General features: G+C 70.7%; 111 protein-coding genes, 1 tRNA gene and 1 riboswitch (2 of these 113 running past the window's edge). Of the genes, 50 read left to right on the top strand and 62 right to left on the bottom strand.

The genetic code is table 11. The features are described 5' to 3' along the window. On the bottom strand, window positions 1-1,999 hold the 5' portion of the coding sequence (locus tag ABZ477_RS00795; RefSeq protein WP_360126380.1) for an ATP-dependent DNA helicase. It extends 1,520 nt beyond the left edge of the window; the window shows 1,999 of its 3,519 coding nt (coding positions 1-1,999); the start codon lies at window positions 1,997-1,999; the stop codon falls past the left edge of the window. Beyond that, complete coding sequence (locus ABZ477_RS00790; protein ID WP_360126377.1) at window positions 1,996-5,271, bottom strand: PD-(D/E)XK nuclease family protein; 3,276 nt, start codon at window positions 5,269-5,271, stop codon at window positions 1,996-1,998. Before ABZ477_RS00790 ends, ABZ477_RS00795 begins: the two co-directional genes overlap by 4 nt. 172 nt (window positions 5,272-5,443) lie before the next feature. On the opposite strand from ABZ477_RS00790, the gene ABZ477_RS00785 reads away from it, so the two are divergent. Together ABZ477_RS00785 and ABZ477_RS00780 are read left to right on the top strand one after the other, a co-directional pair. After that, window positions 5,444-5,668: a DUF3107 domain-containing protein gene (locus ABZ477_RS00785; RefSeq protein ID WP_360126374.1), complete on the top strand. Its 225-nt coding sequence runs from the start codon at window positions 5,444-5,446 to the stop codon at window positions 5,666-5,668. A 6-nt stretch (window positions 5,669-5,674) separates the two neighbouring features. Further along, window positions 5,675-5,962: a hypothetical protein gene (locus tag ABZ477_RS00780; RefSeq protein WP_360126371.1), complete on the top strand. Its 288-nt coding sequence runs from the start codon at window positions 5,675-5,677 to the stop codon at window positions 5,960-5,962. 66 nt (window positions 5,963-6,028) lie between these two features. Here the strand turns inward: ABZ477_RS00780 and ABZ477_RS00775 are convergent, their stop codons facing one another. After that, window positions 6,029-6,745: a ferritin-like fold-containing protein gene (locus ABZ477_RS00775; RefSeq protein ID WP_360126368.1), complete on the bottom strand. Its 717-nt coding sequence runs from the start codon at window positions 6,743-6,745 to the stop codon at window positions 6,029-6,031. A 177-nt stretch (window positions 6,746-6,922) separates the two neighbouring features. Here ABZ477_RS00775 and ABZ477_RS00770 point away from each other — a divergent pair, with 177 nt between their 5' ends. Further along, window positions 6,923-8,428: a DEAD/DEAH box helicase gene (locus ABZ477_RS00770; RefSeq protein WP_360126366.1), complete on the top strand. Its 1,506-nt coding sequence runs from the start codon at window positions 6,923-6,925 to the stop codon at window positions 8,426-8,428. 188 nt (window positions 8,429-8,616) lie between these two features. Next, window positions 8,617-9,462: a DUF559 domain-containing protein gene (locus ABZ477_RS00765; protein ID WP_360126363.1), complete on the top strand. Its 846-nt coding sequence runs from the start codon at window positions 8,617-8,619 to the stop codon at window positions 9,460-9,462. Window positions 9,463-9,486: 24 nt separating this feature from the next. Here the strand turns inward: ABZ477_RS00765 and ABZ477_RS00760 are convergent, their stop codons facing one another. Further along, window positions 9,487-10,407, bottom strand: a complete 921-nt coding sequence (locus tag ABZ477_RS00760) for a DUF817 domain-containing protein (protein ID WP_360126360.1) — start codon at window positions 10,405-10,407, stop codon at window positions 9,487-9,489. Window positions 10,408-10,562: 155 nt separating this feature from the next. On the opposite strand from ABZ477_RS00760, the gene ABZ477_RS00755 reads away from it, so the two are divergent. Next, on the top strand, window positions 10,563-10,979 hold the full coding sequence (locus tag ABZ477_RS00755) for a PLDc N-terminal domain-containing protein (protein ID WP_360126357.1): 417 nt from the start codon (window positions 10,563-10,565) through the stop codon (window positions 10,977-10,979). Window positions 10,980-11,051: 72 nt separating this feature from the next. Here ABZ477_RS00755 and ABZ477_RS00750 read toward each other — a convergent pair whose 3' ends face one another. Then, complete coding sequence (locus tag ABZ477_RS00750; RefSeq protein ID WP_360126354.1) at window positions 11,052-11,921, bottom strand: PHP domain-containing protein; 870 nt, start codon at window positions 11,919-11,921, stop codon at window positions 11,052-11,054. Window positions 11,922-11,995: 74 nt separating this feature from the next. Here ABZ477_RS00750 and ABZ477_RS00745 point away from each other — a divergent pair, with 74 nt between their 5' ends. Both ABZ477_RS00745 and ABZ477_RS00740 read left to right on the top strand, forming a co-directional pair. Beyond that, window positions 11,996-13,021, top strand: a complete 1,026-nt coding sequence (locus ABZ477_RS00745; RefSeq protein ID WP_360126351.1) for an endonuclease/exonuclease/phosphatase family protein — start codon at window positions 11,996-11,998, stop codon at window positions 13,019-13,021. 137 nt (window positions 13,022-13,158) lie between these two features. Beyond that, window positions 13,159-14,595 carry an aminopeptidase P family protein gene (locus tag ABZ477_RS00740; RefSeq protein ID WP_360126348.1) on the top strand — a complete coding sequence of 479 codons (1,437 nt, stop codon included), beginning with the start codon at window positions 13,159-13,161 and terminating at the stop codon, window positions 14,593-14,595. A gap of 9 nt (window positions 14,596-14,604) precedes the next feature. Here the strand turns inward: ABZ477_RS00740 and ABZ477_RS00735 are convergent, their stop codons facing one another. Both ABZ477_RS00735 and ABZ477_RS00730 read right to left on the bottom strand, forming a co-directional pair. After that, window positions 14,605-15,285 carry an alpha/beta family hydrolase gene (locus tag ABZ477_RS00735; RefSeq protein ID WP_360126345.1) on the bottom strand — a complete coding sequence of 227 codons (681 nt, stop codon included), beginning with the start codon at window positions 15,283-15,285 and terminating at the stop codon, window positions 14,605-14,607. Beyond that, window positions 15,282-15,932 carry a general stress protein gene (locus ABZ477_RS00730; protein ID WP_360126342.1) on the bottom strand — a complete coding sequence of 217 codons (651 nt, stop codon included), beginning with the start codon at window positions 15,930-15,932 and terminating at the stop codon, window positions 15,282-15,284. Before ABZ477_RS00730 ends, ABZ477_RS00735 begins: the two co-directional genes overlap by 4 nt. Before the next feature lie 39 nt (window positions 15,933-15,971). On the opposite strand from ABZ477_RS00730, the gene ABZ477_RS00725 reads away from it, so the two are divergent. The 3 genes from ABZ477_RS00725 to ABZ477_RS00715 are packed head-to-tail and all read left to right on the top strand — an operon-like array spanning window position 15,972 to window position 18,939. Next, window positions 15,972-17,264: a CBS domain-containing protein gene (locus ABZ477_RS00725; protein ID WP_360126339.1), complete on the top strand. Its 1,293-nt coding sequence runs from the start codon at window positions 15,972-15,974 to the stop codon at window positions 17,262-17,264. Next, window positions 17,264-17,800: a DUF1003 domain-containing protein gene (locus tag ABZ477_RS00720; RefSeq protein WP_360126336.1), complete on the top strand. Its 537-nt coding sequence runs from the start codon at window positions 17,264-17,266 to the stop codon at window positions 17,798-17,800. The genes ABZ477_RS00725 and ABZ477_RS00720 overlap by 1 nt, the downstream gene beginning before the upstream one ends. Continuing rightward, entirely contained in the window at window positions 17,797-18,939 is a 1,143-nt protein-coding gene (locus tag ABZ477_RS00715) for an Mrp/NBP35 family ATP-binding protein (RefSeq protein WP_360126333.1), read from the top strand. The genes ABZ477_RS00720 and ABZ477_RS00715 overlap by 4 nt, the downstream gene beginning before the upstream one ends. 7 nt (window positions 18,940-18,946) lie before the next feature. On the opposite strand, the gene ABZ477_RS00710 is transcribed toward ABZ477_RS00715, so the two are convergent. Next, window positions 18,947-19,330, bottom strand: coding sequence for a Sec-independent protein translocase TatB (locus tag ABZ477_RS00710; protein ID WP_360126330.1), 384 nt, complete (start codon window positions 19,328-19,330; stop codon window positions 18,947-18,949). Between the two features lie 74 nt (window positions 19,331-19,404). Between ABZ477_RS00710 and ABZ477_RS00705 the strand changes: the two genes are divergently transcribed. After that, complete coding sequence (locus tag ABZ477_RS00705) at window positions 19,405-20,040, top strand: class I SAM-dependent methyltransferase (RefSeq protein WP_360126327.1); 636 nt, start codon at window positions 19,405-19,407, stop codon at window positions 20,038-20,040. 71 nt (window positions 20,041-20,111) lie between these two features. Here the strand turns inward: ABZ477_RS00705 and ABZ477_RS00700 are convergent, their stop codons facing one another. The 3 genes from ABZ477_RS00700 to dapE all read right to left on the bottom strand — a co-directional run bounded on the left by ABZ477_RS00700 (window position 20,112) and on the right by dapE (window position 22,659). Further along, a complete protein-coding gene (locus ABZ477_RS00700) occupies window positions 20,112-20,285 on the bottom strand; it encodes a DUF3117 domain-containing protein (protein ID WP_019179788.1) in 174 nt (57 codons plus the stop codon). Window positions 20,286-20,362: 77 nt separating this feature from the next. Beyond that, complete coding sequence (locus ABZ477_RS00695) at window positions 20,363-21,601, bottom strand: hypothetical protein (protein ID WP_360126323.1); 1,239 nt, start codon at window positions 21,599-21,601, stop codon at window positions 20,363-20,365. Then, entirely contained in the window at window positions 21,583-22,659 is a 1,077-nt protein-coding gene (gene dapE, locus ABZ477_RS00690) for a succinyl-diaminopimelate desuccinylase (RefSeq protein ID WP_360126320.1), read from the bottom strand. Before dapE ends, ABZ477_RS00695 begins: the two co-directional genes overlap by 19 nt. A 64-nt stretch (window positions 22,660-22,723) precedes the next feature. Between dapE and dapD the strand changes: the two genes are divergently transcribed. Both dapD and ppk2 read left to right on the top strand, forming a co-directional pair. Continuing rightward, window positions 22,724-23,680 carry a 2,3,4,5-tetrahydropyridine-2,6-dicarboxylate N-succinyltransferase gene (gene dapD, locus ABZ477_RS00685; RefSeq protein WP_360126317.1) on the top strand — a complete coding sequence of 319 codons (957 nt, stop codon included), beginning with the start codon at window positions 22,724-22,726 and terminating at the stop codon, window positions 23,678-23,680. Window positions 23,681-23,727: 47 nt separating this feature from the next. Then, the gene (gene ppk2 / locus ABZ477_RS00680; RefSeq protein ID WP_360126314.1) at window positions 23,728-24,555 is read left to right on the top strand and encodes a polyphosphate kinase 2; all 828 of its coding nucleotides are present in this window, start codon (window positions 23,728-23,730) and stop codon (window positions 24,553-24,555) included. A gap of 9 nt (window positions 24,556-24,564) precedes the next feature. Here the strand turns inward: ppk2 and ABZ477_RS00675 are convergent, their stop codons facing one another. The 14 genes from ABZ477_RS00675 to ABZ477_RS00610 form a co-directional block, all read right to left on the bottom strand. After that, window positions 24,565-24,873 carry an SHOCT domain-containing protein gene (locus ABZ477_RS00675; protein ID WP_360126311.1) on the bottom strand — a complete coding sequence of 103 codons (309 nt, stop codon included), beginning with the start codon at window positions 24,871-24,873 and terminating at the stop codon, window positions 24,565-24,567. 68 nt (window positions 24,874-24,941) lie between these two features. After that, window positions 24,942-26,552 carry an L-lactate permease gene (locus ABZ477_RS00670; protein WP_360126308.1) on the bottom strand — a complete coding sequence of 537 codons (1,611 nt, stop codon included), beginning with the start codon at window positions 26,550-26,552 and terminating at the stop codon, window positions 24,942-24,944. 114 nt (window positions 26,553-26,666) lie between these two features. Beyond that, window positions 26,667-27,965: a citrate synthase gene (locus tag ABZ477_RS00665; RefSeq protein ID WP_360126305.1), complete on the bottom strand. Its 1,299-nt coding sequence runs from the start codon at window positions 27,963-27,965 to the stop codon at window positions 26,667-26,669. Window positions 27,966-28,166: 201 nt separating this feature from the next. Beyond that, window positions 28,167-29,273: a succinyldiaminopimelate transaminase gene (dapC, locus tag ABZ477_RS00660; RefSeq protein ID WP_360126302.1), complete on the bottom strand. Its 1,107-nt coding sequence runs from the start codon at window positions 29,271-29,273 to the stop codon at window positions 28,167-28,169. A 2-nt stretch (window positions 29,274-29,275) separates the two neighbouring features. Then, window positions 29,276-29,596 carry a ferredoxin gene (fdxA, locus tag ABZ477_RS00655; protein ID WP_360126299.1) on the bottom strand — a complete coding sequence of 107 codons (321 nt, stop codon included), beginning with the start codon at window positions 29,594-29,596 and terminating at the stop codon, window positions 29,276-29,278. 10 nt (window positions 29,597-29,606) lie between these two features. Beyond that, a complete protein-coding gene (locus tag ABZ477_RS00650; protein ID WP_360126296.1) occupies window positions 29,607-29,996 on the bottom strand; it encodes a histidinol dehydrogenase in 390 nt (129 codons plus the stop codon). A gap of 26 nt (window positions 29,997-30,022) precedes the next feature. After that, complete coding sequence (locus ABZ477_RS00645) at window positions 30,023-30,337, bottom strand: AzlD domain-containing protein (RefSeq protein ID WP_360126293.1); 315 nt, start codon at window positions 30,335-30,337, stop codon at window positions 30,023-30,025. Next, window positions 30,334-31,095, bottom strand: a complete 762-nt coding sequence (locus ABZ477_RS00640; protein ID WP_360126290.1) for an AzlC family ABC transporter permease — start codon at window positions 31,093-31,095, stop codon at window positions 30,334-30,336. Before ABZ477_RS00640 ends, ABZ477_RS00645 begins: the two co-directional genes overlap by 4 nt. A gap of 172 nt (window positions 31,096-31,267) precedes the next feature. Next, on the bottom strand, window positions 31,268-33,181 hold the full coding sequence (typA, locus tag ABZ477_RS00635; RefSeq protein WP_360126287.1) for a translational GTPase TypA: 1,914 nt from the start codon (window positions 33,179-33,181) through the stop codon (window positions 31,268-31,270). Between the two features lie 135 nt (window positions 33,182-33,316). Further along, window positions 33,317-33,883 (bottom strand): PH domain-containing protein, encoded by a 567-nt coding sequence (locus tag ABZ477_RS00630; protein WP_360126284.1) that lies wholly within the window; start codon window positions 33,881-33,883, stop codon window positions 33,317-33,319. Between the two features lie 53 nt (window positions 33,884-33,936). Continuing rightward, window positions 33,937-35,607: an ABC transporter ATP-binding protein gene (locus ABZ477_RS00625; RefSeq protein ID WP_360126281.1), complete on the bottom strand. Its 1,671-nt coding sequence runs from the start codon at window positions 35,605-35,607 to the stop codon at window positions 33,937-33,939. Next, on the bottom strand, window positions 35,604-36,551 hold the full coding sequence (locus tag ABZ477_RS00620; protein WP_360126278.1) for an ABC transporter permease: 948 nt from the start codon (window positions 36,549-36,551) through the stop codon (window positions 35,604-35,606). The genes ABZ477_RS00625 and ABZ477_RS00620 overlap by 4 nt, the downstream gene beginning before the upstream one ends. Then, window positions 36,541-37,470: an ABC transporter permease gene (locus ABZ477_RS00615; RefSeq protein ID WP_360126275.1), complete on the bottom strand. Its 930-nt coding sequence runs from the start codon at window positions 37,468-37,470 to the stop codon at window positions 36,541-36,543. Before ABZ477_RS00615 ends, ABZ477_RS00620 begins: the two co-directional genes overlap by 11 nt. A gap of 166 nt (window positions 37,471-37,636) precedes the next feature. Continuing rightward, entirely contained in the window at window positions 37,637-39,256 is a 1,620-nt protein-coding gene (locus ABZ477_RS00610) for an ABC transporter substrate-binding protein (protein ID WP_360126272.1), read from the bottom strand. 253 nt (window positions 39,257-39,509) lie between these two features. Between ABZ477_RS00610 and ABZ477_RS00605 the strand changes: the two genes are divergently transcribed. Both ABZ477_RS00605 and ABZ477_RS00600 read left to right on the top strand, forming a co-directional pair. Then, window positions 39,510-40,241: a CPBP family intramembrane glutamic endopeptidase gene (locus ABZ477_RS00605; RefSeq protein ID WP_360126269.1), complete on the top strand. Its 732-nt coding sequence runs from the start codon at window positions 39,510-39,512 to the stop codon at window positions 40,239-40,241. A 347-nt stretch (window positions 40,242-40,588) separates the two neighbouring features. Then, complete coding sequence (locus tag ABZ477_RS00600; protein ID WP_360126266.1) at window positions 40,589-41,446, top strand: hypothetical protein; 858 nt, start codon at window positions 40,589-40,591, stop codon at window positions 41,444-41,446. Between the two features lie 69 nt (window positions 41,447-41,515). Here ABZ477_RS00600 and gcvP read toward each other — a convergent pair whose 3' ends face one another. Genes gcvP through gcvT form a run of 3 tightly spaced genes read right to left on the bottom strand, consistent with a single transcriptional unit; the run spans window position 41,516 to window position 45,875 of the window. Continuing rightward, entirely contained in the window at window positions 41,516-44,395 is a 2,880-nt protein-coding gene (gcvP, locus tag ABZ477_RS00595) for an aminomethyl-transferring glycine dehydrogenase (protein WP_360126263.1), read from the bottom strand. Then, a complete protein-coding gene (gene gcvH / locus ABZ477_RS00590; RefSeq protein ID WP_360126260.1) occupies window positions 44,395-44,775 on the bottom strand; it encodes a glycine cleavage system protein GcvH in 381 nt (126 codons plus the stop codon). The genes gcvP and gcvH overlap by 1 nt, the downstream gene beginning before the upstream one ends. Further along, window positions 44,772-45,875 carry a glycine cleavage system aminomethyltransferase GcvT gene (gcvT, locus tag ABZ477_RS00585; protein ID WP_360126258.1) on the bottom strand — a complete coding sequence of 368 codons (1,104 nt, stop codon included), beginning with the start codon at window positions 45,873-45,875 and terminating at the stop codon, window positions 44,772-44,774. Before gcvT ends, gcvH begins: the two co-directional genes overlap by 4 nt. A 153-nt stretch (window positions 45,876-46,028) precedes the next feature. Next, window positions 46,029-46,123, bottom strand: a riboswitch (glycine riboswitch). A gap of 126 nt (window positions 46,124-46,249) precedes the next feature. Here gcvT and ABZ477_RS00580 point away from each other — a divergent pair. From ABZ477_RS00580 to ABZ477_RS00550, 7 genes are all read left to right on the top strand, one after another. Continuing rightward, entirely contained in the window at window positions 46,250-46,990 is a 741-nt protein-coding gene (locus ABZ477_RS00580; RefSeq protein ID WP_360126255.1) for an NUDIX domain-containing protein, read from the top strand. A gap of 12 nt (window positions 46,991-47,002) precedes the next feature. Beyond that, window positions 47,003-48,361: a quinolinate synthase NadA gene (gene nadA / locus ABZ477_RS00575; RefSeq protein ID WP_360126252.1), complete on the top strand. Its 1,359-nt coding sequence runs from the start codon at window positions 47,003-47,005 to the stop codon at window positions 48,359-48,361. Next, on the top strand, window positions 48,358-50,040 hold the full coding sequence (gene nadB, locus ABZ477_RS00570; protein WP_360126249.1) for an L-aspartate oxidase: 1,683 nt from the start codon (window positions 48,358-48,360) through the stop codon (window positions 50,038-50,040). The genes nadA and nadB overlap by 4 nt, the downstream gene beginning before the upstream one ends. Then, window positions 50,040-50,903 carry a carboxylating nicotinate-nucleotide diphosphorylase gene (nadC, locus tag ABZ477_RS00565; protein ID WP_360126246.1) on the top strand — a complete coding sequence of 288 codons (864 nt, stop codon included), beginning with the start codon at window positions 50,040-50,042 and terminating at the stop codon, window positions 50,901-50,903. Before nadB ends, nadC begins: the two co-directional genes overlap by 1 nt. A gap of 9 nt (window positions 50,904-50,912) precedes the next feature. Then, window positions 50,913-52,058, top strand: a complete 1,146-nt coding sequence (locus ABZ477_RS00560) for a cysteine desulfurase family protein (RefSeq protein WP_360127885.1) — start codon at window positions 50,913-50,915, stop codon at window positions 52,056-52,058. Continuing rightward, complete coding sequence (locus ABZ477_RS00555) at window positions 52,055-53,026, top strand: glycosyltransferase family 2 protein (protein WP_360126243.1); 972 nt, start codon at window positions 52,055-52,057, stop codon at window positions 53,024-53,026. Before ABZ477_RS00560 ends, ABZ477_RS00555 begins: the two co-directional genes overlap by 4 nt. Window positions 53,027-53,731: 705 nt before the next feature. Then, on the top strand, window positions 53,732-54,268 hold the full coding sequence (locus ABZ477_RS00550) for a hypothetical protein (RefSeq protein ID WP_360126240.1): 537 nt from the start codon (window positions 53,732-53,734) through the stop codon (window positions 54,266-54,268). A 155-nt stretch (window positions 54,269-54,423) separates the two neighbouring features. Here the strand turns inward: ABZ477_RS00550 and ABZ477_RS00545 are convergent, their stop codons facing one another. Further along, window positions 54,424-56,439, bottom strand: a complete 2,016-nt coding sequence (locus ABZ477_RS00545; RefSeq protein ID WP_360127882.1) for an ABC transporter ATP-binding protein — start codon at window positions 56,437-56,439, stop codon at window positions 54,424-54,426. Between the two features lie 53 nt (window positions 56,440-56,492). Between ABZ477_RS00545 and ABZ477_RS00540 the strand changes: the two genes are divergently transcribed. From ABZ477_RS00540 to ABZ477_RS00525, 4 genes are all read left to right on the top strand, one after another. Continuing rightward, window positions 56,493-56,699: a hypothetical protein gene (locus tag ABZ477_RS00540; RefSeq protein ID WP_360126237.1), complete on the top strand. Its 207-nt coding sequence runs from the start codon at window positions 56,493-56,495 to the stop codon at window positions 56,697-56,699. Window positions 56,700-56,839: 140 nt separating this feature from the next. After that, window positions 56,840-58,357, top strand: a complete 1,518-nt coding sequence (locus ABZ477_RS00535) for a DHA2 family efflux MFS transporter permease subunit (protein WP_360126234.1) — start codon at window positions 56,840-56,842, stop codon at window positions 58,355-58,357. A gap of 123 nt (window positions 58,358-58,480) precedes the next feature. Next, window positions 58,481-59,062 (top strand): carboxymuconolactone decarboxylase family protein, encoded by a 582-nt coding sequence (locus tag ABZ477_RS00530; protein ID WP_360126231.1) that lies wholly within the window; start codon window positions 58,481-58,483, stop codon window positions 59,060-59,062. Between the two features lie 269 nt (window positions 59,063-59,331). Then, window positions 59,332-59,679, top strand: a complete 348-nt coding sequence (locus tag ABZ477_RS00525; RefSeq protein ID WP_360126228.1) for a hypothetical protein — start codon at window positions 59,332-59,334, stop codon at window positions 59,677-59,679. Between the two features lie 4 nt (window positions 59,680-59,683). On the opposite strand, the gene ABZ477_RS00520 is transcribed toward ABZ477_RS00525, so the two are convergent. From ABZ477_RS00520 to ABZ477_RS00505, 4 genes are all read right to left on the bottom strand, one after another. Further along, window positions 59,684-60,511 (bottom strand): DNA-formamidopyrimidine glycosylase family protein, encoded by an 828-nt coding sequence (locus tag ABZ477_RS00520; protein ID WP_360126225.1) that lies wholly within the window; start codon window positions 60,509-60,511, stop codon window positions 59,684-59,686. A gap of 75 nt (window positions 60,512-60,586) precedes the next feature. Further along, window positions 60,587-62,569: an acetyl-CoA carboxylase biotin carboxylase subunit gene (locus tag ABZ477_RS00515; RefSeq protein WP_360127879.1), complete on the bottom strand. Its 1,983-nt coding sequence runs from the start codon at window positions 62,567-62,569 to the stop codon at window positions 60,587-60,589. A gap of 83 nt (window positions 62,570-62,652) precedes the next feature. Further along, window positions 62,653-64,221: a carboxyl transferase domain-containing protein gene (locus ABZ477_RS00510; protein ID WP_360126222.1), complete on the bottom strand. Its 1,569-nt coding sequence runs from the start codon at window positions 64,219-64,221 to the stop codon at window positions 62,653-62,655. Window positions 64,222-64,395: 174 nt separating this feature from the next. Then, a complete protein-coding gene (locus tag ABZ477_RS00505) occupies window positions 64,396-65,172 on the bottom strand; it encodes an alpha/beta hydrolase (RefSeq protein ID WP_360126219.1) in 777 nt (258 codons plus the stop codon). Between the two features lie 80 nt (window positions 65,173-65,252). Between ABZ477_RS00505 and ABZ477_RS00500 the strand changes: the two genes are divergently transcribed. The 5 genes from ABZ477_RS00500 (at window position 65,253) to ABZ477_RS00480 (ending at window position 70,131) form a co-directional block, all read left to right on the top strand. Continuing rightward, window positions 65,253-66,401, top strand: a complete 1,149-nt coding sequence (locus ABZ477_RS00500) for an aminotransferase class I/II-fold pyridoxal phosphate-dependent enzyme (protein WP_360126216.1) — start codon at window positions 65,253-65,255, stop codon at window positions 66,399-66,401. A 283-nt stretch (window positions 66,402-66,684) separates the two neighbouring features. Next, window positions 66,685-66,888: a cold-shock protein gene (locus ABZ477_RS00495; protein WP_360126213.1), complete on the top strand. Its 204-nt coding sequence runs from the start codon at window positions 66,685-66,687 to the stop codon at window positions 66,886-66,888. Window positions 66,889-67,107: 219 nt separating this feature from the next. Then, a complete protein-coding gene (locus ABZ477_RS00490) occupies window positions 67,108-68,217 on the top strand; it encodes an acyl-CoA desaturase (RefSeq protein ID WP_360127876.1) in 1,110 nt (369 codons plus the stop codon). Window positions 68,218-68,307: 90 nt separating this feature from the next. Further along, on the top strand, window positions 68,308-69,684 hold the full coding sequence (locus ABZ477_RS00485; RefSeq protein WP_360126210.1) for an NAD(P)-binding protein: 1,377 nt from the start codon (window positions 68,308-68,310) through the stop codon (window positions 69,682-69,684). An 87-nt stretch (window positions 69,685-69,771) separates the two neighbouring features. Beyond that, window positions 69,772-70,131 carry a LysR family transcriptional regulator gene (locus tag ABZ477_RS00480; protein ID WP_360126207.1) on the top strand — a complete coding sequence of 120 codons (360 nt, stop codon included), beginning with the start codon at window positions 69,772-69,774 and terminating at the stop codon, window positions 70,129-70,131. Here ABZ477_RS00480 and ABZ477_RS00475 read toward each other — a convergent pair. Continuing rightward, complete coding sequence (locus ABZ477_RS00475; RefSeq protein ID WP_360126204.1) at window positions 70,128-70,436, bottom strand: hypothetical protein; 309 nt, start codon at window positions 70,434-70,436, stop codon at window positions 70,128-70,130. The genes ABZ477_RS00480 and ABZ477_RS00475 overlap by 4 nt on opposite strands. A 73-nt stretch (window positions 70,437-70,509) precedes the next feature. Next, entirely contained in the window at window positions 70,510-71,583 is a 1,074-nt protein-coding gene (gene ychF / locus ABZ477_RS00470; protein ID WP_360126201.1) for a redox-regulated ATPase YchF, read from the bottom strand. Between the two features lie 106 nt (window positions 71,584-71,689). Between ychF and ABZ477_RS00465 the strand changes: the two genes are divergently transcribed. Beyond that, window positions 71,690-72,346 carry an SAM-dependent methyltransferase gene (locus ABZ477_RS00465; protein ID WP_360126198.1) on the top strand — a complete coding sequence of 219 codons (657 nt, stop codon included), beginning with the start codon at window positions 71,690-71,692 and terminating at the stop codon, window positions 72,344-72,346. Window positions 72,347-72,397: 51 nt separating this feature from the next. Here the strand turns inward: ABZ477_RS00465 and ABZ477_RS00460 are convergent, their stop codons facing one another. Beyond that, on the bottom strand, window positions 72,398-73,012 hold the full coding sequence (locus ABZ477_RS00460; protein WP_360126195.1) for a dihydrofolate reductase family protein: 615 nt from the start codon (window positions 73,010-73,012) through the stop codon (window positions 72,398-72,400). 53 nt (window positions 73,013-73,065) lie between these two features. Then, on the bottom strand, window positions 73,066-73,812 hold the full coding sequence (locus ABZ477_RS00455; RefSeq protein ID WP_360126192.1) for a class I SAM-dependent methyltransferase: 747 nt from the start codon (window positions 73,810-73,812) through the stop codon (window positions 73,066-73,068). 99 nt (window positions 73,813-73,911) lie between these two features. Here ABZ477_RS00455 and ABZ477_RS00450 point away from each other — a divergent pair, with 99 nt between their 5' ends. The 3 genes from ABZ477_RS00450 (at window position 73,912) to ABZ477_RS00440 (ending at window position 77,520) form a co-directional block, all read left to right on the top strand. Next, window positions 73,912-74,526: an exonuclease domain-containing protein gene (locus tag ABZ477_RS00450; RefSeq protein ID WP_360126189.1), complete on the top strand. Its 615-nt coding sequence runs from the start codon at window positions 73,912-73,914 to the stop codon at window positions 74,524-74,526. Between the two features lie 192 nt (window positions 74,527-74,718). Continuing rightward, window positions 74,719-76,119 carry an HNH endonuclease signature motif containing protein gene (locus tag ABZ477_RS00445; protein WP_360126186.1) on the top strand — a complete coding sequence of 467 codons (1,401 nt, stop codon included), beginning with the start codon at window positions 74,719-74,721 and terminating at the stop codon, window positions 76,117-76,119. A gap of 45 nt (window positions 76,120-76,164) precedes the next feature. Beyond that, window positions 76,165-77,520, top strand: coding sequence for a DNA recombination protein RmuC (locus ABZ477_RS00440; RefSeq protein WP_360126184.1), 1,356 nt, complete (start codon window positions 76,165-76,167; stop codon window positions 77,518-77,520). A gap of 69 nt (window positions 77,521-77,589) precedes the next feature. On the opposite strand, the gene ABZ477_RS00435 is transcribed toward ABZ477_RS00440, so the two are convergent. Beyond that, entirely contained in the window at window positions 77,590-77,793 is a 204-nt protein-coding gene (locus ABZ477_RS00435) for a UDP-N-acetylmuramyl pentapeptide phosphotransferase (protein WP_360126181.1), read from the bottom strand. A gap of 144 nt (window positions 77,794-77,937) precedes the next feature. Then, window positions 77,938-78,927, bottom strand: a complete 990-nt coding sequence (glpX, locus tag ABZ477_RS00430; RefSeq protein WP_360126178.1) for a class II fructose-bisphosphatase — start codon at window positions 78,925-78,927, stop codon at window positions 77,938-77,940. 188 nt (window positions 78,928-79,115) lie between these two features. Between glpX and fbaA the strand changes: the two genes are divergently transcribed. After that, window positions 79,116-80,144 carry a class II fructose-bisphosphate aldolase gene (gene fbaA, locus ABZ477_RS00425; protein ID WP_360126176.1) on the top strand — a complete coding sequence of 343 codons (1,029 nt, stop codon included), beginning with the start codon at window positions 79,116-79,118 and terminating at the stop codon, window positions 80,142-80,144. A 71-nt stretch (window positions 80,145-80,215) separates the two neighbouring features. On the opposite strand, the gene ABZ477_RS00420 is transcribed toward fbaA, so the two are convergent. The 4 genes from ABZ477_RS00420 to ABZ477_RS00405 form a co-directional block, all read right to left on the bottom strand. Beyond that, window positions 80,216-80,887, bottom strand: coding sequence for a zf-HC2 domain-containing protein (locus ABZ477_RS00420; RefSeq protein WP_360126173.1), 672 nt, complete (start codon window positions 80,885-80,887; stop codon window positions 80,216-80,218). Beyond that, a complete protein-coding gene (locus tag ABZ477_RS00415; protein WP_360126170.1) occupies window positions 80,884-81,390 on the bottom strand; it encodes a sigma-70 family RNA polymerase sigma factor in 507 nt (168 codons plus the stop codon). Before ABZ477_RS00415 ends, ABZ477_RS00420 begins: the two co-directional genes overlap by 4 nt. Window positions 81,391-81,499: 109 nt before the next feature. Continuing rightward, window positions 81,500-82,069: a DUF6264 family protein gene (locus tag ABZ477_RS00410; protein ID WP_360126167.1), complete on the bottom strand. Its 570-nt coding sequence runs from the start codon at window positions 82,067-82,069 to the stop codon at window positions 81,500-81,502. Then, window positions 82,066-83,106: a 4-hydroxy-3-methylbut-2-enyl diphosphate reductase gene (locus ABZ477_RS00405; protein WP_360127873.1), complete on the bottom strand. Its 1,041-nt coding sequence runs from the start codon at window positions 83,104-83,106 to the stop codon at window positions 82,066-82,068. Before ABZ477_RS00405 ends, ABZ477_RS00410 begins: the two co-directional genes overlap by 4 nt. 109 nt (window positions 83,107-83,215) lie before the next feature. On the opposite strand from ABZ477_RS00405, the gene xseA reads away from it, so the two are divergent. The 7 genes from xseA to ABZ477_RS00370 are packed head-to-tail and all read left to right on the top strand — an operon-like array spanning window position 83,216 to window position 89,743. Further along, the gene (gene xseA / locus ABZ477_RS00400) at window positions 83,216-84,586 is read left to right on the top strand and encodes an exodeoxyribonuclease VII large subunit (protein WP_360127870.1); all 1,371 of its coding nucleotides are present in this window, start codon (window positions 83,216-83,218) and stop codon (window positions 84,584-84,586) included. Beyond that, on the top strand, window positions 84,574-84,816 hold the full coding sequence (locus ABZ477_RS00395; protein WP_360126164.1) for an exodeoxyribonuclease VII small subunit: 243 nt from the start codon (window positions 84,574-84,576) through the stop codon (window positions 84,814-84,816). Before xseA ends, ABZ477_RS00395 begins: the two co-directional genes overlap by 13 nt. Continuing rightward, window positions 84,816-85,457, top strand: a complete 642-nt coding sequence (locus tag ABZ477_RS00390; protein ID WP_360126162.1) for a DUF4245 family protein — start codon at window positions 84,816-84,818, stop codon at window positions 85,455-85,457. The genes ABZ477_RS00395 and ABZ477_RS00390 overlap by 1 nt, the downstream gene beginning before the upstream one ends. Beyond that, a complete protein-coding gene (locus ABZ477_RS00385; RefSeq protein WP_360126159.1) occupies window positions 85,454-86,095 on the top strand; it encodes a carbonic anhydrase in 642 nt (213 codons plus the stop codon). Before ABZ477_RS00390 ends, ABZ477_RS00385 begins: the two co-directional genes overlap by 4 nt. A gap of 30 nt (window positions 86,096-86,125) precedes the next feature. Beyond that, window positions 86,126-87,520, top strand: coding sequence for a class II fumarate hydratase (locus tag ABZ477_RS00380; RefSeq protein ID WP_360126156.1), 1,395 nt, complete (start codon window positions 86,126-86,128; stop codon window positions 87,518-87,520). A 52-nt stretch (window positions 87,521-87,572) separates the two neighbouring features. Next, window positions 87,573-89,090: a HAMP domain-containing sensor histidine kinase gene (locus tag ABZ477_RS00375; RefSeq protein ID WP_360126153.1), complete on the top strand. Its 1,518-nt coding sequence runs from the start codon at window positions 87,573-87,575 to the stop codon at window positions 89,088-89,090. Next, window positions 89,087-89,743 (top strand): response regulator transcription factor, encoded by a 657-nt coding sequence (locus ABZ477_RS00370; RefSeq protein ID WP_360126150.1) that lies wholly within the window; start codon window positions 89,087-89,089, stop codon window positions 89,741-89,743. Before ABZ477_RS00375 ends, ABZ477_RS00370 begins: the two co-directional genes overlap by 4 nt. An 88-nt stretch (window positions 89,744-89,831) precedes the next feature. Here the strand turns inward: ABZ477_RS00370 and ABZ477_RS00365 are convergent, their stop codons facing one another. The 4 genes from ABZ477_RS00365 to ABZ477_RS00350 all read right to left on the bottom strand — a co-directional run bounded on the left by ABZ477_RS00365 (window position 89,832) and on the right by ABZ477_RS00350 (window position 94,210). Beyond that, window positions 89,832-90,458, bottom strand: coding sequence for a hypothetical protein (locus ABZ477_RS00365; protein WP_360126147.1), 627 nt, complete (start codon window positions 90,456-90,458; stop codon window positions 89,832-89,834). 201 nt (window positions 90,459-90,659) lie between these two features. Further along, window positions 90,660-91,958, bottom strand: a complete 1,299-nt coding sequence (locus ABZ477_RS00360) for a PhoH family protein (RefSeq protein ID WP_360127867.1) — start codon at window positions 91,956-91,958, stop codon at window positions 90,660-90,662. Between the two features lie 270 nt (window positions 91,959-92,228). After that, on the bottom strand, window positions 92,229-93,350 hold the full coding sequence (locus ABZ477_RS00355; RefSeq protein ID WP_360126144.1) for an aminotransferase class V-fold PLP-dependent enzyme: 1,122 nt from the start codon (window positions 93,348-93,350) through the stop codon (window positions 92,229-92,231). An 80-nt stretch (window positions 93,351-93,430) separates the two neighbouring features. Then, window positions 93,431-94,210, bottom strand: coding sequence for an isoprenyl transferase (locus tag ABZ477_RS00350; RefSeq protein WP_360126141.1), 780 nt, complete (start codon window positions 94,208-94,210; stop codon window positions 93,431-93,433). Window positions 94,211-94,362: 152 nt separating this feature from the next. On the opposite strand from ABZ477_RS00350, the gene ABZ477_RS00345 reads away from it, so the two are divergent. Continuing rightward, entirely contained in the window at window positions 94,363-95,052 is a 690-nt protein-coding gene (locus ABZ477_RS00345; RefSeq protein ID WP_360127864.1) for a hemolysin III family protein, read from the top strand. Between the two features lie 28 nt (window positions 95,053-95,080). On the opposite strand, the gene ABZ477_RS00340 is transcribed toward ABZ477_RS00345, so the two are convergent. Further along, window positions 95,081-95,347 carry a hypothetical protein gene (locus ABZ477_RS00340; protein WP_360126139.1) on the bottom strand — a complete coding sequence of 89 codons (267 nt, stop codon included), beginning with the start codon at window positions 95,345-95,347 and terminating at the stop codon, window positions 95,081-95,083. Between the two features lie 65 nt (window positions 95,348-95,412). Here ABZ477_RS00340 and ABZ477_RS00335 point away from each other — a divergent pair, with 65 nt between their 5' ends. Next, a complete protein-coding gene (locus ABZ477_RS00335) occupies window positions 95,413-95,805 on the top strand; it encodes a DUF4307 domain-containing protein (RefSeq protein ID WP_360126136.1) in 393 nt (130 codons plus the stop codon). Between the two features lie 82 nt (window positions 95,806-95,887). Further along, window positions 95,888-96,379 carry a transcription elongation factor GreA gene (greA, locus tag ABZ477_RS00330; RefSeq protein ID WP_360126133.1) on the top strand — a complete coding sequence of 164 codons (492 nt, stop codon included), beginning with the start codon at window positions 95,888-95,890 and terminating at the stop codon, window positions 96,377-96,379. A 79-nt stretch (window positions 96,380-96,458) separates the two neighbouring features. Here greA and ilvA read toward each other — a convergent pair whose 3' ends face one another. Together ilvA and ABZ477_RS00320 are read right to left on the bottom strand one after the other, a co-directional pair. Then, window positions 96,459-97,697 (bottom strand): threonine ammonia-lyase, encoded by a 1,239-nt coding sequence (gene ilvA / locus ABZ477_RS00325; RefSeq protein ID WP_360126130.1) that lies wholly within the window; start codon window positions 97,695-97,697, stop codon window positions 96,459-96,461. Next, window positions 97,694-98,884, bottom strand: coding sequence for an AI-2E family transporter (locus tag ABZ477_RS00320; RefSeq protein WP_360126127.1), 1,191 nt, complete (start codon window positions 98,882-98,884; stop codon window positions 97,694-97,696). Before ABZ477_RS00320 ends, ilvA begins: the two co-directional genes overlap by 4 nt. A 74-nt stretch (window positions 98,885-98,958) precedes the next feature. Between ABZ477_RS00320 and ABZ477_RS00315 the strand changes: the two genes are divergently transcribed. Both ABZ477_RS00315 and ABZ477_RS00310 read left to right on the top strand, forming a co-directional pair. Next, entirely contained in the window at window positions 98,959-100,248 is a 1,290-nt protein-coding gene (locus ABZ477_RS00315) for a crosslink repair DNA glycosylase YcaQ family protein (RefSeq protein WP_360126124.1), read from the top strand. After that, a complete protein-coding gene (locus ABZ477_RS00310) occupies window positions 100,245-101,156 on the top strand; it encodes a hypothetical protein (RefSeq protein ID WP_360126121.1) in 912 nt (303 codons plus the stop codon). The genes ABZ477_RS00315 and ABZ477_RS00310 overlap by 4 nt, the downstream gene beginning before the upstream one ends. A 33-nt stretch (window positions 101,157-101,189) precedes the next feature. On the opposite strand, the gene ABZ477_RS00305 is transcribed toward ABZ477_RS00310, so the two are convergent. The 12 genes from ABZ477_RS00305 to ABZ477_RS00250 all read right to left on the bottom strand — a co-directional run bounded on the left by ABZ477_RS00305 (window position 101,190) and on the right by ABZ477_RS00250 (window position 112,392). Further along, window positions 101,190-101,759, bottom strand: coding sequence for a LemA family protein (locus tag ABZ477_RS00305; RefSeq protein WP_360126118.1), 570 nt, complete (start codon window positions 101,757-101,759; stop codon window positions 101,190-101,192). Between the two features lie 59 nt (window positions 101,760-101,818). Then, entirely contained in the window at window positions 101,819-103,132 is a 1,314-nt protein-coding gene (locus ABZ477_RS00300; protein WP_360126115.1) for a D-arabinono-1,4-lactone oxidase, read from the bottom strand. After that, window positions 103,129-104,364, bottom strand: coding sequence for an amino acid deaminase/aldolase (locus ABZ477_RS00295; RefSeq protein ID WP_360126112.1), 1,236 nt, complete (start codon window positions 104,362-104,364; stop codon window positions 103,129-103,131). Before ABZ477_RS00295 ends, ABZ477_RS00300 begins: the two co-directional genes overlap by 4 nt. Window positions 104,365-104,576: 212 nt before the next feature. Next, window positions 104,577-104,650 (bottom strand) — tRNA-Leu (locus ABZ477_RS00290). 169 nt (window positions 104,651-104,819) lie between these two features. Next, the gene (locus tag ABZ477_RS00285; protein ID WP_360127861.1) at window positions 104,820-106,220 is read right to left on the bottom strand and encodes an FAD-dependent oxidoreductase; all 1,401 of its coding nucleotides are present in this window, start codon (window positions 106,218-106,220) and stop codon (window positions 104,820-104,822) included. Between the two features lie 46 nt (window positions 106,221-106,266). Continuing rightward, window positions 106,267-107,796, bottom strand: coding sequence for a S8 family serine peptidase (locus ABZ477_RS00280; protein ID WP_360126109.1), 1,530 nt, complete (start codon window positions 107,794-107,796; stop codon window positions 106,267-106,269). Then, window positions 107,793-108,311, bottom strand: a complete 519-nt coding sequence (locus ABZ477_RS00275) for a DUF501 domain-containing protein (RefSeq protein WP_360126106.1) — start codon at window positions 108,309-108,311, stop codon at window positions 107,793-107,795. The genes ABZ477_RS00280 and ABZ477_RS00275 overlap by 4 nt, the downstream gene beginning before the upstream one ends. Window positions 108,312-108,349: 38 nt before the next feature. Next, window positions 108,350-108,895 carry a septum formation initiator family protein gene (locus ABZ477_RS00270; RefSeq protein WP_360126103.1) on the bottom strand — a complete coding sequence of 182 codons (546 nt, stop codon included), beginning with the start codon at window positions 108,893-108,895 and terminating at the stop codon, window positions 108,350-108,352. 31 nt (window positions 108,896-108,926) lie between these two features. Further along, window positions 108,927-110,207: a phosphopyruvate hydratase gene (gene eno / locus ABZ477_RS00265; RefSeq protein ID WP_360126100.1), complete on the bottom strand. Its 1,281-nt coding sequence runs from the start codon at window positions 110,205-110,207 to the stop codon at window positions 108,927-108,929. Between the two features lie 112 nt (window positions 110,208-110,319). After that, on the bottom strand, window positions 110,320-110,988 hold the full coding sequence (locus tag ABZ477_RS00260; RefSeq protein WP_360126097.1) for an O-methyltransferase: 669 nt from the start codon (window positions 110,986-110,988) through the stop codon (window positions 110,320-110,322). A gap of 32 nt (window positions 110,989-111,020) precedes the next feature. Next, on the bottom strand, window positions 111,021-112,046 hold the full coding sequence (locus ABZ477_RS00255; RefSeq protein ID WP_360126094.1) for a DUF1648 domain-containing protein: 1,026 nt from the start codon (window positions 112,044-112,046) through the stop codon (window positions 111,021-111,023). Then, window positions 112,036-112,392: a GntR family transcriptional regulator gene (locus ABZ477_RS00250; RefSeq protein ID WP_360126091.1), complete on the bottom strand. Its 357-nt coding sequence runs from the start codon at window positions 112,390-112,392 to the stop codon at window positions 112,036-112,038. Before ABZ477_RS00250 ends, ABZ477_RS00255 begins: the two co-directional genes overlap by 11 nt. 189 nt (window positions 112,393-112,581) lie before the next feature. Between ABZ477_RS00250 and ABZ477_RS00245 the strand changes: the two genes are divergently transcribed. Both ABZ477_RS00245 and ABZ477_RS00240 read left to right on the top strand, forming a co-directional pair. Further along, window positions 112,582-113,049, top strand: a complete 468-nt coding sequence (locus tag ABZ477_RS00245) for a DUF4442 domain-containing protein (protein WP_360126088.1) — start codon at window positions 112,582-112,584, stop codon at window positions 113,047-113,049. A gap of 105 nt (window positions 113,050-113,154) precedes the next feature. After that, window positions 113,155-113,211: the start of an APC family permease gene (locus tag ABZ477_RS00240; RefSeq protein WP_360126085.1), read on the top strand. The gene runs 1,188 nt beyond the window's last position; only the first 57 of its 1,245 coding nucleotides appear in the window; its start codon is at window positions 113,155-113,157; the stop codon falls past the right edge of the window.

Raw genomic sequence — 113,211 nt, 5'->3', positions numbered from 1 at the left:
GCTCGAGCTCGATCATGCGGATGAGATCGGGGATCGGCTGGCCGACCGCGCCGCGGAGGCGCTGGAAGAGCTCACCCGCCTCTCGGAGGCCCGCGCGTCCCGCCTCGCTGATGTCGCGCAGCAGACCGTGGTCGTCCGGCGAGCGGCGGACGAACTCGAGCGCGTCGATGATCGAGACCTGCTCATCGGCGCCGGCAGAGGCGCGGATGCGCTGCACGAGCTCGTCGTCGAACCGCGTCAGGTTGGCATCGCGCCGGGACAGGGTCTCGGCGAGCCCGTGCAGCGCGGCGAGGTCGGCGACGCCGACGCCGAACCGCGGACCCGACAGGACCCTCAGCAGAGCCGAGCCCTGCGCGGGATCGTGCACGACGCGCAGGGCCGAGACGACGTCGACGACTTCGGGCGCCGAGAGCAGGCCGCCGAGCCCGAGGATGCGGTTGGGCACGCCGGCCCGGTTCAGCGCGTCTGAGAAGAGCTGCATGTGCCGCTTCGTGCGGAACAGGATCGCGCCGGAGTGCGCCACCCGCTCGACCGGGATGCCCGCCGTTGCGCGCTCGCCCGCCCGCCGCTCCTGCACGGCGTCGTGCTCGGCGCGGACCGCGGCGAACCACTCGGCCACCTCGCGAGCCTCGTCGTCCACGCTCGGGGCGAACCGGTGTGCCACGCGCCCCGCGCCCGCCCCCGGCCGCGGCGCGAGCGCCTCGACCGGCACGGGTCCGCGCGCGCTCGCCTCGAGGACCGCGTTGGCGGCGGCCAGGACGCCGAGGTCGTTGCGCCAGCTGATCATGAGGCTGTGATGCCGCGCCTCGGTCGTGCGCGCGAACGCCTGCGGGAAGACTGCGAGGTTGTCGGCGGATGCCCCGCGCCACCCGTAGATCGACTGCTGCGGGTCGCCCACGGCCATGACGGGCGAATCGTGGAAGACCGCGGCGAGCAGCTCGGTCTGGATGACGGAGGTGTCCTGGTACTCGTCGAGCAGCACGATGCGGAACTGATCCCGCAGCTCCGCCGCGACATCCGGGGCGGCCTCCACGATCTCGAGGGCGCCCGCCACCTGATCGGCGAAGTCGAGGGTGTCGTCCGCGCGCTTGCGTTCCGCGTAGTCGCCGACGAGTCCGGCGAGGACCGACAGCCCGCTCATGCTCCGGCGCGCCGAATCGACGAGGGTCTGATCCTTCTTGAGCCGGCACGTCACACGGGACAGGCGCCCCGACCAGCGCTCGCCGTACGCCGCGAGCTCGGCGAGATCGACCCGGTTGTCGAGCACTTCGCCGGCAAGCCGATGCACGGCGTCGACGACCGTGGAGAACGCCTCCTCGCGCTGCGAGAGGCGCTCGTCGTCCGAGCCGATCACGACGCGCCGCGCCAGGAGCCATGAGCCGGACTGACTGAGCAGCGCGGCATCCGGATCGCGTCCGATGCGCGCGCCGTGCTCGCGCACGATGGCGTCGGCGAAGGAGTTGTACGTCGCGACGCGCGCGCGCTGCAGGAGGGCGTCTGCCGCGGCCGAGGCGTCCGCCGGCGCGGCGCCGACCTCCGCCGCGAGGTCGTCGAGCAGCGCCGCGAGAGCGGCCTGGCGGACTCGCGGCGACGAGTGCGCATGCGCCTGCCAGAATTCGGCCAGATCGCCGCGCTCCGCGAGCACGGCGAGGTGCGGGAGCAGTCCGCGGCGCTCGTACTCGCCGATCGTCGACAGGCGCCGCTGGATGCGCTCGGCCAGCTCGCCCGCCGCCTTGCGCGTGAACGTGAGGCCGAGCACCTCGTCGGCGCGCACGTGCCCGTTCGCGACGAGCCAGACGACGCGCCCGGCCATGGTCTCGGTCTTGCCGCTGCCGGCGCCGGCGATCACGATCGCGGGTGCCGCCGGGGCTTCGATCACGGCCGTCTGTTCGGGCGTCGGCTGCGGCAGGCCGAGCGCGACGGCGATCACGGCGGCGGGAATGTCGAGGGGACCGTCCCAGGCGTCCGAGCGGACCTCTGCCGGTGCGGACAGGCTCATGACGCCGACACCGCCTTGACGGTGTGCAGCGCGCACACGCCGAAGCGTGCCGTCGAGCAGTGCGCGTCGACGGGCGCGTCGAATCGGTCGGATGCCATGGCCCGCGCCGCCGTCGCGATCTGCCCGAGGAAGGCGGCCCGGGCCTCGTCGTCCATGGGGGCCTGCCGCGCGAGGCGGTAGTCCGGCTCCTTCTGGGTCGTCTTGGACAGCACGATCAGGCGAGCGCCTGCGTTTACGGCCTCTTCGGCACCGGGCACGAGCCCCTCCAGGTAGGCGAGCTGGTAGGCCGCGAGCTGCGGGTCGTCCGTGACCTTGTCGTCGCTCACGCGCCCCTCGGATCGGCCGGTCTTGAGGTCGACGATGACGACGCGCTCGGCATCCGCCCCGCCGCTCGGCAATGCCTCACCCCGGCCCGCCGGATAGACCTCGACACGGTCGATCGATCCGCTCAGCACTGCCCAGCGACCGTCGACTCTGGCCTCGTTCGCGTCGACGACACGTACGGGAGGGGTCTCGTCGCCGACGGCATCCATCCCGACGGCGAGCCGGAACCGCGCCTCGGCGCCGATCGTGCGACCCGAGTGCGCGTGGAACGTGCGCAGATACCGGTGCATGCGTTCGGCGAGCAGATCCGCCCAGGCGCGCTCCTTGCGCGAGATCCACTCGGCCTCGAAGTCGAGCTCGCCCCAGCGATCGTCGAGGATCGCGATGAGCTGCTCGAGCTCGCCCGAGGGCACCTCCTCCATCGCGGCATGCAGGATCGTGCCGGCGCCGGCCGACCACGACCGCGTGTCGCCGCCGAGCGCCCGAATCGCCCAGTCCAGCCCGCAGTCCGAGAACGTCTTGAGCTTCGACGGCGACACCGGGACGGGAGCACGCGCGGGGTCGCGCAGAGGCCCGATCGAGGTGGGCGGCGCAACGCCGAACCACTCCGACGGCGCGGCGCCGGCGACGCCTTCGGCCGCGAGGACGGCGAGCTGCCCCGCTGCGTGCTCGCGCGAGGCGGGCGACGCCGACGTCGTGAGCGTGCGGCGATGCTGCGCGACGAGCCCCCGAAGGGTGAGCGGATGCTGCGCCTCGGCGCTGTCGACCGCACTGTCGTCGGGCTCGGGGAGGAACGACAGGAGCGGGCTCGGTCCCAGCTCGTCGTCGTCGACGGCCGTGACTGCCAGGCGCAGGCGCGCACGCGAAACGGCCCGCACGAAGAGCCGCAGCTCGTCGTGGAGCGCCTCCCGGCGTCGATCCAGCGCGGGCGGGGCGTCGGGCGCAGGGAGCCCCGCACGCCACGCCGCGACGTCGTCCGCGAGACGCCAGGCGCCCAGCGTCCCTCCGCGCGGCCGGAGATTGGGCCACACTCCGTCCTGGAGCCCGGCGATGACGACGCCGTCGAACTCGGCGCCCAGCGCCGAGGCGGGCGTGAGGATCGAGACGGCCTCCGCGCGGTCGGGCGCGGTCAGGATGTCCTCCGGCACGGCGCTGTCGAGGATGCGGCGCAGGAACACGCCGGCGTTCTCATGCGGGGCGCGCTCCGCGAACCGCTTGGCCGCGTCGAACAGCGCGACGAGGGCGTCGAGCGCACGGTTGGCCTCGGCGGCGAAGACACCCGGGGACCCTGCGACATCGCTCCACACGGCCGACAGTCGGCGGCCGGAGATGTCGCGCGAACGATCCCACACCGTCCAGAGGAGCTGGTGCGCGTTCGCGCCGCGGGCCGCCTCGTCGTACACGTGCGCGAGCGTCGCGGCGACGCGCTCGGCCGCCCGCGCCTCGGGCGAGTCCATGAGCGCGAGGCCCGCGGGGTGCGCCAGCGCCTCGCACACGAGCTCCCGCGCGACACGCGCCGGCGGAGCACCCGGTTCCTGAGCCTGTCGAAGGGCGGCGTGGCGCAGCCGCGCGCGGAGGCGCCGGAGGCTGACAGCATCCAGCCCCCCGAACGGCGAGAGGAGCGCGGCCGTGAGCTGCTCGTACGACCGCTCGTCGGGCGTCCTCATGCCGAGCGTCACGAACTCCGCGAGGTCGCGCACGACGCTCTCGCCGCCCAGCGGGCGCGAGAGCGCCCCGGCTCGCGTCGGCACTTCGCGCGCCGCGAGTTCGATCTCGAGGTCGGCGACCTGCCTCGTGTCGTGCGCGATGACGGCGATCCGGCCCCACGGCATGCCGTCGAGCACGTGCCACTCGCGGACGGTGCGCGCGATGCGGTCGATCTCCTCGAACGGTGACGGCACGACGTGGCAGATCACGGAGCCGTCGTCGGGGGCGGGCGGGCCGGGGGGCCTGCGGTGGATGACGGTGCCGGATGCCCCGATCGACTCGGTGACGGTGCGGGCGAGCCGCGTGAGCGACGCCGTCGCGCGATGCGGTGCGTCGAGCACCCACATCGGGCCGAGGAGCTCGCCGAGCTCGCGGAACAGCGTCGCGCTCGCGCCGCGGAAGGCACCCGACCCGATGTCGGGGTCGCCGTGCGCGACGACGGCGACGCCGCGCGCCCGGAACGCCCGCAGGAGGCTCACTCCCCCGGGCGTCAGCTCCTGCGCGTCGTCGACGAGCACGACGCGCAGCCGGGCCGCGGGGCCCAGGCGCCGCTCGGCGTCGTCGCCCAGCGGCGCGACCGCGAGCAGTGCGGCGGCCTCGTGGACGAGCTCCGCGGGGTCGCGGTGCGCGGCCCGCATCGTGCCGAGGACGTCCCGGTATTCGCGCAGGAAGGATGCCGCGGCGACCCAGGCCGGACGGTCGTAGGCCCGTCCGGCCGCGGCGAGCTCCTCCGGGGCGATCGACCGCTCGCTGCACTCGGCCGCGAGGGCCCGGAGCTCGGCGCGGAACTGCCGGGACCCGCGCAGCGTCGCACCGAGCGAGGCGGGCCAGCGATCCCGGCCGGAAGCGGCATCCTCGGCATCGCCCGCGAGCAGCTCGGCGACGATGCGGTCCTGGTCGCCGGCCGTCAGCAGCTGCGGCGGTGACGCGTGGGCGGCGACCGCCGCCGCGCGGACGAGCTGGAAGGCGAACGACGCGACCGACCGGGCCAGCGGACCCGGGGTCGCGAGATCGAGGCCCGCTCCCAGCCGGTCGCGCAGCGCCGTCGCGGTCTGGCGGGTCGGCGTGAGTACGAGGATCTCGTCGGGGTCGAGCGCGCCGTCCGCGAGGAGCGCAGCGACCCGCGCCGCGAGGACCGTCGTCTTGCCTGTGCCGGGCCCGCCGACGACCGTGCCCGACGCCTCGACCGGGAGCCGCACGACGGCGAGCTGAGCAGGGTCGAGATCGATGCCGGGCGTCACATCAAGCACCGTAGCGCGCACCGCCGACACGTCCGGCCGCGCACGCGGGCGTGGCCGCGGGACGTTCGCCCAGAGCGTGCGACACGCCGCGCTGACGCCCTGAACGCGTGACGTAGAGTGGCCATGCGCCCGGAATGCCGGGCCGCGCCCGAGGCAGAAAGGCAGCAGTCACGTGGAGATCCGCATCGGCATCGCGAACACCGGCCGCGAGCTCAGCTTCGAGACGAACGAGCCGGCGGACGCCGTCAAGAAGTCCGTCGCGAGCGCGCTCGACTCCGGCGCGACCCACCTGACCTTCGCCGACTCCAAGGGCAACTCCTACCTCGTCCCGACCGCGGGCCTGGCCTACATCGAGTTCGGCAGCGAAGAGTCGCGCCGGGTCGGCTTCGTCGCGTAGCCCACGATGCAGATCCTGCTCGCCCTCATCGTCGGAGCCGTCATCGGCATCGCGGTGCACTTCCTCGCCAAGGGGCGCACGACGCGCGGCGTCGCGCTGGCGCCGATCCTCGGCGCGTTCATCGCCGGGCTCGCGTGGCTCATCCTCACGTGGGCGGGGGTCGGGCTCGACAGCTTCTGGCTCTGGCTGTCGCCGTTCGTCGTGTCGTGGCTCGCATGGCCCGTCGTCGCGCTGCTCGCGCGCCTGCGCCGTCAGCACGACGAGGCCGAGCGCAAGCGCCTGCGCATCGCCTGAGGCGGATCGACGGGATGCTGCTCCCGCAGCATCCGTCCTGACGCCGCCGTCCGGCCAGGCCTTCCGCTAGGCCGCGAGCCCCATCGCGTCCATGCGGCGCGAGTGCGCCGCCATGAGCTCCGTGAAGACGGGCTCGACCTTCTCCTCGTCGGCGATCCGCAGCGTCGTCGGGCGCAGCGCTGCGCGCGCGATCAGCAGCGTGTCGCCCACGAGCCGGCGGCCCCACATGGCCAGGAGCGACTTCCACTGCTCGTCGCTCGAGATCGTCTCGGCGATGATGTCGACGATCGCCTGGCGGTCTCCGTCCGCCTGCAGGATGCGCGCGACCCGCCGACCGGTGTCGCCGTAGCTCGCGGAGAGCGCGAGATAGAAGTCGTCCAGCATCCCCGCGATGATGTGCACCGACAGCATCGTCTCCTGCGGCCGCACGCCGTGAGTCGCGCGCCGGAAGGCGTCGAGCGGCTCGCGGAACGGCAGCATGAGGGCCGTCGGGTCGTCGCCCCGCTCGCGGATGAGCGCGATGAGCGCCTCGTGCTTCGTCAGCGCCGCCCCGGCAGCACGCGAGAGCGCCTCCTTCTTGCCGAGCTCGGGAGTCTCGGCGATGAGCTCGCTGAGCGTCTCGAAGAAGCCGAGCTGGAGGTAGGCCGCCTGCCCCAGGAACGTGTCGATGTCGGGTGCGAGCTCCTCGAAATCCACCCGCGTCGCAGTGCTCGGCTCGTCGCGCGAACGCAGTCGCAGCGAGCGCGATTCGCGGCGCGGACCTCGGAGCAGCCAGTCGAACACGCGTTACAGCCTAGGGCCGCAGCATCCTGCCGACGAGGCGCCTTCCTGGGGCCCCGCGCGTCTGAAGTAGTCTTGACGGGTCCCCGGCGACGGATCGGGGCCCCGCGCCTGCGGATGAGTGAAGGGCGTGGATCCTTCTCTACAGGCGGTCATCTCGCCGCCGGACAGGCATATATCGTGACGACCTTCGCCGACCTCGGCGTCGATCAGGACATCGTCGACGCCCTCGCCTCCATGGGCATCGTCGACGCGTTCCCCATCCAGGAGCAGACCATCCCGCTCGGGATCCCGGGGCAGGACATCATCGGTCAGGCCAAGACGGGCACGGGCAAGACGTTCGGCTTCGGCATCCCCGTCGTCCAGCGTCTGGGGCTCGAGCCGGCACCCGGTGTCAAGGCGCTCATCGTCGTGCCGACGCGCGAGCTGGCCGTGCAGGTCTACGAAGACATCGACATGCTGACGCAGAACCGTCCGACGAGCGTCGTCGCGATCTACGGCGGCAAGGCGTACGAGGGCCAGATCGAGCAGCTCAAGGCCGGCGCGCAGATCGTCGTCGGAACGCCGGGCCGCCTCATCGACCTTTCGAACCAGCGCCTGCTCGACCTCTCGAACGCGACCGAGGTCGTGCTGGACGAGGCCGACAAGATGCTCGACCTCGGATTCCTCCCCGACATCGAGAAGATCTTCCAGAAGGTCCCGGCGATCCGGCACACGCAATTGTTCTCGGCGACGATGCCCGGCCCGATCGTCGCGCTCGCGCGCCGGTTCATGTCGAACCCGATCCACATCCGCGCGACCGACCCCGATGAGGGTCTCACGCAGGCGAACATCCAGCATCTCGTCTACCGCGCGCACGCGCTCGACAAGGACGAGGTCATCGCGCGCATCCTGCAGGCCGACGGCCGTGGCAAGACCGTCATCTTCACGCGCACGAAGCGCGCAGCGCAGCGGCTCGTCGACGAGCTGGGCGACCGCGGCTTCAACGCCGCCGCCGTCCACGGCGACATGAGCCAGGAGTCGCGCGAGCGCTCGATGGCCGGCTTCAAGGCCGGCAAGCGCGACGTGCTCATCGCGACGGACGTCGCAGCGCGCGGCATCGACGTCGACGACGTGACGCACGTGATCAACCACACGATCCCGGACGACGAGAAGACGTATCTGCACCGCGCCGGCCGCACGGGCCGCGCCGGCAAGACCGGCATCGCCGTGACGTTCGTGGACTGGGAGGACCTCCACAAGTGGGCGCTCATCAACCGCGCCCTCGAGTTCGGCCAGCCCGATCCCGTCGAGACCTACTCGTCGAGCCCGCACCTGTACGCGGACCTCGGCATTCCCGAGGGCACGAAGGGCCGCATCGCCACGGCGCCGAAGACCCAGTCGATCAAGACACAGCCGGCGGCCAGCGCCGCGGACGCCGCCGCAGAGGGCACAGGCGAGGGCGGCACGACCCGCCGTCGCCGTCGCCGCTCGCGCGCATCGACCGGAGTCGGCTCGACGTTCGCCGACGGAGTGTCGACGAACGGGCACGGCGGCTCGGGCGACGGCTCCCAGGGCACCGACCGCGACGCCGACGGCGCCGGCACGCACGACGGCCAGGGCAAGGAGCACCACGACGGGAAGCCGGCCGCGGCCCGCCGTCGCCGGCGCCGCCGCCGCCCCAGCGCACCCGCCGCCGGCGCCTGATCCGGGCCTCCGCCCGCGGCCAGATCAGGCCCGGGCCGCGAGATCAGGACGAGGCATCCCCATCGCTCCTGATCTCGGCGACCGAGCCTGATCCCGTCCTCTTCTCCGCAGCCGGGCCGAGGGGCGCTGCTCTCCCCAGCCCGCCCGCGTCGAGGCTCCTGACGGTGCACGGGCGTCAGGATTCCGAGATGCAGCACGCTCCCTTCGTTGCTTGGCTCATGCAGACCGGCGGTGTCGCCCACACGAGCGATGCGCGACGCGCCGGCTACGGGACGCGTGAGATCGCGGATGCCGTCTTGCGTGGCCATGCTCTCCGCATCCGCCGGTCCTGGATCGCGGTGAGGGGAGCGGATGCTGCCACGCTCACCGCCGTCGACGTCGGCGGGCGGCTCACATGCGTCTCAGCCCTCGCGCCACTCGGGATGTGGGTGCCGCCGGCGGCCGCGGCGGATGGACGAGTCCACGTCTCGGTGGCGCCGAACGCGTCGCGGTTCGCGCAGGCGGGGCTCCGCGCCCATTGGGGAGCCGGACCCGCTCCCGTGGCGCCGCGCGCTGTGCGCGAGCATCCGCTCAACGTCCTGGCTCACGTGTCGGAGTGCCTCGAGCTCGTCGACGCGCTCGCCGTCTGGGAGTCGGCGGTGAACAAGGGCATCGTCGCCCCCGCCGTCCTCCGACGCGTGAAGTGGCGATCCGTGCGCGGCCGGCAGCTCGCCGAGGCGACGTCAGTCCTCTCGGACTCGGGGCTCGAAACACATGCCTGTCACGCGCTGCGGGCGTTGGGTCTCGCCGTCCGGCAGCAGGTGTGGATCGCCGGTCAACCCGTCGATCTGCTCGTCGGAGAGCGCCTCGTCGTCCAACTCGACGGCGGCCATCATCTGGAGAAGAAGCAGCGCCGCCGCGACATCACCCACGACTCGAGGCTCCGGCTCATGGGCTACACCGTCTTCAGGTTCGACTATCACCAGGTGCTGTTCGACTGGGCGCACGTCGAGTCGGTGATCACGACAGCCGTCGCCCAGGGTCTCCACGCGTGACGAGATCAGGCCCGGGCCGCGAGATCAGGACGAGGCATCCCGATCGCTCCTGATCTCGGCGACCGAGCCTGATTCGGCCACATCGGGCAGGTTGGGCCGGGCAGGCGGGCGCGGCGGGTAGACGAGCGTCACGAGCACGACCGAGATGATCATGAGCAGGAACCACGACACGAGCTTCGTGATCGAGACGGGATGCCACGCCTCGACCTGGTCGGGATAGGTCCAGGCGCCTGCCCACGTCCCGACGTTCTCGGCGAGGTAGATGAACAGCGCGACGCCCGCAAAGGCGGCGAGCTGCGGCATTCGGATCACTTTCCGCCAGATTCGGGCGTACATCGTCGTCCGCAGCCACAGCACGGCGACCGCGGCGAGCAGCACCCAGCGCAGGTCGTACCAGTAGTGGTGCGTGAAGAAGTTGACGTAGATCCCCGCCGCAACGATCACGGTCAGCCAGCGAGGCGGATAGCGCGTGAAGCCCAGATCGAAGAGCCGGTACACGCGCACCATGTAGGAGCCGACCGCGGCGTACATGAAGCCGCTGAAGAGCGGCACTCCTCCGATCCGGAGCACGCCGTCGGCTGCGTACGCCCAGGATCCGACATCCGTCTTGAAGAGCTCCATCGCGGTGCCCGTGAGATGGAAGAGCACGATCACCCACAGCTCGCGGCCGGTCTCCAGGCGGAAGACGAGCATGAGCGCCTGGATGACGACCGCGGCGATCGTGAGGAAGTCGTTGCGGGCGAGGACCGCGTCCTCGGGGTACCACAGCCGCGCAGCGACGATGACGACCAGCAGCGCCGCGCCGAAGACGCACGCCCATGCCTGTTTGAGCACGAAGACCGCGAACTCGACGAGCCCGGCGCGCACGCCGCGCTCGGACGCGTCGCGCAGGAGGATGTGCGCGACGGCGTCGATGCGCCGCTCGAGCGGGGTGGAGTTCCGCATTCGCCGACCCTAACCCGACCGCCCCGCAATCGCCGCGCAGCTGCCGCCGGCGCCTGATCCGCGCCTCCTCGCGTCGCGCGCCGCGCATCGGCGCGCGACAGCGCTAGGGTGTGGCGAGGCGGAACCCTCGCCGCTTCCTTCCGAGAGAGGCACCCATGCACATCTTCGAAACCGTCGAGCCGATCTCCTCGCCGACGGACCCGAGCATCTTCTGGTACTTCGTGCTGGTGTTCGTGTTCGTCGCGTACCTGTCGATCCTCTTCTCGATCCTGGGCGACCTGTTCCGCGACCGCGAGCTCAACGGATGGCTCAAGGCCGTGTGGGTGATCTTCCTGATCTTCGTGCCGTTCCTCACGGCGCTCATCTATCTCGTCGTACGGGGTCGCCACATGGCCGAGCGGCAGCAGCGGATGCTGGAGCAGCAGCGCGCGGCCCAGGCCGAGTACATCCAGAAGGTCGCGGCGGCACCGCCGAGCGCCTCGGAGGAGATCGCGCGCGCGAAGGCGCTTCTGGACTCCGCCGCCATCTCGCAGGCCGAGTTCGACGCCATCAAGGCCAAAGCCCTCGGCTGACCCGCCGGACTCCCGTCTGCGCCCCGGCCCGGCTTGTGCGGGCCGGGGCGCTTGGCGTGACGGATGCTGTCGTCAGTGGTAGACCGGTCGGCTGCCCGTGCCGAGTGAGATGATCCGCGCCACCATGTCGTCGCTCGTCGTGTTCTCCCCCGGCTGGTTGGGCTTGCCGAGGCCGTGGTAGTCGCTCGAGCCCGTCACGATGAGGTCGTGGCGCTCGACGACCTCGCGCAGGATGCGCTTGCCGCTCTCGGTGTTCTCGCGGTGGTCGATCTCGAAACCGGCCAGGCCGGTGCCGATGAGCCGGTCGATGAGGTCGAGCGGCATCATGCGCGCCCGTCCCGACGGAGTGGGGTGGGCCACGATCGGCACACCGCCCGCGCCCACGACGAGTGAGACGGCCCGCTCCACGTCCGGAGCGTAGTGCCCCTCGTAGTAGCCGGTCCGCGGATGCAGGATCGTGTCGAACGCCTCCGCCCGGGTCTTGACGATGCCGCGCGCCACGAGCGCGTCTGCGATGTGCGGCCGGCCCACCGTCGCGCCGGATCCCGTGTTCGCGACGACATCGGCCCAGGTGAGCGGGTAGTCGCGGCCGATGCTGCGCACGATGCGCTCGGCGCGCCCGATGCGGTCTTCGCGGATGCGCTCCATCTCCGCGCGCAGGCCCGCGTCGTCCGGGTCGAAGAGGTAGGCGAGCAGGTGCACCGATCGCCACTCGTTGCGGGCGGAGAGCTCCATGCCCGGAAGGAACGTCATGCCCATCGACGTCGCGGCCTCAGCGGCCTCCGCCCACCCGGAGGTCGTGTCGTGGTCGGTCAGCGCCACGGTGCGCAGTCCCCGCCGGTGCGCGGCAGCCATGACCTGCGCGGCGGACTCGGTGCCGTCGGAATGGACCGAATGCAGGTGCAGATCGCTCGGGCCCTCGAAGCGCCGATCCCCTGCCATTCTTCGAGCGTAGCGCCCGGTCAGGCGGCGATGCGGGCAGGCTCCTCCCAGGGTGCTGACATAGAGTCGCGGACGTGCTGCGACTGCTCGGGATCCTCGTCACCGTGCTGTCCGCGGTCGCCGCGGCCGTGCTGACGTGGCCATCGTTCTTCCGCGTGGAAGGCGTCTTCCCGATCGCCCAGATGATCGCGTTCCGGACCCTTCTGCTCGCCGGCTTCGGGGCGGCGGCGGCCGTCCTCCTGCTGGTCTCGCTCATCCGGCCGCTGCGCCCCGTTGCGCTTGCGCTGGCCGTCGTCGCGATCGCCGCGACCGCCGCCAACGCCGTCGTCGTCGTCTCGCGGGGGCTCGGCACGGAGAGCCTTCCGCAGAAGTCGGAGGACAGCATCCGGGTCATGACCTGGAACACGGCGGGCGAGGCCACCTCCGCGAACTCGGTCGCCCAGATCGCGGTCGCGATGGATGCCGACATCGTGACGCTGCCCGAGACCACGATCGAGACGGGCGAGCAGGTCGCGATCGCGATGCGCGAGCTCGGCCATCCGATGTGGGCGCACCACTCGGAGTTCGGCGAGGACGGCTGGGACGCTCGGTCCACGACGATCCTCATCTCACCCGACCTCGGCGACTACGCCGTCGTCGAGTCGTCCGTCGAAGGCACGACGAACACCTCGACCGTGCCGAGCGCCGTCGCGATGCCGGTCGACGGCGAGGGGCCGATCGTCGTGGCCGCGCACGCCGTCGCTCCCCGCCGCACGGCGATGGAGCACTGGCGCTCCGACCTGCGCTGGCTCGCCGACCAGTGCGGTTCCGAGAACGTCATCATGGCGGGCGACTTCAATGCGACGATCGACCACATGGGGCGCCTCGGGATCGACGGCGGCACGCTCGGGAACTGCCACGACGCAGCATCCGAGACCGGCAACGGCTCCGTCGGCACATGGTCGACCGACATGCCCGGCCTCCTGGGCGCGCCCATCGACCATGTCATGGCGTCCGAGCACTGGGTGGCAACGGGCTCCATCGTGTTGCGCTCCCTCGACGGCTCGGGCAGCGACCACCGGCCGCTCATCGTGCAGCTTGAGCCGGCATCGGGTCAATGACGCGAAGCGTCTTCGACGCGGGCCGGCTCGAGGTCGAGCAGCGCGCGAAGCCCGCGTACCGCGACCTGAAGAACCCGCCTGCTGAGCGGCTCGATCCCGCCGGTTGCGGCCCGGCGAGGGCGTGCGAGACTGGACGAATGAGCACTTCAGGCGAGAGCGACACGATCGCGACCGACACCCCCGCCGACGCCGCCAAGCGTCCGTCGACGTCCACGAACCGTCGCCAGCCCTACGGCGGCGGCTTCCTCGAGACGATCTCGACCGGCTGGGCCGAGCGGCCCGAGCTCGCTCCCCCGCTGCGCGAGCAGGCGCCGTTCGCCGCGGCCCGCCGCGACAAGGTCTCCACGGCCTTCCCCGGCAAGCGGCTCGTCGTCCCCGCGGGCGAGCTCAAGCAGCGCAGCAACGACACGGACTACCCGTTCCGCGCGCATTCGGCCTTCTCGCACCTGACCGGCTGGGCGTCCGACTCCGAGCCCGGCTCGGTGCTCGTCTTCGATCCGCGCGACGGCGGGCACGACGTCACGCTCTACTTCCGCGAGCGGGCAGACCGCACGACGAGCGAGTTCTACGCGGATGCCTCGATCGGCGAGTTCTGGATCGGTCCGCGGCCCGCCCTCGCCGGCGTCGCGGGCGAGCTCGGACTCGAGACGGCGCACATCGACGACTTCGCGGCCGGCGACGACGACCTCGTCGTCGGCGAGAATGAGGGCCTCACGCGCTTCGTGTCCGAGCTGCGCCTCGTGAAGGACTCCTACGAGCTCGCGCAGCTGCGCCGCGCGGTCGACACGACGGAGAAGGGCTTCGAGGACGTCATCCGCGAGCTTCCGCGCGTCATCGCCCACTCGCGGGGCGAGCGCATCGTCGAGGGCGTCTTCCACCAGCGCGCACGCAGCGACGGCAACACCGTGGGCTACGACACGATCGCGGCGTCCGGTCCCCACGCCTGCTACCTGCACTGGACCCGCAACGACGGCGCCGTGGTTCCCGGAGACCTCATCCTGATCGACGCCGGCGTCGAGATGGACAGCCTCTACACAGCCGACATCACGCGCACGATCCCGGTGAGCGGCCGCTTCACGGATGTGCAGCGCAAGATCTACGAGACCGTCCGCGAGGCCGCCGACGCCGCGTTCGCCGTCGCCCGGCCCGGGATCAAGTTCCGTGCAGTCCACGAGGCGGCGATGCAGGTCATCGCGACCCGCGTGGCCGAATGGGGCCTGCTGCCCGTCACGGCTGACGAGGCGCTGGACGCAGAACACGGCGGCCAGCACCGCCGCTACATGGTGCACGGCACGAGCCACCACCTCGGCATCGACGTCCACGACTGCGCTCAGGCGCGCCGCGAGATGTACTACGACCGCGAGCTGGAGCCCGGCATGGTGTTCACGATCGAGCCCGGCCTCTACTTCCAGATCGACGACCTCACGGTTCCCGAGGAGTTCCGCGGCATCGGCGTGCGCATCGAGGACGACGTCCTCGTGACCGAGGACGGCGTCGAGAACCTGTCCGGCGGTATCCCGAGGACGGCCGACGAGGTCGAGGAGTGGATGCTGCGCCTGGGGATCGGCGCATAGCTCCGGCGCCTAGGACCGGCATCCCCGCATCCAGTCGACGACGATCGGCGCAAGCTCCGCGCCGATCTCGTCGGCGGGCCGTTTGCGGCCCTTGACCTCGAACGAGTGGCCGCCGCCCTCGATCCAGACCAGCGAGGCGTCACGGCACGACGCGACCGCTTCCTCGAGCTGACTGTGTGGGTCGATGAAGGGGTCGTTGGTGCCCTCGACGAAGAGCTGGGGCTGCGGCACGTCGGGGAGGTGCGCGACGCGCGCCTTTCCCGGCTCCCCCGGCGGATGCAGCGGGTACCCGAGGTAGACGAGCCCCGCCGGAGCGATGGCACCCTCGGCCGCCGCCATCGACGCCATCCGTCCGCCGTACGACTTGCCCGCGGTCCACAGCGGAGCGTCGGAGCGCTCGGCGACCCAGCTCGCCACGGCCCCCCACGTCGTCACGGCGTGAGCCGCGGGCCCCGGCATCCGTCGCCCCGCCTCGGAGTAGGGGAAGTTGAAGCGCAGGGTCGCGACGCCGAGCTGCTGGAGCCCAACCGCGAAGCCGGTGAGGAAAGGATGCGCGTATCCCGCGCCGGCACCGTGTGCAATCGCGACGACCGCCCACGCATCGGCAGGGCGGCTCCACGCGGCGGACACCTCGGCGAGGCCCGACGGCAGCGTGACGCCGACGCGCTCCTCGACCTCGGCCTCGTTCACGGGCGTCCGGCGTCCCCGGTATCCGGGGCGTCGTCCGCCTGCGGAACGGCCCCGGGCGCGGCAGCGGGGGCATCCTCAGCCGGCGCGACCCGCTCACCGTAGCGCGGCGGTTCGTCGGGCCGGGCGACCGGCGGAGCATCGGGCGAGGCAGGCTCGGCGCGAGGCGCGGGCGCCGGCCCCGACGTCCCGATGACCTGACGTGCGCGATGGATGCTCGAGGCGGTGACGGTGACCTCGTAGTGGTCGGCGAGGACCTGCATGACGGACGCGAAGTCGCGCCGACGCCGCACGAGGGAGTAGGCGACGATGTTCAGGAGCATGCCGATCGCGACACCGACGAACAGGACTCCGACGAATGCCTGGATCGGCACGGACGGCGAGCCGAGGACGAGGATCGCCGAGAACAGGAGTCCGAGCAGCAGGCCGTTGATGGCGCCGGTGCGCGCCGCGGCCGCATAGCCCAGGCGCCCCGTGACACGCTCGATCGACCGCAGACCGCTGCCCACGATCGCGATGTCGCGGGCGGGCACGTCGGCGGCGATGAGCCTCGAGACCGCCTTCTGGGCGGCCTCGTAGGTGGGGAAGCTCGCGACGGTCTGACCCACTTCGCCGGTGCCCTGCGCAGCCCTTCCGCCCATCATGCTCACGTCCTCATCCTCCCACGCATGCGGGTCTACGCTGGACGGGTGAGCCAGCAGAGGGTATTCGTCGCGCGCCTTTCCGGGTGCTCGGTCTTCGACCCCGCCGGCGATCGTCTCGGGAAGGTCCGGGACGTCGTCGTGATCTACCGCAAGGATGATCCGCCGCGCGTCATCGGCCTCATCGTCGAGATCCCGGGCCGCCGGCACGTCTTCGTGTCGATCGGCCGCGTCACGTCCATCGCGACCGGGCAGGTCATCTCGACCGGTCTCATCAACGTCCGCCGCTTCCAGCAGCGCGGCGGCGAGGTGCGCGTCATGGCCGAGATGCTGGGCCGCAAGGTGTACCTCAAGGACGGGTCGGGCGGCGCCGTCATCGAGGATGTCGCGATCGAGCGCAACCGCCTCGGCGAATGGGATGTGGGCCAGCTGTTCCTCCGGCGTCCCAAGACGAGCGCGTCGCCCTTCGCGAAGGGCCCGACGACGTTCGCCGAGTGGGACGAGGTCCGCGAGAACCAGGTCCCCGGCGAGGCGCAGTCCGCCGAGCAGCTCGTCGCGACCTTTTCCGAGCTCAAGCCCGCCGACCTCGCCAACACGCTGCTCGACCTGCCCGACGAGCGGCTCATCGAGGTCGCCGAGGAGCTCCCGGACGACCGGCTCGCCGACGCCCTCGAGGAGATGCCCGAGGAGGACCAGGTGCACATCCTGGAAGCCCTGGGCGACGAGCGCGCCGCCGACATCCTCGACGCGATGGAGCCGGATGACGCGGCCGACGTGCTGGCGCAGCTGCCCGAAGACCGGCTCGAAGAGCTCCTGGACCTCATGGAGCCCGAAGAGGCCGAGGACGTCCGGGCGCTGCTCAAGTACGGCCCCGACACGGCGGGCGGGCTCATGACGCCGGAGCCGATCGTGCTGTCGGCCGACGCGACGGTCGCCGAGGCGCTCGCGCTCATCCGCCGTCATGAACTGCACCCCGCCCTCGCGGCCGCCGTGTTCGTGACGCTTCCGCCCTACGAGACCCCGACGGGACGCCTCCTCGGCACAGTGCACTTCCAGCGGATGCTGCGCTACCCGCCGCATGAGCGGCTCGGCGCCATCATCGACGACACGCTCGACCCGGTGCCCGCTGCCGCGTCCGCGGCCGAGGTCGCGCGGCTCCTCGCGAGCTACAACCTCGTGTCGCTCCCCGTCGTCGACCAGGCCCATCGCCTCGTCGGCGCCGTCAGCGTCGACGACGTCCTCGACTATCTCCTGCCCGAGGACTGGCGATCTCATGACGCCGACGAGGCACCCGCCGCACCCGTTCCCACGACGACCGCGAGCATCCCGAGGAGGCGCTGATGGCACGCACGACCCGCACGCCGTCGCTCGACGCCCCCCGCGGGCGCTCCGGCATGCTCCAGCGCCCGCCGCAGCAGTCCAGCGACCGGTTCGGCAGGTTCTCGGAGGCGTTCGCGCGCGGCATGGGGACGTCGGGGTTCCTCATCGGCATGACGGTCTTCGTCGCCGTCTGGCTCGCGTGGAACACGTTCGCACCGCCGCCGCTGCAGTTCGACCCCAGAGCCACGAACTTCACGCTCCTGACGCTCATCCTGTCGTTGCAGGCCTCGTATGCCGCACCGCTCATCCTCTTGGCGCAGAACCGCCAGGACGACCGCGACCGCGTTCAGATCGAGCAGGACCGGCAGCGCGCGGAGCGCAACCTCGCCGACACCGAGTACCTCGCTCGCGAAGTCGTCGCGCTGCGAATGGCAGTGACGGACTTCTCCGACGAGGTCGTCACGCGCGACGTCCTGCGCGCCGAGCTCAAGACCCTCCTCGAGCAGCTCGACCTCCGCGACCGCTCGGACGACCGCGCCGAGTCCGAAGCCCGATGAGCGACACCGCAGCGGCGGTGCGCGCCGCCGTCGGCGCCGTCGTCGACCCGGAGCTGCGCCGGCCGCTGTCCGAGCTCGGGATGCTGCGCGACATCTCCGTCGAGGGCGACGTCGCCTCGGTCGGCATCGTCCTCACGATCGTCGGCTGCCCTGCCGCCGAGCGCATAGCGCGCGAGGTGACGGATGCCGCGGCATCCGTCGACGGCGTGGCCCGCGTCGACCTCGCCGTCGGCGTCATGACCCCGGAGGAGCGGCGCGACCTCACCGAGCGCCTGCGCGACGGCCGCGCGGCGCGCGTCATGCCTTTCGGGCCGGACTCGCTCACGCGCGTCATCGCCGTGACGAGCGGCAAGGGCGGCGTCGGCAAGTCGACCGTGACCGCCAACCTGGCCGCGGCCCTCGCGGCGCGCGGCCTGCGCGTCGGTCTCATCGACGCGGACGTGCACGGCTTCTCGATCCCCGGGCTCCTCGGGCTCGTCGACGCCGACGGCCGCACGCAGCGCCCCACCCGCATCGACGAGCTCATCGTGCCGCCCATCGCGCACGAGGTGAAGACCGTCTCCATCGGGATGTTCCTGCGCGAAGGCGAGGAGGGCTCGGCCGTCGCATGGCGCGGACCCATGCTGCACCGCACGATCCAGCAGTTCCTCACCGACGTCTTCTTCGGCGATCTCGACATCCTGCTGCTGGACATGCCGCCGGGGACGGGGGATGTCGCGATCTCGGTCGGGCAGCTCCTCCCCCACGCCGAAGTGCTCGTCGTGACGACTCCGCAGGCCGCGGCATCCGACGTCGCGATCCGCAGCGGCCTCGTCGCGCGCCAGACCGGTCAGCGCGTCGCGGGTGTCGTCGAGAACATGGCGGCCGCGGTTCTGCCCGACGGGACGACGCTGGACTTCTTCGGCTCGGGCGGCGGCGCCGCCGTCGCGGAGGCGCTGTCGGCTCCCGACGCTCCCGTGCCACTGCTCGCCTCGATCCCACTGAGCCCCGCCTTGCGCACCGACGCGGATGCCGGCATCCCGGTCGTGGTCGCGCATCCGGACGACGCCGCATCGCTCGCGATCGCCGAGCTCGCGGCGAGCCTCGCAACGCAGCCTCGGGGCCTGTCCGGCCGGTCCCTGCCGCTGCGACCGCGCTGAGCGTCGGCTACGTGGCCTCGGAGTCGAACGGCGGAGGGTCGCCCGGCCTGAACGACGCGCCCGGCCGCAGCGGCTCGGAGGCCGTCGAGGCGATGGCGGCGCCTGCGGCCGCCGCACGCACGGTCGGCACGGGGGCGTCGTCGAGCAGCGCCTCGCGGATGATGCGCCTCGGGTCGTACCGGCGGGGATCGAGCGTGCGCCAGTCGACGTCGTCGAACTCGTCGCCCATCTCCTCCTTGACGCGCGTCCGGGCGGAGCGGAGATAGTCGCGGGCGCGCGTCGTCCAGTGCGCGAGCGTCTCGGCATAGCGCGGCAGGCGATCGGGGCCGATGAGGAGGGCCGCGATGACTCCGATCACGAGGAGCTTCTCGATCGTCAGCCCGAAGAACACACCACCAGGCTACCGCCGCGTGCCGGGGCCTCCGTCCCGCCCGTGACGCGTAGGCTGACCGCGGAGGAATGCGCATGAGCGAGCAGGATGCGAACCACCGCTTCGCGAGCGAGGCGATCGTCGAGCCGGAGCACATCGCGCGTGCGCGCGCCCACGCGCTCGAGTTGGGGGCGGCGCCGGTGAGCGCGGCAGTCGGTGCCCAGTGCGCCCTGCTGGCCGCGGCATCCCAGTCCCTCAACATCGTCGAGATCGGCACGGGTGCCGGCGTCTCGGGCCTGTGGCTGCTGCGCGGCGCACCCCGGGCGACTCTCACGACGATCGACAGCGAGCCCGAGCACCTCGCGGCGGCGCGCCAGGCGTTCGCAGACGCCCGCATCCCTCCGGCGCGGGCAAGATTCATCACGGGCCGCGCCGCGGATGTCCTGCCGCGCATGAACGAGGCCTCGTACGACATCGTGCTCGTCGACGCCGACCCCGACGGCGTCATCGAGTACGTCGAGCACGGCCTGCGACTCGTGCGCGCGGGCGGCACGGTGCTCGTCCCCCGTGTGCTCAACGGGGGCGGCGTCGCCGATCCCGTCCGCCGCGATCCCGTCACGGCGGCGTACCGCTCCCTCATCCAGGAGACGCAGGCCTCGCCCGCCGTCATCGGCGCGCTCTCGATCGTCGGCGAAGGGCTCCTCCAGCTCACGACCGTCCCCGGGGACTGAGCGGCCGGACGCGAACGGCAAGACACGAAAACGGCCGGTCCGAAGACCGGCCGTTTCACGTTCGAGACGACTCAGGCGGCGTTGACGACTCCACCCAGCACGTCGTACAGCTCTTTCGCCTCAGCGTCGTTCACCGAGACGACGAGGCGGCCCCCACCCTCGAGCGGCACCCGCACGATGATGAGACGACCCTCCTTCACGGCCTCCATCGGCCCGTCTCCGGTTCTCGGCTTCATGGCTGCCATTGCGGCTCCCTTTCGTCGTAGGTCTCGCGTCAAGTCTATCCCGCACCTCTGGCCGGGGCGGCCCGCCCCGCCCCGCTTCAGGGAATCGTCCACAAGGCCGTGCCTGCGAGGGCATACATCGTGTAGATCCACCACCATTGGCTCGCGAGGCACGCGGCGAGCACGCCGACCCGCCACGCGGTCGACCGCGGCATCGCGGCCGCACCCCACAGCGGAGACAGCGGCACGAGCAGCCGGAAGAGGCTCGACTGGGGGAAGAACACGGCGAGGAGGTACAGGAGGTAGCTCGCCGACCAGAGTCGGAGGTCCGCTCCCAGCCGCCGCACGTGCGGCTCGAAGAGAAGCAGAGCCGCGACGCCGGCCACGATCACGCCCAGGACGACATATCCGGCGACTTCCGGGATGCCCCACTGCCCGGCCCAGAACCTCGCGCCGAGGAGGAAGCCGTCGAACGGGGCGAACTCCGTCGGCGGGTCCGCGATCCAGTTGCGCCGCCACGCGAGCTCCGTCGCGAGGTAGGCGCCGGCATCCCCCGTCTTCAGGCCCGCGTAGACCTGCCAGGAGAAGCCGACGGCCGTCGCGAGGAGCCCGAGCAGGACGATGTGGACGATGTCGCGCGCGGGCAGCGGTTCGCGCGCGCGGGTGAACCAGCGGTGGATGCCGTGCAGCGCGAGGAACAGGGCGAAGGCGAGCACACCGGGACGCGTGAACCCCATGAGCGGGATCAGGAGGTACAGCCACGCGTAGCGGCGCAGCATGACGCACCAGAGTGCGAGGAAGAGCCACAGCAGGAAGAGTGCCTCGGCGTATCCGACATGGAACAGCCCGGAGAGGGGCCCGGCTGCGAAGAATACGACCGCCCACATCGCGGCGGTGGACTCCGCGCGCAACCGGACGATCCGGTAGAGCACGAGGCACGCGAGGTAGCCTGCGACGAGCGACACCAGGACCGCGCCGGCGATCCACGACCCGACGAACGCCCCGAGCCAGGCAGCGATGTATGCGTACAGCGGCATGAACGCCCAGGCGTTCTCGGCGACCTCGCCGGTGTCCGTCAGCGGCAGCGCATCCGGGTAGCCGACGTTCACGACGAACCAGTACCACCAGGCATCCCACCCCGCGGCGAATGCCGCGGGCGTCGCGTCGGCGCCGAAGCGCGAGCCGAACGGCGCGAGCTCGGCGGCGATCGCGAAGAACCCCGTCGTCACGATCCGCGCGACGACGTACAGGATGCCGATCCGCACCGCGACCGGGAGCGCAGCCGCGCGCTTCCACATGGTGGGTCGGGGCTCCGGCGTCAGGAGCCCGTCAGCCACGCCCGCAGCCCGCGCTCGACGCCCTCGATCTGGTCGACCGGGACGCGCTCCTCATCGTGGTGCGCGAGGTGCGGATCGCCGGGGCCGTAGTTGACGGCGGGGACGCCCAGTGCTGAGAACCGCGCGACGTCGGTCCAGCCGTACTTGGGGCGGGGCTCGGCGCCCACCGCCGCGACGAATTCCTGCGCGAGCGGCGCATCGAGCCCCGGGCGCGCGCCCGCCGCGAGATCGACGACCTCGACCTCGAAGCCGGCGAAGACGTCGCGGACGTGACGGGCGGCGTCCTCGGTCGTGCGGCTCGGGGCGAAGCGGTAGTTGACCTCGACCTCGCAGAGGTCCGGGATGACATTGCCCGCGACTCCCCCGGAGATCCGGACAGCGTTGAGCCCCTCGCGGTAGAGGAGCCCCTCCACGGGGACCTCGCGGGGCCGGTACTCGGCGAGCCGCGCGAGGACGGGCGCGGCCTTGTGGATCGCGTTCTCGCCGACCCAGGCCCGCGCGCTGTGCGACCGGACGCCGTTCGTGCGGACGATCGCGCGAAGGTTGCCGTTGCAGCCGCCCTCCACCTCGCCGTTCGAGGGCTCGCCGAGGATCGCGAAGTCGCCCGCGAACAGGTCGGGCCTCGTCGCGGACAGACGCGTGAGGCCGTTGAGGTCGGCATCCACCTCTTCGTGGTCGTACCACATCCAGGTGATGTCGACGCGAGGATCGACGAGCTCGGCGGCGAGCTTGAGCTGCACCGCGACGCCGGCCTTCATGTCGACGGTGCCGCGGCCCCAGATGTGGGGGCGGCCGTCCAGCGCGATGTCGCGCGTGGGGACGTTGCCGTTGATCGGCACGGTGTCGATGTGGCCGGCGATGACGACGCGCTGCGCCCGACCCCGGTCGGTGCGGGCGACGATCGTGTCGCCGTCGCGGTAGAGGTCGAGATGCGGGAGATCGCGCAGGGACGCCTCGATCGCGTCGGCGAGAGCCGCCTCGTCGCCCGACACGCTCGGGATGTCGCAGATCGTCCGGGTGAGGTCGACGGAGGTCGCGGAGAGATCGAGCGCCGGCATCCCCCGAGTCTACCGAGGGGACCTCTCGCACGAGCCGCCTCGCCGGTCGCGCTACCGTTGATGCATGAGCGACGAGCGGTGGGTGTGGGGTCTGGGCCTCGCGACGGCAGCGGCGGACGGAACCGTGCTCGACACGTGGTTCCCCGAGCCCAAGGCGGGTCGCATTCCCCTGGGCCTGGATCCCGCCATGCCGCCGGAGGACCTGGAGCACCTCGCCGTTCCGGACGCGCGACGCGCCGTCACGGTCGAGGTCGTCATCCTCGAGGTCGACCTCGACGTCCCGCCCGCCTCGACGCCGGACGCCTACCTGCGTCTGCACGCGCTGTCGCACCGCATCGTCGCGCCCAACGAGGTCGATCTCACGGGGATCTTCGCCCACCTGCCCAATGTCGCGTGGACGAGCGCCGGCCCCATCCACCCCGACGACCTCACCCGCCTGCGGCCCTTCCTGCAGCGCGACGGCATCCAGGTGCAGGGTCTTGACAAGTTCCCGCGGCTGCTGGACTACGTCACGCCGCCCGGCGTCCGGATCGCGGATGCCTCGCGGGTGCGTCTCGGGGCGTACCTCTCCCCCGGCACGACCGTCATGCACGAGGGCTTCGTCAACTTCAACGCAGGCACGCTCGGCTCGTCGATGGTCGAGGGACGCATCTCTCAGGGCGTCGTCGTCGGCGACGGCAGCGACATCGGCGGCGGCGCCTCGATCATGGGCACGCTCTCCGGCGGAGGCGCCCACCGCGTCTCGATCGGGGCCCGCACGCTCCTCGGCGCCAACGCGGGCGTCGGCATCTCGCTCGGCGACGACTGCGTCGTCGAGGCGGGCCTCTACGTCACGGCCGGCTCGAAGATCGTCCTCGCCGACGAGCCGCCTCGCGCCGACGGATCCCGTCCGACCGTGAAGGGGGCCGACCTGTCGGGCCGTGACGGACTGCTCTTCCGCCGCAACTCGCTCTCCGGCGCCGTCGAGGCCGTGCGGCGCGCGGGCGTCGGGGTCACCCTCAACGAAGCCCTGCACGCGTAGGATCGGGCCACCCGCTCAACACGAGGAGGTCGCTCATGGTCGTGCGCATGAAGAAATCCCTGTACGAGCGCGAGCTCAAGATCCTCCAGGCCCGCCTGGTCGACATGCAGGCCTGGGTCCAGGCGACCGGAGCGCGCATCGTCGTGATCTTCGAGGGGCGGGATGCCGCGGGCAAGGGCTCGACGATCAAGCGAGTGTCCGAGTACCTCAATCCGCGCGTCACCCGCGTCGTCGCCCTGCCTGCTCCGACCGAGCGCGAGCGCTCGCAGTGGTACTTCCAGCGCTACATCTCGCACCTGCCCGCCGCGGGTGAGATCGTGCTGATGGACCGCTCCTGGTACAACCGGGCCGGCGTGGAGCGCGTCATGGGCTACTGCACGAACGCCGAGTACCACCGGTTCCTGCACCAGGCGCCCATCTTCGAGCGGATGCTCGTGGAGGACGGCGTGATCGTCCTGAAGTACTGGTTCAGCGTGTCGGACGTCGAGCAGGAGCGGCGGTTCCAGTCGCGCGCCGAGGATCCGATGCGCCGGTGGAAGCTCTCGCCGAACGACGTCCTGTCGATCACGAAGTGGGAGGACTACTCCCGCGCGAAGGACGCGATGTTCGTGCACACCGACATCCCCGAGGCGCCGTGGTTCGAGGTCCCCTCGGACGACAAGCGCCGCAGCCGGATCAACATGATGTCGCACCTGCTCTCGCGGATCCCCTACTCCGTCGTCGAGCGCGACGAGGTCGAGATCCCCACGCGTCCGCCGTCGGGCGGCTACGAGCGGCCGCCCCGCAACCTCGAGAACTACGTACCCGATCGCGCCGCGGCGCTCGCCCGCGCAGAGGAGGAAGCGCGCGACGCGGAGGATGCCGCCGACGCCTGAGGTCGGAAGTCAGCCGCGAAGGATGTCGGCGCGGGCTCGATCGCGCTCCTCCGCGCTGATGACGCCGCGGGCGCGCAGGTCGTCGAGCTCGCGGAGCCGCTGCTCCGTGCTCTTGGCCGGCTGGAGGAGCTCGCTGCTCATGGCCCTCGCCGTGAGCTCTGTCTGCATGGTCATCGGGTCGTAGCCGGCCTCCCGCGCCTTGCGCGCGTTCCGCACTATCGCGACGACGATGAAGGTCAGCACCGCGATGAAGAACGCACCGAACATCACGAAGGCCAAGACCATGAAGCCGCCGGCGCCGGCGAAGAGCATGTCCACGGGGGTCCTCTCAGGCCCGCCTCGTCGCGGACCGCTCGAAGACTATCCGATGTCCGGATCGAACACGCTCAAGCGGGGACGAGCTGGGCGAGCGCGAAGGTCCAGAGGCAGATGACGGCCAGCATCCCGATGCTGTAGCCGATCGCCGCGCGCAGGATCTCCGATTCTCGCCCGGACAGACCCACGGCGCCCGCCGCGATCGCGATCGACTGCGGCGAGATGACCTTCCCGGTCGCGCCGCCCGCCGTGTTCGCCGCGATCAGCAGGGTCGGCGACACGCCGATGTGCTTGGCCGTCGTAGCCTGCAGCTGCCCGAACAGCGTGTTGTTGTTGACGACCGACCCTGTGATGAAGACGCCGAACCAGCCGATGATCGGGGCCACGAGCGGGAACAGCGGCCCGATGGCGGCAAGGGCCGCCCCGATCGTCGCCGAGCCGCCGGAGTAGTTGGCGATGTTCGCGAGCACGAGGATCAGCACGATCAGCACGATCGCCTGCCAGAGCGCCTTGATCGTCTCGGCGAGCTCATGCCACAGATCGGATGCTGTCAGCTTCGGCATCGAGAAGAAGGAGACGATGACCGCCAGGAAGATGGCGGTGCCCGTCGCGTTCAGCGGCGTGAAGTCCCACGTCTGGGTCACGACCACGCCCTCGGCCGTCTCGACGACGCCCGTGACGGCCGGGATCGGCACCTTGAACACCGCCCAGGCGAGCGGGCCGCCCTCGGCGAACAGATCCTTGAACCACGGGATGCTCCACACCAGGATGAACGCCGTCAGGATGTAGAAGGGGCTCCACGCGACGGCCACCTCGCGCAGCGGGTAGCGCGCGATCTCGGGCGCCTCGCCGCCGCCCTCCCGGAAGATGCGGCGAGGCTTCCAGAACCGGCAGAGCACGAAGATCGCCGCCATCGCCGCCAGTCCCGCGCCGAGGTCGGCGAGCTCGGGTCCGAGCACCCACAATGCGCCGCCCTGCACTGCGCTGAACGCGACGCTCGCGACGAGTGCCGCGAACCACGTCTCGCGCAGGCCTCGCCAGCCGTCGAGGATCACGACGAGCAGGAACGGGACGAAGAAGGTCAGCGGCTGCAGCAGGAGGACCATCGCGCGGGAGAGATCCATGACGTCGACGCCGCCGACGTTCGCGCCCACGATGACCGGGATGCCGATCGCGCCGTATGCGCCGGCGGCGACGTTGGCGACGAGGCAGATCATGGCCGCCTTGACGGGACGGAAGCCGAGCTGGACGAGCAGCGCCGCGCAGATGGCGATGGGCACGCCGAAGCCCGCGGCCCCCTCGAGGAACGCGCCGAACGCGAAGGCGATGAGGAGCACCTGGATCCGCTGGTCGGCGGAGATGCCGCTGATCGACGCCTGCACGACCTCGAAGTGCCCGCTCGCGACGGCGAGGCGATAGAGCCACACCGCCATCACGATGATGTACGCGATCGGCCAGAGGGCGTTGAGGAGGCCGTAGAAGCCTGCGCCGGCGACGCTGGCTGCCGGCATCCCGAATGCCCACAGGGCGACGACGATCTCGGCGACGACCGCGATGGCCGCCGCGACGATGCCCTGCATCTTGAAGGCGACGAGCAGGATCAGGAAGAGCGCGATCGGCAGGACGGCGACGAGCGCCGACAGCCACAGGATGCCGAGAGGATCAGCCGGCTGGGTCCACATGGAATGCTCCGTCCACTTGAAGTGGCGGCAGCAGCGTCGCCAGCGCTCACACTAGCGGCGGACAGCATCCCTTCGCGAGATGCCCCGGCTCATCATGCGGAGGCCGGCGTCCGATCAGGCGACGCCCGGGTAGTCCCGCTGCTCGGCGCCGATGTAGAGCTGCTGAGGACGGCCGATCTTCGTCTGGCGGTCCTTCTGCATCTCGGTCCAGTGCGCGAGCCAGCCGGGCAGTCGGCCGATCGCGAAGAGCACCGTGAACATGCGCGTCGGGAAGCCCATCGCCTTGTAGATGACGCCCGTGTAGAAGTCGACGTTCGGGTAGAGGCGCCGCTCCTGGAAGTAGTCGTCGTCCAGGGCGAGCTCTTCGAGCTCCTTCGCCAGGTCGAGGAGCGGGTCGTGGACGCCGAGCTCGCGGAGCACCTCGTCGGCCGACTCCTTGACGAGCTTGGCGCGCGGGTCGTAGTTCTTGTAGACCCGGTGGCCGAAGCCCATGAGCTTGACCCCGTCCTCCTTGTTCTTGACCCGCTCGACGAAGCGCTGGACGCTCTCGCCCGAGTCGCGGATCTGAGCGAGCATGTTGAGGACGGCCTCGTTGGCGCCGCCGTGGAGCGGACCGTAGAGGGCGTTGATGCCCGCCGAGATCGACGAGAACTGGTTGGCGCCGGTCGAGCCCACGAGCCGCACGGTCGAGGTCGAGGCGTTCTGCTCGTGGTCCTCATGCAGGATCAGGAGACGCTCGAGAGCGCGCGTCATGACCGGGTTGATCTCGTACGGCTCGCTGAGGACGCCGAAGTTGAGCTTGAGGAAGTTGTCGACGAACCCGAGACCGTTGTCGGGGTACAGGAAGGCCTGGCCGATGCTCTTCTTGTGCGCGTACGCCGCGATGACCGGCAGCTTGGCGAGCAGGCGGATCGTGTTGAGCTCGACGTGCTCGGGGTTGGCCGGGTCTGACTGGTCCTCGTAGTAGGTCGAGAGCGCGGCCGTCGCCGACGAGAGCACCGACATGGGGTGCGCCGTGTGCGGCAGCGACGAGAAGAAGCGCTTCAGGTCCTCGTGGAGGAGCGTGTGGTGGCGGATGCGGTCGTCGAAGCTCGCGAGCTCGTCTGCAGTCGGAAGCTCGCCGTAGAGGAGCAGCCACGCCACCTCGAGGTACGTGCTGTTCTGTGCGAGCTGCTCGATCGGGTATCCGCGGTAGCGCAGGATGCCCTGGTCGCCGTCGATGAACGTGATGGCCGACTTCGTGGCCGAGGTGTTGACGAAGCCGTAGTCGAGCGTCGTGTGGCCGAGCTGGCGGCTCAGGCTCGAGATGTCGATGCTCGGAACGCCGTCGGTGCCCTGCAGCAGCGGGAGTTCGGCGGTGCGATCGCCGATCGTCAGAATGGCCTTCTCCTGCTGCGTGCTCGCGTCCGTCACGGCGCCTCCTCGCGATTGCTCTCGATCCCGGGAACGTCGGCTCGACGGGGCTGCATCAGCCCCTTGTGAGCCAGTTGCACGGCGGCAGGTGCCGCCGCCGCGCGCCGTTACAGCCTAGTAGGCGCTGCGGCCTATCGCTGACACAGCCAAAGCATCCCGGCATTCGATAGAGGAATGCTACGGATGCGTCGTACTGATGCGTCAGCGGCCGTCAAGACGCCGCGCGGCCTCGGCGACGCGCTCGTCGGTCGCCGTGAGCGAGAACCGCACGTGCTCGGGGAAGTGGGTGCCGTAGAAGTGTCCCGGTCCCGCGAGGATGCCGAGGTCGGCGAGCCGCCCGAGGCTCTCCCACGCATCCCGGCCCTCTGTGGCCCACAGGTACAGCCCGGCCTCGCTGCGGTCGATGCGGAAGCCCGCGGCCTCCACGGCCGGCCTCAGGATGTCGCGCCGCGCGCGGTAGCGCTCCTTCTGCGCGGCCACATGCGCGTCGTCGGCGAGGGCGGCCGTCATGGCGGCCTGGACGGGTGCCGGGAGCATGAGCCCGAGGTGCTTGCGAGGCGTCAGCAGCCGAGCGACGAGCGCCGGGTCTCCGGCCAGGAAGGCCGCGCGGTAGCCGGCGAGGTTCGACTGCTTGCTGAGGGAGTACACCGAGAGGACGCCGGTCTGATCCGTGCCGACGACGCGCGGATCGAGCGCCGACGGAACGGGCTCGACGTCCCACGGCGCGTCCCAGCCGAGCTCGGCGTAGCACTCGTCGGAGGCGAGCACGGCGCCGAGTTCCCGCGCGCGGGCGACGGCGGTGCGGAGGGACGCGGCATCCCACACCCGTCCGTCGGGGTTGCCGGGCGAATTGATCCAGACGAGGCGCGTCTGCGCGGGCCACTCCCCCGGATCGTCGGACGCGAGCGGCGTCGCGCCGATGAGGCGCGCGCCCACCTCGTAGGTCGGATACGCGGCGCGCGGGTGCACGACCACGTCCCCGGGTCCGAGCCCGAGGAGCAGGGGCAGCAGCGCGACGAGCTCCTTCGAGCCGATCGTGGGAAGCACCTGGTCGGGCGTCAGGCCCGGAACGCCGCGCCGCCGCGCGTACCAGTCGACGACCGCTTCGCGCAGCGCGGGCGTGCCGACGGTCTGGGGGTACGCGTGGGCGTCGGTCGCCTGCGCGATGGCGTCGGCGATGACGGCGGGGGTCGCGTCGACCGGCGAGCCGATCGAGAGGTCGACGAGTCCGTCGGGATGCGCCTTGGCGCGCGCGGCATAGGGTGCGACGGCGTCCCAGGGGTAGTCGGCGAGGTCGGCGACCCCCACGATCAGTGGTCCTGGGGCGGGAGCGCGGCGATGATCGGGTGGTCCTTGTGGATCACGCCGACCTTGGCCGCGCCGCCGGGCGAGCCGATGTCGTCGAAGAACTCGACGTTGGCCTTGTAGTAGTCCTGCCACTCGTCGGGCAGGTCGTCCTCGTAGTAGATCGCCTCGACGGGGCACACCGGCTCGCACGCCCCGCAGTCCACGCACTCGTCCGGGTGGATGTACAGCGATCGGTCACCCTCGTAGATGCAGTCCACCGGGCACTCGTCGATGCACGCGCGGTCCTTGACATCCACACACGGAAGGGCGATCACATATGTCACGCGAGTCAGTCTAGTTCTCTCGCCGGAAGCTCGAGACGTCGGGCCATGCGACGACGAGCGCGACCATGAGCGGAACCGCGATCGTCCAGATGATGCCCGGGTCGAACTGTCCCTCCGGCGCCTGCGGCACGATGACCGACCCTCCGGGGCCCCGACCCGAGAACACCAGGGTCGCGGCGACCATGCCGAGTCCCGTCGCGAGGGCCGCCCACCGGTCGGAGGTGAGGAGCCGGACGGCGAGGAGCAGGGCGCCGCTGCCGACGATCGCGAGGATGAGGCCGAGCGGGAACCCGCCGAGCGCGTACGTGTGGGCGATCGTGCCGGCGAGGCCGTAGACGGCACCCACGGCGAAAGCCACGACCCACGTGGCGATCCGGGCGAGAAGGGTCGTCGAGCGCACCCGAAGACTCTACCCGGGACCGCCTGTCAGGCCGCCCAGCCCCAAAGTCGCAGGAGCGCCGCCACGATTGCCGCCGCGGCGACCACGACGAGGAACGGCGCGCGCAGCGCGAGCAGCCCCGCGGCCACGAGAACGGCGGGAACGCGCGCGTCGACGACGATCGCCTGGCCCGCGCCGAGCGACTGCACGGCGACGAGGGCGCCGAGGAGCGCGACCGTGAGGAGGTCGGCGATCCGTGCGGGCCGCGGCGCCTCGAGCACCTTCGGCGGCACGAGGTAGCCGACGGTCTTCAGCGCGACGCAGACGATGGAGGCCACGAGCACGGCATTCCAGAGGGTCACGGCAGCCCCTCCCGCTCAGCGACGTCGAGGGGTTCGGAGGGCGGCGCCTCGTCCTCGCCCAGCCAGTTGAACCATCCGACGACGATCGCGACGACGGCGGCGATCAGGACGGGCAGCCCGGGCATGAGCACAGGGGTCAGCGCCGTCGCGACGACGGCCGCCGCGGCTCCCACCGCGATCGCCTGGCGGCGGCGCAGGCGCGGCCACAGCAGCGCGAGGAAGGCCGCGGCGGCCGCGGCATCCAGCCCGTAGGCCTTGGGGTCGCCCAGGACGTCCCCGAGGAGGGCGCCGGCGAGGGTCGAGATGTTCCAGCCGACGTAGATCGCCAGTCCCGTGACCCAGAACCCGACGAGCCGCGCGTGCCGCGTCGTCTGGGCGAGCGACACGGCCGTCGACTCGTCGATCGTGAACTGCGCGGCGGCCGCGCGCTTCCAGAAGCCCGAGCCGATGACCGGCGACATCCGCATGCCGTAGGCGGCGTTGCGCACGCCGAGCAGGCCCGCCGAGGCGATCGCGGCGGGCGCCGCGGCGAGGCCGCCCGCGCCGATGACCCCGACGAACGCGAACTGCGATCCGCCCGTGAACATGACGAGGCTCAGGACGCACGTCTGCCAGACGTCCAGCCCGGCCGCGACGGCCAGCGCTCCGAACGAGATGCCGTAGGCGCTCGTCGCCAGCGCGACGCCGAGCCCCTGCCGACCTGCGCGCCGCGCCTCTCCGGCGGCGTGCGCGTCGTCGAAGCGGGGCGAGAGGCTCACCCGCTCGAGCCTACCGAGACGCGTGCGGACAGCATCCGTGCCGCCCTGCCATCAGTGGCCCGATGACTGCCAGGGCGCCGAAGCGCGGCCGCGTGCGACCGGGAATGCGCGAATGACGGCGGGATGCTGGATCCCGCCGTCATTCGTGCGTCTTCGGCGTCGTGCGCCGAGGTTACGCGTTGGCGTCCTGGCGCTTGAGGCGCGAGGCGGCGCGGCCGCGCTCGGTCGCGTCGAGGATCACCTTGCGGATGCGCACCTTGTCGGGCGTCACCTCGACGCATTCGTCGTCGCGGGCGAACTCCAGGCTCTCCTCGAGGGAGAGCTGGCGCGGCGGGGTCAGGCGCTCGAGCTCGTCAGCGGTCGACGAGCGCATGTTGGTGAGCTTCTTCTCCTTGGTGATGTTGACGTCCATGTCGTCGGCGCGGGTGTTCTCGCCCACGACCATGCCCTCGTAGACCTCTTCCGTGGGCTGCACGAAGAAGCTCATGCGCTCCTGGAGCGCCATCATGGCGAACGGCGTCGCGACGCCCGCGCGGTCGGCGACGATGGAGCCGTTCTGGCGCGCGACGATGTGGCCGGCCCAGTCGTCGTAGCCGTGCGAGATGGCGTTCGCGATGCCGGTGCCGCGCGTGGTGGACAGGAACTCGGTGCGGAAGCCGATCAGACCGCGCGACGGGACGATGAACTCCATGCGCACCCAGCCGGTGCCGTGGTTCACCATCGTGTCCATGCGGCCCTTGCGGCCGGCCATGAGCTGCGTGATGGCGCCGAGGTACTCCTCGGGGGCGTCGATCGTGAGGTGCTCGAAGGGCTCCTGCACCTGGCCGTTCTCGCCCTTGCGCGTGACGACCTGCGGCTTGCCGACCGTGAGCTCGAAGCCCTCGCGGCGCATGTTCTCGACGAGGATCGCGAGGGCGAGCTCGCCGCGGCCCTGGACCTCCCACGCGTCGGGGCGGCCGATGTCGACGACCTTGAGCGAGACGTTGCCGACGAGCTCGCGGTCCAGCCGGTCCTTGACCATGCGGGCCGTGAGCTTGTGGCCCTTGACCTTGCCGACGAGCGGCGACGTGTTGGTGCCGATCGTCATCGAGATCGCCGGGTCGTCGACGTGGATGGCCGGCAGCGGGCGCACGTCTTCGGGGTCGGCGATCGTCTCGCCGATCGTGATCTCCTCGATGCCGGCGATGGCGACGATGTCGCCGGGACCGGCGGACTCCGCCGGGTAGCGCTCGAGGGCGCGGGTCTTCAGGAGCTCCGTGATGCGGGCGTTGGAGTGCGAGCCGTCGTGGCGCACCCACGCGACCGTCTGGCCCTTCTTGAGCGTGCCGTTGAAGACGCGAAGCAGCGCGAGGCGGCCGAGGAACGGGCTCGAGTCGAGGTTCGTGACCCACGCCTGCAGCGGCGCCTCGTCGTCGTAGGTCGGCGCCGGGACGTGCTCGAGGATCGCGGCGAAGAGCGGCTCGAGGTCGTCGTTGTCGGGCAGGTCGCCGTTGGCGGGACGGTTGCGGGATGCTGCTCCCGCACGACCGCTCGCATACACGACGGGCACGTCCAAGAGCGCGTCGACGTCGAGGTCGGGGACGTCCTCGTGGAGGTCGGACGCGAGGCCGAGCAGCAGGTCGTGGCTCTCCTCCTCGACCTCGGCGATGCGCGCATCGGGACGGTCGGTCTTGTTGACGAGGAGGATGACGGGGAGCTTGGCCTCGAGCGCCTTGCGCAGGACGAAGCGGGTCTGCGGGAGCGGGCCCTCACTCGCGTCGACGAGCAGCACGACGCCGTCGACCATCGACAGCCCGCGCTCGACCTCGCCGCCGAAGTCCGCGTGGCCCGGGGTGTCGATGACGTTGATCGTGACGGGCTGGTCGGTGTGTTCGCCGTTGTACGTGATCGCCGTGTTCTTGGCGAGGATCGTGATGCCCTTCTCACGCTCGAGGTCGTTCGAGTCCATCGCGCGCTCTTCGACGTGTGCGTGCTCGCCGAACGAGCCCGTCTGACGGAGCATGGCGTCGACGAGGGTGGTCTTGCCGTGGTCGACGTGCGCGACGATCGCGACGTTGCGGAGATCCGGCCGGAGGGCGTGCGCCATGAGGGTGGTCCTTGCGAAAGAGGGGAAGAAGACATCGGGTCCCGAGCAGATCGAGAGAACCGGCCCCTCCAGCCTATCGCAGGCGGCCGAAAGACCCCCGAGAGCAGGGCTCGGCGGGTGGTGGTCGTCCGGCGGTCAGCCCGCGGCGAACACCGCCCAGAGGCACCACGCCACGAGGACCCCGAACGCGATGAGCGCGCGGAAGTCCCATGTATGGCGGACCACCTCGCTCGAGGGCCGGTCGCGACCCGCTTCCCAGCGGTCCTGCACGGCCTCGAAGTCGAGGGATGCCGGCATCTCGGCTCCGCGGCCGCCCGACGCGCGCCGCGCCGCGCGGGCGCGCGCGGCGCCACCCACGATTCCGCCGAAGCACGCGATGACTCCGCCGTCGTCGAGGCGGAACTCCAGCTGCCACTTCAGATCGATCGAGGTCACGTGAGGCCACGGCATCCGGTGCACTCGCAGGAGGTTCTGCACGGTCGCGCCGTCATCGTCGATCGCGACGTACGACGCCGCGAAGATGACGTACGTCGCCCACACCGCGAGCAGGACCCACGGCGCGATGAGGACGAGGTCGAGCCAGCCGGAGCGCAGGACGACGTCCACGAGCAGCGCGATGCCGAGGAGCGCCGCGGCGATGACGGCGATCATGCTCGACGTCGTGCGGAAGACGCGTCTCGAGGACGGCTGAGGTCCGGTCATGGCGGGTGTTCCGTGCGGGACGCCGGCGCGAGCGCCGGCGTCCCAGACGGATGTCAGGCGCCTCGGCCCAGCGGGATCGACGCACCCGGGATGGCGGCCAGCAGTCGCTCGGTGTACGCCTCGGACGGGTTCGCGAAGATCTCGTCGACAGTTCCCTGCTCGACGATCTTGCCCTGCTGCATGACGCAGACCATGTCGGACACGACGCGCACGACGGCGAGGTCGTGGGTGATGAACAGGTACGTCAGCCCGAGCTCCTCCTGCAGGCTCGCGAGCAGCTGCAGGACCTGGTCCTGCACGAGCACGTCGAGAGCCGAGACGGCCTCGTCGAGCACGACGATGTCGGGCTTGAGCGCGAGGGCGCGGGCGATGGCGACGCGCTGACGCTGGCCGCCCGACAGCTCGTTCGGGTACCGCGTGATGAGTGCTTCGGGCAGCGACACCTGGTCGAGCAGCTCCTTGACCCGTGCGGTCCGCGACTTCGCGTCGCCGATGCGGTGGATCTCGAGCGGCTCGGCGATCGTGTTGCCGATGTTGCGCTGCGGGTCCAGCGAGCCGTACGGGTCCTGGAAGACCGGCTGCATGCGGCGGCGGAGCGCGAACTGCTCCTTGCGCTTGGCGCCGGCCACGTCCTTGCCGTCGATCTCGACGGTTCCCGATGTCGGCGGCTCGAGCATCAGGAGCATCTTCGCGACGGTCGACTTGCCCGAGCCCGACTCGCCCACGAGCGCGAGCGTCTTGCCCTTCGGGATGTCGAACGACACCGCGTCGACGGCCGTGAAGGGAACGCTGCGGAAGCCGCCCTGCCGGATCGAGTAGACCTTCGTGAGGTCGCTCACCCGCACGACGGGCGGGACGTCCGCAAGGTCCTCGGTCGTCTCGATGCCGCGGCGCTCGACGCTCGCCTGGATCCGCTTGGACGCCAGGCTGGGCGCCGCCGAGACGAGCCGCTGCGTATACGGGTGCTGCGGGTTCTCGAGGATGGCGCGGCTCGGGCCGGCCTCGACGATGTCGCCGTTCTGCATCACGACGATCTTCTCGGCGCGCTCGGCGGCCAGGCCCAAGTCGTGCGTGATGAGCAGCACCGAGGTGCCCTTCTCGCGAGTCAGCTTGGCCATGTGGTCGAGGATGACGCGCTGCACCGTGACGTCGAGCGCGGAGGTCGGCTCATCGGCGATCAGGAGCTTCGGGTCGGCCGCGAGGCCGATGCCGATGAGCGCGCGCTGGCGCATGCCGCCCGAGAACTGGTGCGGGTACTGGTGCATGCGACGCTCTGCGTCGGCGAGACCTGCCTGCTTGAGCACCTCGATGGCGCGGGCGTCGACCTCCTTCTTGCTGAAGGCGATGCCGTTGGCGCGGATCGCCTCCTTCACCTGGAAGCCGATGCTCCACACCGGGTTGAGGTTCGACATCGGGTCCTGCGGGACGTAGCCGATCTCCCGACCGCGCACACGCTCCATCTGAGACTTCGAGAGCTCGGTGAGCTCGCGGCCGTCCAGCTGGATGCTTCCCGCGGTCACGTGGCCCGTGCCGGGGAGGAGGTTCACGATGGCCGACGCCGTCGTGGACTTGCCCGAGCCGGACTCCCCCACGATCGCGAGCGTCTCGCCCGGCATGACGTCGAAGCTCACGCCGTGCAGCACCTCGTGACTGCCGTGCTGCGTGTCGAAGGCGACGCGCAGGTCGCGGATGCTGAGCAGGGGGGTCTGCAGGGTGTCGCTCATCGGCGCGCCCTCGCTCTCGGGTCGAGGGCGTCGCGGATGAGCTCGCCCAGGATGATGAACGCGAGCACCGTGACGGTGAGCGCGATCGACGGGTAGATGAGCGCCATCGGAGCCACGCGCAGCGACTGCTGCGCCTGGCTGATGTCGTTGCCCCAAGACATCGTGTTGCTGCCGAGGCCCACGCCGAGGAAGGCGAGCGTGGCCTCCGCGACGATCGCCCCGGCGAGGCTCAGCGTCGAGATGACCAGCAGCGGCGCGATCGAGTTGGGCACGACGTGCGACAGCAGGGTGCCGAACTTCGAGCGCCCGAGAGCGCGCGACGACGTCACGAAGTCGGCCTGCCGCACGCGGAGCACTTCGGCGCGCACGACGCGCGCCGTCGATGCCCACGCGAAGCCGCCGATCGCGAAGGCGAGCGTCACGACGTTGCGGTACTCGGCGAACACCGTCATGACGACGACGGCCGCGAGGATGTAGGGGATCGAGAAGAAGATGTCGCCGATGCGCGAGAGCACCGAGTCGAGCGCCCCGCCGTAGAAGCCGGCGAACGCACCCATGATGAGGCCGAGCGTCGAGCCGATGACCATCGCGATGAGGCCCACCGCGAGCGACGTGCGCGACCCCCAGACGATGCGCGACCAGATGTCGCAGCCCTGGAACGTGAAGCCGAGCGGATGCCCGGCCTCGGGGCCGGCGTTCGAATTCGCAAGCTGGCAGTTGCTGTTGGGCGGCACCTGCGTGAACAGGGTCGGCCACACGGCCATGAGCACCACGATGAACACCACGAGCAGGGCGAGCCAGAACGTCGGGCGCTTGCGGAGATCGCGCCAGGCGTCGCTCCACATGCTCGTCGGCTTGGCCTTGACCTTGACGACGTCGACGCCGAGGATTTCTTCCTTGACCGGCGCGACGTAATGCGTCACGGGAGTCGAGTCACTTGACATAGCGGATCCTTGGGTCGAGCAGGCCGTAGAAGAGATCGACGACCAGGTTGACGAGGACGTAGATGATGACGAACACCGTCACGAACGAGACGATCGTCGGGCCCTCGTGGCGGAGCGTCGCCTGGAAGAGGGTGTTGCCCACGCCGGGGATGTTGAAGATGGCCTCGGTCACCGTGGCACCGACGAGGAGGACGCCGAAGTTCGTAGCCGAGTTCGTGATGACCGGGATGAGCGAGTTGCGCAGCACGTGGGTCGGGATGACGCGACGTCGCGAGAGTCCCTTGCTGTAGGCAGTGCGCACCCAGTCCATGTTGAGCGTGTCGATCACGGAGCCGCGCATGAGCCGCATGCTCGTCGCGTAGAGGCTCACGCCGAGCACTATCGCCGGGAGCCAGAGGTCCCCCCAGTCGTTCTGCGCGCCGACCGTCGGCCGGAACCAGCCGAGCTGGATCGCCAGGAAGTACTGGGCCAGGAAGCAGAGCACGAAGATGGGCATCGCGACGAAGATCAGCGAGATGATCAGGGACACGTTGTCGAAGACGCCGCCCTTTCGCAGCGCCGAGATCGTGCCGATGATGATCGACAGGATGAACTCGATCGCGATCGCCATGATGGCGAGACGGCCGGTGACGGGAAGCGTCCGGGCGAGGACGTCATTGACCGACTGACCCGAGAAGGTCACGCCCATGTTCCCTTGGAAGATTCCGACGATGTAGTAGAAGTACTGGACGATGAAGGGCTGGTCCAGGTGGTACTGGGCCTGCAGCGAGGCCAGCAGCGCGGGGTTGGGCGTCTTGTCGCCGAACAGCGCGAGGATCGGGTCGCCGGGCATGGCGAACACGAGGAAGTAGATGAGCATGGTGGACCCGAAGAACACGGGGATCACCTGCACAAGGCGTCTGAGGATGTAAGCGAACATCCACGCTCCTTTTGGCTATCGGATGCCCCGCGAACGCGCTCGTGGGCGGCAAGGGCATCCTCTCATGGCAAAGCGCCGCACGTATCGTGGGCGCTTCGCAAGGACGGCATGCCGCGAGGCGGTGACGTGATCGTCACCGCCTCGCGGGTGAGATCCTCCTCGGGCGTCAGCCCTTGGTGATCTCGTAGTACAGCGGAACCGAGTTCCAGCCGAACTCGACGTTCTCGACGGTGTCGGCGTAGCCGCCCGTCACGTTCGAGTACCAGAGCGGGATGACCGGCAGGTCCACCAGGAGGATCTCCTGCGCGGCCTGGAAGTCCGCGTTCGCCTCCTCGGGGTCGGTCGCCGAGATGCCCGCGGCGATCGTGTCATCGAACTCGGCGTTCGAGTAGTCGCCGTCGTTCGAGCCGGCGCCGGTCGCGTACAGCGGGCCGAGGAAGTTGTACAGGCCGGGGTAGTCGGCCTGCCAACCGGTGCGGAACGCCGTCTCGATCGTGCGGTCGGTGACGTCCGTGCGCAGCGACGCGAAGTCGACGTACGGGGCGCCCGAGGCGTCGATGCCGAGCGTGTTCTTGATCGAGTTCGTCACCGCGTCGACCCACGCCTGGTGGCCGCCGTCGGAGTTGTACGCGATCTGGAACGAGCCGTCCCACGGCGAGATGGCGTCGGCCTGGGCCCACAGCTCCTTGGCCTGCTCGGCGTCGTAGCCGAGGACCTCAGCGCCCGTGAGCGAGTCCGACCAGCCCGCGATGACCGGCGACGTGAAGTCGCTCGCCGGCGTGCGGGTGCCCTGGAAGATCGTCTCGGTGATCTCGGGCCGGTTGATCGCCATCGAGATGGCCGCGCGACGCAGCTGGCCCTCTTCACCCGAGAAGTGCGCGAGGCGCTCCGGGATCGTGAACGACTGGAAGACAGCGGCCGGCTGGTTCACCGCGCGGTCGCCCAGGTCGGACTCGAACGTGGCGAGCGCGGACGTGGGGATGGCGTCGATGACGTCGACGTTGCCCGCGAGCAGGTCGGCGTACTCAGCGTCCTGCGACGCGTAGAACACGAAGGTCAGGCCGCCGTTCTGCGCCTGGCGGTCACCCTGGTAGTCGTCGTTCTTGACGAGGTCGATCTGGACGTCGTGCTGCCACGCGTCCTCGGCGGCCAGCTTGTACGGGCCGTTGCCGATCGGGCTCTCACCGAAGGCTTCCATGTCCTCGAACGCGGCGTCCGGGAGCGGGTAGAAGGCCGAGTAGCCGAGGCGCAGAGCGAAGTCCGAGGCCGGCTTGTTCAGCGCGATCGTGAACGTGTAGTCGTCCACCTGCTCGAGGCCCGTGAGCTCCGAGTCCTCGTCCCAGCTGAAGCCCTCGATGTCCTCGAAGAAGTAGCTCGAGAGCTGGGCGTTCGACAGGAGCGCGCCGTAGTTCCACGCCTTGATGAAGTTGTCTGCAGTGACCTCTTCACCGTCGGTGAACTTCTGACCCTCCTTGATCTTCACCGTGAGGTGCTGGGGGTCGTCGGTCGTGATCGACTCCGCCATGTCGTTGACGGGGTTGCCCTCGGCGTCGTAGTAGATCAGACCCGCGAAGATCGAGTCGAGGATCTTTCCGCCGCCGACCTCGTTGGTGTTGGTCGGGATGAGCGGGTTCTGGGGCTCGGAGCCGTTGGCCATGATGATCGCGGTGCTCTCGCCCGACGTCTCCGACGGCGTTGCGGAGCCGCCACCCGAGCAGCCGGCGAGCGCGAGCGTACCCGCACCTACCAGCGCGAGGCCCGCAAGGGCCACCTTGTTGCGCTTCACTTGTCCTCCTGTGCAAGGGATCGATGCTCTCGCCAACCATCGGATCGATGAGTTGGCGAGTCAGAAAACGATAAGCCGGATTAACCCAATGCTCCACCTGGCTTCCACAACCGTTACATACCCTTTACTCAAATCGCCCTGGATGTGGCAATCTGACGCAGTGGACAGCCCTCCGACCGCAGATGGCGTATCTTCAGCCCTGGACCGTCCGAGCCGCCTGAGACTGCGCTGGGAGATTGCCCTGGTTCTGGCCGTGAGCGTGGGCCAGTCCGCCGTCTATTCGGTCCTGTCGCTCGTCCGACGGCTGCTCGCGCCGGTCCCCCTCGGCGACCAGGAGGCGCAGGTCAACCCCTCGCGCGACGTCGCCGCGTTCTGGGACATCACGTACCAGCTCCTGTCCGTCTTCTTCGCGCTCGCCCTCGTCGGACTCGTCGTCTACCTGCTCTGGGAGCCCGGCGGCAACGCGTTCCGCCGCATCGGGCTCGACTTCACGAGGTTCGGCGGCGACCTGGGGCGCGGCATCCTGCTCGCCGCCGTCATCGGGCTGCCGGGACTCGCCCTCTACGTCATCGGCCGCGCGATGGGCATCACGGTCGCGGTCGTGGCTTCGCCGCTGGATGCCGCGTGGTGGTCGATCCCCCTGCTCGTGCTGTCGGCGATCCGCGCGGGGCTGACGGAAGAGGTCATCTTCGTCGCGTACCTCTTCGACCGCCTGCGCCGCCTCGGCTGGACCTGGTGGGCGATCATCCTCTCGACCGCCGCGCTGCGCGGCGCGTATCACGCGTATCAGGGCATCGGCGCGATCGTCGGCAACTTCGTGATGGGCGTCGTCTTCGGCTGGTGCTACAAGCGCTGGGGACGCATCATGCCGCTCGTCATCGCGCACACGCTGCTGGACGTCGTGGCCTTCGTCGGGTATCCGCTCGCCGCGGCCCTGTGGCCCGGGGTCTTCGGCCCGCCGCCCTCCCCCACCCCCACGCTCTGACCCGCCCCGACCCAGCAGCCGTCCGTTGCCCGTGAGACTGCATGGGGGCACCGAGACTGCGGCAGTCGCATGCGGTCTCGGCGCCCGGATGCTGTCTCGCGGACGATGAGGTGAGGATCGCGTTCTCCACAGGCGGGTGGGAGGGCACGTTGTGCGGAGAAACGAGGACGGAGAGGATGCGCGGGTCGAAAGGCACGCAGGATCCGAGCATGACTCACATCCGAGAGAAGGTTGACGTCGTCCCAAGCCCTGTCGCACTCTTCCGGCGTGCGGACACGCCACACGCCGATCGAGCCCTGCGAGCGAAGGAGCTCATCGTCGTCGGCCGCGGAGTCTATGCGGATGCAGTGGCTTGGAGTGCGCTGCGGCCGTGGGAGCGTTACCTCGCGAAGGTGCATGCCACCGCACTGCGCTACCCCGAAGCGAGATTCGTGCTCGAGTCGGCCGCCGCGTTGCGGGGGCTGCCCGTGATCGGCGAACCCGCGGACGTGCACGTCGTGGACGAGCCGCTCGCCACATCGCGGGCAGTCTCGGGCGTTCGCGTCCACACGGCGCAGGCTCTTCCGGACATCCGTGAAGTCGGCGGACTTCTCGTTGCAGCACCCGAAGAGATCGCTGTCGACATGGCGCGGCTCCGGCACCATGCGATCGGACTCGCTGTCGCCGGCATGGTCATGCGACAGCATCCCGAAATCGATCCGGCCGCCTTGCGCGAACTCAACAGGATCCGGCGGAGCAGCCGTGGCCGTCGGCACGCTCGCTGGGTGATCGAACGAGCTACCGGAGAGGCGGAGTCCACGCTGGAACTCGTCAGCCTCGCCGCCATCGAGTGGCTGGGATTCCCCGAACCCGAGCTGCAGAAGTGGATCCTCGGACCGGATGCCGGTCGCGACGATCGCCTGGATTTCTGGTGGGAGGCGACGCGAACCGGCGGTGAAGCCGACGGGGACTCGAAGTACGACGGTCAGGATGCCGCGGCGATGCTCCGAACCCGTCGGGATCGGGATGCGCGACTCCTCGACCGCGGCGTCTCCGCGACCGCCCACTGGGGTTGGACCGATGTTTCACGCGTCACGCCCCTGCGGGCCGCGCTCTTGGCCGCCGGTCTCAAGCCGGAGCGCCCCGAGGACACCGCCGAGCTCCGCTCGCTCACCCGTGTCCTCAGGTCCACCTCGAATCCGACGGGCACCGCGAGACTGCAGTAGAGCACCGAGACGGCAGCTGTGGGATGCAGTCTCGGTGCCCCGTTGCAGTCTCGCGAGACAGAGTGGGGGTTACGCGAAGGTCTCGATCGGGGGGCAGGCGCACACGAGGTTGCGGTCTCCGTACGCCTGGTCGATGCGACGCACGGGAGGCCAGTACTTCGTGCGGACCAAGGTGGGGACCGGGAACACCGCCGTCTCGCGGGAGTACGGGTGCGTCCACTCCCCCGACACCACGGTCTCGGCCGTGTGCGGGGCGTTGACGAGGGGGTTGTCGTCGGCCGGCCATTCGCCCGCGGCGACAGCATCCGCCTCGGCCCTGATCGCGATCATCGCGTCGATGAAGCGCTCGATCTCGGTGAGGTCCTCGGACTCCGTCGGCTCGACCATGAGCGTCCCCGCGACGGGGAACGACATCGTCGGGGCGTGGAAGCCGTAGTCGATGAGACGCTTGGCCACATCGTCGACCGTGACGCCGGTCGCGTCCCGCAGCGGACGGAGGTCGAGGATGCACTCGTGCGCGACGAGACCGCCCTCCCCCGCGTACAGCACGGGGTAGTGGTCCTTGAGCCGGACCGCGATGTAGTTCGCGGCGAGCACGGCGGCCGCCGTCGCGTCGCGCAGGCCGTCCGAGCCCATCATGCGCAGGTACGCCCACGAGATGGGCAGGATGCCGGCCGAGCCGTGCGGCGCGGCGGAGACGGGCCCGCCCTGGAAGACGCCGCCCGCGTGGTCCTTCCGCTGCGAGAACGGGTGCCCGGGGAGGAAGGGCGCGAGATGCGCCTTCGCCGCGACGGGTCCGACGCCCGGACCCCCGCCGCCGTGCGGGATGGCGAACGTCTTGTGGAGGTTGAGGTGCGAGACGTCTCCCCCGAGGTCGCCGAAGCGGGCGAACCCGAGGAGCGCGTTGAGGTTCGCACCGTCGACGTAGACCTGCCCGCCCGCGTCGTGCACCGCCTGCGTGATCTCGACGACGTCGTGCTCGTACACGCCGTGCGTCGAGGGATACGTGATCATGAGAGCCGCGAGCGAGGCCGCATGCGTCTCGATCTTGGCGCGCAGGTCGTCGAGGTCGACGTTGCCGGCCTCGTCGCACGCGACGACCACGACCTTCATCCCCGCGAGGACGGCGGAGGCGGCGTTCGTGCCGTGCGCCGACGACGGGATGAGGCACACGGTGCGCTCGAGCTCGCCGTTCGCGTGGTGGTAGCCGCGGATCGCGAGCAGCCCAGCGAGCTCGCCCTGCGAGCCGGCGTTGGGCTGCAGCGACACGGCGTCGTACCCGGTCACCTCGGCGAGCCACACCTCGAGCTGCTCGATCATCGCGAGGTAGCCGCGCACGTCGGCCTCGGGCGCGAAGGGGTGCACGCGGGAGAACTCGGGCCACGACACGGCCGCCATCTCGGTCGCCGCGTTGAGCTTCATGGTGCACGAGCCGAGCGGGATCATGCCGCGGTCGAGCGCATAGTCGCGGTCGGCGAGCTGCTTGAGGTAGCGCATCATCGCCGTCTCGGACCGGTGCGAGTTGAAGACGGGGTGCGTCAGGAACTCCTCGTCGCCGCGGTGAAGGCGGGACGGGATGCCGGCCACCGGCGTCGCGGCCGCGTACGGCAGATCCCGCACGTCGTGCTCATCGGCCGTCGGCAGTCCGAACGCCCAGGCGACGGCCGCGAGGTCGTCGGCCGTCGTCGTCTCGTCGACCGAGACGCCGACCGTCGCGTCGTCCACCCAGTGCAGCTGGTAGCCCTTCGACCGCGCGCGCTCGACGACGCGGCCCGCAGGCCCGGGGGTCACGACGCGGATCGTGTCGAAGAACGAGTCCGACACGAGGTGCAGGTCATAGTCGCGCAGGCGTTGCGCGAGCGCCTCGGCCTTCTGGGCGGCCTCGGTCGCGATCGCCCGGAGCCCCGACGGGCCGTGATAGACCGCGTACATCGAGGCCATGACGGCCAGCAACACCTGCGCCGTGCAGATGTTGGAGGTCGCCTTCTCACGTCGGATGTGCTGCTCCCGTGTCTGCAGCGACAGGCGGTAGGCGGGCTTGCCCGCGGCATCCACCGACACGCCGACGAGGCGGCCCGGCAGCTGGCGCTCGAGCCCCGACCGCACCGCCATGTAGCCCGCGTGCGGACCGCCGAAGCCCAGCGGCACGCCGAACCGCTGCGTCGTGCCGACGGCGATGTCGGCGCCGAGCGAGCCCGGCGAGCGCAGCACGGTGAGGGCGAGGAGGTCGGCGGCTGCGACCACGAGCCCGCCGGACACGTGCGCCGCGTCGATGACGCCGCTCGGGTCCCACACACGACCTGAAGCCCCCGGATACTGCACGAGCACGCCGAAGAGATCCTCGGGCAGCGTCTCGCCGCGGGCGAGATCGAGCTCCACGAGGTCGATGCCGACCGCGTCGGCGCGCGCGTGCAGCAGGGCACGCGTCTGCGGCATGACGTCGGCGTCGACGACGAAGACGTTGGACGCCGACTTGGAGGCGCGGCGGGCGACCAGCATCCCCTCGACCACCGCCGTCGACTCGTCGAGCATCGACGCGTTCGCGGTCGTCAGGCCCGTGAGGTCCGTCACCATCGTCTGGAAGTTGATGAGCGCCTCGAGGCGGCCCTGGGAGATCTCGGGCTGGTAAGGCGTGTAGGCCGTGTACCAGGACGGGTTCTCCAGGACGTTGCGCGCGATGACCGACGGCGTCACGGTGTCGTAGTAGCCGAGGCCGATCATGGGACGAGCCGTGCGGTTCTGCGACGCGAGCACGCGCAGTTCGGCGAGCGCCTCAGTCTCTGTCGCGGCCGGCGGGATGTCGGTCGTCTCGCGCGGCGAGAGGTGGATGGATGCCGGCACCGCCGTCTTGACGAGGGCGTCGACCGTGTCGAAGCCGAGCGCGTCGAGCATGATGCGCTGGGCCGCGGCATCCGTTCCGATGTGACGCTCTTGGAAGGAGCCCGCCATCACGCGCCCTCGGTGAGCGCGACGTACGCCGCGCGGTCGAGGAGGCCCTCGAGGGCGGACTCGTCGGCGCGGAGCTTGACGAGCCAGCCCTCCCCGAACGGGTCGGAGTTGACGAGCGACGGGTCGTCGACGACGGCGTCATTGATCTCGACGACCTCGCCCGTGAGCGGCGCGTAGAGCTCGCCGACCGACTTCGTGGACTCGATCTCGCCCACGACGGTGTTGCCGGTCACGTTCGTGCCGACGCCGGGGAGCTCGACGAAGACGACGTCGCCGAGCTTGTCAGCGGCGTAGTCGGTGATGCCCACGACGAGCACGTCGCCGTCGACGGCGACCCACTCGTGCTCGGCGGTGTACTTCAGGCTGTCGAGATCGGTCATTTGGTCCTCCTGTAGAAGGGAAGGGCGGTCACGGTCGCGGGGATGCGGGTGCCGCGGACGTCGATGGTCAGTTCGGTTCCGGGTGCGCTCGCGTCGGGCGAGACGAGTGCCATGGCGATGGGATGCCCGAGCGTCGGGCTCAGCGCGCCGCTCGTGATCTCGCCGACCTGGGTGTCGCCGTCGAAGACGGCGTAGCCCGCACGGCCGGCGCGCTTGCCGTCCGCGACGAGGCCGACGAGGACCGGCGCGTCCGGGCCGGGCGTCACGCCGTCCTTGCCGACGAAGTCGTCCTTGTCGGCGGCCACGACGCGGCCGAGGCCCGCCTGCGCGGGACGGATGTCGAGCGACAGCTCGTGCCCGTAGAGCGGCATCCCGGCCTCGAGGCGGAGCGTGTCGCGTGCGGCCAGGCCCGCCGGGACGAGGTCGTGCGACTCGCCGGCCGCGAAGAGCGCGTCCCACAGCGCACCGGCGTCGGCGCTGCGGATGTACAGCTCGAAGCCGTCCTCACCCGTGTAGCCCGTGCGGGCGATGAGCAGCGGGGCGCCCTGGAACGAGGCATCCGTCGCCGCGTAGTACGGAAGGTCGGCCAGCGGGCGGCCGATCTCGGCGATCGCCTCGACATCGGCCAGGATCGCGAGCGCCGCGGGTCCCTGGACGGCGATGAGCGCGTACTCGTCGGTCGCGTCGGTCACCGTGGCGTCCTGCCCGGCGACGCGTTCCGCGAAGGCGGCTGCCACCGGCTCGCGGTTGCCCGCGTTCGCCACGACGAAGAACCGCTCGTCGGCGAGGCGGTACACGATGAGGTCGTCGACGATCCCGCCGTCGGGCGCGAGCAGGAGGCTGTACTTCGCCTTCCAGATCGGAAGCGTCGAGAGCCGTCCCGCCAGGGCGTAGTCGAGGAAGGCGCCTGCGCCGGGTCCCTCGACCAGGAACTCCGCCATGTGCGAGATGTCGAAGAGGCCCGCTGCCGTCCGGACGGCGTGATGCTCGGCCAGGTCGGAGGTGTAGCGCACCGGCATCGACCATCCGCCGAAGTCGGTGAAGGATGCGCCGAGGGCCTCGTGGCGATCTCGCAACGGGGTATGGCGGGGGTCTGACATGAGTTCTCCCGGTCGTGGACGGGCGGATGCCGGGATCGGCATCCGAGGAACTCCCCCTCTGTCATTGGCCTGAGAGTTTCGCCGTCCCGGAATGGGCGGCTTTCACCTTCGGCACGATCGGGCGTTTCGCTCGAGATCGTTTTCCAGAGCGGCCGGACGTCTGCGGTACGCGGACCTGAGAGATTGGCGGGGAGGCTTGCTCCTTCGGTGCCCGGCTCGAATGGCCGAGGCTCTCCCGCACACGTCATGCGGCCTGTCTTCAGTTGCGCTGACAGCATATCCCGCCCGCCCGGGATTCCGCGGCACACCGCGCGACCCCGTTTGCACTTCGTGTCGGAATGACTATAAGATGAGGGGCGTTAGTTAGAGTCATGATGACCAGAACAAACCTCTTCCCCGATTCCTCCGCCGCACCTGCCGCGGAGGATGTCGCGCGCGTCGCGGTGTCGACGGTCATCTTCAGCCTGCGCCGCGATGCGGGACGCGACCTCCCTACGCTCGTCCTGCCGCTCGTGCGCCGCACACGGGATCCCTTCGAAGGGCTCTGGGCGCTCCCTGGCGGCTGGCTCGACGCCTCCGAGAGCCTGGATGCCGCGGCATCCCGCACGCTGGAGGAGACGACGGGCCTCGCACCCAGCTATCTCGAGCAGCTGTATGCCTTCGGGGCGGTCGACCGCTCCCCCACGCGCGTCGTCTCGATCGTCTACTGGGCGCTGCTCCGCGCCGACGAGGCCTCGATGGAGCTCATCGACAGCACGAAGGATGCTCCGGACAACGTCCTCTGGTTCGACGCGGCATCCCTCCCCCGCCTCGCCTTCGACCACAACGAGATCGTCGACTACGCGCTGTGGCGCCTGCGCAACAAGGTCGGCTACAGCCGCATCGCGCACGGTCTCCTGGGCGACGAGTTCACCCTCGCGGAGCTCCGCGAGGTCTACGAGTCGATCCTCGGCCGCAGCCTCGACCCTGCGAACTTCCGCCGCCAGGTCGAGAACTCCGGCACCCTCATCCCCACCGACCGCTTCCGCACGGGCAGCCACCGGCCTGCGCGGCTGTACCGCTACAACCGGGACGTCGAGCTGGCCGAACGTGGCCCGCTCCCCGTCCGCCACTGACAGGAGCACGCCATGCCCGCCGTGAACCTCACCCTCCAGCCTCGCCCCGTGGACCCCTCCGTCGACCACGAGATCCAGGCGATCATCGCAGGCGCGTCATCGGCCGAGACGTGCAACACCGACCTCGCCGCGGGCCCGTGGAACTTCGACATCCGTCCCGGCTACGGTCCCGGCGCCTCGATGGGCGACGTCATCCCGACAGGGTCGCCGCGCCAGGGCGAGCTGCCGCAGGAGTACCGCGACGCGTCCGCGGAGGAGCTCGACCAGCGCATCCGGGCCGCGAAGGAGACCCTCGGCGACCGCCTCGTCGTGCTCGGCCACTTCTACCAGCGCGAAGAGGTCGTGCAGCACGCCGACTACGTGGGCGACTCGTTCCAGCTCGCGAACGCGGCAGTCGAGCACCCGGATGCCGAGGCCATCGTGTTCTGCGGCGTCCACTTCATGGCAGAGACGGCCGATCTGCTCTCGCGCCCCGAGCAGGCCGTCATCCTCCCGAACCTCGCTGCGGGATGCTCCATGGCCGACATGGCCGACATCGATCAGGTCGAGGAGTGCTGGGAGCAGCTCGAAGAGGTGTACGGCGACATGGACACGCCTGATGCCGACGGCCTCGTGCCCGTGATCCCCGTGACGTACATGAACTCGTCGGCCGCGATCAAGGGCTTCGTCGGCCGCCACGGCGGCATCGTCTGCACGTCGTCCAACGCGCGGACGGTGCTCGAGTGGGCGTTCGAGCGGGGCCGCCGCGTCCTGTTCTTCCCCGACCAGCACCTCGGGCGCAACACCGCCAAGGCGATGGGCGTGACGCTCGAGCAGATGCCGATGTGGAACCCGAACAAGCCTCTGGGCGGGTCGGATGCCGCGGCTCTCGAGGGCGCCCGCGTCATCCTGTGGCACGGCTTCTGCTCCGTGCACCGCCGCTTCACGGTCGACCAGATCGACAAGGCGCGCGCCGAACACCCCGGCGTCCGCGTCATCGTCCACCCGGAATGCCCCATGGCTGTCGTCGACGCCGCGGACGAGTCCGGCTCGACCGACTACATCCGCCGTGCGATCGAGGGCGCGACCGAGCCCACGACGTTCGCGATCGGCACCGAGGTGAACCTCGTGCAGCGCCTGGCGGCAGACAACCCGCAGCACACGATCTTCTGCCTCGATCCCGTCGTGTGCCCGTGCTCGACGATGTACCGCATCCACCCGGGCTACCTCGCGTGGGTGCTCGAGGGACTCGTCGAAGGCCGGGTTCTGAACCGCATCACGGTGCCGCAGGACGTCGCCGACCCCGCGCGCCTCGCGCTCGAGCGCATGCTCGCCGCGAAGCCGCCGGCCGCGACGCCCGCCGTCGCCGCCGGCTGGGAGAACGCGTCATGACCGCGGCCGCTCCAGGTGGGCCGCACGTCGTCGTGGTGGGCAGTGGCATCGCGGGGCTCATCACTGCACTGCACGCCGTGGAGCACGGATGCCGGGCGACCCTCGTGACGAAGGACGTGCTCGAGCACGCCAACACGCGTTACGCCCAGGGCGGCATCGCGGGCGTCATGTTCGACGACGACCGCGTCGAGGACCACATCCGAGACACGCTCACCGCCGGCGCCGATCTCAACGACCCGGCCGCCGTGCGCGTCCTCGCCGAGGAGGGGCCCGCGCGCATCCGCGAGCTGGTGGAGCTCGGCGTCTCGTTCGACCGCGACGCCGACGGCGTCTTCCTCAAGGGCCTCGAGGCGGCGCACTCGTACCCGCGCATCCTCCATTCGGGAGGGGATGCCACGGGCACCGCGATCGAGAAGGCCCTCGTCGCACGGCTCCGTGCGAGCGACGTGCGGGTCATCGAGCACGCGTTCCTGGTCGATCTCGAGGTGACCGACGGACGCACGACCGGGGTCGAGCTGCTCATGGACGACGAGCCGGGTGCAGTCGGTGCTCGCGGGACGATCCGCGCGGATGCCGTCGTCCTCGCCACCGGCGGCGCAGGCGAGCTCTACGCGCACACGACGAACCCGCCTGTGGCGACGGGAGACGGCATCGCGGCGGCGATCCGGGCCGGCGCCGCGGTGAGCGACCTGGAGTTCTTCCAGTTCCACCCGACGGTGCTGGAGGGCAAGGCTGACGCCGCCGGCATCGGCGGCTCCGAGGCGTTCTTGGTCTCGGAGGCCGTCCGCGGCGAGGGCGCGGCCCTCATCGACGAGCACGGCCGGCGATTCACGTTCGACGCCCACCCGGACGGCGAGCTCGCACCCCGCGACGTCGTCGCGCGGGCGATCGCGCGCCAGATGGAGGCGCAGGACGGCCGCCCCGTCTTCCTCGACGCGACGGGCCTGCGGCCCACCTACCACGAGCGCGCCGAGTTCCTCGCGCGCCGCTTCCCGACGATCGACCGCGCCGTGCGCGATCGCGGACTCGACTGGGCGCGCGAGCCCATCCCGGTCACGCCGGCCGCGCACTACCTCATGGGCGGCGTCACGACGGATCTCTTCGGTCGCACATCGCTGCCGGGCCTCTATGCGGTCGGCGAGGTCGCGCGCACCGGTGTGCACGGCGCCAACCGCCTCGCGTCGAACTCGCTCCTCGAGGGCGCCGTGTTCGGCGCGCGTGCAGGCGACGTGATCGCGGAGGACTCGGCATCCGGCGCGTGGGCCGTCCTCGCGCCGACTCCAGAGGTTTCCGGGCCCGTCGAAGAGCCGGCCCTGCGGTTCGCCGACACCCCGCCGTTCTCCCGCGGCGCTCTGCAGGAGCTGATGTGGGAGGACGCCGGCCTCGTGCGCGACGAGACCGGCCTTCGGCAGGCGGCATCCGTCATCTCCGCCTGGCGGAGCGCCGACCGCCGTCCCCGCACGGAGGCCGAGCTCGAGGACGAGAACCTGCTCCTCGTCGCGGCGCACGTCGTCGCCGCCGCCCTGGCCCGCCGCGAGTCGGTCGGCGCGCACTTCCGGCGCGATGATCCGGCGACATCAACTCCTCATGCTCTGGCGTCAGCACCGGCGACACGCCGCGTGGAGACCGAGATCGCACCGATCTTGAGGAGTTTCGACACGTCCCGAGGGGTCGCTTGATGCTGACGCGCGCCACGATCGACCGCGTCGTCGCCGCCGCGCTCGAGGAGGACGCCCCCTGGGGCGACCTCACGAGCGAGTACCTCATCCCTGAGAACGCCGTCGCGCGTGCCGATCTCGCTGCCCGCGAGCCCGGCGTGTTCAGCGGGGGCGAGGTGTTCGAGGCCGCGTTCCGCCTCACCGACCCGCGCGTCGAAGTGCAGCTCGTCGTCGAGGACGGCGAGTGGTTCGAGGCGGGCGATGTGCTCGCCGTCGTGTCGGGGCCTGCGCGCTCGGTCCTCGCGGCGGAGCGCATCGGCCTCAACTTCGTGCAGCGGATGTCCGGCATCGCGACCCTGACGGGACGCTACGTCTCCGAGATCGCACACACGAGCGCCCGCATCGCCGACACCCGCAAGACGACGCCGGGACTGCGTGCCTTCGAGCGGCATGCCGTCGTCAACGGCGGCGGCCACAACCACCGCTACTCGCTGTCGGACGCCGTCATGGCCAAGGACAACCACCTCGCCGTCCTCGCCCAGAAGCACGCGAACGTCACGGACGCGCTCAAGGCCGCGATCTCGCGCCTGCCCCACACGACCCACGTCGAGGTCGAGGTCGACCGGATCGAGCAGATCGAGCCCGTGCTGGCAGCCGGCATCGGCACGATCATGCTCGACAACTTCTCGCTCGACGAGCTCCGGCAGGGGGTCGAACTGGTCGACGGGCGGGCCACGGTCGAGGCATCCGGGGGCGTCAACCTCGAGACCGTCCGCGCGATCGCCGAGACGGGGGTCGACGTCATCTCGGTGGGCGCCCTGACCCACTCGGCGCGCGCGCTCGACCTCGGGCTCGACGTCCGCATCGAGGTGGCCGAGGACTGACCCGTGTCGATGCTCTACTTCGACAACGCGGCCACGACCCCCGTCCGGCCCGAAGTCCTCGAGGCGATGATGCCGTACCTCACGCGATGGTTCGGCAACGCTTCGAGCCACCACACGATGGGTGAGGCCGCCGCCGAGGCCCTCACCGACGCCCGGCGCCGCGTCGCGCGCGTGCTCGGCATGCGCGCCGTCGACGTCGTCTTCACGTCGGGCGGGACCGAGGCGAACAACCTCGCCGTCAAGGGCATCGCGATCGCGGCCCTGCAGCACCGCGGCGCGCGGCACCTCGTCACGACGCCGATCGAGCACGAGTCGATCCTGGAGTCCGCCGACTACCTCGCCCGCGTCCACGGCTTCGACGTCACGCGCGCACCTGTCGACGCCTTCGGACGCGTGACACCGGATGCTGTCGCCTCCGCCCTCCGCGACGACACGGCGCTCGTCAGCATCGGGTATGCCAACAACGAGGTCGGCACCGTGCAGGACATCGCGGCGATCGCCGCGGCGACGCGGGCCCGCGGCATCCCGTTCCATGTCGACGCGGTCCAGGCAGCCGGCTGGCTGTCTCTCTCGACCGCCGAGCTCGGGGTCGACGCCATCTCGATCGCGGGGCACAAGCTCGGCGCCCCCAAAGGCACGGGCGCGCTCGGCGTGCGCGGACGCATCCCGCTCGAACCGCTCATGCACGGCGGCGGACAGGAGCGGGGGCGCCGCAGCGGCACCGAGGACGTCGCCGGCGCCGTCGCGCTCGCGACCGCTCTCGACCTCGCCGAGGGCGAACGCGTCGAGGCCGCGGCGCGCGTCTCCCGTCTGCGCGACGCGTTCATCGGACGGGTGCTCGACCTCGTGCCGAGCGCCGCACTCACGGGCGATCCCGTCCACCGGCTGCCCGGCACAGCGAGCTTCACGTTCGCGGGCACGAGCGGCGAGGCCGTCCTCCTCGAGCTCGAGCGGCGGGGCGTCGTCTCGTCGAGCGGCTCGGCGTGCGCCGCCGGCAGCGACGAGCCGTCCCACGTCCTCGTCGCGATGGGGATCGCGCCCGAGCTCGCACAGACCGCCGTGCGATTCACCTTCTCGCATGAGCTGCGCGAGCCGCTCGATGCGATCGCGGACGCGATCTCGGCCTCCGTCACAGCTGTACGATCGGGCGGGTGAGCCTGCCGAGCGACCGCGCCGCCGTGACGATCATCGTGCCGGGCTACGGGGTCGAGGCGTACATCGGCGAAGCGCTCGATTCGCTGCGAGCGCAGACGCGCGGAGACTGGGTCGCGATCCTCGTCGACGACGCCTCGACGGACGGGACGGCGCAGGTCTTCGCGGATGCCGCGGCCTCCGACCCCCGTTTCCGGGTCGTGCGGCATGAGCGCCGGCTCGGCCTCGGCGCAGCCCGGAACACCGGGCTCGACCTCGTCGAGACGCCGCTCGTCGGCTTCCTCGACGGCGACGACGCCTTCACGCCGGCCGCTCTCGAGCGGCTCGTCGGAGTCCTCGACGAGACGGGCAGCGACTTCGCCCTCGGCGCGTACGTGCGGCTACGACCCGAGGCCGACGGCAGCTATTCGACGGGCATCGTGCAGCCGTGGGTCGCCGCTGCGACGGACCCCGAGCGTCGCGCGACGACGATCGACCGGCATCCTGCCGCCTCCGGCAACATCGTCGCCTGGTCGAAGGTGAGCCGACTCGAGTTCTGGCGCCGCACGGGGCTGCGCTTCCCCGTCGGACGGCTGTACGAGGACCAGGTCGTCGCCCAGCGCATGTACGCCGCGGCGCGCGCCTTCGACGTCGTGCCGGACGTCGTGGCGCTGTGGCGCGAGCGCGCCGACGGTTCGTCGATCACACAGGCCAAGGCCGCGATCGCGGTGCTCGGCGACTATCTCGACGGGATGGCCGGCGGGATCGCCGAGCTGGATGCCGCGGGCCACGCCGCCGCCGTCCAGGAGCGCGTGCGCCTCATCCTCTCGATGGACCTGCCCCCGCTCGTGCGCATCGCACAGGACCACCCCGACGACGCCTACCGCCGCGCCCTCGGCGCCTTCACGCGCGACCTCTGGGCACGCGGCGGAGCCTCGGCACCCCTCGACGACGAGGCCGCCTCACTCGCCACCGCCGCCCGGCTCTGGTAGCCGGGGCGGGTGGCGACGCGTGGGGGTTCCTCACCCCGCTGAGACGCCAGAAGTTCTGGCTTCCCGATGCCGAGATGCCAGAAGTTCTGGCTTCCCGATGCCCAGATGCCAGAAGTTCTGGCTTCCCGATGCCGAGTTGCCAGAAGTTCTGGCACCTGGCCCCGCAGGCGGCCACGACGGAGCCGGCCGCCCGCGAGACGCCAGAAGTTCTGGCTTCCCGATGCCGAGTTGCCAGAAGTTCTGGCCGGTGACCTTCTCCTCCCCCGCGGGCAGTCCCGCCGCATCCCTCCACAGCGCTTGCAGGGCGCGTTCGCCCGCGCCCGGGCGCGTAAGGGTGGACGGATGCCGCGTCCTCCCGCCCCCCTGCCGCACGATCTCCGCGGACGGGCCTTCCGCATCGCCGAACTTCCCGGCGCCTCGCAAGAGCGCCTCGCCGCGCCCGACCTATGGACTCCGACGAGGGGCGTCCGACTGCCTGCCGGCGCACGCGATCTGCGCAGTCGCTGTCGCAGCCACACGCTGACGCTCGCCCCGTCCGCCGTCTTCAGCCACACCACCGCGGCCGGCCTGCATGAGCCGCCGCTGCCGTTGCCCTTGCCGAAAGAGTCCGACCCCGTCATCCACGTGACCGTGCCGCTCGATATCCGCCCGCCCCGACGCAAGGGAGTACAAGCACATCGTCGCCCGCTCGAGGATGCGGACATCGTGGTGATCGGCGGACTGCGGACGACGACTCTCGCCCGAACGTTCGTCGACCTCGCGGAGGTCCTCGACGTCTCGGCGCTCGTCGCAGTGGGAGACCGGATGCTGTGGCGACAGCATCCGCTCCTGGCCAGGGAGGCTCTGCAACGCGCTGTCGATCGGGCCCAGGGTCGACGAGGCTTTCGCACGGCCACGGCCGCCCTCGGGCTCTTGGACGACGGGGCGGAGTCGGCGAAGGAGTCCGAGCTGCGGCTCCTTCTCCGGAGCGCCGGGTTCGGGCCGTTCGCCTCGAACGTCGAGCTGCGCGATGGGCGGGGTGCCTTCGTCGCGCGTGTCGACCTCGCCCTGCCTGACCTTCGCATCGCGATCGAATACGAAGGCGACCACCACCGCGACAAGGAACAATGGCGTCGGGACATCGCGCGACGGCGGCGGATCGAGGCGCTCGGCTGGACCTACCTCCCCGTCACCCAGGCCGACCTCGATGACCCCCGGAGACTTGTCGCCGACCTGGCAGCTGCACTGGTCGGCCGCCGCTGACCGACTCCCCCTCGGTGAGGCACCAGAAGTTCTGGCTTCTCGATGTCCAGATGCCAGAAGTTCTGGCATCTCGGCGGACGGGTCGGCCCGGGAGTGCTCCGACCGCGACGCAGGCGGGAGCTCTCCCACCGGCGCGGCCGATATCCGTCCGAGCCTCAGCGGCGCACGCCGTCGACGTCGAGGTCGAGGCTCGGCTCGACGGCGACGTCGGGCGCGCGGTCGGCGCGCCGGTCGGGGTGGTCGGCGGGGCGCTGGCCGGCCTCGACCGCCTCCTCGACCTGCAGGACCCGCGACGCCGCGAGCTGCTGCTCCGCGAGCTCGGCGTAGAGCCCGTCGCGGGCGATGAGCTCGGAGTGCGTCCCGGACTCGACGATGCGCCCCGCCTCGACGACGTGGATGACGTCGGCGCCGATCACCGTCGAGAGGCGGTGGGCGATCGTGAGCGTCGTGCGGCCGCGGGCTGCGGCATCCAGCGCTTCCTGGACGACGCGTTCCGAGACGGTGTCGAGCGCCGACGTCGCCTCGTCGAGGAGCAGGACGGGCGGGTCCTTCAGCAGGACTCGGGCGATCGCGATGCGCTGCTTCTCACCGCCGGAGAGGCGGTACCCGCGCTCGCCCACGACAGTGTCGTAGCCCCGCTCGAACCCCGCGATGATGTGGTGGATGTTCGCGGCGCGACAGGCGGCCTCGATCTCGGCATCCGACGCCTCCGGCTTGGCGTAGCGCAGGTTCTCGCGGATCGTCGCGTGGAAGAGATACGTCTCCTGCGAGACGATCCCAACGTTGTCGATGATCGACTCCTGCGTGAGGTCGCGGACGTCGGCCCCCGCGAACAGGACCTCTCCCGCGGATGCCTCGTACATGCGAGGCGTCAGGTACAGCACGGTCGTCTTGCCGGCGCCGGAGGGTCCGACGAAGGCCACATGGCGGCCGGGCTCGACTGTGAACGAGACGCGGTCGAGGGTCGGGCGGGCGGCGGGAGCAGCATCCGGATACCGGAAGACGACGTCGCGGAACTCGATGCGTCCGATGGGCCCGGGGGCGTCTGCCACGGGGATGGCACCCGGCCGGTCGCGGATCGCGGGCTCGAGGTCGAGGTACTCGAAGATGCGCGCGAAGAGGGCGGCCGACGTCTGAAGATCGAGCGCGACGCGCATGAGCCCCATGAGCGGCATGAGCAGGCGCGCCTGGACGGTCGTGAACGCGACGATCGTGCCGGCCGTCAGCGTGTCGGCGCTCCCGGTCACGAGGTAGCCGGCGACGAGGTAGATGACCGCGGGCACCGACGCCATGAGCACCTGCACGACGGCGAAGAAACCCTGTCCGCTCATCGCGCGCCGCACCTGCAGGCGAACCTGATTGCGGTTCTCGTCCTGATACCGCGCCGACTCGGTGCGCTGCCGGTTGAACGACTTCGACAGCAGGATGCCCGAGACGCTCAGCGTCTCCTGCGTGATGGCCGAGAGCTCCGAGAGCGACTCCTGCGTCTCGCCCGCGATGCGCGCCCGCACCTGCCCGACGCGGCGCTGCACGAACACGAGGAACGGCATGAGGACGACGGCGATGATCGTGAGCCGCCAGTCGATGAGGATCATCGCGACGAGCGACGCGATGACGGTCACGAGGTTGCCGAGGATGCTCGTGACGGTGTTCGTGAGGACACCCGAGACGCCGCCGACGTCGTTCTGCAGGCGGGACTGGATGACGCCGGTCTTCGTCCGCGTGAAGAAGGCGAGCTCCATCGACTGCAGGTGCTCGAAGAGCCGCACGCGCAGGTCGCCCGTGACGCTGTTGCCGACCGTCGCGGTGAGGTACGTCTGGACGACGCCGACCCCGGCCGACAGCAGGAACAGCGCGATCATGGCCGTCACGAGCCGGACGAGGAGCGGGATGTCGGGGGCTCCGCCGTCGACGGGGAACAGCGCGTCGTCGAAGATGCGCTGGACGAGCAGGGGCGGCACGACGGCGATCGCGGCCCCCGCGACGACGAGGAAGCCCGTCAGGGCCAGGCGACCGAGGTAGGGCCGGAACAGCGCGACGACCCGGCGACCGAGATCCGGCACACGAGGAGCCTGCGCGTTGAGGCGCTTCTGGGCCGCGATGTCGACGCCGCGGAAGGCCGGCGGACCGCCGGACGCACCGCCTCCGCCGCCCCCGCCACCATGACCCATCGCCATTCGGCAAGCCTAATCAGCGCCGCGGACACGAGGGTTAGTCTGGCGCCATGACCTCCCTGCCAGAGCAACCCGACGGCCCCGATCTCGACGCCCTCCGCAAGGACATCGACGATCTCAAGGAGACGCCCACCGAGGAGCTCATCGAGCCGACGCCCGGCGCCGTCGAGGAGAACGAGCCCGAGCCGGAGCCGACCGATGCACCCGGCTCCGCCGGTGGCGACGAACCGGACGACGAGGAGAAGACCGGGGTCTGATCCGCCAGGGGCCCGTCGTCCTCGACGAACGGCCGCCGATTCGACAGCGGATCGGGAATGCGATGTCGGACGCCGCGGTTATCGTCTCCCGTGCGCCACTTCGGTGGTCGCCTGCCCCGACCGATCCGAGGAGACGACCCATGGCTGCTGATATCACGACATCGACAGGCTCAACGGACGTCCGCCCGACGTCCGGCACTGGATTGCGCCCCGAAGAGAGCCGCGTCATCTGGCTGCTCCTCGGCGCGGCCTTCGTCGCGATCCTCAACGAGACGACGATGGGCGTCGCGATCCCGCACCTCATCGACGACCTCGGGATCACCGCTCTGCAGGCGCAGTGGCTCACGACCGCGTTCATGCTGACGATGGCCGTCGTGATCCCGATCACCGGGTTTCTCCTCCGCCGCTTCACGACGCGCCAGGTCTACATCACGGCGATGAGCCTGTTCTCGCTGGGCACCCTCATCGCGCTCCTCTCCCCCGGCTTCTCGCTCCTCGTCGTCGCGCGCGTCGTCCAGGCCTCGGGCACCGCGATCATGATGCCGCTGCTCATGACGACGCTCATGACGCTCGTCCCGCCGCACGCCCGCGGCCGGATGATGGGCCGCGTCAGCGTCGTCATCTCACTCGCGCCCGCGATCGGTCCGACCCTGTCCGGGTTCCTCCTCGACACGCTCAGCTGGCGCTGGATCTTCGGCATCGTCCTGCCGATCGCGCTCGTCGCGCTCGCGGTCGGCGCCCGCTGGATCCACAACCTCGGTGAGACGACCCGCGCCCCGATCGACGTGCTGTCCGTCATCCTGTCGGCACTCGGCTTCGGCGGCCTCGTCTTCGGCCTCAGCCAGATCGGCGGCAGTGCTTCCCACGGCTCGACGGCGGCGGATGCTGCGGCCGAGACGGTCTCGACGGTCTCGCTCATCGCGTCCCTCACGATCGGCGTCATCGCCCTCGGCCTCTTCGTGTGGCGCCAGCTCCGTCTTCAGAAGATCGACGACGCGCTGCTGGACCTGCGGGTGTTCAAATCGGGGAACTTCTCGCTCGCCATCGGGCAGATGGGCCTGCTCTCGGTCGCCTTCTTCGGCGTACTGACGGTCGTGCCGCTGTACCTCCAGGGCGTCCTCGGCGTGACGGCGCTCCAGACGGGCCTCGTGGCTCTGCCGGGCGCACTCGTCATGGGACTCACCGGTCCCCTCATCGGGCGCATCTACGACCGCTGGGGCACACGTGTGCTGCTCGTTCCGGGCAGCTTCATCGCGAGTGCCGCCCTCTGGTTCTTCACGACGTTCGACGAGAACACGTCGATCTGGACCGTCGCGATCTCGCAGACGATCCTCTCGCTCGGACTCGCGATGTCGTTCACGCCCCTCTTCACGGCCTCGCTCGGCTCGCTGACGCCCAAGTTCTACTCGTACGGCTCGGCCGTCGTCGGAACCGTCCAGCAGGTCGCAGGTGCAGCAGGCATCGCGCTCATGATCGCCGTCCTGTCCGCGGTCGAGGGCTCGGCTGCCGAGGCGGGCGCGTCGGCGGCCGAGGCCGGTGCGGCCGGCACTCAGGCGGCGTTCCTCATCGGTGCGCTCGTGTCGCTCCCGCTCCTGGTCGGCGCGTTCTTCATCCGCAAGCCCGCCGACCAGCCCCACGGAGCACCGGTCGGGCACTGACGGCTTCGGCGGGCAGTCGGCCGCCCGCGTTCGCGCGAACGGCCCTGCCCGACCGAATCGACCGGTGGCATGCTGGGCGGAGCAACGCTCCGCGCTGTGGAGCGCGCCGGGGAGGAGCCGCCCATGATCGTCGCACCGCCGCCCATCGAGGGCGCCGAAGGCCACGTCGCCGAGATGTACGAGGGCGATCTGCGCTCGGACGGCTTCGTCTTCAGCCACACGCAGGCGATGGCGATCAATCCGGAGGCGCACCAGGCGTTCGAATCGCTCATCAGGGCGATCGTGCCGTCGATCGGTGTGCGCACGTACGAGCTGGCGACGCTCGGCGCGGCGCGCAGCATCCCGTCTCCGCACTGCCTGCTCGCGCACGGGCGCAAGACGCTGCGCGTGGGTGCCATGGACGAAGAGCAGCTGGAGCGGGCTGCGCGCGACTACACCGATGCGGGACTGAGCGATGCGGACGTCGCGGTCATGCGCTTCGCCGAGAAGCTGTCGACGGATGCCGGAGACATGACGGATGCCGACACCCAGGCGCTGCGCGACGTCGGCTTCAGCGACCGGCAGATCGTCGACATCACGCTGGCCGCCGCCGTGCGGAACTACTTCAGCCGCGCACTGCAGGCGCTCGCGGTGCCGGTGGAGGACGTGCCGGGGCTCAGTCCGCAGCTGACCGCGGCGCTCCTATCACCCGTGGAGAACGACTGACGTCAGATGCTGCAGGACCCACCCCCGCAGCACGACGCGCTCTCGTCGAGCACCGTGAGCAGGTTCTTGTCGTCCGTCAGCGGCTGAAGCGTCGGGGTGGGCAGGTTCTGGGTCGCCATCCTCCGATCGTAGCCGCGCGCGGATGGGCGGGCGCCGAGAGCCCCGCTCCCCCGAGATGCCGGAACTTCCGGCTTCCGCGCATCGAGATGCCAGAAGTTCCGGCATCTCGGCGCGCGAGACCCGCCGCCGGGCACCCGTACACTCGGGCCGTGAGCGACTTCCCCACGGCTCGGTGGTGCCGCAGCCGCCGAGCGGGCGCCGTCTGCACCCGTCCAGCGGGGCACCCCGGCCTTCACAACCGCATGGGGACGGGGCAGATGTGGTCGGATCGCGAGGCCGATCCGCCGCGCTGCGAGGGGTCCGGCACGACCGCGGTGCCCGCCGAAGCGCTCGCCGATGGATTCCCGGACGGGCGCGCGCTCTGCCCGGTCTGCCTGGGCTTCGAGCCAGTCCGCGACGGTGCGCTCGTCGAGCACGACGCCTTCCGCGGCGCCGGATCGGCGGAGGAAGCGGCACGCCGAGCCGAGTGGTTCAACACCTTCGGCTGGACGCGCTGACGGGCTAGAGCAGAACGCCCGCGGTCTGGCAGGTCGGGCAGTACTCGGCCGTCGTGCTCGCGAAGGTGAACCCGCGGATCGTGTCGCCACACACGGGGCACGCCTCGCCCGCCCGGCCGTGCACGCGCATCGCCGCGGTCTTCGCCGACTTGAGCTGGTCGATCGGGATGCCGCGGCGTGCCGTGATCGCGTCGCGCACGACGCCGATCGTCCGCTCGTAGACGCGATCGAGCGAGCCGCCGTCGAGAGCGGCGGCGTGCGCCACGGGCGAGACCTTCGCCGCGTGGAGAATCTCGTCGGAATACGCGTTGCCGATGCCGGAGAGCGACTCCTGCTCCTGGAGGATCGCCTTGATCTGCTTGCGCCTGCCCACGACGGCCCGATCGAAGTCGTCTCGCGTGAAGGCGTCGTCGGCCGGATCAGGGCCGAGCTTGGCGACCGCGGCGACCTCATCGGCGGCGTCGACGACCGACAGCCCCAGGCTCACCCAGTCCCCGGCATCCGTCGCCTCGAGCACGCCCCCGTCGTCGAACGTGAACGCCGCGAGAGCCGGCGGTGCCTCGGGGTCTGGGTCGCCCGGCGCATCGTCGCTCCACCGCATCCAGCCGTGCCGACCGAGCGACACGACGAGCTCGCCCCCCGACAGCGCCAGATCGACGTGCTTTCCGATGCGGCGTGCACTTACCACCTCCGAGCCGACGAGGCTGGAGAGCGGCCGGGCCCGCGTCTTGAGGCTGCGGAACTCGATGAGATCGACGTCCTGGACCTGCCGCCCGGCGAGCCGTTCACCGAGGAACTCGGCCAGGATCTGGACTTCGGGAGACTCCGGCATGCGCCCATCCTTCCACCGGCCGCCGACGTCGTCATCGTCGGCGAAGCGGTCCGCCACGTGGGCGACGTGAGGGGATCAGCCCACGCCGTCGCCGGACACGTCGGGCGTGACCGTCGCGAGCGTCGCACCGCGCGGGACCTGATCGCCCACCTTCGCGTGCAGAGTGACGACCCCGGCGATGGCCGAGCGCACGACGTGCTCCATCTTCATCGCCTCGACGACGAAGACCGGGTCGCCGGCCGCCACGCGCGCCCCGTCGGCGACCGGCACGAGCACGACGGTCCCGGGCATGGGCGATTCCAGGTGCGGCGTCTCGTCGGCGGCCTCGCCGGCGCCGTGCTCGGCATCCGCGATCCCGATGCGGAAGCTCGCACCCGCGTGCGCCAACTCGACCGAATCAGCCGTCACCAGCGCCGGGAACGTCCGTGCCACGCCCGCGATCGACACATGCGCGAGATCACCTACCCGAACGACGACAGGATGCCGCTCCCCGTCGTCGACGGCCACCTCGAGGGTGTCCCGAGAACCCCACACGCGCACGACGGCGCGCCCGCCGCGCTCGTCGCGCAGGGGGTACACGCGGGGCGCGGAGGGACCGAGCCTCCACCCGTCCCGACGCCCCCACGGCCCCGGCTCGCGCGACGCCGTCTCGCCGTCGAGCAGGAGCGCGGCCTGGGCCCAGGTGACAGCATCCGGATCCGCGAACGACAGCCTGTCGAGCTCACGAGCGATGAGGCCCGTGTCGAGGTCGCCGCGCGCGACGGCCGGGAGTTCCAGCAGGAGCCGCAGGAACTCGATGTTCGTCGTCACCCCGAAGACGGCCGTGTCGTCGAGCGCGCGCACGAGGCGCCGGCGCGCCTCGTCGCGATCGGGGCCCCAGGCGATGACCTTTGCGAGCATGGGGTCGTAGTCGCTCGAGACATCCAGGCCGTCCTCCAGGGCCGTGTCGACGCGTATGCCGTCGCCCGAGGGGTGCCGCACGTGCGCCACTCGTCCGCCGGTCGGCAGGAATCCCTCGCGGGGGTCCTCAGCGTAGACGCGCGCCTCGATGCTGTGTCCGTCCAGCCGGAGGTCGTCCGGAGCGAGAGACAGCGGCTCCCCCGCGGCGATCCGCAGCTGCTGCTCGACGAGGTCGATCCCTGTGACCTGCTCCGTGACGGGGTGCTCCACCTGGAGGCGCGTGTTCATCTCCATGAAGAAGAACTCGTCGGGCCGGTCGGCCGACACGATGAACTCGACGGTCCCGGCACCCCGGTAGTCGACGCTCCGGGCAGTCTCGCACGCTGCGGCGCCGATGCGCTCGCGCGCCTCGGCATCCAGCAGCGGCGACGGCGCCTCTTCGATGACCTTCTGGTGGCGCCGCTGCAGCGAGCACTCGCGCTCACCGAGATGCACGACGTTCCCGTGCGCGTCGGCGAGCACCTGCACTTCGATGTGCCGTGGCCGCTGCACATAGCGCTCCAGGAAGAGCGTGTCGTCGCCGAAGCTCGCGGCCGCTTCGCGCCGAGCCGCCGCGATCGCCGCCGGGAGCGCGTCGGCTGACTCGACGACGTGCATGCCCTTGCCCCCGCCGCCCGCCGACGGCTTGATGAGCAGCGGATAGCCGACATCGGCGGATGCTGTCAGCAGGTCCTCGTCCGTGAGCGCGGGGCGCGCGATGCCGGGCACGGTCGGCACCCCACGCTGCTGCACCGCGAGCTTCGCGGTGATCTTGTCGCCCATCGTCGCGATCGCCTCGGCCGGCGGACCGATGAAGACGACGCCCGCGTCGGCGCACGCGCGCGCGAATGCCGCGTTCTCGGCGAGGAAGCCGTACCCGGGGTGAATGGCCTGCGCCCCCGTCCGACGTGCGGCCGCGATCACCGCCTCGATGTCGAGGTAGCTGCGCGCCGCGGCCGCGGGACCGAGCCGCACGGCCTCGTCGGCGAGGTGCACGTGGCGGGCCGATGAATCCGCGTCCGAGTACACCGCGACGGAGCGGATGCCGAGCCGACGCAGCGTCTCGATGACACGGCACGCGATCTCGCCGCGGTTGGCGATCAGGACCTTCTCGAACATCGCCACGGTCAGCTCACCACCACGTCGATCGACGCCGAGCTGCGGGGCGGCGACATCTGAATCTTCAATGGACACCTCGCCGCCTAGAACCTGAAGACGCCGTAGCCCGGCGCGTCGAAGGGCGCTCGCATGCAGACGTCGAGCGCGAGTCCGAGCACGTCCCGCGTCTGGGCGGGCTCGATGATCCCGTCATCCCACAGCCGCCCTGTCGAGTAGTAGGGGCTGCCCTGCTCGTCGTACTGCGCGCGGATCGGCGCCTCGAACTCCGCCTGCTCGTCGGGGCTCCACGATCCGCCGGCGGCCTCGATCTGGTCGCGGCGGACGGTCGAGAGGACGGATGCCGCCTGCGGGCCTCCCATGACGGACACGCGTGCGCCGGGCCACAGCCACAGGAAGCGCGGCGAGTACGCCCGCCCGCACATCGAGTACGTGCCGGCGCCGAACGACCCGCCCACGACGACAGTGAGCTTCGGGACGGATGCTGTCGCGACGGCGTTGACCATCTTCGCGCCGTGCTTCGCGATCCCGCCGGACTCGTACTCGCGACCCACCATGAACCCCGTGATGTTCTGCAGGAACACCAGCGGGATCCTCCGCTGATCGCACAGCTCGATGAAGTGCGCACCCTTGAGAGCGGACTCGGCGAAGAGGACGCCGTTGTTCGCCAGGATGCCGACCCGGTGCCCGTGCAGCCGCGCGAAGCCCGTCACGAGGGTGTCGCCCCACTCGCGCTTGAACTCGTGGAACGAGCCCGCGTCGATGACCCGGTCGATGATCTCGCGCGCGTCGTAGGGCGTCGTGAGCTCCACCGGGACGACGTCCACGAGTTCCTCGGCCGACCGGACCGGCTCGGCGGCCGGCTCGAGGTCGTACGGCAGCGGCGGCGAAGCCGGCAGCGTCGCGACGATGTCGCGCACGATCTGCAGCGCGTGCTCGTCGTTCTCCGCGAGGTGGTCGGTGACGCCTGACACCCGCGTGTGCACGACGCCACCGCCGAGGTCCTCCGCCGAGACCACTTCACCCGTCGCGGCCTTCACGAGCGGCGGCCCGCCGAGGAAGATCGTGCCCTGGTTGCGCACGATGACCGTCTCGTCGCTCATCGCCGGGACGTACGCGCCGCCCGCCGTCGACGAGCCGAGCACCGCGGCGATCTGCGGGATGCCGTCGCGCGACAACCTGGCCTGGTTGTAGAAGATGCGCCCGAAGTGATCGCGATCGGGGAACACTTCGTCCTGCATCGGCAGGAACGCGCCGCCGGAGTCCACGAGGTAGACGCACGGGAGCCGGTTCTCGGCCGCGATCTCCTGCGCCCGGAGGTGCTTCTTGACGGTGATCGGGTAATAGGTGCCGCCCTTGACCGTCGCGTCGTTGGCGACGACCATGACGTGCCGACCGTGCACGAGGCCGATCCCCGCGACGACACCGCCCGCCGGGCAGTCGCCCTCGTACAGCCCCTCGCCCGCGAGCGGCGCGACCTCGAGGAACGGGCTGCCGCGATCGAGGAGAAGGTCCACGCGGTCGCGCGCGAGCAGCTTGCCTCGCTCGGTGTGGCGGGCCCTCGCCTTCTCGGGGCCGCCGAGCGCGGCGCGGGCACGCCGCTCCCGCAGCTCCTGCACGAGATCCCGATAGCTCGGCTTCGTCGCCGTGGGCATCCGCCGCTCCTCTCGCGCCACTTCGCGCGTCGGTCGTTCTCGGTTATCAACCATTAACCGAGATCAGGCTAACGCCACGGCGCGCACTTGTCGAGCGTGCAGGACAGTGCCGCGCAGCCGCCCCCCGCTGGGCGAGCGGTGCCCCGCCGAGGCGATCGCCGCGCGAAGCGTCGTTCAGGCGAGCCGCTCCGCGACCACGCGAGCCGTGGCGTCCGGATCGGGCCGGTGCATGACCGACTCGGGCACGACGACGAGCTCCGCGTGCGGGATCTCCGCCGCGAGCCGGTCGGCCGCCCGGATCAGGAGCGGGAAGGTCTGCTCGCCGCGCAGCACCGTCACGGGCTGCTCGACCGACAGCATCCCCGCCGTCGGCGTCGAGACGTTCCGCACAAGCGTCGCGTCGTACACCGTGGACTGCGCGAGCGGCACGAGCGTCGCGAACAGCTCGCTCGCCCGGATGCCGTCCACCATCTCTCGGGGCAATTCGATGCCCTCGAGCTGGAAGGTCACGATCGCCTCGTCCGAGCGCCCCTCGTCCACGAGAGCTTGAAGCCGCTCAGGGAGGTCCTCCGCGGGCTCGCCGACGCCGAAGCGCAGCGGCGGCTCGGACAGGAACAGCGCACTGACGGGGACCCCGAGCGAGGCGGCGAAGAGCGCCAGCACGGCGCCCGAGGAGTGACCGAGCACGGCAGCATCCCCGCCGGTCGCCTCGATGACGGCGCCGAGGTCCTCCGCCTCGCGTTCGGGGATCGACCCCCGTGCGTCGCCGCTGTCGCCCCGCGCGCGGCGGTCCCACGTGACGGCGCGGAAGCCGGACTCCGCCAAAGCCGATGCGAGGCCCGCGCCGTCGGCCGCGACCGACATGGCGCCGTTGACGATGACGACCGCGGGGCCCTCACCGACCTCGTGATAGGCGATCCGAGTGCCGTCTGCCGATGTCGTGGTTGCCATTCGGTCACGATATCGATCGCCGCCGACATCCTCAGCCCCCTTGAACGTCGAGGGCGAAGCTCGTGCCCCATGATCGAAGTGTGACCCACGTCGAGCCGCTCCACGTCCTCCGCCGCCGCACGAGTGAGAAGTGGACCGCGTATCCCGAAGACGTGCTGCCCATGTTCGTCGCCGAGATGGACTTCCCCCTCGCCCCGTCGATCCAGACCGCGCTCGCCCAGGCCGTCGCGAGCAGCGACACCGGATACGTCAACCCGCACGACAACGGTGCGGCGGACGCCTTCGCGGCGTTCGCCCACGACCGGTGGGGCTGGGCGCCGTCGAGTGACAGCATCCGGTACACGACCGACGTGAGCGTCGTCATCGTCGAGTCGCTGCGCCGCCTCATCGCGCCGGGCGACGGCGTCATCGTCACTCCGCCGGTCTATCCACCGTTTTTCGACCTCATTCCCGAGGCCGGCGGCGTCGTCGTGGAGGTGCCGCTCACGGACGACGGCGAGTCGTACACGCTCGACCTCGCGGGCATCGACCGGGCGCTCGCCGCGGGCGCGCGCTCCGTGCTGCTGTGCAACCCGCACAACCCGACCGGCACGGTGCACAGCCGCGAGTCCCTCGCCGAACTCTCGCGCATCGTCGAGCGGCACGGCGCGTCGGTGGTGTCCGACGAGATCCACGCCCCGCTCGTGCACCGCGGAACGGACTTCACGCCCTACCTGACGGTGTCCGAAGAGGCGCGCGCCCACGGCATCGCCGCCGAGTCGGGCAGCAAGGCCTTCAACCTCGCGGGGCTCAAGACTGCGCTGTTCGTCGCCGGATCCGACCGCATGACCGACCTCCTGCGCTTGCTGCCCGACGAGGTCACGTTCCGCACCGGCCTCTTCGGACTCATCGCGACGCGCGAGGGCTTCGCGGCCGGTCGCGATTGGCTCGACAGCACGGTCGCGAGCATCGAGGACAACTTCCGGATGCTGGACCAGCAGCTCGCCGACCACCTGCCGGGTGCGCGCCTCCGGCGACCGCAGGCGACGTATCTCGCGTGGCTCGACCTCTCGGCGCTGGGTCTCGGCGACGACCCCGCCGGATGGATCCTGAAGAACGCCAAGGTCGCGCTCATGAGCGGTCTCGCGTTCGGCGCGGAGGGCGCGGGCTACGCGCGCATGAACCTCGCGTGCGCGCCCGAGACGATCACCGAGGCGATCCACCGCATCACCAACGCGATCGCGTCCTAGACGGCCTCGCAGCGGCGGTGCCGGCCCGGGATCTCATAGCACCGTGCTAGCCTGATGTGCTCCCAACCGGTAGTTCCTGCGTCTCGTCCCTCTGCCTGAACGACGCAAGCAGACCTCAGACGCTCATGGATTCCACGCAGCGGCGTCTGATCACCGCTCACTATCCGCCCTCGCCCCCGCGCTGCCGCGCACGCGACGGCGTCCACTCGATCGTCCGCACCGCATTCGCCGGCGCGGCACCCCAGGCCGCCGCAGGCGGCCCGAAAGTAGAAGGAAAGACACGATGGCCACTGGCACCGTGAAATGGTTCAACGCCGAGAAGGGCTACGGGTTCATCGCACCCGATGACGGCTCGGCCGATCTCTTCGCGCACTACAGCGCGATCGCCGGCAACGGCTTCAAGGAGCTCCGCGAGGATCAGAAAGTCGAATTCGACGCTGAGCGCGGACCCAAGGGCATGCAGGCTGCGAACATCCGCCCCCTCTGACCTGGGCATTCCACGGCGCCCGTCCCGCTTGTCGGGGCGGGCGCCGTGGCGTCTCCGGATGCTGTCACCGCGGGGCCGTCCCCTGGCAGCGCCCTGTCGACTCGCTGGGAGAACGCACGTATGCCGTCCGCCCCATGCGAGCGGACGTAGCCTGTAACCAGCGATGGGCAACCGCCTTTGGCTTTCACGGCCACACCGGTCCCCATCGAAACCAGGTGAATCATCTCTTCTTCCGTCCTCGAGTCCCGACTCGGCCCTGTTCGCCAGACCTACGCGAGCACGACTGATTTCCCACCGATGGCCCGGGCCTACACCGAGGTCTCGCAGGTCGTCCGCGAGAGCGGTCTGCTGCACCGCACGCCGTGGTTCTACGGCATCGTCGGCGCCGCGATCGCCCTCGGGTTCGGCGGGGTCGTCACGGGCTTCGTCCTGCTCGGCGACAGCTGGTTCCAGCTGCTCATGGCCGGAGCGCTCGGCATCCTCTTCACGCAGGTCGCGTTCCTCTCGCACGAGGCCGCCCACCGCCAGATCCTCGCCTCGGGGCCGGCGAACGACCGCCTCGCGCGCCTCCTCGCCGGTGGGGTCGTCGGGATGAGCTACTCGTGGTGGAACAGCAAGCACACGCGTCACCACGCGAATCCGAACCGCGTCGGCAGGGACCCCGACATCGAGATCGACACGATCTCGTTCCTCGATGCCGATGCCGCCGCCGCGCGCGGTCTCCGCCGCCTCATCACGCGGCGCCAGGGATGGCTGTTCTTCCCCCTCCTCGCCTTCGAGGGCCTCAACCTCCACTTCCATGCGCTGCGCCACCTCACGGGGCGAGCCCCGGTGGATCGCCGCTGGACCGAACTCGGCCTCGTCGCGGCCCGATTCGCCCTCTTCCTGACTCCGGTCTTCCTCTTCCTCCCGATCGGCATGGCGTTCGCGTTCCTCGGAGTGCAGCTGGCCGTCCTCGGTGTCTACATGGGCGCGTCGTTCGCGCCGAATCACAAGGGTATGCCGGTCATCGCGCAGGGCGCGAAGCTCGACTTCTTCAGCAAGCAGGTGCGGACGTCGCGCAACGTCAGCGGCGGCTGGTGGGCGACGTGGCTCATGGGCGGGCTCAACTACCAGGTCGAGCACCACCTGTTCCCGAGCATGCCCCGGCCGCACCTCGCGCAGGCGCGCGAGATCGTCATGGAGCAGTGCGAGAAGCTCGACGTGCCGTACACCGAGACGACGCTCTGGCGCTCGTACGGCATCGTCATCGCGTACCTGAACCGTGTGGGACTGGCCGCGCGGGACCCGTTCGATTGCCCGGTCAGCGCCACCTACCGCCGGGCATAGAGCCGGCGGGCCATCCGGACCACCCCACCCGACCGGGTGCACGGCTCGTCGGGCATTGACGGCCACGCGCACCCCTGCTCTGATACTCACATGCAGGCGACGCTCGACGTCGACTACCTCGTCGTCGGTGCCGGGGCGATGGGGATGGCGTTCACCGACGCCCTCACGTCGACGGACCCGGACGTCTCGGTCGCGATCGTCGACCGCCGCCACGGCGCGGGCGGGCACTGGCTCGACGCCTACGGATTCGTCCGGCTGCACCAGGCCTCCGCCTTCTACGGCGTGCCCTCGACGATGCTCGGCGCCGGTCGCCTGCAGACCGAGGGCCCGGAGAAGGGCCTGGCCGAGCGCGCCAGCGCGGCCGAGGTCACCGAGTACTACGCCCGCGTGCTCGGCCGGCTGACAGCATCCGGTCGTGTCGTCTTCCACGGGCGCAGCGAGTACTCGGGCGACGGCCGGTTCGTCTCGCTGCTGAGCGGCACGCGGTTCCACGCGCCGCGCGCGCGGATCGTGGATGCGCGGTACCTCTCGCCCGACATCCCTTCGCTCACTCCCCCGCCGTTCGCGGTCGAGGACGGCGCCCGGGTCGTCGCTGTCAACGACCTCGTGCGGATCGAGCACGCGCCCGAGCGCTACGTCATCGTCGGCGCCGGCAAGACGGCGACCGACACGTGCGTGTGGCTGCTCCAGAACGGCGTCCCACCGGATGCCATCACGTGGGTCCGCCCGCGCGATCCATGGCTGCTCAACCGTGCCGTCGTGCAGCCCGATCCCGTGATCTTCCTCGGGATGGCCGCCGACACCATGGCGGCCGCAGCGGCCGCGTCCGATCCCGACGACGCCTTCGTCCGGATGGAGGATGCCGGCATCATGCTGCGCATCGATCCCACCGTCACGCCCACCATGGCCAAGACGCCGACGCTCGCAACGTGGGAGCTCGACCTCGTCCGCACGATCGAGGATGTGGTCCGTCGCGGGCATCTGCGCTCCGTCGGGCCGGGCAGGCTGTCGTTCGCCGACGGCGACGTCCGCGTTCCCGCCGAGTCGCTCGTCGTGCACTGTGCGGCCGAAGGGCTGAAGTACCCCGGACTTCGCCCGATCTGGACGCCGGAGGCGATCACCCCGCAGACGGTGCGGGTCGGCTTCCCGTGCTTCGGAGCGGCCCTCGCCGGCTACGTCGAAGCGGCGCGCGATGACGACGGCGAGAAGAACCGCATCTGCCGACCCTCGCCTTACTCGAACACGCCCGCCGACTGGGCGACGATGCAGGTGATCGGCGGAGACGCGTCGCTCGCGATGTCGCGCGAGACGGACCTGCGCGAGTGGGCCGACACGACGACGCTCAATCCCGCCCGGAACCCGCCCGAGCGCGCGGACGATCCGGCGCTGCTCGCTGTGCGAGCGCGGTTCAAGGAGCTCATCGGGCCGGGCCGCGCGCGGCTCGCGGAGTTCGCCAGGATGCCGTAGCGGTCACCGGCGGCTTCGGGTCAATAGACTCGGAGGCGTCCGTCCGCCCGAGATCCGCCGTCAAGCGGGATGCCGAGAAGGGGCCTCGTGAAGATCGCTCAGCTGCGGCGGTTCGTCGTCCTCGCCGACAACGACCTGCACGTTCCGCGTGCGGCGGAGGCCCTCGGCATCCCTCTCGCGTCCCTGTACTCGACGATCGAGAAGCTCGAGGCGGAGACCGGCCATCCGGTCGTCGTCCGCGAGGGGTCGGGGTGGAAGCTCACGCCTGCCGGTTCTCTCCTGCTCGAAGAGGCGAGACGGCAGATCGCCGCGGCGGATCCGAAGGACGCCGAGCCCGCCAAGCCGGCCGTCAAGGCAGGCGGCAAGGCCAAGGCTTCGAAGGGCAAGGGCCGCGCCCCCATCGTGAAGGGCCAGCCGAAGCCCTACAAGAAGCGCCAGGGCCGCTAGGGCTGCTCGTCCTCGTTGGCGAACTCCTCGATCCAGTCGACCGCTTCGTCCGCGAGATAGCGCGCGCCGAACTCCTCGTCGTCCTCGTCCTCGTCCTCGTCGGCGAGCTCGTCGTCGAGATCCGAGACGGCGTCGGCGCGCTCGCTGATCGCGTCGCCCGAGGCCCACACGTCATCCGCACCGGATGTCTCCAGCGCCTCGTCGATCTCGGCCGCGATGTCGGCCGGCACGGCGTCGCCGTTGTTCGCGATCAGCCAGTCTCGCGTCTCGGGTGCGAGGCTCGGCCAGATGTCATCGATGCCCATGGCGGCAGTGTCGCACTGGACCTCTCCGCCGTCTACGGCGAAGCGCTGTACGCCGCCTGACGAGCCGATGAACTCAGACGTTGAAACGGAACTCGACGACGTCGCCGTCCTGCATGACGTAGTCCTTGCCCTCGAGTCGGGCCTTGCCCTTCGCGCGGGCCTCGACGACGGAGCCCGTCGCGACGAGGTCGTCGAACGAGATGACCTCCGCCTTGATGAAGCCCTTCTCGAAGTCGGTGTGGATGACGCCGGCCGCCTGCGGAGCCTTCCAGCCCTTGCCGATCGTCCAGGCGCGCGCTTCCTTCGGGCCCGCCGTGAGGTAGGTCTGCAGGCCGAGCGTGTCGAAGCCGATGCGCGCGAGCTGGTCGAGTCCCGACTCGTCCTGGCCGGTCGAGGCGAGGAGCTCCGCGGCGTCGGCGGGGTCGAGGTCGATGAGCTCGGACTCGATCTTCGCGTCGAGGAACACCGCCTTGGCAGGCGCGACGAGGGCCTCGAGCGCCGCCTTGCGGGCAGCATCCGTCAGCACCGCCTCGTCCACGTTGAAGACGAAGATGAAAGGCTTCGCAGTCAGCAGGCCCAGCTCGCGGATCGGCGTCAGGTCGATGCCCGACGCCGAGAGCAGCTCACCGCGCTGGAGCGCATCGCGCGCGGCCTCGGCCGTGGAGAGGATCGACGGGTCGAGCTTCCTGCCGCGCACCTCCTTCTCGTATCGCGCGATCGCCTTCTCGAGCGTCTCGAGGTCGGCGAGCTGGAGCTCGGCGTTGATCGTCTCCATGTCGCCCTGCGGGTTCACCTCGCCCTCGACGTGCACGACGTCGTCGTCGGCGAACCCGCGTACGACCTGCGCGATCGCGTCGGCCTCGCGGATGTTCGCGAGGAACTTGTTGCCCAGGCCCTCGCCCTCCGATGCGCCGCGCACGATGCCCGCGATGTCGACGAACGACACCGCGGCGGGCAGGATCCGCTCGCTGTGGAAGATCTCGGCGAGCGTGTCGAGCCGCGGATCGGGCAGGTTCACGACCCCGATGTTGGGCTCGATCGTCGCGAACGGGTAGTTCGCCGCGAGCACCTGGTTCTTGGTCAGGGCGTTGAAGAGGGTGGACTTGCCGACGTTCGGCAGCCCGACGATTCCGATGGTGAGAGCCACGGGCATCCATTCTAAGCGGGGCGGGATGCCGTCCTCCGGCGCGCGTACCGGGTCGGGGCCCGCGCAGGGCGTTGCCGGGTCATCCGGCCGGAACGATACTGATCCCGTGGACGACTGCTGTGCGCCCGGCACGCCGCAGGGATTCGATCGCGAGTTCAACGCGCGGTTCGCCCGCCGGCTCGCTCGCGGATACCGGCGGGACGGGCTCACGCCCAGCGCACGGCTCGTGCTCGACTTCGCCACGTCCGTGGGTCTCGACGGCGCCTCCGTCCTCGAGATCGGCGGAGGCATCGGCGACATCCAGCTCGAGGCGCTCAAGCGCGGCGCGTCCAGGACCACCAACGTCGAGCTCTCATCGGCGTACGAATCCGAGGCAGCGCGACTGCTGGACGAGGCGGGGATGCGCGATCGCGTGACGAGGGTCCTCGGCGTCGATCTCGCCGGCACGCCCGAGGCCGTGGAACGCGCCGACATCGTCGTGCTGCACCGGGTCGTGTGCTGCTATCCCGACTTCGAGGGGCTGCTCGAGGCTGCGGCCGGGCGTGGGCGGCGCGCCGTGGTCTTCAGTCATCCGCCGCGGAACCTCATGACGAGGGTCACGGCGCGGATGATCAATGTTGTCTACGGGCTCACCGGGAACCCGTACCGTTCGTTCGCCCACGCTCCGGACGCCATGCTGGCAGTGCTTCGCCGCCGCGGGTTCGAGCCCCGTTTCCGCGAGCGGAGCGGACCGTGGCACGTCGTCGGCACCGTCCGGGCATAGCTCCGGAACCGGCCCAGTTCTCTCGTGGACGGTCGCGGCGAAGGCGGCCGCTCAGGTCGCCGGATCGACGCGCCAGCGCATCAGGACATTGCCCGACTCCTCCCACACGCGGGTCTCGATGAGCTTGAGCGCGACGGGCGGTCGCGAGTCGAACAGCGCCACCCCGCCGCCCGCGATGAGAGGGAACGTCACCAGGTGGAGCTCGTCGACGAGGCCCGCCTGCATGAGGTCGTTCCACAGCATCCGCCCCAGCAGGACCAGGATGCCGCGCCCCGGCCCGCGCTTGAGCTCGATGACCTCGGCACGGGCGTCGGCGACCCGCACGATCCGGGTGTTCGGGTACCCAGCGATGTCGTCCGCCGAGATCGTGTCGGAGACGACGATCTTCTCGACACCGAGGATGAGGTCGGCGAACGCGCGCCGGATGTCGGTCGCTGCAGGGTCGTCGCGGACGCCCGACCAGTACCCCATGTTGCCGAGGTACGAGCGGCGCCCTGAGAGCAGCAGCGTGTCGGCGCCTCGGAGCAGCTCGGTCGTGTAGAAGTCGAACGAATCGGCGCCGTGATAGTCCGGATGCTGGTGCTCGAAGAACGAGGCGATGTCGTGGTCGTCGTCCTCGTAGCGGCCGTCGACGGTGACGAAATTGCAGACGGTGAGGGTGCGCACCGGCCCCACGCTAGCGACGGGGCCGGACACGCGCATCGTCCCGGGCGACCGGGCTACGGCCGCATGCCGCGGAACGCCTCCGTGCGATACGGCAGATCGACGGCATCCCGCGCGCCGCCGATCTCGTCGAACAGCATCCCGACCTCGCCCAGGATACGATCGCGCTCGTCTGCAGCGGCCGTGATGATGTAGCTGCGCGACGCGACCATGTCGAGGAAGGCGGCGCGCGTGAGGGGCCGCTTCCACCCCCACGTGCGCTGCTCGAAGCCCGTGAAGGGGGGATGCGGCTCGGGGCCGCCCTCGGCGATCATCGCCTCGGCGGCCGAGCCGTGCATGATCTCGGTGAGGCGGCGCACCCACTCCACGCGCTCGTCGCGCACGTTCCAGATGAGGCCGAGCACTCCCTCGGGTCGCAGCACGCGCGCGACCTCGAGGGACGCTGTCGCGGCGTCGACCCAGTGCCACGCCTGGCCGAACACGACCGCGTCGACACTCTCGGCCGGGAGCGGCATCCGCTCCCCCGTTCCCACGAAGGTCGGCACGCCGTGCACCGCCGTCGAGAGCGCGACGAGCATCGCGTGGTCGGGGTCGATCGCGACGGTCTCGGCGCCGAGCTCCACGAGGGCGCGCGTGAGCTTGCCCGTTCCCGCGCCGACGTCGGCGACCCGCGCGCGGTGGTCGGGCCCTGTCACGGACTCGAGCAGCCACGCGACCGCCTCGAGCGGATACTCCGGCCTGCCCGACTCGTACACTCCGGCCGCGGATCCGAACGACGTGGACATCTCCTCGCGACTGGCCATGCCTCGAGCCTAGGACCGGCACGAACCGCAGGAAGGCGAGGTTCCGGGCCGTCGGCGCGCCTCGCCCGCACGGATCGGCGACCGGGTGAGGCTGAAGGCGTGCCAGTGGACTTCACCGCGATCGACTTCGAGACGGCGAACTCCAGCAGCGCGTCGGCGTGCTCGGTGGGGCTCGCGCGAGTCCGGGACGGGCGGATCGTGGCGACGGGCGGATGGCTCATCCGGCCGCCGGCCGGTCACGACCGGTTCTTCGACGTCAACACGCGGATCCACGGCATCCGCGAAGAGGACGTGGCCGATGCCAAGGGGTGGAGCGACCAGCTGTCCGATCTCGCCGCCTTCGTGGGCGACGACATCCTCGTCGCCCACAACGCCGGGTTCGACATGACGGTTCTGCGCCGCGCGTGCGAGGCGACGGGCGACGTCTGCCCTCCCTATCGCTACGCATGCACGGTGCAGGTCGCGCGGCGCGTGTACCAGCTGGACTCGTACCGGCTGCCGTCGGTCGCGGCCGTCGCGGGCTTCATGGACTTCGCACACCACGACGCCGCGGCCGACGCCCTCGCGTGCGCCCACATCATGATCGACGCCGCCGAGCGCACCGCCTCGCGCGACCTCTACGCCGTGTTGAAGTCGGTGGGGCTGCGGATGTCGCAGATCCCCGCGGCGCCGCAGCCCGCCGCGCCGATGCTCGACTTCGCGGCGCTGGTCTGACGCCCCGTCGGGCTGTCGCGCGGCGCGCTCGAGGCCCGACGACCGAGCGACTGCCACGTCGGCGGCCCGATGTCGGAGGTCGGTGCCAGACTGATCTCGTTGGCGAAGAGATCCTTCTTCGAGCGTCGGAAGGACACCGAGTGCCCACGGTGATCCCGCAGTGAAAGCGCTGCGCGGAGGAATCGAGGGCATATGCGGGGCGACGGCGTCATCGGTCTCACGGACGCGCAGTCGGTTGCGCTCGCCGACGCCTTGCGACTCCTGCAGCGCGGGCTGGATGCCGCGGCGCAGGCACGCGCGATGGTGACGGATGCTCTCGCGCAAGGCGGCCGGATCGCCGAAGCCGTCGCGGTCGGAGGTGACACCCGGGTCCGCGAGCACGACATGGCGCTCCGCGCGATCGCGGCGGAGTTCGCCGGCCCGCTCATGATGGACGACCGCACGGTGCAGCGCCGGATCGGCGATGCACGCGAACTCACGGAGCTCTACCCGCGCACGTTCGCGGCAGGCAAGCGCAACGAGATCACCGAGCGGCATCAGCGGCTGATCACCGAGATCGGCGCCTCGCTTCTCTTCGAATCACGCGAACGGTTCGAGGCGGCCGCGGTCGAGGTCTGCCGGGGTGACACGCCGGGCCGCGTGAAGTCTCAGCTCGAGATCCTCGCCGCCCGCATTCATCCATGCACCTTCAGCCAGCGCCACCGCGGGGCGCGCGAGCGTCGGAATGTGCGGGTCGTGGACCTCGGCGAAGGCATGTCCGACCTGATCGCGACGCTTCCGAGCGTCCTTGCGCACGCTGTGCACGACCGGCTCACGGCGCAGGGGCGGGCGATCTGCGACGCGCGCAAGCGGGCGCGAGCCTCCGTCGGCGAGGGGACGGGTGCCGCCCTCCCCGCCGTCGTCGAGCCCGGCACTTCGGCATTCTCTCGCCTGATCCCGGACGATGTGGTCTCCACCGACACACGGACTCTGGACCAGATCCGCGCGGACATCCTGGCCGACATGCTCCTGACCGCCGCACCCGATGCCGATCCCACGCGCGACGACGACGGGCCAGGGGTCCTCGGGGCGATCCGGGCGCGTGTGCAGGTGGTCGTACCTGCGCTCACCGTGCTCGGCACCGACGACGGTCCAGCTGACCTGGTGGGCAGAGCTCCGATCGACGCCGAGACCGCCAGGACTCTGCTCGGCTCGACGACGCATCCGATCGAGAGGCTCTTGACCCATCCTGTCACCGGCTCGGTCATCGAAGTCGACACGTACGAGCGACCGGCGTCTCTCGACCGCTATCTCCGCGCGCGAGATCAGCGTTGTTGCTTCCCCGGCTGTCGACTGCCCGCGGTGCGCTGCGAAGTGGATCACAACCACGATCGGGCGCTCGGCGGAATAACATGCCGCTCAAATCTCTGTCACTTGTGCCAACGGCATCATTCGATGAAGCAGTTCACGATGTGGCGTGTCAGACAGCTCGCGGGCGGCGTCCTCGAGTGGACGTCGCCGCTCGGCATCGTCTACCTCGACGAGCCGCCCGTGCCGATCACCTTCTTCCCCGTCGAGCCAGCCGAACCGGTGCCGATCGACGCGCCGTTCTGAGGTCGGGTGCTCCGGAGTGTCGGAGGCATCAGCGATCCTTCTTCCATGGATGCACTTCTCGTATCGATCCTCGGGCTCGGCGGCCTCGCGGCCGGGCTGCTCGCGGGATGGTTCGCAGGGCTCGCTCGTGGCGCGAACCGATCGGCGCGCGAGCTCGGCGACGTGCGGACGCGGCTCGCCGGTGCCGAGGCCGCGCGGGCCGGCGTCCAGGCGCAGCTCGACCACCAGCACGTGCTGTACCGGGAGCTCGCCGCGCAAACCCGGCACGACCAGGCCGCACGCGAGGAGCGCGAGCGCCGCGAGCAGGCGGTCCTGCGCGCGCTCGCCCCCGTGTGCGAGTCCCTGCAGACGATGCAGCTGAAGGTCGACGCGCTCGAACGCGACCGGCAGGAGCAGTTCGGCTCGCTCGCCGAGCAGCTGCGGCACTCGCGCGAGGCCGACGAGGCGCTGCGCGCCACGACGGAGTCGCTCGCGAGCGCCCTGCGGTCGGGCAGCACGCGCGGCGTGTGGGGCGAGACGCAGCTGCGTCGCGTGGTCGAGGCGGCGGGTCTCACGCGCTACGTCGACTTCGACACGCAGACCTCGATCTCGACGGATGCCGGGGCCGGGCGCCCCGACATGGTGATCCGGCTCCCCGGCGACAAGGCCCTCGCGGTCGATGCCAAGGTGCCGCTGGACGCCTACCTCGAGGCGAGCGCCATCCCGCTGACGGCGCAGGGGCCGGAGGGCGCGCGGCGCAAGCTACTGCTCGACAAGCACGTCAAGGCCGTCCGCGCCCACGTCGACGCCCTCGCCAAGAAGACGTACTGGGCGGGACTTTCATCGAGCCCAGAGTTCGTTGTCTGCTTCGTCCCGAGCGAGTCGCTCCTCGCGGCCGCGCTCGAGGAGGACCCTGCCCTGCTCGACTACGCGTTCGGCAAGCGCGTCGCGCTCGCGTCTCCCGTGAACCTGTGGGCCGTGCTCAAGACCGTCGCCTACACGTGGACGCAGCAGGACGTCTCGCAGGAGGCTCGCGCCCTGTTCGAGCTCGGGAACCAGCTCTACGAGCGGCTCGGCAGTCTCGCCGGTCACGCGGACGACCTCCGTCGCGCGATCGAGCGGACGGTCGACAGCTACAACAAGTTCGCGGGATCCCTCGAGTCACGCGTGCTCGTGAGCGCGCGCCGGTTCCCGGGCATCGACGCCACGAAGCTCGAGGCGGTCGCCGCCCCGGCCGCGATCGAGCGCGCGCCGCGCCGGCTCACGGCCCCGGAACTCCTCGAGGGGATCGACGCGGAGTCCGACGAGCCCGGGGAGCTCGGAGAGCCCGGGGAGCTCGGGGACACGGACGAGCCGCGCGACGAGGCCGCGCTGACGGCGGATCTGGGCGAGCTGCGCGCGCGCCTCACGCCGGGTGAATGAACCGCGACCGCCTGACCGGCGAGCCCGAGGCAGGGCTCACGCGCAGCCTTGGACAGCGCGGGGCCGAGCTCAGGCCCCGCCGGGGACGAGGCTCATGAGCGCGATGACGCCGGCCGAGACCAGCACGAAGGCGCCGATCATCCACCACACCGAGACCTGATGTCCTTCATCGCGGCGCACGCGGAAGAAGACGTCGGGACGTCGCGCGGGGTCGGTGGCGTTCTTGACGACCGCCTGTGCCCCGGTCTGCGGGCCCGTGCTCTGCGCGGCCATCGGCATCCCTCTCGCGACATGGACGGCGCCGCGATCGACGCCGCAACCATTGTGCCAGACGCCCCACGGCCCAGCCGGGAGGGTTGACAGCGCGTCAGGCAGCCGGCCGGTCGGCCTCAGCCGGCACCGGCCGCCGGAAGCGGCTCAGAGCCACTTGGACGTGAGGTGCTCCGACGAGATGCGACGAAGGGTCCCGGAGGCCCCGCGGAGCACGACGCTCTCGGTGTAGACGTAATCGCCCGCGCGGCGGACGCCGCCCACGAGCTCGCCGTTGGTGACGCCCGTCGCGACGAAGAGGGTGTTCTTGCCCGTCACCATCTCGTCCGCGCTGTAGACGTAGCCGTCGACCTTGAGGCCCGCGTCGATGCCCTTCTGCTTCTCGTCGTCGTCGCGCGGCCAGAGGCGCCCCTGGATGTGCCCGCCGAGCGCCTTGATGGCGCACGCCGTCACGATGCCCTCGGGGCTGCCGCCGATGCCGACGCACATGTCGGTGCGCGCGTTGTGGCGCGCAGCGTTGATGCCGCCGGCGACGTCGCCGTCGGACATGAGACGCGTCCCGGCGCCGGCATCCCGGATCTCCTGGATGAGCTCGGCGTGCCGCGGACGGTTGAGCACCGAGACCACGAGCTCGTCGACGGGCTTGCCGAGCGCCTTCGCGAGGCGGCGGATGTTCTCGCCGATCGGCAGCTCGATGTCGACGACGCCGACGCCGGCGGGCCCGGTGACGAGCTTGTCCATGTAGAAGACGGTGGACGCGTCGAGCATCGTGCCGCGATCCGAGACCGCGATGACCGACAGGGCGTTGTTGCGCCCCTCGGCCGTCAGCGTCGTGCCGTCGATCGGGTCGACGGCGATGTCGCACTGCGGGCCGCGGCCATTGCCCACGGCCTCGCCGTTGTAGAGCATGGGCGCGTTGTCCTTCTCGCCCTCGCCGATCACGATGACGCCGTCGAAGTTGACCGTCGTGAGGAACGCGCGCATCGCGTCCACGGCGGCGCCGTCGGCGAGCTCCTTCTGACCGCGGCCGATATACGGCACGGCCCGGATCGCGGCTGCTTCGGTCGCGCGAACGAGTTCGAGCGCGAGGTTGCGATCGGGATGCAGAGGGCTCATGTCTTCGGTCAGGCTCACCATGGCGTCAGCCTAGCCGCGGGCTCGGCTCCGACCCGAGGTTTTACGCCGCCTGGAGGCGAAGGATTCATGATTCTTTCACGTGGAGCAGGACTGCCCGTCCGCCGACTTGTCCCGGCGCCGAGGCATCCCGCCGATCAGGGCGCCCTCGCTAGAGTGGCCGTGGAATATCCCCGAGCAAGGAGACCGAAATGCCCGTCGCTACCCCAGAGCAGTATGCCGACATGCTGGACCGCGCGAAGGCGGGCGGATTCGCCTATCCCGCGATCAATGCCGCGAGCTCGCAGTCGATCAACGCGATCCTGCAGGGGCTCACCGAGGCCGGCTCGGACGGAATCATCCAGGTGACCACGGGCGGCGCGGACTACTTCGCCGGCCACACCGTGAAGGCGCGCGCGACGGGCGCCCTCGCGTTCGCGAAGTTCGCGACCGAGGTCGCCAAGAACTACCCCATCACGATCGCGCTGCACACCGACCACTGCCCCAAGCCCGCGCTCGAGGACTTCGTGCTTCCCCTGCTCGCAGCCTCGGAGGAAGAAGTGAAGGCGGGCCGCAATCCGATCTTCCAGTCGCACATGTGGGACGGCTCTGCCGTGCCGCTGGACGAGAACGTCGACATCGCCAAGGAGCTCCTCCCCCGCCTCAAGGCGATCAACGCGATCCTGGAGGTCGAGATCGGGGTCGTCGGCGGCGAAGAGGACGGCGTCAAGCACGAGGGCTCGAATGAGGCGCTGTACACGACGACGGCGGACGTCGCCAAGGCCGTCGAGGCGCTCGGTCTCGGCGACCAGGGTCGCTGGATCGCCGCCCTCACGTTCGGCAACGTGCACGGCGTCTACAAGCCGGGCAACGTCAAGCTCCGCCCCGAGCTGCTCGGCGAGATCCAGGCCGGCATCGCGTCGCAGTTCGGCACGGGCGAGAAGCCGCTCGACCTCGTCTTCCACGGCGGCAGCGGCTCGACCGACGAGGAGATCGCCCTCGCGGTCAAGAACGGCGTCGTCAAGATGAACATCGACACCGACACGCAGTACGCCTTCACGCGCTCCGTCGCGGGCTTCATGTTCTCCAACTACGACGGCGTCCTGAAGGTCGACGGCGAGGTCGGCAACAAGAAGGCCTACGACCCGCGCGCGTGGGGCAAGATCGCCGAGACGGCCATGGCGGCTCGCGTCGTCGAGGCGACGAAGCAGCTCGGCTCGTACGGCCAGTCGAAGTCCTGACCCCGGTCACCTCGGATGCCCCGGCCCGCAAGGCCGGGGCATCCGTCCTTTCCGGCCTGTTTCCGGGACAGCTACGGCAGGTCGTAGCTCATGAGCACCGAGCCGTCCATGGAGCGGATCTCGACGCTCCGGATCTCGTCGACGTCGAGCGCAGTCCCCGCCGAGAGCCGTGCCGTCGACCCCGCCGCGGCGCGCCAGGTCGACACGGTGGAAGCGTCGCCCGCGCTGTCGACGACGGCGAGGGCATACGTCCACTCGCGCCCCTCCGACCCTTCGGACTCGGGATAGCGGCAGTCGAGCTCGATGCGCGTCCCCCAGTTCACCGACGTGAGGCGCACGTTCGCCTGGAGCGGGATGTCGACGACCGCCTCCAGGGCGAACGTGTCGGCGGGCCGGAACAGCGGCGCGATCGTGAACGGCACGGCGATGGCCGCGAGGACGAGCACGGCCGCTGCGACGAGGGCCACGACACGCGTGCGCCGACGGCGGCGCGCGCGCTCCCGCGCCTGGGAGAGGATCGCGACGGGCCGAGGATCGTCGGGCTGCTCGCCGTCGATCTGCTCGGCCTCCTCGGGCGACAGTCGCGACAGGAGCCCCGCCGTCGGTGCGAGCTCCCCGACGCCGCGGCGGCACTCGTCGCAGTCGGCGAGATGCTCCTCGTACTCACGCCGATCGGCCGGAGAGAGCGCGCCCAGGACGTACGCGGCATCCCACTGCGCGAAGCGGGGGTGGTCGGCGATCATCGCGTGACCCCCCTCTCCTGCAGCGCGAGACGCAGTGCCCGCAGGCCGTAATGCAGCCGGGACTTGACCGTGCCGTCCGGGATGCCGAGCTCGGCCGCCGTCTGGGCGATGCTGAGTCCGCGATAGTAGGCCTTGACGATGACGGCCCGATGCTCGACGGTGAGCGAGGCGAGCGCCTCCTCGATGAGGATCGCGTCGAAGAGCGCGTCGGTGTCGTCGCCCGTCGCGCGCTCGGGCAGCTCGTCGACCGTCCGCTCATGGCGACGGCGCGCGCTGCGCGCCTCGTCGATGACGATGCGACGGGCCACCGTGAACATCCACGCGCGGGTCGTCGACGGCTCCTGCTCCATGATCTTCGGCGACCGCCACGCGCGCAGCAGCGTCTCCTGCACCACATCGTCGGCACCCGCCCGATCTCCCGTGAGCCGCACGACGTAGCGCCACACGGGCGCTGCATGCGCGTCGTACAGCGCGACGAGCCGCTCCTCCTCGTCGGACGGCACCGATCACCTCCTCGCTGGAACCACGGATCAGCACGCCGAAAGGTTCACTCGACCGCGGTCGGCTGTGACCCGGTGCCTCGAGTATGGCCCGAGCCGAGGTCGCGCGAGGTCAGGAGAGGGTCGTCGCGAACTGCGTGAAGGCGGGGTCCCCCAGCAGCGGGATGCTGATGCACACGTAGACGAAGATGTACGTCACGACCGCCCCGACGACGGGGACCCACCACGAGAGGCGCCCCGCGCGCAGCCGCCGCCATGCCAGGAGCGCGGTCACGACGAACCCCGCGACGAGCACGACCGCCGCGATGGGACCCCACAGCTGCGCGGACTCGACGTTCGTGAACTCGCCCGGCACGCCGAGGATCCGCATCGCCTGGTCGGCGAGCCCGGCGAGGTCGAAGTACGAGATCGCGGTCGCGATGACGTTGAAGGCTCCGATGGCCAGGAGCGCGAGGGTCACGGCGCGATCGACGCCGCGCGACGCCGGCACCGGCGGCGCGGGCGACGTGTCGACGGGCCAGCCCGACGCGGACTCGGCCACGTCCTCGGGCGCCTGCCCCGTCTCGAGCGCCCAAGTCGCATCGGGCTGCTGGATTCGCGCGCGCTGCTCCTCCGGCGTCGCGTACTCGCCGTACGCGGGGCGCGGCCGCGGATCGGGCTGCGAAGCGGCGCTGTCGCTCACACGCGGCTCCGTCCGCCCAGCGCGCGGTCGTCGCGGCGGCCCTCGGCATCCTGCCGCAGCTCCTTGGGGAGCGAGAACATGAGGTCCTCCTCCGCCGTCCGCACCTCCCGCACGTCGCGGTAGCCGGCGCCGGCGAGCTCTTCGAGCACCTCCTGGACGAGGACCTCGGGCACCGACGCGCCGCTCGTCACGCCGACCGTCGAGACGCCCTCGAGCCACTCCTGCTCGACCTCGTCGGCGTAGTCGACGCGGTACGCGGCCTTCGCCCCATGCTCGAGGGCGACCTCGACGAGTCGGACGCTGTTGGACGAGTTCGCCGAGCCCACGACGATGACGAGATCGGCATCCTTCGCGACCTTCTTGATCGCGACCTGCCGGTTCTGCGTCGCGTAGCAGATGTCGTCCGACGGCGGATCCTGCAGCTCGGGGAACCGTTCGCGCAGGCGTCGCACGGTCTCCATCGTCTCGTCGACCGACAGCGTCGTCTGCGACAGCCAGACCACCTTGGACGGATCCCGCACGACGACCGAGTCGGCTTCGTCGGGAGAGCCCACGATCGTGACGTGATCGGGCGCCTCGCCGGCCGTCCCCTCGACCTCCTCGTGGCCGACATGGCCGATCAGCAGGATCTCGTAGTCGTCGCGCGCGAAGCGCACCGCCTCGCGGTGCACCTTCGTCACGAGCGGGCACGTCGCGTCGATCGCGTTGAGCCCTCGGTCGGATGCCGCGTTCACCACGGCGGGCGAGACCCCGTGGGCGCTGAACACGACGTGGGCGCCTTCGGGCACTTCGTCGACCTCGTCGACGAAGATCGCGCCCTGCTGCTCGAGCTCGGTCACGACGTGGATGTTGTGCACGATCTGCTTGCGCACGTACACGGGGGCCCCGAAGCGCTCGAGGGCCTTCTCGACGGCGACGACGGCGCGGTCGACGCCGGCGCAGTACCCGCGCGGAGAGGCGAGCAGAACCCGCTTGTCTCCTGACACCGGGATATCCTTGAGGCGCTCACGCCGCCGCGGGACACGCGGGACGGGCATACGGACCGCGGGGGCTGCAGACGGCGAACTCACCCCTCGATTGTATGGGCGCCGCCGATGCGCGGCCTGGGCGTGCGCTCCACGGAAGGACCCCATGATGCAGAGCGCGATGAGCGCCCCGGGCGAACGTCCGGTCGCGGCGCGCACCGCCTTCCAGCCCGAGGTGGTGCCCGGCGAGCCGCCTCCCGCCGATGCGGTGCACCCGCGCGACTCGACTCCGCAGGCGCCCACCTCGGTCTCGCGGCTCAACGAGACGATCCGCGGATTCATCGACAAGTGGGGCTCCGTCTGGGTCGAGGGCGAGATCACGTCGTGGAATCTGCGCGGCGGCAACGTCTTCGGCAAGCTCAAGGACCTGGGGTCGGACGCCCTCATCTCGTTCCGCCTGTGGTCGAGCGCCCGGGGGCGCGTGCCGGCCGACCTCAAGGTCGGCGATCACGTCGTGGCCTGCGTCAAGGCCGACTACTTCGTCAAGAACGGCGACTTCGGCTTCAGCGTCTCGGCGATGCGGCACGTCGGCCTCGGCGATCAGCTGGAGCGCCTCGAGCGGCTGCGCGCCCAGCTGCGCGCCGAGGGCCTCTTCGACCCCGCACGCAAGAGGCCGGTGCCGTTCCTCCCGCACCTCATCGGCCTCATCACGGGTGAGAACTCGGATGCCGAGAAGGACGTCCACCGCAACGCCGAGCTGCGCTGGCCGCACGTGAGGTTCCGCACCAAGCACGTCGCCGTGCAGGGCGAGCGATGCGTTCCCGAAACGATCGCGGCACTGAAGGCGCTGGACGCCGACCCCGACATCGACGTCATCGTCATCGCGCGCGGCGGCGGCGACCCGCAGACGCTGCTGGGCTTCAGCGACGAGCGGCTCATCCGCGCCGTGGCCGCGGCATCCACTCCCGTCGTGAGTGCGATCGGCCACGAGAACGACCACCCGATCCTCGACGACGTCGCGGATCTGCGCGCCTCCACACCCACCGACGCCGCGAAGCGCATCGTGCCGGATGTCGCGGAGCAGCGCGCTCTCGTCGCGCAGCTGCGCGCCCGCCTGACGACGCGCCTCACCCACCGGCTGCAGCACGACATCGCTCAGCTGGAGCAGCTGCGCTCGCGTCCTGCCCTGCGCTCCCCGCAGGCGATGCTCGAGTCGCGCTCGCACCAGCTGTGGCTTCAGGTCGCGCGCGGCCGTGACATCCTCGAGCGCTCCCTCGAGGCGCAGTCGCGCCGCACCTCCGAGCTTCGCGCGTCGCTGCGCGCCCTCTCGCCGGCCTCCACGCTCGCGCGCGGCTACGCGATCGCACACCTCTCCGACGGCGTCATCGTCCGCGACGCGGCGCAGGCCCCGGCTGGCGCCGGCGTCATCGTGACGGTCGGCCGAGGTTCCTTCGCAGCGCACTCCGACGGCGAGATCGCCGAGGGAGGGACGGATGCCGAGACCCCCGCGGCAGGGACCCCCGATGCCGCCGAACTAGGATGGAAGGCATGACCGTGCCGAGCGAAGGCGTCCCTGACGTCGCGTCACTGTCGTTCGAGCAGGCCCGCGACGAGCTCGTGCGCGTCGTCGCCGAGCTCGAACAGGGTGCTCCGACGCTCGAGCACTCGCTCGCCCTGTGGGAGCGGGGCGAGGCGCTCGCGCAGCGATGCGAGGAGTGGCTGCTGGGCGCGAAGCGCCGCCTCGAGCAGGCCCGCCCCGCCGCGGAGGCCGCGGACGCGTGATGGCCAGAGCACCGCGGGTCGTCGCCGAACTGGGCCGCCCCGAGACACCCGAAGAGACCGCCGACCGCAAGGCGGCGTTCTCGGCCGCGTATCGCGCGAGCAAGAACACGCGGAACCTCGTCGCGGCCCTGCTCGCGACGCTCGCGGTCGTCGTCGTCATCGTGTTCGCCGTCCCGCGCGGTGAGCTGCCCGCGCGCGAGCCCATCGACGTGGCGGCCGTCGCCGAGGAGGTCTCGTCCGCCGAGGGCAGGGCCGTCATCGCCCCTGACGTGCCCGACGGATGGATCGCGAACTCGGCGAAGATCGAGGGCGACTCCGTGCGCGCGTGGACGATCGTCTACGTGCCCGACGAGGCATCCGGATATCTCCGCGTCGCGCAGGGCTTCGACGCGGATCCCGCCTGGACGACGCGGGCGCTCAGCGGCGCGTCGGTCGACGGCACCGTCACGATCGACGGCGTCGTGTGGGACGTCTACGACATCCCCGACCCCGAACGCGCCGGCAACGTCTCGGTCGCGCTCAGCACGCGAGCCGGCGACGACATCGTCCTCGTCTACGGCTCCACCGACGAGGAGACCGCGCAGATCGCAGCGGCTGCGCTCGCCGACCAGGTGCGCGCGATCGACGAGGAGGCACGATGACAGAGACCGCCCCGACGCCCCGCAAGGTCTGGCAGGAGATGGTGCGCGGCAACACGCGCTTCGTCTCGGGCGAGCCGCAGCATCCCCGCCAGGACGTGGAGCGCCGTCACGAGCTCGCGACAGGGCAGAAGCCGCGCGCCGCGCTCTTCGGCTGCTCCGACTCGCGCCTGGCGGCCGAGATCATCTTCGACAAGGGGCTGGGCGACCTCTTCGTCGTGCGCAACGCGGGACAGGTCATCACGGATTCCGTCGTCGGAAGCCTCGAGTACGCCGTCGCGGTCCTCGGAGTGCCGCTCATCGTCGTCCTCAGCCACGACGCGTGCGGTGCGGTCGCCGCCGCGATCGACAGCACGACTCCCGAGGCGGCCGCGCTGCCCCCGAACATCTGGCGCCAGATCGCCCCCATCGTTCCGGCCGTGCGGCACGTCATCCAGAGCGGCGACGGCGGCCAGATCGACGCGGAGACCGTGGGCCGCGCACACCTGCGCAACACCGTGACGGACCTGCTGCACGCGTCGGAGCTCATCAGCGACGCCGTCGCCGAGGGTCGCGTCGCGATCGTGGGCGCCAACTACCGCTTGGCCGAGGGCACCACGGTGCCCGAGATCATCGTCGGCGACGTCGAAGACGCCGCCTGACAACACCGAACACTCCGGGAGGACGACGACGTGACCGACATCGAGTACCGCATCGAGCACGACACCATGGGCGAGGTGCGCGTGCCCAAGGACGCGCTCTACGCCGCCCAGACGCAGCGCGCGGTCGAGAACTTCCCCATCTCGGGCGACGTGCTCGACCCCGCCCAGATCGTCGCTCTCGCCCGCATCAAGAAGGCCGCGGCGCTCGCGAACAAGGAGCTCGGCACCCTCGACGGCGCCGTCGCCGACGCCATCTCGCGGGCCGCCGACCTCGTCATCGCGGGTCAGCACGCCGACCAGTTCCCGATCGATGTGTACCAGACCGGCAGCGGCACGTCGTCGAACATGAACATGAACGAGGTGCTCGCGACGCTCGCGACGCGGGACCTCGGCTCGACGGTCCATCCGAACGACCACGTCAACGCCTCGCAGTCCTCGAACGACGTCTTCCCGACCTCCGTGCACATCGCGGTGACGCAGGAGCTCATCGACGACCTCATCCCGGCGCTCGACCACCTCTCCGTCGCCCTCGAGGCCAAGGCCGAGGAGTGGAAGTCGGTTGTCAAGTCCGGCCGCACGCACCTCATGGATGCGACGCCGGTGACCCTCGGGCAGGAGTTCGGCGGCTACGCGCGCCAGATGCGCCTGGGCATCGAGCGTGTGCAGGCCGTCCTCCCCCGGGTCTCGGAGGTCCCCCTCGGCGGCACGGCCGTCGGCACGGGCATCAACACGCCGATCGGATTCCCGCAGAAGGTCATCGAGCTGATCGTCGCCGACACCGAGCTGCCGATCACCGAGGCGAAGGACCACTTCGAGGCCCAGGCCAACCGCGACGGCCTGGTCGAGGCATCCGGCGCGCTGCGCACGATCGCGGTCTCGCTCACGAAGATCAACAACGACCTGCGCTGGATGGGATCGGGCCCCAACACGGGGCTCGGCGAGCTGCACATCCCCGACCTCCAGCCCGGCTCGTCGATCATGCCCGGCAAGGTCAACCCCGTCGTCCCCGAGGCGACGCTCATGGTGTGCGCGCGGGTCATCGGCAACGACGCGACGATCGCGTGGGCGGGTGCCTCCGGCGCGTTCGAGCTCAATGTCGCGATCCCCGTGATGGGCACGGCGCTGCTGGAGTCCATCCGCCTGCTCGCCAACGCGTCGCGCCTGCTCGCCGACAAGACGATCGACGGCCTCGAGGCGGACGTCGAGCGCGCCGCGGCGTACGCCGGGATGTCGCCCTCGATCGTGACGCCGCTCAACAAGCTCATCGGCTACGAGGCCGCGGCCAAGATCGCGAAGCACTCGGTGGCGAAGGGCATCACGGTCCGCGAGGCGGTCATCGACCTCGGCTACGTCGAGCGCGGCGAGCTGACCTTGGCTCAGCTCGACGAGAAGCTCGACCTGCTGTCGATGACGCACCCTGGATGAGCGCGCACCGCGCCTCGTATCGCCCCGGTCCTCGCGGGGCGATAATCGGGGAATGACGCGCACGCCCCGCCCGATCTCGGCACGCGCCCGCATCTTGGGAGCAATCCTGGCGGTCGCGTGCGTCGGGCTGGCCATCGTGGGCAGCGTCACGTTCCTCGTGCAGCGCGAGCGCGTCATCCACGACGTCGACGATCGCCTGAGGGCGCAGGTCAGCATGCTCAACTCGGTCTCGGACACCTCGCAGCCTCAGCCGGATGCCTCGGGGTCGGGAGCTACGACCGCGGTCGAGGACCTCGATCCCGAGGATTACGACTCGATCGAGGAGTACCTGCATGCGGCTGTGGCCGTCCTCGTGACCGGGCGGAACGAGGCATCCGTCGCAGTGATCGACGGCGTGCCGCGCTGGCGGCCTCGGACCCTGTCCGGCTTCGACATCTCGCAGGACCGCGCCTTCATCGAACGCGCGGTGGCCGAGACGGAGAAGGAGGACGGCACGGTCATCGGCACGGCCGCGACCGACGACGGGTCCCTGCGGTACATCGCGATCCCCGTCGAGATGCCAGGCGACGACACCCAGGGCGTCTACATCCGCGCGGTCGACCTCGGCGCCGAGCTCTCGCCCGTGACGGCGGCCGTCGCGACGTACTGGATCGCCGCCATCGCGATGGTCGGTGCGATCGGCATCGTCGGCTGGTTCGTCGCCGGCCGCCTGCTCTCGCCCATCCGGCACATCCGCGACGCCGCCGACTCCATCACGATCACCGACCTCTCACCGCGCCTGCCCGAGCAGGGCAACAACGACATCTCGGACCTCACGCGCACCGTGAACTCGATGCTCGACCGGCTCGAAGGGTCGGTCGACGTCCAGCGGCAGCTCCTCGACGACGTCCGGCACGAGCTCAAGACGCCCATCACGATCATCCGCGGGCACCTCGAGATGATGAACCCCAGGGATGCCGAGGACGTCACGAGCACGCGTGACATCGGCATCGCCGAGCTCGACCGGATGACGCGGCTCGTCGACGACATCGACCTGCTCGCGAGCGTCGAGGGAGAGCTCGTCGAGCTCGCCGACGTCGACCTCTCGAGCCTGACGGCGCGCGTCGGCGAGCTCGTGACGGCCATTCCGGGACACGACTGGACGGTCGAAGCGCAGGCGATCGGCACGGTCCGCGCCGACCACGACCGCCTCCTGCAGGCGTGGCTGCAGCTCGCCGACAACGCGGCCAAGTACACGCCGGAAGGCGCTCCGATCGAGATCGGCAGCGCCCTGGACAACGAGGACGCCCGTCTCTGGGTCCGCGACCACGGCCCGGGCATCCCTCCTGCAGTCCGTCACCGCATCTTCCGGCGCTTCGACCGCGCACACGGCAAGCGGACCGTCGGCGGTTCTGGCCTCGGCCTCGCGATCGTCGACGCCATCACCAAAGCGCACGGCGGTCGATGCGTCGTGACCGACACCCCCGGCGGCGGGGCGACCTTCACGATCCATCTGCCGCTGCCCTCCTCGGCGCTCCCCCAGCCTGTGCGCGCGGGCGACGTCGTGCTCCAGCGGGAGGCCTCCGGATGACGCGCATCCTGATCATCGAGGACGAGCCGCGCATCGCGGCGTTCGTGAGCCGCGGCCTCGAGGCCGCCGGCTACGTCACGGCTGTCGCCGAGGACGGCGCCGAAGGGCTCGAGCGGGCGCTCCGCCCCGACATCGACCTCGTCCTGCTGGACGTCGGCCTCCCCACGATGGACGGCTTCGAAGTGCTGCGCGAGCTCCGCAGCCGCGGCAGCGCCGTCCCCGTCATCATGCTGACGGCACGGTCCAGCACCCGCGACACGGTGGAAGGGCTCGACGCCGGCGCGAACGACTACATGTCCAAGCCGTTCACGTTCGACGAGCTCCTCGCGCGGGTGCGATCGCGCCTGCGCGAGAGCACGCAGCCCGCGTCGACCTCGCTCACGCACGGCGACGTCGTGCTCGACATCCTCGGCCGGCGTGCGACCGTCGCGGGCCGCGAAGTCGAGCTCTCGGCGCGCGAGTTCTCCCTGGCGGAGCAGTTCCTCCGCAACCCCGGGCATGTGCTCAGCCGAGAGCAGCTTCTCAGCCGGGTCTGGGGCCTGGACTTCGATCCCGGTTCGAACGTCGTGGATGTGTACGTGCGCTACCTGCGAGCGAAGCTCGGCTCCCAGCACATCGTGACGGTGCGCGGCGCCGGCTACCGCTGGGAGTGACCGCCCTCCCCCAGAACGAAGAGAAGCCCCCGGTGCTGGGGGACACCGGGGGCTGGGAAAGGGTCGGAGCTGGGGGACTCCGGCCCGGTCAATCGCCGCGTGGGGGCTGGGGCGATTGAGCTCTCTTCGATCCGGACGAACGTCCGGACTCGTCACCCGCGTGTGCGGGAGTCTTCAGGCGATCTGTCGTCAGATCGCTCATGGCCTGCTCGAGGCGCTTGGCCTCGATGAAGTCGATCCAGCGGTCGATGCGCCCCGAGGACCAGCCGTTGGCGATCGCCCACGCGCGCAGGCGGTCGAACGAGCCGGACTGGACGGCCTGCTCCTCGATCTCGCGGCGGGTGAGGTCGGGCTCGACGGGCGGTGCGGGGGCGGCAGGGGCCGCGGCCTCGGCGGGCTGCTCAGTGGAGGGCTGCTCGGCGGGCGGAGCGACGGGCGCCGGCTCGGCGACATCGCGAGGCTCGGGGGCGGGTACGATTTCCGCCGTGGGCGCCGGCGCCGAGATCTCGGGCGCGGCCACGGCCGGGGCAGTCGTACGCGGGGTGGGGGTGACACCGACGGCGCTGGGCGTCACGCGGACGACGTCGACGCCCGCCGCTGCACCCGGAACGTCCACGAGCGCGGTGCTGTTGCTCAGGGTCACGGCGCACGCGACGGCGACGACGGCCGCGCCGACGGCGAAGCCGCCTGCTGCGAATCCCGCTCGCGCGTCCATCCGTTGCTCCCGTGTCATTGCCCAAGGTGGAGAAGGGTGCGCACGGCACTTGACCCCACGCCTGTTCCATGGTCGCACCCGAGTGTGAGAGTACGGCGAGAGACAGATGAGACTCTTCTCATGTTCATGCCGGCGCATGTACGAAGGAGGGTCGGGAGCAGCATCCCGACCCTCCTTGACCGGTCCTTGACCGGCCTGTGCTCACGCGAGCTCGCCGGCCTCCAGCAGCTCCGTCACGAGCGCGGCGATGGCGGAGCGCTCCGAGCGCACGAGTGTCACGTGCCCGAACAGGTCATGGCCCTTGAGGGTCTCGATGACCGACGAGACGCCGTCGTGGCGGCCGACGCGCAGGTTGTCGCGCTGTCCCACGTCGTGGGTCAGCACGACACGGGAGTTCTGTCCGATGCGGCTGAGAACCGTCAGCAGGACGTTCCGCTCGAGCGACTGCGCCTCGTCGACGATCACGAACGCATCGTGCAGGGACCGGCCGCGGATATGCGTCAGGGGCAGGACTTCGAGCAGGCCCCGCGCGATGACCTCCTCGATGACGTTCCCCGACACGACGGAGCCGAGCGTGTCGAACACGGCCTGGCCCCACGGGTTCATCTTCTCCTGCTGGTCGCCGGGGAGATAGCCGAGCTCCTGCCCGCCGACCGCGAAAAGCGGGCGGAAGACGATGATGCGCTTCTGCTGCTGGCGCTCGAGGACGGCCTCCAGCCCCGCGCACAGCGCGAGGGCCGACTTGCCCGTGCCCGCGCGACCACCCAGCGACACGATCCCGACGTCGGGGTCGAGGAGCAGGTCGATCGCGATACGCTGCTCCGCCGAGCGTCCGTGGAGGCCGAACACCTCGCGGTCGCCGCGCACGAGCCGGTACTCCCCTTCACCCGTCACGCGACCGAGCGCCGAGCCTCGCTCGGAGTGGATGATGAGCCCCGTGTTGACCGGGAGTCCGTTGACCTCGTCGCTGATGGCGACCTCGGTCTCGTAGAGGTCGCTCAGGTCGTCGCCTGACACGTCCAGCGTCGCGATGCCGGTCCAGCCGGAGTCGACGGCCTGCTCCGCCAGGTATTCCTCAGCCGTGATCCCGAGGGACGCGGCCTTGACTCGCATCGGGAGATCCTTCGAGACGACGATGACCTCCTGACCGTCCTGGGCGAGGTTCATGGCGATCGCGAGGATCCTGCTGTCGTTGTCGCCGAGCCGCATGCCCGAGGGCAGGACCGAGGCGTCGGTGTTGTTGAGCTCGACGCGCAGCGTGCCGCCCTGCCCGACGGGAACGGGGAAGTCGAGCCGCCCGTGCTCGATCCGCAGCTCATCGAGATGGCGCAGCGCCTGACGCGCGAAATAGCCGATCTCGGGGTCATGCCGCTTGCCCTCGAGCTCGGTGATCACGACGACCGGGATCACGACGTTGTGCTCGGCGAAGCGGAAGAACGCCCGCGGATCGCTCAGCAGCACCGAGGTGTCCAGCACATACGTGCAGAGCACCTCCCCCAATTCGCCGGCCTCGACGGCCGACTCGCGGTGCTGCCTGTGTGGTGCTCGTGTCGTCACAACCCACTCCCGCCCCGGGTTCGTCACCCGGCTGCCAGCGAGTCGACCGTGGGTCACGAGTCGCGATCCGTGAGGCCGACTCGAACGGGCGCTCTGCCCGTTGGGATGAACGTACGTCGCGGTTGTGTCAGACGATGGGGCGACACGCACGATCCGCGTTACAGGTTCGTGAATTCTCCTGAACGGATCAGGATGCCGCGGAGACGGCGACCGTCACCACACGCGGGCCGACGAGAAGGCCGCGAGGGCGTCGCCGAAGAGCCGCAGCGTATCGGCGCCCGTGCCGACGTGCGGTGCGACGCGCACGAGGTCGGAGCGCACCGTCACGGTGAGACCGTGGTTGGCCAGCGAGGCCGCCAGCGGGGCGGCATCCTGCGGCGCGGGTGCCAGCGCGACGATGCCCGCGCGGCGCTCGGGCTCGCGGGGGGTGACGACGGGGATCTCGTATCGGTCGGCGAAGTACATGACGTCGCCGGAACGCGCGACGAGCTCGCGCTCTATCGCCTCGATGCCGACCTCCACGATGTCGCGCACAGCCGTCGCGAGGCGCGCGAACGCGAGGTGATCGGGTCCCGCGACGCTGAACGCCTGCGCGGATGCCGCCGGCTGAGGGACGGCGTCGAGGGGCAGATCGCCCTCCGTGCCGGCGAAGCCCGACAGGACGGGAGTGAGGCGCTCGAGGGCCCGGGCGCTGAACCAGGCGAAGCCGGTGCCGCGACCCGCGCGGAGCCATTTGTATCCGTTGCCGCATACGACGTCGGCCGCGGCCCAGTCGGCGTCCACGGCCCCGAGCCCCTGCACGGCGTCGACGATGAGGAGCCGATCGCCGATGACGTCGCGCAGCGCCGACAGATCGGCGCGATAGCCCGTGCGGAAGTCCACGAAGCTCACGGCGACCGCCGACGTCTCGTCGGTGAGCGCGTCGCGGACGGCCTCGGGCGTCACGAAGCCACCTTCGGGCTCGAGCCACTGGACCTGGATCGCGCCCAGCGCCGCCTCGGCGCGGGACGCCGAGACCGTCAGGCTCGGAAACTCGGCGCGCGACACGAGGAGTCCGCCCGACAGCCCGTAGATCGCCTGCATGAGCCCGTAGGTCGTGGAGGGCTGCAGCACGACCTGCTCGGCATCCGTCCTCAGCAGCTGCGCGAGCAGGTCTCGCACTTCGCGTGCATGGTCGGCCACGAGATCGATGCTCGAGCGGCGACCCGAACCGAGCAGCTCGGCGTCGGCGTGGACCTCGGCCCGCACGTTCGGCGACAGCGGTCCGAACGCCGCCCAGTCGAGATAGCCGGGCTCGCCGTCGAACGAGGCGAGGAAGGACTCCCAATCGGTCACATCGTCATTCTGGCATGCGAATGCCGGCCGCGTGACGCGTCGACGAGGGCCAGGTCAGAGGGGGAATCCGGTCCCGTCCATCAGCCGCCGTAGCGGCGATCGCGCGTCGTGTAGTCGCGGATGGCGCGCAGGAAATCGACTTCGCGGAGGTCGGGCCCGAGCGCTTCCACGAAATAGAACTCGCTATGGGCGGACTGCCAGAGGAGGAAGTCGCTCAGGCGCTGCTCCCCGGACGTGCGGATGACCAGGTCCGGGTCCGGCTGCCCGCCCGTGTAGAGGTGCTCGCCGATCTGCTCCGGCGTGAGGCTCGCGGCGAGGTCGTCGAGCGAGCCGCCGTCCTCCTGGTGCTTCGCGATGATGCTGCGCACGGCGTCCACGATCTCACTGCGGCCGCCGTAGCCGACGGCGAGATTGACGTGCAGGCCGGTGTTGTCGCGCGTGCGGTCGGCGGCCTCCGCGAGCACGCGCGCGAGGTCTGCGGGGAGCAGGTCAGCACGTCCGACGGCCTGCACGCGCCAGTCGCGCTCGCGCGACAGCTCGTCGGCGAGTTCCGCGATGATCTCGATGAGGTCGGCGAGCTCCTTCGAGTCGCGCTTGCGGAGGTTGTCGGTCGACAGCAGATAGAGCGAGACCACGCGCACGCCGACGTCGTCGCACCAGCCGAGGAACTCGCGCATCTTGGCGGCGCCCGCCCGGTGCCCGTGCGCCGCGGTCTCGTAGCCGAGCTGGCGGGCCCAGCGGCGATTGCCGTCGATCATCATGGCGATGTGCTGCGGGACGGATGCCGGGGGCAGCTGCCGCCGGAGGCGGTTGATGTAGAGCCGATAGAGAGGCCCGCGGCCCTCGTTCGTCGCTCTCACACGCCTACCGTACCGCGGCGTCCTCCGGGCCGCCTGCCACGGGCGGCCGCCGTCCGCGCGCATGCGTACGCCTTCGGGAATGCGCCCCGCCGTAGGCTTCTCGCGTGGAGCACAAGACCGAGGGTCCCGCTGTGGACGACGAAGGCGCATCGATGCCGCAGCTTCCTCTTCTCGAGGACGCGGCCGCGACGGCGGGCATCGAGCTCAAGCCGTCGTGGCGCGGCTGGATCCACGCGGCGACCTTCCCCGTCGCGATCGCCGCGGGCATCGTGCTCATCGCGCTCGCTCAGGGCCCGGCCGCCAAGTGGTCGTGCGCCGTGTTCATGGCGACCTCGCTCCTGCTCTTCGGCAACTCGGCGCTGTACCACCGCTTCAACTGGAAGCCGAAGACGCGCGCCATCCTCAAGCGCATCGACCACGCGAACATCCTGCTGCTCATCGCCGGCACCTACACGCCGATCGCCGTGCTCGCGCTGCCGACCGACAAGTCGATCATCCTGTTGTCGATCGCGTGGGGCGGGGCGATCCTGGGCATCCTCTTCCGGGTGTTCTGGATCGACGCGCCGCGCTGGCTCTACGTGGCGCTCTACCTCGCGCTCGGCTGGGCCGCCGTCATGTACATCGTCGACCTCTTCCAGGCGAACTGGGTCATGGTGATCTTCGTCGCGGTCGGCGGCATCCTGTACACGCTCGGCGCCGTCGTCTACGCGATGAAGCGGCCGAACCCGTGGCCCGGGCATTTCGGCTTCCACGAGATCTTCCACGTCTGCACGGTCCTGGCGTTCCTCTGCCACTGGACCGCGTGCCTGCTCATCGCCCTGGACCCCGTCTACCACGGCTGACGGCGGCCGCGGGCTGCGGCATCCGCGCTCAGCTCTTGGGCGGCTCTTCGTCGCGTGTCTCGCCCGACGCCGCGGCCTCTTCCGCGTCGAGCATCTCGTCGACCTCGGAGCGGATCCGGGCGCGGCGGATGCGGCGCATCATGTCCCACACGAGCAGCACGACGGCCAGCGCGAGGAACGCGATCGCGACGAAGCCCCACGGGCCCGGAGTCACGAGCTCGGGATCGACCGCCGGAGTCGGCGACGGAGTCGCGTCCGCAACCGCACGGGACAGTGCGGCGATCGCTGCGTGCATCGGGTTCCTCTTCCGCGGAGCGCTTAGCCTGGAGTCTCCAGCCTAATTCGCCCGACGGGACACGCATGACGACGCAGGAGATGCTCGACGAGCGCTACGGCCGCACACGCCGCGGCGGACGGCGCTGGATCGTGGTGATCGGCGGCCTCATCGCGCTCGTCGCTGTGGGCGCCTTCGCGTGGCTCACGGTGGCGAATTCGCTCAACGCCGTCGACGTCGACACGACCGGGTTCCAGGTGGTCGACGAGCGCACCGTGACGCTCGAGTTCCAGGTGAGCGCACCCGCCGGATCCGCGATCGCGTGCGCCCTCGAGGCGCAGGACGAGGGGCACGGCGTCGTGGGCTGGAAGGTCGTGGAGATCCCGCCCGCAGCGACGCATGCGCAGGCGTTCCAGGAGACGATCCCGACCATCGCCGAGGCCACGACGGGTTTTGTCAACTCCTGCTGGGTGACGTAGTCTGACCGGACCGAAGTTTCGACAGACGCCCTGGCCAGCGCCGGGGCGTCTCGGCTTATCCCCCTCATCGAAGGAGACCGACGTGTCCAGCGACGCCACCGTCACGTTCCTGACGCAGGATGCCTACGACCGCCTCGCCGCCGAGCTCGAGCATCTCTCGACCACGGGCCGCGAGGAGATCGCCAAGCGCATCGAAGCGGCGCGCGAAGAGGGCGATCTCAAGGAGAACGGCGGCTACCACGCCGCCAAGGACGAGCAGGGCAAGCAGGAGGCGCGCATCCGCACGCTTCAGTCGCTTCTCAAGGATGCGAAGGTCGGCGAGGCGCCCGAGAGCACCGGCGTGGTCGAGGGCGGCGTCGTCGTGACGGCCATCGTCGCCGGCGGCGAAGAGGTGTTCCTCCTGGGCAACCGCGAGATCGCCGCCGACTCCGAGCTCGACGTGTACAGCGAGGCCTCTCCCCTCGGCAGCGCCATCCTGGGCCTCAAGGAGGGCGACAAGACGTCCTACACGGCGCCCAACGGCCGCTCCATCGAGGTCGAGATCGTGAAGGTCGAGACCTACGCGGGTCAGTGACCCCTTCGCGAGACTTCCGAAACGGGCCCCGGCACGCCGTGTCGAGGCCCCTTTTCTGAAGTCTCGCGCACCTGCGGGATCAGTCCGGGGCGACCGTGGGGGCGAAGCCGGCCTCTTCGAGGGTCGCGATGACATGCGCGCGGTGCTCCTCGCCGCGCGTCTCGACGCTCAGCTGGAGGATGACCTCGCTGATCTGGAGGCCCTGCCCGTGGCGGGTGTGCAGCACCTCGATGACGTTGGCGCCGGCCTGTGCGAGCAGCTCCGAGACGCGCGCGAGCTGACCCGGGCGATCGGGCAGCGGGATCCGCAGGGTCATGTACCGACCGGATGCCGCCAGCCCGTGCGCGACGACGCGCTGGAGCAGCAGCGGGTCGATGTTGCCGCCGGAGAGCACCGCGACTGTCGGGCCGGACGCCGTGATCTTGCCCGCGAGGATCGCGGCGACACCAACCGCGCCGGCGGGCTCGACGACCTGCTTCGCCCGCTCCAGGAGCGCCAGGAGCGCCCGCGCGATGTCGTCCTCCGACACCGTCACGACTTCGTCGACGAGCTCGCTGATGATCTCGAACGGGATGTCGCCCGGCCGGGCGACGGCGATGCCGTCTGCGATCGTGGGCCGCGTGCTGACCTCGACGGGGTGGCCGACCGCGAGCGACGTGGGATAGGCCGCGGAGTTCTCCGCCTGCACGCCGATGACCCGCACGGTGCGGCCCTCGGCGGCGGCGCGGGCCTTGACGGCCGCCGCGACGCCCGCGATCAGACCGCCGCCGCCGATCCCGAGCACGACCGTCTCGACCTCCGGGAGGTCGCGGTAGATCTCCAGGCCCAGGGTCCCCTGCCCGACGATGACGTCGCGGTGGTCGAAGGGGTGGATGAGCACGGCGCCGGTGCGCTCGGCGAACTCGGCGGCGAGCTTGAGGGGCGTCTCGACGGTCGCGCCCTCCAGCACGACGTCGGCCCCGTAACCGCGTGTCGCGAGGAGCTTGGGGACGGGGACGCCGAGGGGCATGAAGATCGTGGCGGGGATGCCGAGAGCCTGCGCCGCGAGGGCGACGCCCTGCGCGTGGTTGCCCGCCGACGCCGCGACGACACCGCGGGCCCGCTCCTCGGGGGTCAGGCGCGACAGGCGGTACGCCGCGCCGCGGATCTTGAAGGAGCCCGTCCGCTGGAGGTTCTCGAGCTTGAGGTGCACGGGAACGCCGAGGACCTCCGACAGCGAGAGCGAGTCCTCGAGCGGAGTGTGCGAGACGACTCCCGACAGGACCGCCGCGGCATCCTCGAACTCGGCCAATCCCGGCACAGTCGCGGACAGATTCATGCACGGCTCCTTCGAGGTCGTGGGACGGTGCTCCAGATGAGATCGCCGTGGGGACTTTCACCGGTCTCCCACGCGCGCGAGCTCAGATAGACCGCGACGACGTTGACGAAGGCGGCGAGGGGCACAGCGAACAGGGCGCCGGGGATGCCGGCGATCATGGCGCCGCCCGCGACGACCAGGACGACGGCGAGCGGATGGACCTTGACGGCCGAGCCCATGAGCAGGGGCTGGAGCACATGGCCTTCGAGCTGCTGGACGCCGAGGACGACCACCAGCATCCAGAACGCCGTCCACGGGCCGTTGTAGACGAGCGCGAGGAAGACCGCGAGGGTTCCGGAGACGACGGCGCCGACGATCGGCACGAAGGCGCCGAGGAAGACGAGCACGGCGACGGGGATCGCGAGCGGGACGCCGAGGAGCCAGGCGCCCAGGCCGATGCCGATCGCATCGATCGTCGCGACGAGGAGCTGCGTGCGCGCATAGTTGACGACCGTGACCCAGCCGGCCCGGCCGGCGCCGTCGACCGCAGGCCGTGCGCGCTTGGGGAACAGCCGCGTCGTCCACTTCCAGATGCCCGCGCCGTCGGCGAGGAGGCACAGGAGGATGAAGACCGAGAGGACGGCTCCCGTTGCGACGTGACCCAGCGTCGTGCCGATCGCGAGGGCACCGGACAGCAGGAGCTCGGCCTGCTGCTGGATGAAGACCCAGGCCTGCGAGAGCATCCCGTCGATCTCCTCGGGGCTCAGGTGCAGCGGGCCGTCGATGAGGTACTGACGCAGCCGCTCGACCGCCTCGATCGTCTTGGCCTGGACACTCGACCACTCGCGGCTGACCTGCCACACGACGAGCCATACGAGACCCCCGATGACGGCGATCGCCCCGACGGCGGCGACGACGATCGCGATCCACTTGGGCACGTGGTGACGCAGCATCCACGAGAACGCGGGCCAGAGCAGAGCCGTCACGAGGATCGAGACGAGGAGGGGGATGACGAGGAGCTTGAGCTGGATGACGAGCCAGATGACGACACCCGCGGCGGCGGCGAGGACGAGCAGCCGCCACGCGTACGCGGTCGCGATGCGCAGCCCGCGCGGGAGCGAATCCGTGACCTCGGTCGAGACGATGCGGGTGCGGTCCCGGAGAGCGTCGAACACGGAACCGCGGGGCTTTTCGTCGGGGCCGCTCATCCGCCCAGTCTAGGCCTCGGCATCGGAGCCCCCCTTCGCGGTGCGGTGTCGGATGCCGTGGCTAGGCTGGCCGGGTGAAGCAGACGCTGAGCGGACCCGAGGCACGGAGGATCGCCCTCGCGGCGCAGGGGTTCGCGCGGGCGAGACCGGCCGCCGCCGGCACGCGGCAGCTCAACCTCGCGATGAGCCGCATGGGCACGCTCCAGATCGACTCGGTGAACGTCTTCGCGCGGTCGCACTACATGCCCCTCTTCTCCCGCGTCGGCGCGTACGACACCGCCGACCTCGATCGCCTTCTCTTCGCGCGCAGGCCGGCGTACGTCGAGTACTGGGCGCACGTCGCGGCGTTCATCCCCGCGATGGACTGGGGTCTGTTCCGCTTCCGCATGGACGAGATGCGCGAGCGCTACACCGCGCGCGGCGACGGATGGTTCACCGCGAACCGCGAGATCGTCGACTGGGTGCGGGCCGAGCTCGCCGCGCGCGGGCCGCTGCGCCCTGCCGAGATCGAGCACGACGCGAAAGAGGCCCGCAAAGGACCGTGGTGGGACTGGGACGTCGTCAAGCAGGCCCTCGAGCACCTGTGGGTCGTCGGCGAGGTCGCGATCGCCGGCCGTCGCGGCTTCGAGCGGCGCTACGGCCTCGCGGAGCACGTCATCCCCGCCGAAGGGCTCGCGCCCGTCGCTCGCGAGGACGCGATCCGCGAGCTCGTCCGCCGAGCCGGCGCCGCGTACGGCGTCGCGACGGCCTCGGACATCGCCGACTACTGGCGGATCCGCGATCGCCGCGCCCTCCTCTCGGCGATCGCCGACCTCGAGGACAGCGGCGAGCTCCAGCCCGTCCAGGTCGCGGGGTGGACGTCGGCGGGCCGGCCCGCGAAGGCGTGGGTGCACAAGGATGCGGCACTCCCCCGCCGTGTCGACGCCGCGGCGCTGCTCACCCCGTTCGATCCCGTCGTCTGGTTCCGCGATCGCGCAGAGCGGCTCTTCGACTTCGAGTACCGCATCGAGATCTACACGCCGGCACCGCAGCGCCGGTTCGGGTACTACTCGCTGCCGATCCTCGTCGGCGACGACATCGTCGGCCGGGTCGATCTCAAGGCCGACCGCGCCGCCTCGACGCTCCTCGTCCAGTCGGCGTGGTGGGAGCACGGCAGACCGGCGGATGCCGCAGCCCGCCTCGCCGACGAGCTGCGGCTCGCAGCTCGCTGGCAGCAGCTCGAGAGCATCTCGGTCTCGCGCTGGGGCGACGCGGTCGAGGACCTCGCGGACGTCATGCCCGAGGCCGCGCGCCACGACGGCCGATCACCGGAGCCCGTCGAACTCGCGCCGGACGAACCCGACGACCTGGCGGCCACCGCGTGAGACGCACCCTCGTCATCGGCCTCGTGATCGTCGCCGCTGCGGCCGTCGCGGCGGGGACCGTCTGGTGGCTCTTCTCGCGGCCGCCCGGCCCCGATGCGACGGCCCAGGCGTTCCTCGACGCCCTCGAGGAGGGCGACGGCGTGGCTGCTCTGGCCCTGACGGAGGAGCCGCCCGGCCCCGATGTCGACCGCGCTGAAGCCCTCGCGGGTGCCGAGGAGCACATCGCAGAGGCGACAGTGGAGGCCGTCGATTCGGTCGAGGGCGGCGCGGCGCGCGCCACCGTCACGTTCACGCTCGACGGTGAGGAGCAGACGGCGTCATTCGGACTCGTCGAACGCGAGGGCGCGTGGACGGTCGCGGCGGACGCGTTCGGACTCATGGCCGCGACGACGACGATCGGCGACTCCGTGTCGGCCGGGGGCGTCGTGATGCCGGCGGGTGAGGATGTCGCGCTGCTGCCCGCCGCGTACGTCGTCGCCGCGAGCCCGGCGGGCATCGTCGCGGGGTCCGCCTCGGCCATGGTGCTGCCCGGCGGGACGAGTGAGGCTGCCATCGAGGCATCCGTCTCACCCGAGGCCGTGGACCTGGCCCAGGAGCAGCTCGACGCCTACGCCGCGGCATGCGCCGCGCCGGGCGATGCTGTCCCCGCGCACTGCGGGCTGAAGGTGCCGTGGGGGGCCGACCTCGCGACGCTCGACGCCATCGCGTTCCGCATCGGGGCGCTGCCGCAGGTGGCGCTCGCATCCGATCTGACGAGCTTCGCCGCGACGGCGGGAGATGTCGTCGCGACCGCCACGGGGATCACACGCGAAGGCGCGACGGCCTCGTTCACCTATCGCGCGGACGACTGGGCGCTGCGCGGTACGGTCATCCTCACGCCCGAGGGGATGCGACTCCAGGTCGATTGATCGACCCGGCACACCCCGGGGATCCGGCTCGACTCAGAACTGCACCCGCGGCGGCTCGGAGATCGCGGCTCCGTCGACGACCTCGAAGAACTCGCGCTCGTGGAAGCCGAGATTGCGGGCGAACATGTTGTTCGGGAACACCTTGATCTTGGTGTTGAGCTCCCGCACGCCGCCGTTGTAGAAGCGGCGCGACGCCTGGATCTTGTCCTCCGTGTCGACGATCGACTGCTGGAGCTGCAGGAAGTTCTGGCTCGCCTGCAGCTGCGGATACGCCTCGGCGACCGCGAAGAGCGACTTGAGCGCCTGCTGCATATGGCCCTCGGCGACACCGGCTTCGGCGGGGCCTCCCGCCGACAGCGTCTCGGCCCGGGCGCGCGTGACGTTCTCGAACACGGCCTTCTCGTGCGCCGCATAGCCCTTGACCGCTTCGATGAGGTTCGGCAGCAGATCGGCTCTGCGCTTGAGTTGGACGGTGATGTCGCTCCACGCCTCGTCCACGCGCACGTTCAGCGCCACGAGCGAGTTGTACGTCGCCCACAGGTAGATGCCGACGACGAGGACGAGCGCCACGATGATGATGACAGGGATCAGCCACTCCCACATAAGCGACATCCTAGCCATCGCGTGGCCTCCGACATCGAGGCTGGGGATGACTCCCAGGCTCACTCGCCGAGGACCCGCGCGAGGTAGTCGTTCTGGAAGCGACGCTCCGGGTCGAGGCGGTCGCGCAGCGCGACGAAGTCGTCGAACTTCGCGTAGCGCTCGCGCAGGATCGAGGCATCCAGCGTGTGCATCTTGCCCCAGTGCGGGCGTCCGCCGAACGACAGCATGATCTGCTCGACAGCCTCGAAGTACTCGGCCGGATCTTCGCGCCAGTAGCGGTGCACGGCGATGTAGCCGGATGCCCGGCCGTACGCGGTCGACATCCACAGGTCGTCGGCCGCCGCGAACCGCACCTCGACCGGGAACTCGATCCTCCAGCGCCGCTCCTCGATCAGCGCGCGCATGGCCTCGAAGGCGGGCCGGACGTTCTCGGCGGGCAGCGCGTACTCCATCTCACGGAACCGCACCGTGCGACGCGTCGTGAAGACGTTCGTGGACAGGTCCGTGAACTCGCGATCCCCCCACAGTCGCGTGGAGAGGCGGTTGATCGGCGGAATCGTCGCCGGCACGAGGTGGGCCACGTCGCAGGCGACCCGGTGCAGGCCGCTCCCGACGAGCACGTCGTCGACCCACTGACCCAGGCGCGGGAGCGGATGAAGCACAGCATCGCCGGGAAGGCGCGTGTTCGTCTTCGTGATCGCCACGTCGGTGTGCGGGAACCAGTAGAACTCGAAATGGTCGGTCTTCTCGACGCGCTCGTCGAGGTCGGCGAGCACCTCGCCGAGGGGCTCGGGGCGATCGACGGCGTGCATGACGAAGGCGGGGACGCATTGCAGCGTCACGTCGACGAGCACGCCGAGCGCGCCGAGACCCGGCGCGACGGCGGGCAGGAGTTCGCTGTTCTGCGTCTCGTCGATCGTGAGCAGATCACCGGATGCTGTCACCAGCGTCGCGCCGACCACCTGTGTCGCGATCCCGCCGTACCGCGCGCCCGTGCCGTGCGTGCCGGTGGAGATGGCTCCCGAGATCGACTGCCGGTCGATGTCGCCGAGGTTCTGCATCGCGAGTCCGAACGGCGCGAGGAGCCGCGGGACCTGGTGCAGGCGGGTGCCGGCGAGCAGCCGCACGCGCGAGCGCTCCTGGTCGACCGCGACGACGCCGCTCAGGTCCTCCAGCTCGAGCAGGACGTCGGGGGCCACCGCGATGCCGCTGAAGCTGTGCCCCGCGCCGATCGGCTTGACGCGCATGCCCGCGCGGCCGGCGGCCTCGACCGCCCGCTGCACGGCCTCGATCGAGGCCGGTCGCTCGACGAGCCGCGGTCGCACCGCCTCGGAGCGCCCCCAGTTCTGCCATGTGCCGCCGATGCGTGTCACAGGAACGTCTTCCCTTCACCTCGATAGGTCGGCGTCTCGCCGACGAGCCGGTCTCCGTCGACAAGCCGGAACTTCTCCACGCGCTCGGACAGCTCGCCGCTCTTCGCATGGCGGAACCACACGCGGTCGCCGATGCGCAGCCCGCGCGCGGCCTCGCCGCGCAGCGGCGTCTGCACCTCGCCGGACCCCTCGCGCGGCATGGTCGACAGGCCCTGCGGCCACACGGGCGACGGCTGTCGGGACGCGAGCGGTGGACCGGACGCGATCCAGCCGCCGCCGAGGACCGTCGCGATGTCGCGCGCGGGCTTGCGCACGACCTCGAGGGCGAACGCGGCCGCCGGCGCGGGGTCGAACGCGCGGTAGCCGTCGAAGAGGTGACCGGCCAGCAGCCCGCTGCCCGCCGTGAGCTCGGTGACTGACCGGTCGGATGCTGTCAGCTCGAGCGACCCGGTTCCGCCGCCGTTGACGAACTCGAGCGGGGCGAGGCGGCTCACGGCCTCGACGATCGCCGTGCGGCGCTCGAGGAGTTCGGCGCCGGAGCGGCGCTGCATCCAGCGGATGACGGCATCCCCGAAACCCGTCGCGTCGCCCTGACCGGCGATCTGCGCCTCGTACATCATGAGGCCCACGAGGCGGAAGCCCGGGCGGTCGACGATGAGCCGCGCGAGGTTCGCGACCTCGGCGGGCTCGTGCACGGGCGAGCGGTGGACGCCGATGTGACCGAGGCCCGGCGCCCGCCACGAGGCGTCGGCGTCGATCGCGACGCGGATCGTCGCGCGCCTGCTCGGCGGGAACAGGTCGTCGACGAGGTCGAGCTGAGCGATGTCGTCGACCATGAGCGTCACGCGGGACGCGGCGACGTCGTCCTTCGCGAGCAGGCGGAGGGCGGTGCGGTCCGCGCTCGGATAGCCGACGACGACGTCGTCGTGCGTCTCGGCGAGCCACAGCGCCTCGGGCAGCGTGAAGGCCAGAATGCCGGCATAGCCGGGGAGCGCGAGCGTCGCATCGATGAGCTCGCGCACGCGGACGGACTTGCTCGCGACGCGGATGGGCACTCCCCCGGCGCGGACGGCCATGTCGAGGGCGTTGTAGCGCAGGGCCGGGACGCTGACGGCGGCGACGGGGCCCGACACGTCGGCGACGGCGGCCGTCATGGCCTGCCAGTACCGGGCGGGTTCGGCCCACAGCGGCGCCTCGGTCGGCTGGGGTCCGGCCAGTAGGTCGAGGGTCATCTCGGTCGTCCTCTCGCGCGCTCCATCGGCACGCAACGATCAAGCCTAAGGCCCGTCCAGACCGCGAAACGACGCAGGCCTCGGGAGGGTGCGCTGATACCGCGTCGCGAGGCGGATGGGACTGGGTTCCAGTGTTGGGATCGGTGCCCCGCTGGGATTCGTCCCCATCGCCACTCCACGCGCCGCGCGAAGGTTCCGGCGGCACCAAGCCGTGCCCCCGCTGGGATTCGAACCCAGACTGCGGCGAGTTTAAGTCGCCTGCCTCTGCCGGTTGGGCTACGGGGGCGGTCCGCCGCGGGCGGCCGTGTCCACCTTAGCCGGGCGAGATCACGGGACGCCCGGCATCGGACCCCTCCTGGGCGAGCGGCCCGCGCCGTCTGGGCAGAACTGCTCCGGCGCATACGCCGACGGGACAGGATGCCTCACAGCATCCTGTCCCGTCGGGAAGCCCTGTCTCAGCGCGAGGCAGCCACCGCTGCAGGCTCGACCGGGGCCGCAGCCGGCTTCGGCTCGACCGCGGGTGCGACGGGCTGCGGCGGGCGCGGCCGCGCCGCGAACTCCTCGAAGACGTAACGGGGGTTCTGCACCGTCTGCAGGTTGACCATGTCGCGGCGGAGCCAGAAGTTGTTCCACCAGCCCCACAGCACGCGCCACTTGCGCTCCCACGACGGCATGGCCAGGCCGTGGTAGCCGCGGTGCGCGAGCCACGCGATCCAGCCCTTGAGCGCGATGTTGCCGGACTGGAACACACCGACCCACAGACCGAGGCCTGCGACGGCGCCGAGGTTCTTGTGGTGGTACTCGCGCGGCACCTCGTCGCGGAGGACGGCGACGAGGTTCTTCGCGAGGAGCTTCGCCTGACGCACGGCGTGCTGCGCGTTGGGGACGCAGTAGCCGCCGACTCCGCCGCCGGACAGGTCGGGCACGGCCGAGACGTCACCGGCGGCCCAGGCGCCCTCGACGACCTCTTCGTCGGTGCCGACGCGGAGGTCGGCGCGCGTGCGGATGCGACCGCGCTCTTCGACGGGAAGGTCGCCGCCACGCACGACGGTCGGGTTGGCCATGACGCCCGCGGTCCAGATGATGAGATCGCTGGGGATGGTCTCGCCGGTCGACAGCTCGATGTTGCCGTCGACGGCACCCGTGACCTGGGTCTCTAGGTGCACGTAGGCGCCCCGCTGGGCGAGGTTCTTGAGGACCCATTCGCTCGTCTTGAGCGACACCTCGGGCATGATGCGGCCCATCGCCTCGATGAGGTGGAAGTGCGTGTCCTCGAACGTCAGCTGGGGGTAGCTCTCGACGAGCGACGAGGCGAGCGAGCGGAGCTCGGCGAACACCTCGATGCCCGCGAACCCGCCGCCCACGACGACGACCGTCAGCAGGCGGTCGCGCTCGGGGCCGGGAGGAAGGGTCGCGGCACGGTCGAAGTTCGACATGAGGCGGTCGCGGATCGCCACGGCCTCCTCGATCGTCTTGAGGCCGATCGCGTTGTCGGCGATGCCCGGGATCGGGAACGTGCGCGAGACGGCGCCCGCCGTCACGACGATCTGGTCGTACTCGAACTCGTACGGCTCGCCCAGCTCCGGCGTGATCGTGGCGACCTTCTGGGCGTGGTTGATGCCCGTGACCTTCGCGGCGACGACCGTCGTCTTCTTGAGGTGACGGCGCAGGGCGACGACCGCGTGGCGCGCCTCGATCGAGCCGGCAGCAACCTCGGGGAGGAACGGCTGGTAGGTCATGTACGGCAGCGGGTCGACGATCGTGACCTCGGCCTCGCCCTTGCGGAGATGCTTCTCGAGCTTCCAGGCCGTGTAGAAGCCGGCGTAGCCGCCTCCCACGATCAGGATCTTGGGCACAGTGCTGTTCGCGGTGCTGGACACGGTGTGAGGAACTCCTCGCAGGTCAACGGCTCGGCGAGCCGGAAGTGCGCGCCGATCGGATGCGTCGGACAGCAGCAGTGACGCCGAGCGCCACCAGTATAGCCGTGACGGTGAGGGCCCCGAGCGGGAGCGTCCCGTACAGCAGGGTGTCGGTCGACGGCAGGAGCGGCGAGGCGGGCCGGGTCGCAGCATCCGCCGGTGGAAGGGGTTCGACGGCGACGGGAGTGACCGTGGGCTCAGAGGCGGGACCGGCGTCGGCGCGGCGGTAGACCCGGATCCACTCCTCGAGGCTCCCCATGGGATTCTCGGAGACGGTCGGGACGGACTGCGTCACGGCGGCGGCGGCATCGACGAGCCCGTACCCGTACAGCGGGTCCGGAACGGCGGTCGCGGCGGCCGCGGGGTGCGCCGTGCGGATGATCCGGTTGATGACGTTGGCAGCGTCGAGCTCGGGGTGCGCCGCTCGCACGAGCGCCGCGACGCCGGCGACGATGGGTGCCGCACCGCTCGTGCCGTTCCACAGGACGAGGCTGCCATCCGCCGAGACGCCGACGAGGTCCTCGCTGGGCGCCGAGACCCCGATCGTGATGCCCTGCGTCGAGGCTTCGAGGCTCGCCCGTCCCTGCGGATCCACCCCGGCGACCGTCAGGACGCCCGGGATCGTCGCCGGCGCGCCGACGCGCGTCGTGCCGCTCCCCCGGTTGCCCGCCGCCACGACGACGACGACATCGTGCTCGAAGGCGTAGAGGAACGCGTCGTCCCAGCTCTCGTCCCAGTCCGATGTGTTGGTCGTGAGCGAGAGGTTGATGACGTCCGCCCCGTTGTCGACGGCCCAGCGCATCGCCTCGGCGATCTGGTCGGTGAACGGGACCGACGTGCCCGAGCCGAAGCCGACCGACACCGCGAGCAGCTCGGCCTCCGGTGCGACGCCGATCATGCCCGTGTCAGCGCCCGTGCCCCGGCCTGCCGCGAGCGAGGCGACCCAGCTGCCGTGGTTCGCGTCGACGGCCCCGACCGGCGCGCGGCCGTCGGGAGACCCCTGGCCCGAGACATCCGTCCCGCCCACGACGGCGCCGTCGAGCTCGACGGGTCCGCGGCCGATGCCCGTGTCGATGATCGCGATGCGGACGCCCGCGCCCCGTGTCGTCTCCCACGCCGTGCGGATGCCGTAGTCATCGAGCCAGTACTCGGCGGCGCGCACAGGGTCCTCGTCGGGCTCGGCTTCGGGCTCGACGTCCGGCTCGGCAGCCGCGGGGAGGGATGCTGCGCCCGCGGCCGCGACGGCGGATTCGGCGACAGCGGGTCCGGGCTGGGCGGCAACGGCTTCGCCCTCGGCGGCCGGGGCTGCGGGCTCGGCGGCGCCGGCTCCGGGCTCGGCAGCGCCGACTCCGGGCTCCGCGGCGCCGACTCCGGGCTCCGCGGCGCCGACTCGGGGCTCGTCGGATGCGACGATGAGACCAGCCGGCTCGGCGCCGGCGGGCGCGACGGCGAGGCCCCCCACGAGGAGACCCGCGAGCGCGAAGCCCAGCGAGGCGACGAGGACGCGCTTCACCCGGCTGCCCCCGGCTGAGCGCACACGCAGCGGTCGGGCGACCACGTCGACAGGGCGAGCGCGCGATCGCCGATGGGGTTGACGCCGGGTCCTGCGGCCAGGGAGTGGGCCGCGAGGGCGTGCAGGCACTTGACGCGCGTGGGCATGCCGCCCGCCGAGATGCCCTCGATCTCCTCGACCTCGCCGAACTGCGCACGGTCGCGGAGGTACGCCTCGTGGGCCGCGGCGTAGGCGGCGGCGATCTCCTCGTCCTCCGCGAGCTCTTCGCCGAGGGCGCGCATCGTGTGATCGGCCTCGAGGGCGGACATCGCCGCTGTCGCGCCCGGGTGCGTCAGGTAGTAGAAGGTCGGGAACGGGGTCCCGTCCGGGAGGCGCGGGGAGGTCGCTGCGACCGTCGGATTGCCGCACACGCACCGCGCCGCGATGCCGACCACGCCGCGCGCAGGCCGTCCGAGCTGGTCGCGCATGACCGCGAGATCGGCGTCGCTGACGGGCGGGAAAGGCGGCGTGGTCACCGCAGAAGGCTACCGTCGGTCGCTGGGACGCCGCTGGGTCAGCCGGTCGCCGGCGTTTCGGCGGGCGTCTCCGAGGGCGCTTGGTCGGGCACGCCGATCGAGGGCGCCCGCACAGTCTGGGCGAGCCCCGCCGCAGTGACAGAGCGCACGAGCTGCGACATCCAGTCGGTGCGCGTCTCCTGCAAGTCCTCGCTCACGGGCGTCTCCTCCTGCGGCACCTGCGCCGCCGGGAGGTCGTTGTCGACGAGGTAGACCACCTCGCCGGGCTTGACGTAGTAGAGCCGCTCTCGCGCCTGCGTCGTGATGAAGGCCGGGTCGGTCCAGCGGTCGCGCTCCGCCTCGAGGTCGGCGACCTGCTCCTGACTGAGCTCGACCGCCGCGACGAGCGCCGCGATCTGCTGCCGCTGGTCGACGTACCGGCCGATCGTCGGCACGAGCACGAAGGCGGCCAGCACGACGAGCCCGAGCATGATGACCATGAACCCGGACAGCCGGATTCCGCCGAGCCACCCGCGCACGTCGACGGGCCGTCGTTCGCGGACGGGCGGGCGGGTGCGAGAAGGGGGAGCCGTTCTCTGCGTCACGGCTCCCCCTCTCTGTCAGCGTCTCAGCGCATCAGCCCTTGTAGCGGGGGAATGCTCCGCGGCCCGCGAACACCGCGGCGTCGCCGAGCTCTTCCTCGATGCGCAGAAGCTGATTGTATTTCGCGACGCGCTCGCTGCGGGCGGGCGCGCCGGTCTTGATCTGACCCGCGTTGACCGCGACGGCGAGATCGGCGATCGTCGTGTCCTCCGTCTCGCCCGAGCGGTGCGACAGCATCGAGCGATAGCCGTTCTGCGTCGCGAGCGCGATCGCGTCGAGGGTCTCTGACAGCGTGCCGATCTGGTTTACCTTGACGAGCAGGGCGTTGGCGACGCCGAGGTCGATGCCCTTCTGCAGGCGGACCGGGTTGGTGACGAAGAGGTCGTCGCCGACGAGCTGCACCTTCTTGCCGATCTTCTCGGTGAGGGCGCCCCACGCCTCCCAGTCGTCCTCGGCGAGGGCGTCCTCGATCGTGACGACCGGGAAGTTCGCGACGAGGTCGGCGAAGTAGTCGGTCAGCTGCTCGGCCGACCACGCCTTCCCCTCGACGGTGTAGACGCCGTCCTTGAAGAACTCGGTCGCGGCGACGTCCAGGCCCACTGAGATGTCGGTGCCGGGCGTGAACCCGGCCTTCTCGATCGCCTTGATGAGGAAGTCGAGGCCCTCGCGGTTGTTCGGGAGGTCGGGCGCGAAGCCGCCCTCGTCGCCGAGGCCCGTCGCGAAGCCGGCCGACTTCAGCTCACCCTTGAGGACGTGGTAGACCTCGGTGCCCCAGCGCAGCGACTCGGCGTACGTCTCGGCGCCGATGGGCGCGAGGAAGTACTCCTGGAAGTCGATGCCGTTGTCGGCGTGCTCGCCGCCGTTGATGACGTTGAAGAGCGGCACGGGCAGGACGTGCGCGTTGGGTCCGCCGAGGTAGCGGAACAGCGGGAGGTCGGCCGAGTCGGCGGCGGCCTTGGCGACCGCGAGCGAGATGCCGAGGATGGCGTTCGCACCCGTGCGCGACTTGTTCTCGGTGCCGTCGGTCTCGATGAGGATCTCGTCGATGATGCGCTGCTCGCTGGCTTCGACGCCTTCGATCGCGGGGCCGAGCTCGTCGATCACGGCAGCGACGGCCTTGAGGACGCCCTTGCCGCCGTAACGCGACTTGTCGCCGTCGCGAAGCTCGTACGCCTCGAAGGCGCCGGTGGACGCGCCTGAGGGGACAGCCGCACGCTGCACGGTTCCGTCGTCGAGGAGCACCTCCACTTCGACGGTCGGGTTGCCGCGCGAGTCGAGGATCTCGCGCGCGTTGACTGCCTCGATAAGTGCCACGGAGGACTCCTAGGTTTGTGGAGGTTTGGATCGCGGAGCGTCGTCGGTCCGCCCCCGAGTCTAGTGATGACGGATGCCGCGACCACAGGCCATCCCTCGGTGAGAACGACCGCTACACCACGACGGCGATCGCGACGCCGTCCCACCCCTTGGCATCGAGGGTCTGCAGCGCCGTCGCGTCGAAGCGCGGATCGCGTCCCAGGAGCTCGAGCCCCCGCTGCGTGCCGATGACGTTGGGCTCCATCGCCGCGGGATCGGCGACCCGCCCGGCCCGGCCGACGTTGTCGACGACCACGACCGTCCCGGGGTGCCCGAGCTTCGCGGCCCAGTCGATGTAGATCGTGTTCGACTCCTTGTCGGCGTCGATGAAGACAAGGTCGAAAGGTTCGTCCTCCACGAGCGTCGGGAGGACCTCCGCGCCGAATCCCACGCGGATCTCGACCTTGTCGCCGACGCCCGCGCGATCGAGGTTCGCTCGTGCGATCTCGGCGTTGTGCGGCTCGGCTTCGATCGTGACGACCCTTCCGTCCTCGGGGATGCCGCGCGCCAGCCAGATCGTCGAGTACGCGCCGAGCGTCCCGATCTCGAGCACGCGGCGGGCACCGGAGATGCGCGCCAGGAGATGGAGGAGCTTGCCGTTGACGGGCGCCACTTCGATCGCGGGCAGCCCTGCGGCGCGCTGATCGGCGACCGCCGCCTCGAGGGCGGGGTCAGGTCCCACCAGGGTCGCCGCGAAGTACGCGTCGACGCGCTGCCATTCGTCCTGGGTCGGGTCGGTCATGCGGCTCAGCCAACCCGCGGCCGGGGCGCTCGTCAAGCCTTCCGCGGCGTCGAGTGGGCATCGGATCGCGCCCGCTCGGCGAGCGCCTCCAGCAGCGCGGCCCCCGTCGCGGCGTCATCGACCGTCACGACGGTCCGGCGTCCGTTCGCTCGCGACACCTCGATGGCCTCGCCCGTCCGCAGCACGATCCCGAAGCGACCGGGCGCGAGCCGGATCCCCCAGCCGCCGAACTCGCCCATGGGATCGACCGCGACGGCGACGGCGCGCGACACGTCGGCCAGCGGCACGCGGAAGCGCGGGAACCCCAGGATGGAGCGCACCTCCAGCCCCGCGTCGTCGACCCGCACGTGGAAGGCGACCGTCGTGGCGGCCAGGACGACGAGGAGGACCGCGGCGAGCGTCAGGACCCACACCGTGACGGCGGGCGCCCCGGCGAGGTAGACCGCGACGGCGCCCACGACGACCGCGATCGCACCCAGGGCGATCCCCGCGGCGGCTCCCCGACCGACCGACGTGGTGCGCATCCAGACCGCGCGCTCCCCCGGGCGCAGCGCGATCGGCGTGCCGGGGAGCGCCGCGGGCGCGGGCTGCCGGACGTGCGGCTGGAGGAACCACCCGGCTGCTCCGGCGAGCGCCCCGGCGCCGAGGCCGCCGACGAGGGCCGGCCACACGGTCGGCGCGTCCGTCGCGTCGGCGAGGCCCACCTGCATCAGAAGCGACCACGTCAGCAGCGCCGCGCCGAAGGCGCTGAGCCCGAGCGCCGTGGCACCCATGAAGCGGTAGGTCGGCCCACCGTCCCCCCGGCGGAGGCCGGGAAGGCTAGTCAGCGCGAGCAGCGCCGGAAGGGCGCCCGCGATCAGGAGCGTCATGACGGGGTAGAGCCACGGGGACGCGAAGCCGTCGGCCTGCCCGAGCGCGTTCCAGTGGACGGCGACGGGATCGGGCAGCTGCGGCAGCGCCACGAGCTGCACGAGGCTCGCGACGACCGTGATGACGGCGGGCAGCACGAGCGCCACGAGCACGAAGCGGGCGAGGGCGGGCGAGCGGTCAGTGGTCATCGGCGGTCTCCTTCACGAGGGCGGCGAGGGTGTCGGGGGAAAGTCCGAGGCGACGGGCCTTCGCGGCGAGGGCCACGACGTCGTCGCGCAGCTCGGCGAGGGGGGCCGCGGCATCCGTCACCGTCGCTCCCCTGCCGCGGCGCATGTCGACGAGGCCCTCGTCGCGCAGGTCCTGGTACGCCCGCAGCACGGTGTGCAGGTTGACGCCCAACGCGCGTGCGACGTCGCGCGCCGTCGGCAGCCGATCGCCGGGGCCGAGCCGCCCCGCCGCGAGATCAGCACGGACGGATGCCGCGATCTGCGCGAAGATCGCGGCATCGCTCTGCGGGTCCAGTCGAATCAGCACACGATGATTCTATAACAACTAGAACAGTTGACCGCTGCGCCCCGCAGGCCGACAGGCATGTCCGCTCGAGGTCGACGTCTCGACACGCTCGACGATCGCGAGGCCGGGACCGGGACCGGGACCGGGACGACTGTCGGACACGTACAACCGAGATGCGCGGCATCCGCTCCCCTTGGCACACTGGCGCGCATGCGCATGACGCCTCGACGACTCGCCCTCGGCATGAGCCTGTGGATTCCGAACCTCTTCAGCGGCATCCGGGTGAGGCGGTTCTCGGACGACTGGACACGGGCGACCGTCGAGCTGCACGTCAACGTCCTCACCCGCAACTACGTCAAGACGGCGTTCGGCGGATCGATGTCGGCCATGACGGACCCGTACTTCTTCATGCTCGTGATGCACCAGCTCGGCCGCGATTACGTCGTGTGGGACACGCGCGGCGAGATCGAGTTCGTCAAGCCCGGACGCGGCGTGCTGACGGCGCACTTCGAGGTGCCCCGCGAGAAGGCGCAGGAGCTGCGCGAGCGCGCCCGCGGCGGTGCGCGCGTGCTCGAGTGGTTCGAGACCGAGATCATGGACCGCGACGGCGACGTCGTGGCGCGCGTGCGCCGCGAGGTGTACGTGCGCGAGAAGAAGCGCGTGACGCAGGCCGCATAGCAGACGGTTAACGCACGGTTGCGCGAGACTTCACAAACGGGGGCGTCGCCCGGCGTGTCGGGCCCCGCTTGTGAAGTCTCGCGGAGGGGTGGCTAGGTTCGACGCGTGAACCTCGTGCGGCGGCTCGGACTCGGCGACGCCGTGTTCATCGGGCTCGGCTCG

Origin of the sequence: Microbacterium sp. NPDC019599, from assembly GCF_040632175.1 — a bacterium.
Taxonomy (GTDB): Bacteria; Actinomycetota; Actinomycetes; order Actinomycetales; family Microbacteriaceae; genus Microbacterium.
Note: the sequence above shows the minus strand (reverse complement) of the source record. Positions and strands in the feature narration are given on the sequence as shown.

What these genes read in the sequence shown, in the direction of transcription:
- ABZ477_RS00780 (WP_360126371.1), top strand. Translation starts at nt 5,675, where the DNA reads ATGCAGATCCTGCTCGCCCTCATCGTCGGAGCCGTCATCGGCATCGCG.
- ABZ477_RS00765 (WP_360126363.1), top strand. Translation starts at nt 8,617, where the DNA reads ATGCAGCACGCTCCCTTCGTTGCTTGGCTCATGCAGACCGGCGGTGTC.
- ABZ477_RS00760 (WP_360126360.1), bottom strand. Translation starts at nt 10,407, where the DNA reads ATGCGGAACTCCACCCCGCTCGAGCGGCGCATCGACGCCGTCGCGCAC.
- ABZ477_RS00755 (WP_360126357.1), top strand. Translation starts at nt 10,563, where the DNA reads ATGCACATCTTCGAAACCGTCGAGCCGATCTCCTCGCCGACGGACCCG.
- ABZ477_RS00750 (WP_360126354.1), bottom strand. Translation starts at nt 11,921, where the DNA reads ATGGCAGGGGATCGGCGCTTCGAGGGCCCGAGCGATCTGCACCTGCAT.
- ABZ477_RS00740 (WP_360126348.1), top strand. Translation starts at nt 13,159, where the DNA reads ATGAGCACTTCAGGCGAGAGCGACACGATCGCGACCGACACCCCCGCC.
- ABZ477_RS00720 (WP_360126336.1), top strand. Translation starts at nt 17,264, where the DNA reads ATGGCACGCACGACCCGCACGCCGTCGCTCGACGCCCCCCGCGGGCGC.
- ABZ477_RS00715 (WP_360126333.1), top strand. Translation starts at nt 17,797, where the DNA reads ATGAGCGACACCGCAGCGGCGGTGCGCGCCGCCGTCGGCGCCGTCGTC.
- ABZ477_RS00705 (WP_360126327.1), top strand. Translation starts at nt 19,405, where the DNA reads ATGAGCGAGCAGGATGCGAACCACCGCTTCGCGAGCGAGGCGATCGTC.
- ABZ477_RS00700 (WP_019179788.1), bottom strand. Translation starts at nt 20,285, where the DNA reads ATGGCAGCCATGAAGCCGAGAACCGGAGACGGGCCGATGGAGGCCGTG.
- dapE (WP_360126320.1), bottom strand. Translation starts at nt 22,659, where the DNA reads ATGCCGGCGCTCGATCTCTCCGCGACCTCCGTCGACCTCACCCGGACG.
- dapD (WP_360126317.1), top strand. Translation starts at nt 22,724, where the DNA reads ATGAGCGACGAGCGGTGGGTGTGGGGTCTGGGCCTCGCGACGGCAGCG.
- ppk2 (WP_360126314.1), top strand. Translation starts at nt 23,728, where the DNA reads ATGAAGAAATCCCTGTACGAGCGCGAGCTCAAGATCCTCCAGGCCCGC.
- ABZ477_RS00670 (WP_360126308.1), bottom strand. Translation starts at nt 26,552, where the DNA reads ATGTGGACCCAGCCGGCTGATCCTCTCGGCATCCTGTGGCTGTCGGCG.
- typA (WP_360126287.1), bottom strand. Translation starts at nt 33,181, where the DNA reads ATGGCGCACGCCCTCCGGCCGGATCTCCGCAACGTCGCGATCGTCGCG.
- ABZ477_RS00630 (WP_360126284.1), bottom strand. Translation starts at nt 33,883, where the DNA reads ATGACCGGACCTCAGCCGTCCTCGAGACGCGTCTTCCGCACGACGTCG.
- ABZ477_RS00625 (WP_360126281.1), bottom strand. Translation starts at nt 35,607, where the DNA reads ATGAGCGACACCCTGCAGACCCCCCTGCTCAGCATCCGCGACCTGCGC.
- ABZ477_RS00620 (WP_360126278.1), bottom strand. Translation starts at nt 36,551, where the DNA reads ATGTCAAGTGACTCGACTCCCGTGACGCATTACGTCGCGCCGGTCAAG.
- ABZ477_RS00615 (WP_360126275.1), bottom strand. Translation starts at nt 37,470, where the DNA reads ATGTTCGCTTACATCCTCAGACGCCTTGTGCAGGTGATCCCCGTGTTC.
- gcvP (WP_360126263.1), bottom strand. Translation starts at nt 44,395, where the DNA reads ATGGCGGGCTCCTTCCAAGAGCGTCACATCGGAACGGATGCCGCGGCC.
- gcvH (WP_360126260.1), bottom strand. Translation starts at nt 44,775, where the DNA reads ATGACCGATCTCGACAGCCTGAAGTACACCGCCGAGCACGAGTGGGTC.
- gcvT (WP_360126258.1), bottom strand. Translation starts at nt 45,875, where the DNA reads ATGTCAGACCCCCGCCATACCCCGTTGCGAGATCGCCACGAGGCCCTC.
- ABZ477_RS00580 (WP_360126255.1), top strand. Translation starts at nt 46,250, where the DNA reads ATGACCAGAACAAACCTCTTCCCCGATTCCTCCGCCGCACCTGCCGCG.
- nadA (WP_360126252.1), top strand. Translation starts at nt 47,003, where the DNA reads ATGCCCGCCGTGAACCTCACCCTCCAGCCTCGCCCCGTGGACCCCTCC.
- nadB (WP_360126249.1), top strand. Translation starts at nt 48,358, where the DNA reads ATGACCGCGGCCGCTCCAGGTGGGCCGCACGTCGTCGTGGTGGGCAGT.
- nadC (WP_360126246.1), top strand. Translation starts at nt 50,040, where the DNA reads ATGCTGACGCGCGCCACGATCGACCGCGTCGTCGCCGCCGCGCTCGAG.
- ABZ477_RS00560 (WP_360127885.1), top strand. Translation starts at nt 50,913, where the DNA reads ATGCTCTACTTCGACAACGCGGCCACGACCCCCGTCCGGCCCGAAGTC.
- ABZ477_RS00545 (WP_360127882.1), bottom strand. Translation starts at nt 56,439, where the DNA reads ATGGGTCATGGTGGCGGGGGCGGCGGAGGCGGTGCGTCCGGCGGTCCG.
- ABZ477_RS00540 (WP_360126237.1), top strand. Translation starts at nt 56,493, where the DNA reads ATGACCTCCCTGCCAGAGCAACCCGACGGCCCCGATCTCGACGCCCTC.
- ABZ477_RS00535 (WP_360126234.1), top strand. Translation starts at nt 56,840, where the DNA reads ATGGCTGCTGATATCACGACATCGACAGGCTCAACGGACGTCCGCCCG.
- ABZ477_RS00530 (WP_360126231.1), top strand. Translation starts at nt 58,481, where the DNA reads ATGATCGTCGCACCGCCGCCCATCGAGGGCGCCGAAGGCCACGTCGCC.
- ABZ477_RS00520 (WP_360126225.1), bottom strand. Translation starts at nt 60,511, where the DNA reads ATGCCGGAGTCTCCCGAAGTCCAGATCCTGGCCGAGTTCCTCGGTGAA.
- ABZ477_RS00515 (WP_360127879.1), bottom strand. Translation starts at nt 62,569, where the DNA reads ATGTTCGAGAAGGTCCTGATCGCCAACCGCGGCGAGATCGCGTGCCGT.
- ABZ477_RS00510 (WP_360126222.1), bottom strand. Translation starts at nt 64,221, where the DNA reads ATGCCCACGGCGACGAAGCCGAGCTATCGGGATCTCGTGCAGGAGCTG.
- ABZ477_RS00505 (WP_360126219.1), bottom strand. Translation starts at nt 65,172, where the DNA reads ATGGCAACCACGACATCGGCAGACGGCACTCGGATCGCCTATCACGAG.
- ABZ477_RS00495 (WP_360126213.1), top strand. Translation starts at nt 66,685, where the DNA reads ATGGCCACTGGCACCGTGAAATGGTTCAACGCCGAGAAGGGCTACGGG.
- ABZ477_RS00485 (WP_360126210.1), top strand. Translation starts at nt 68,308, where the DNA reads ATGCAGGCGACGCTCGACGTCGACTACCTCGTCGTCGGTGCCGGGGCG.
- ABZ477_RS00475 (WP_360126204.1), bottom strand. Translation starts at nt 70,436, where the DNA reads ATGGGCATCGATGACATCTGGCCGAGCCTCGCACCCGAGACGCGAGAC.
- ABZ477_RS00455 (WP_360126192.1), bottom strand. Translation starts at nt 73,812, where the DNA reads ATGGCCAGTCGCGAGGAGATGTCCACGTCGTTCGGATCCGCGGCCGGA.
- ABZ477_RS00445 (WP_360126186.1), top strand. Translation starts at nt 74,719, where the DNA reads ATGCGGGGCGACGGCGTCATCGGTCTCACGGACGCGCAGTCGGTTGCG.
- ABZ477_RS00440 (WP_360126184.1), top strand. Translation starts at nt 76,165, where the DNA reads ATGGATGCACTTCTCGTATCGATCCTCGGGCTCGGCGGCCTCGCGGCC.
- ABZ477_RS00435 (WP_360126181.1), bottom strand. Translation starts at nt 77,793, where the DNA reads ATGGCCGCGCAGAGCACGGGCCCGCAGACCGGGGCACAGGCGGTCGTC.
- glpX (WP_360126178.1), bottom strand. Translation starts at nt 78,927, where the DNA reads ATGGTGAGCCTGACCGAAGACATGAGCCCTCTGCATCCCGATCGCAAC.
- fbaA (WP_360126176.1), top strand. Translation starts at nt 79,116, where the DNA reads ATGCCCGTCGCTACCCCAGAGCAGTATGCCGACATGCTGGACCGCGCG.
- ABZ477_RS00420 (WP_360126173.1), bottom strand. Translation starts at nt 80,887, where the DNA reads ATGATCGCCGACCACCCCCGCTTCGCGCAGTGGGATGCCGCGTACGTC.
- ABZ477_RS00405 (WP_360127873.1), bottom strand. Translation starts at nt 83,106, where the DNA reads ATGCCCGTCCCGCGTGTCCCGCGGCGGCGTGAGCGCCTCAAGGATATC.
- xseA (WP_360127870.1), top strand. Translation starts at nt 83,216, where the DNA reads ATGAGCGCCCCGGGCGAACGTCCGGTCGCGGCGCGCACCGCCTTCCAG.
- ABZ477_RS00395 (WP_360126164.1), top strand. Translation starts at nt 84,574, where the DNA reads ATGGAAGGCATGACCGTGCCGAGCGAAGGCGTCCCTGACGTCGCGTCA.
- ABZ477_RS00390 (WP_360126162.1), top strand. Translation starts at nt 84,816, where the DNA reads ATGGCCAGAGCACCGCGGGTCGTCGCCGAACTGGGCCGCCCCGAGACA.
- ABZ477_RS00385 (WP_360126159.1), top strand. Translation starts at nt 85,454, where the DNA reads ATGACAGAGACCGCCCCGACGCCCCGCAAGGTCTGGCAGGAGATGGTG.
- ABZ477_RS00375 (WP_360126153.1), top strand. Translation starts at nt 87,573, where the DNA reads ATGACGCGCACGCCCCGCCCGATCTCGGCACGCGCCCGCATCTTGGGA.
- ABZ477_RS00370 (WP_360126150.1), top strand. Translation starts at nt 89,087, where the DNA reads ATGACGCGCATCCTGATCATCGAGGACGAGCCGCGCATCGCGGCGTTC.
- ABZ477_RS00365 (WP_360126147.1), bottom strand. Translation starts at nt 90,458, where the DNA reads ATGGACGCGCGAGCGGGATTCGCAGCAGGCGGCTTCGCCGTCGGCGCG.
- ABZ477_RS00345 (WP_360127864.1), top strand. Translation starts at nt 94,363, where the DNA reads ATGCCGCAGCTTCCTCTTCTCGAGGACGCGGCCGCGACGGCGGGCATC.
- ABZ477_RS00340 (WP_360126139.1), bottom strand. Translation starts at nt 95,347, where the DNA reads ATGCACGCAGCGATCGCCGCACTGTCCCGTGCGGTTGCGGACGCGACT.
- ABZ477_RS00335 (WP_360126136.1), top strand. Translation starts at nt 95,413, where the DNA reads ATGACGACGCAGGAGATGCTCGACGAGCGCTACGGCCGCACACGCCGC.
- ilvA (WP_360126130.1), bottom strand. Translation starts at nt 97,697, where the DNA reads ATGAATCTGTCCGCGACTGTGCCGGGATTGGCCGAGTTCGAGGATGCC.
- ABZ477_RS00320 (WP_360126127.1), bottom strand. Translation starts at nt 98,884, where the DNA reads ATGAGCGGCCCCGACGAAAAGCCCCGCGGTTCCGTGTTCGACGCTCTC.
- ABZ477_RS00305 (WP_360126118.1), bottom strand. Translation starts at nt 101,759, where the DNA reads ATGTGGGAGTGGCTGATCCCTGTCATCATCATCGTGGCGCTCGTCCTC.
- ABZ477_RS00295 (WP_360126112.1), bottom strand. Translation starts at nt 104,364, where the DNA reads ATGACCCTCGACCTACTGGCCGGACCCCAGCCGACCGAGGCGCCGCTG.
- ABZ477_RS00260 (WP_360126097.1), bottom strand. Translation starts at nt 110,988, where the DNA reads ATGACCGACCCGACCCAGGACGAATGGCAGCGCGTCGACGCGTACTTC.
- ABZ477_RS00255 (WP_360126094.1), bottom strand. Translation starts at nt 112,046, where the DNA reads ATGACCACTGACCGCTCGCCCGCCCTCGCCCGCTTCGTGCTCGTGGCG.
- ABZ477_RS00245 (WP_360126088.1), top strand. Translation starts at nt 112,582, where the DNA reads ATGCGCATGACGCCTCGACGACTCGCCCTCGGCATGAGCCTGTGGATT.